At 62.1% G+C, this 110,842-nt stretch carries 110 protein-coding genes and 1 riboswitch (2 of these 111 only partly in view); of the genes, 54 read left to right on the forward strand and 56 right to left on the reverse strand.

The genetic code is table 11. The features are described from left to right. The 4 genes from HX818_RS12785 to HX818_RS12800 form a co-directional block, all read left to right on the forward strand. Positions 1–793 carry the 3' portion of a metalloregulator ArsR/SmtB family transcription factor gene (locus HX818_RS12785; protein ID WP_003216864.1) on the forward strand. 203 nt of this gene lie to the left of the window's left edge, so the window shows 793 of its 996 coding nt (coding positions 204–996); the start codon falls outside the window, past its left edge; it ends in the stop codon at positions 791–793. A gap of 19 nt (positions 794–812) precedes the next feature. Continuing rightward, entirely contained in the window at positions 813–2,003 is a 1,191-nt protein-coding gene (gene metK / locus HX818_RS12790; protein WP_003216863.1) for a methionine adenosyltransferase, read from the forward strand. A 143-nt stretch (positions 2,004–2,146) separates the two neighbouring features. Next, the gene (gene ligB / locus HX818_RS12795; RefSeq protein ID WP_256344680.1) at positions 2,147–3,832 is read left to right on the forward strand and encodes an NAD-dependent DNA ligase LigB; all 1,686 of its coding nucleotides are present in this window, start codon (positions 2,147–2,149) and stop codon (positions 3,830–3,832) included. Positions 3,833–3,913: 81 nt separating this feature from the next. Beyond that, positions 3,914–4,309, forward strand: coding sequence for a DUF1090 domain-containing protein (locus HX818_RS12800; protein ID WP_177020228.1), 396 nt, complete (start codon positions 3,914–3,916; stop codon positions 4,307–4,309). 7 nt (positions 4,310–4,316) lie between these two features. On the opposite strand, the gene HX818_RS12805 is transcribed toward HX818_RS12800, so the two are convergent. Then, complete coding sequence (locus HX818_RS12805; RefSeq protein ID WP_008434083.1) at positions 4,317–4,766, reverse strand: cytochrome c; 450 nt, start codon at positions 4,764–4,766, stop codon at positions 4,317–4,319. A gap of 128 nt (positions 4,767–4,894) precedes the next feature. Here HX818_RS12805 and HX818_RS12810 point away from each other — a divergent pair, with 128 nt between their 5' ends. Continuing rightward, positions 4,895–6,067 carry a murein transglycosylase A gene (locus HX818_RS12810; protein ID WP_177020229.1) on the forward strand — a complete coding sequence of 391 codons (1,173 nt, stop codon included), beginning with the start codon at positions 4,895–4,897 and terminating at the stop codon, positions 6,065–6,067. Positions 6,068–6,125: 58 nt separating this feature from the next. Here the strand turns inward: HX818_RS12810 and HX818_RS12815 are convergent, their stop codons facing one another. Next, positions 6,126–6,512, reverse strand: coding sequence for an MAPEG family protein (locus HX818_RS12815; protein ID WP_003216858.1), 387 nt, complete (start codon positions 6,510–6,512; stop codon positions 6,126–6,128). Between the two features lie 31 nt (positions 6,513–6,543). Beyond that, positions 6,544–7,377 (reverse strand): EamA family transporter, encoded by an 834-nt coding sequence (locus tag HX818_RS12820; protein WP_063026578.1) that lies wholly within the window; start codon positions 7,375–7,377, stop codon positions 6,544–6,546. 149 nt (positions 7,378–7,526) lie between these two features. Between HX818_RS12820 and HX818_RS12825 the strand changes: the two genes are divergently transcribed. Next, positions 7,527–7,673 (forward strand): hypothetical protein, encoded by a 147-nt coding sequence (locus tag HX818_RS12825; protein ID WP_177020213.1) that lies wholly within the window; start codon positions 7,527–7,529, stop codon positions 7,671–7,673. Positions 7,674–7,830: 157 nt separating this feature from the next. Beyond that, positions 7,831–9,087 carry a sodium:proton antiporter gene (locus tag HX818_RS12830; protein ID WP_017476479.1) on the forward strand — a complete coding sequence of 419 codons (1,257 nt, stop codon included), beginning with the start codon at positions 7,831–7,833 and terminating at the stop codon, positions 9,085–9,087. Positions 9,088–9,096: 9 nt separating this feature from the next. Here HX818_RS12830 and HX818_RS12835 read toward each other — a convergent pair whose 3' ends face one another. From HX818_RS12835 to HX818_RS12845, 3 genes are all read right to left on the reverse strand, one after another. Continuing rightward, complete coding sequence (locus HX818_RS12835) at positions 9,097–10,959, reverse strand: DUF3857 domain-containing transglutaminase family protein (protein WP_177020230.1); 1,863 nt, start codon at positions 10,957–10,959, stop codon at positions 9,097–9,099. A gap of 65 nt (positions 10,960–11,024) precedes the next feature. Beyond that, positions 11,025–11,909 (reverse strand): formate/nitrite transporter family protein, encoded by an 885-nt coding sequence (locus HX818_RS12840; protein ID WP_003216853.1) that lies wholly within the window; start codon positions 11,907–11,909, stop codon positions 11,025–11,027. 77 nt (positions 11,910–11,986) lie between these two features. Further along, a complete protein-coding gene (locus HX818_RS12845; protein WP_003216852.1) occupies positions 11,987–12,391 on the reverse strand; it encodes an acyl-CoA thioesterase in 405 nt (134 codons plus the stop codon). 198 nt (positions 12,392–12,589) lie between these two features. Then, a riboswitch (S-adenosyl-L-homocysteine riboswitch) is annotated at positions 12,590–12,695 on the forward strand. Positions 12,696–12,716: 21 nt separating this feature from the next. On the opposite strand from HX818_RS12845, the gene ahcY reads away from it, so the two are divergent. The 5 genes from ahcY to HX818_RS12870 all read left to right on the forward strand — a co-directional run bounded on the left by ahcY (position 12,717) and on the right by HX818_RS12870 (position 19,284). Beyond that, positions 12,717–14,126, forward strand: a complete 1,410-nt coding sequence (ahcY, locus tag HX818_RS12850; RefSeq protein ID WP_003216850.1) for an adenosylhomocysteinase — start codon at positions 12,717–12,719, stop codon at positions 14,124–14,126. Positions 14,127–14,300: 174 nt separating this feature from the next. After that, positions 14,301–15,146 carry a methylenetetrahydrofolate reductase [NAD(P)H] gene (metF, locus tag HX818_RS12855; protein ID WP_008434100.1) on the forward strand — a complete coding sequence of 282 codons (846 nt, stop codon included), beginning with the start codon at positions 14,301–14,303 and terminating at the stop codon, positions 15,144–15,146. Positions 15,147–15,221: 75 nt separating this feature from the next. Beyond that, entirely contained in the window at positions 15,222–16,304 is a 1,083-nt protein-coding gene (locus HX818_RS12860; RefSeq protein WP_177020231.1) for a hypothetical protein, read from the forward strand. A 70-nt stretch (positions 16,305–16,374) separates the two neighbouring features. Then, positions 16,375–17,178 carry an ABC transporter substrate-binding protein gene (locus HX818_RS12865; protein ID WP_177020232.1) on the forward strand — a complete coding sequence of 268 codons (804 nt, stop codon included), beginning with the start codon at positions 16,375–16,377 and terminating at the stop codon, positions 17,176–17,178. A 222-nt stretch (positions 17,179–17,400) separates the two neighbouring features. Continuing rightward, entirely contained in the window at positions 17,401–19,284 is a 1,884-nt protein-coding gene (locus tag HX818_RS12870; RefSeq protein WP_003216846.1) for a DEAD/DEAH box helicase, read from the forward strand. 69 nt (positions 19,285–19,353) lie between these two features. Here HX818_RS12870 and HX818_RS12875 read toward each other — a convergent pair whose 3' ends face one another. Continuing rightward, complete coding sequence (locus tag HX818_RS12875; RefSeq protein ID WP_003216844.1) at positions 19,354–19,950, reverse strand: YceI family protein; 597 nt, start codon at positions 19,948–19,950, stop codon at positions 19,354–19,356. A 32-nt stretch (positions 19,951–19,982) separates the two neighbouring features. Beyond that, positions 19,983–20,534 carry a cytochrome b gene (locus tag HX818_RS12880; protein WP_003216842.1) on the reverse strand — a complete coding sequence of 184 codons (552 nt, stop codon included), beginning with the start codon at positions 20,532–20,534 and terminating at the stop codon, positions 19,983–19,985. Positions 20,535–20,814: 280 nt separating this feature from the next. On the opposite strand from HX818_RS12880, the gene HX818_RS12885 reads away from it, so the two are divergent. Both HX818_RS12885 and HX818_RS12890 read left to right on the forward strand, forming a co-directional pair. Further along, complete coding sequence (locus tag HX818_RS12885; RefSeq protein WP_177020233.1) at positions 20,815–22,221, forward strand: adenosylmethionine--8-amino-7-oxononanoate transaminase; 1,407 nt, start codon at positions 20,815–20,817, stop codon at positions 22,219–22,221. Positions 22,222–22,307: 86 nt separating this feature from the next. Next, positions 22,308–23,027, forward strand: a complete 720-nt coding sequence (locus tag HX818_RS12890; RefSeq protein ID WP_177020234.1) for a 16S rRNA (uracil(1498)-N(3))-methyltransferase — start codon at positions 22,308–22,310, stop codon at positions 23,025–23,027. A gap of 134 nt (positions 23,028–23,161) precedes the next feature. On the opposite strand, the gene HX818_RS12895 is transcribed toward HX818_RS12890, so the two are convergent. Genes HX818_RS12895 through HX818_RS12905 form a run of 3 tightly spaced genes read right to left on the reverse strand, consistent with a single transcriptional unit; the run spans position 23,162 to position 25,697 of the window. Further along, a complete protein-coding gene (locus tag HX818_RS12895; protein WP_087693232.1) occupies positions 23,162–24,064 on the reverse strand; it encodes a transporter substrate-binding domain-containing protein in 903 nt (300 codons plus the stop codon). Between the two features lie 27 nt (positions 24,065–24,091). After that, positions 24,092–24,445 carry a RidA family protein gene (locus tag HX818_RS12900; RefSeq protein WP_177020235.1) on the reverse strand — a complete coding sequence of 118 codons (354 nt, stop codon included), beginning with the start codon at positions 24,443–24,445 and terminating at the stop codon, positions 24,092–24,094. Between the two features lie 10 nt (positions 24,446–24,455). Then, complete coding sequence (locus HX818_RS12905) at positions 24,456–25,697, reverse strand: D-amino acid dehydrogenase (RefSeq protein ID WP_177020236.1); 1,242 nt, start codon at positions 25,695–25,697, stop codon at positions 24,456–24,458. Between the two features lie 108 nt (positions 25,698–25,805). Here HX818_RS12905 and HX818_RS12910 point away from each other — a divergent pair, with 108 nt between their 5' ends. After that, complete coding sequence (locus HX818_RS12910; protein ID WP_177020237.1) at positions 25,806–26,708, forward strand: LysR family transcriptional regulator; 903 nt, start codon at positions 25,806–25,808, stop codon at positions 26,706–26,708. Here HX818_RS12910 and HX818_RS12915 read toward each other — a convergent pair. Continuing rightward, on the reverse strand, positions 26,703–27,320 hold the full coding sequence (locus tag HX818_RS12915; RefSeq protein ID WP_003216828.1) for a hemolysin III family protein: 618 nt from the start codon (positions 27,318–27,320) through the stop codon (positions 26,703–26,705). The genes HX818_RS12910 and HX818_RS12915 overlap by 6 nt on opposite strands. A 235-nt stretch (positions 27,321–27,555) precedes the next feature. Between HX818_RS12915 and HX818_RS12920 the strand changes: the two genes are divergently transcribed. From HX818_RS12920 to HX818_RS12930, 3 genes are read left to right on the forward strand one after another with little or no spacing between them, the layout of a single operon-like run. Further along, positions 27,556–28,122 (forward strand): chromate transporter, encoded by a 567-nt coding sequence (locus tag HX818_RS12920; protein ID WP_134327457.1) that lies wholly within the window; start codon positions 27,556–27,558, stop codon positions 28,120–28,122. Beyond that, positions 28,122–28,664, forward strand: a complete 543-nt coding sequence (locus HX818_RS12925; protein WP_087693236.1) for a chromate transporter — start codon at positions 28,122–28,124, stop codon at positions 28,662–28,664. Before HX818_RS12920 ends, HX818_RS12925 begins: the two co-directional genes overlap by 1 nt. Before the next feature lie 37 nt (positions 28,665–28,701). Then, entirely contained in the window at positions 28,702–29,616 is a 915-nt protein-coding gene (locus HX818_RS12930; protein ID WP_003216822.1) for a LysR substrate-binding domain-containing protein, read from the forward strand. Positions 29,617–29,772: 156 nt separating this feature from the next. Here the strand turns inward: HX818_RS12930 and madM are convergent, their stop codons facing one another. The 12 genes from madM to HX818_RS12990 form a co-directional block, all read right to left on the reverse strand. Beyond that, positions 29,773–30,537, reverse strand: a complete 765-nt coding sequence (gene madM / locus HX818_RS12935) for a malonate transporter subunit MadM (protein ID WP_003216820.1) — start codon at positions 30,535–30,537, stop codon at positions 29,773–29,775. 1 nt (position 30,538) lies between these two features. Next, a complete protein-coding gene (madL, locus tag HX818_RS12940; RefSeq protein WP_003216818.1) occupies positions 30,539–30,952 on the reverse strand; it encodes a malonate transporter subunit MadL in 414 nt (137 codons plus the stop codon). A 246-nt stretch (positions 30,953–31,198) separates the two neighbouring features. Continuing rightward, the gene (mdcH, locus tag HX818_RS12945; RefSeq protein ID WP_102370087.1) at positions 31,199–32,104 is read right to left on the reverse strand and encodes a malonate decarboxylase subunit epsilon; all 906 of its coding nucleotides are present in this window, start codon (positions 32,102–32,104) and stop codon (positions 31,199–31,201) included. Beyond that, positions 32,101–32,697 carry a malonate decarboxylase holo-ACP synthase gene (locus tag HX818_RS12950; RefSeq protein ID WP_003216812.1) on the reverse strand — a complete coding sequence of 199 codons (597 nt, stop codon included), beginning with the start codon at positions 32,695–32,697 and terminating at the stop codon, positions 32,101–32,103. Before HX818_RS12950 ends, mdcH begins: the two co-directional genes overlap by 4 nt. Continuing rightward, positions 32,691–33,467: a biotin-independent malonate decarboxylase subunit gamma gene (gene mdcE / locus HX818_RS12955; protein ID WP_177020238.1), complete on the reverse strand. Its 777-nt coding sequence runs from the start codon at positions 33,465–33,467 to the stop codon at positions 32,691–32,693. The genes HX818_RS12950 and mdcE overlap by 7 nt, the downstream gene beginning before the upstream one ends. Continuing rightward, the gene (locus HX818_RS12960) at positions 33,464–34,306 is read right to left on the reverse strand and encodes a biotin-independent malonate decarboxylase subunit beta (RefSeq protein ID WP_102370090.1); all 843 of its coding nucleotides are present in this window, start codon (positions 34,304–34,306) and stop codon (positions 33,464–33,466) included. Before HX818_RS12960 ends, mdcE begins: the two co-directional genes overlap by 4 nt. Then, on the reverse strand, positions 34,299–34,598 hold the full coding sequence (locus HX818_RS12965; protein WP_003216806.1) for a malonate decarboxylase subunit delta: 300 nt from the start codon (positions 34,596–34,598) through the stop codon (positions 34,299–34,301). The genes HX818_RS12960 and HX818_RS12965 overlap by 8 nt, the downstream gene beginning before the upstream one ends. Further along, positions 34,598–35,446: a triphosphoribosyl-dephospho-CoA synthase gene (locus tag HX818_RS12970; protein ID WP_177020239.1), complete on the reverse strand. Its 849-nt coding sequence runs from the start codon at positions 35,444–35,446 to the stop codon at positions 34,598–34,600. The genes HX818_RS12965 and HX818_RS12970 overlap by 1 nt, the downstream gene beginning before the upstream one ends. Further along, a complete protein-coding gene (gene mdcA, locus HX818_RS12975; RefSeq protein ID WP_177020240.1) occupies positions 35,447–37,117 on the reverse strand; it encodes a malonate decarboxylase subunit alpha in 1,671 nt (556 codons plus the stop codon). Positions 37,118–37,444: 327 nt separating this feature from the next. Continuing rightward, positions 37,445–37,873, reverse strand: coding sequence for a hypothetical protein (locus tag HX818_RS12980; RefSeq protein ID WP_177020241.1), 429 nt, complete (start codon positions 37,871–37,873; stop codon positions 37,445–37,447). Continuing rightward, entirely contained in the window at positions 37,836–38,465 is a 630-nt protein-coding gene (locus HX818_RS12985) for a nucleotidyltransferase domain-containing protein (RefSeq protein ID WP_177020242.1), read from the reverse strand. The genes HX818_RS12980 and HX818_RS12985 overlap by 38 nt, the downstream gene beginning before the upstream one ends. A 62-nt stretch (positions 38,466–38,527) precedes the next feature. Beyond that, positions 38,528–38,854 carry a DUF6124 family protein gene (locus tag HX818_RS12990; RefSeq protein ID WP_177020243.1) on the reverse strand — a complete coding sequence of 109 codons (327 nt, stop codon included), beginning with the start codon at positions 38,852–38,854 and terminating at the stop codon, positions 38,528–38,530. Between the two features lie 487 nt (positions 38,855–39,341). On the opposite strand from HX818_RS12990, the gene HX818_RS12995 reads away from it, so the two are divergent. Both HX818_RS12995 and HX818_RS13000 read left to right on the forward strand, forming a co-directional pair. Next, positions 39,342–39,620, forward strand: coding sequence for a type II toxin-antitoxin system RelE/ParE family toxin (locus HX818_RS12995; RefSeq protein ID WP_087693244.1), 279 nt, complete (start codon positions 39,342–39,344; stop codon positions 39,618–39,620). Positions 39,621–39,634: 14 nt separating this feature from the next. Further along, positions 39,635–39,922: a HigA family addiction module antitoxin gene (locus tag HX818_RS13000; protein ID WP_087693245.1), complete on the forward strand. Its 288-nt coding sequence runs from the start codon at positions 39,635–39,637 to the stop codon at positions 39,920–39,922. A 9-nt stretch (positions 39,923–39,931) separates the two neighbouring features. On the opposite strand, the gene HX818_RS13005 is transcribed toward HX818_RS13000, so the two are convergent. The 6 genes from HX818_RS13005 to pilG form a co-directional block, all read right to left on the reverse strand. After that, complete coding sequence (locus HX818_RS13005) at positions 39,932–40,387, reverse strand: chemotaxis protein CheW (RefSeq protein ID WP_003213725.1); 456 nt, start codon at positions 40,385–40,387, stop codon at positions 39,932–39,934. Further along, on the reverse strand, positions 40,380–46,220 hold the full coding sequence (locus HX818_RS13010) for an Hpt domain-containing protein (RefSeq protein WP_177020244.1): 5,841 nt from the start codon (positions 46,218–46,220) through the stop codon (positions 40,380–40,382). Before HX818_RS13010 ends, HX818_RS13005 begins: the two co-directional genes overlap by 8 nt. Before the next feature lie 198 nt (positions 46,221–46,418). Beyond that, positions 46,419–48,470: a methyl-accepting chemotaxis protein gene (locus tag HX818_RS13015; protein WP_003213729.1), complete on the reverse strand. Its 2,052-nt coding sequence runs from the start codon at positions 48,468–48,470 to the stop codon at positions 46,419–46,421. Then, positions 48,467–48,991 carry a chemotaxis protein CheW gene (locus HX818_RS13020; RefSeq protein WP_003213731.1) on the reverse strand — a complete coding sequence of 175 codons (525 nt, stop codon included), beginning with the start codon at positions 48,989–48,991 and terminating at the stop codon, positions 48,467–48,469. Before HX818_RS13020 ends, HX818_RS13015 begins: the two co-directional genes overlap by 4 nt. 12 nt (positions 48,992–49,003) lie before the next feature. Further along, a complete protein-coding gene (gene pilH / locus HX818_RS13025) occupies positions 49,004–49,369 on the reverse strand; it encodes a twitching motility response regulator PilH (protein WP_003213734.1) in 366 nt (121 codons plus the stop codon). Between the two features lie 47 nt (positions 49,370–49,416). Next, positions 49,417–49,824 (reverse strand): twitching motility response regulator PilG, encoded by a 408-nt coding sequence (gene pilG, locus HX818_RS13030; RefSeq protein WP_003213736.1) that lies wholly within the window; start codon positions 49,822–49,824, stop codon positions 49,417–49,419. A gap of 239 nt (positions 49,825–50,063) precedes the next feature. Here pilG and gshB point away from each other — a divergent pair, with 239 nt between their 5' ends. The 7 genes from gshB to HX818_RS13065 all read left to right on the forward strand — a co-directional run bounded on the left by gshB (position 50,064) and on the right by HX818_RS13065 (position 55,944). Further along, the gene (gene gshB, locus HX818_RS13035; RefSeq protein ID WP_003213738.1) at positions 50,064–51,017 is read left to right on the forward strand and encodes a glutathione synthase; all 954 of its coding nucleotides are present in this window, start codon (positions 50,064–50,066) and stop codon (positions 51,015–51,017) included. A 77-nt stretch (positions 51,018–51,094) separates the two neighbouring features. Continuing rightward, complete coding sequence (locus HX818_RS13040; protein ID WP_003213740.1) at positions 51,095–51,994, forward strand: energy transducer TonB; 900 nt, start codon at positions 51,095–51,097, stop codon at positions 51,992–51,994. Positions 51,995–52,061: 67 nt separating this feature from the next. Beyond that, complete coding sequence (locus HX818_RS13045) at positions 52,062–52,631, forward strand: YqgE/AlgH family protein (RefSeq protein WP_003213742.1); 570 nt, start codon at positions 52,062–52,064, stop codon at positions 52,629–52,631. Next, positions 52,631–53,068 (forward strand): Holliday junction resolvase RuvX, encoded by a 438-nt coding sequence (gene ruvX, locus HX818_RS13050; protein WP_003213744.1) that lies wholly within the window; start codon positions 52,631–52,633, stop codon positions 53,066–53,068. The genes HX818_RS13045 and ruvX overlap by 1 nt, the downstream gene beginning before the upstream one ends. Before the next feature lie 72 nt (positions 53,069–53,140). Then, positions 53,141–53,647 carry a bifunctional pyr operon transcriptional regulator/uracil phosphoribosyltransferase PyrR gene (gene pyrR / locus HX818_RS13055; protein ID WP_003213746.1) on the forward strand — a complete coding sequence of 169 codons (507 nt, stop codon included), beginning with the start codon at positions 53,141–53,143 and terminating at the stop codon, positions 53,645–53,647. 24 nt (positions 53,648–53,671) lie between these two features. Further along, a complete protein-coding gene (locus tag HX818_RS13060; protein WP_003213748.1) occupies positions 53,672–54,676 on the forward strand; it encodes an aspartate carbamoyltransferase catalytic subunit in 1,005 nt (334 codons plus the stop codon). Continuing rightward, a complete protein-coding gene (locus tag HX818_RS13065; RefSeq protein ID WP_003213750.1) occupies positions 54,673–55,944 on the forward strand; it encodes a dihydroorotase in 1,272 nt (423 codons plus the stop codon). The genes HX818_RS13060 and HX818_RS13065 overlap by 4 nt, the downstream gene beginning before the upstream one ends. Before the next feature lie 134 nt (positions 55,945–56,078). Here the strand turns inward: HX818_RS13065 and HX818_RS13070 are convergent, their stop codons facing one another. Further along, on the reverse strand, positions 56,079–56,507 hold the full coding sequence (locus tag HX818_RS13070; protein ID WP_003213752.1) for a TM2 domain-containing protein: 429 nt from the start codon (positions 56,505–56,507) through the stop codon (positions 56,079–56,081). Between the two features lie 250 nt (positions 56,508–56,757). Here HX818_RS13070 and HX818_RS13075 point away from each other — a divergent pair, with 250 nt between their 5' ends. After that, a complete protein-coding gene (locus HX818_RS13075) occupies positions 56,758–57,393 on the forward strand; it encodes a C40 family peptidase (RefSeq protein WP_023659314.1) in 636 nt (211 codons plus the stop codon). A 141-nt stretch (positions 57,394–57,534) separates the two neighbouring features. Here the strand turns inward: HX818_RS13075 and HX818_RS13080 are convergent, their stop codons facing one another. Then, entirely contained in the window at positions 57,535–58,569 is a 1,035-nt protein-coding gene (locus tag HX818_RS13080) for a type IV pilus twitching motility protein PilT (protein WP_177020245.1), read from the reverse strand. A 57-nt stretch (positions 58,570–58,626) separates the two neighbouring features. Between HX818_RS13080 and HX818_RS13085 the strand changes: the two genes are divergently transcribed. The 9 genes from HX818_RS13085 (at position 58,627) to HX818_RS13125 (ending at position 65,366) form a co-directional block, all read left to right on the forward strand. Continuing rightward, positions 58,627–59,313, forward strand: coding sequence for a YggS family pyridoxal phosphate-dependent enzyme (locus HX818_RS13085; RefSeq protein WP_134327465.1), 687 nt, complete (start codon positions 58,627–58,629; stop codon positions 59,311–59,313). Positions 59,314–59,346: 33 nt separating this feature from the next. Beyond that, the gene (gene proC / locus HX818_RS13090) at positions 59,347–60,165 is read left to right on the forward strand and encodes a pyrroline-5-carboxylate reductase (RefSeq protein ID WP_008434156.1); all 819 of its coding nucleotides are present in this window, start codon (positions 59,347–59,349) and stop codon (positions 60,163–60,165) included. Between the two features lie 24 nt (positions 60,166–60,189). Next, complete coding sequence (locus HX818_RS13095) at positions 60,190–60,777, forward strand: YggT family protein (protein WP_003213764.1); 588 nt, start codon at positions 60,190–60,192, stop codon at positions 60,775–60,777. A gap of 230 nt (positions 60,778–61,007) precedes the next feature. Then, a complete protein-coding gene (locus HX818_RS13100; RefSeq protein ID WP_134327467.1) occupies positions 61,008–62,147 on the forward strand; it encodes a homoserine O-acetyltransferase in 1,140 nt (379 codons plus the stop codon). 7 nt (positions 62,148–62,154) lie between these two features. Further along, entirely contained in the window at positions 62,155–62,775 is a 621-nt protein-coding gene (gene metW, locus HX818_RS13105; RefSeq protein WP_003213768.1) for a methionine biosynthesis protein MetW, read from the forward strand. 21 nt (positions 62,776–62,796) lie between these two features. Continuing rightward, a complete protein-coding gene (locus tag HX818_RS13110; RefSeq protein ID WP_177020246.1) occupies positions 62,797–63,231 on the forward strand; it encodes a DUF4426 domain-containing protein in 435 nt (144 codons plus the stop codon). Next, positions 63,228–63,824 carry an RdgB/HAM1 family non-canonical purine NTP pyrophosphatase gene (rdgB, locus tag HX818_RS13115; RefSeq protein ID WP_008434161.1) on the forward strand — a complete coding sequence of 199 codons (597 nt, stop codon included), beginning with the start codon at positions 63,228–63,230 and terminating at the stop codon, positions 63,822–63,824. The genes HX818_RS13110 and rdgB overlap by 4 nt, the downstream gene beginning before the upstream one ends. Continuing rightward, positions 63,821–65,023: a radical SAM family heme chaperone HemW gene (gene hemW / locus HX818_RS13120; protein WP_256343980.1), complete on the forward strand. Its 1,203-nt coding sequence runs from the start codon at positions 63,821–63,823 to the stop codon at positions 65,021–65,023. The genes rdgB and hemW overlap by 4 nt, the downstream gene beginning before the upstream one ends. 19 nt (positions 65,024–65,042) lie before the next feature. Next, on the forward strand, positions 65,043–65,366 hold the full coding sequence (locus tag HX818_RS13125; RefSeq protein ID WP_003213776.1) for a DUF3392 domain-containing protein: 324 nt from the start codon (positions 65,043–65,045) through the stop codon (positions 65,364–65,366). 138 nt (positions 65,367–65,504) lie between these two features. Here HX818_RS13125 and trmB read toward each other — a convergent pair whose 3' ends face one another. The 4 genes from trmB to HX818_RS13145 all read right to left on the reverse strand — a co-directional run bounded on the left by trmB (position 65,505) and on the right by HX818_RS13145 (position 67,749). Beyond that, entirely contained in the window at positions 65,505–66,230 is a 726-nt protein-coding gene (gene trmB, locus HX818_RS13130) for a tRNA (guanosine(46)-N7)-methyltransferase TrmB (protein WP_102604119.1), read from the reverse strand. 9 nt (positions 66,231–66,239) lie between these two features. Then, the gene (locus tag HX818_RS13135; RefSeq protein ID WP_008434166.1) at positions 66,240–67,034 is read right to left on the reverse strand and encodes a thiazole synthase; all 795 of its coding nucleotides are present in this window, start codon (positions 67,032–67,034) and stop codon (positions 66,240–66,242) included. Positions 67,035–67,099: 65 nt separating this feature from the next. Next, entirely contained in the window at positions 67,100–67,300 is a 201-nt protein-coding gene (gene thiS / locus HX818_RS13140) for a sulfur carrier protein ThiS (RefSeq protein WP_008434168.1), read from the reverse strand. A gap of 71 nt (positions 67,301–67,371) precedes the next feature. Next, positions 67,372–67,749 (reverse strand): DUF423 domain-containing protein, encoded by a 378-nt coding sequence (locus HX818_RS13145; RefSeq protein ID WP_003213781.1) that lies wholly within the window; start codon positions 67,747–67,749, stop codon positions 67,372–67,374. A gap of 74 nt (positions 67,750–67,823) precedes the next feature. Here HX818_RS13145 and mtgA point away from each other — a divergent pair, with 74 nt between their 5' ends. Continuing rightward, the gene (gene mtgA, locus HX818_RS13150) at positions 67,824–68,546 is read left to right on the forward strand and encodes a monofunctional biosynthetic peptidoglycan transglycosylase (RefSeq protein ID WP_087693250.1); all 723 of its coding nucleotides are present in this window, start codon (positions 67,824–67,826) and stop codon (positions 68,544–68,546) included. Positions 68,547–68,741: 195 nt separating this feature from the next. On the opposite strand, the gene rpoH is transcribed toward mtgA, so the two are convergent. From rpoH to ftsY, 4 genes are all read right to left on the reverse strand, one after another. Next, complete coding sequence (gene rpoH, locus HX818_RS13155) at positions 68,742–69,596, reverse strand: RNA polymerase sigma factor RpoH (RefSeq protein WP_003176698.1); 855 nt, start codon at positions 69,594–69,596, stop codon at positions 68,742–68,744. 129 nt (positions 69,597–69,725) lie between these two features. Beyond that, the gene (gene ftsX / locus HX818_RS13160) at positions 69,726–70,748 is read right to left on the reverse strand and encodes a permease-like cell division protein FtsX (RefSeq protein WP_003213783.1); all 1,023 of its coding nucleotides are present in this window, start codon (positions 70,746–70,748) and stop codon (positions 69,726–69,728) included. Continuing rightward, on the reverse strand, positions 70,745–71,416 hold the full coding sequence (ftsE, locus tag HX818_RS13165; protein WP_003213784.1) for a cell division ATP-binding protein FtsE: 672 nt from the start codon (positions 71,414–71,416) through the stop codon (positions 70,745–70,747). The genes ftsX and ftsE overlap by 4 nt, the downstream gene beginning before the upstream one ends. Beyond that, positions 71,413–72,834: a signal recognition particle-docking protein FtsY gene (ftsY, locus tag HX818_RS13170; RefSeq protein WP_177020247.1), complete on the reverse strand. Its 1,422-nt coding sequence runs from the start codon at positions 72,832–72,834 to the stop codon at positions 71,413–71,415. Before ftsY ends, ftsE begins: the two co-directional genes overlap by 4 nt. Positions 72,835–73,066: 232 nt before the next feature. Here ftsY and HX818_RS13175 point away from each other — a divergent pair, with 232 nt between their 5' ends. The 4 genes from HX818_RS13175 (at position 73,067) to HX818_RS13190 (ending at position 77,636) form a co-directional block, all read left to right on the forward strand. Then, a complete protein-coding gene (locus HX818_RS13175; RefSeq protein ID WP_003213786.1) occupies positions 73,067–74,422 on the forward strand; it encodes a pitrilysin family protein in 1,356 nt (451 codons plus the stop codon). Further along, complete coding sequence (locus HX818_RS13180; protein ID WP_003213787.1) at positions 74,415–75,905, forward strand: pitrilysin family protein; 1,491 nt, start codon at positions 74,415–74,417, stop codon at positions 75,903–75,905. The genes HX818_RS13175 and HX818_RS13180 overlap by 8 nt, the downstream gene beginning before the upstream one ends. Next, complete coding sequence (rsmD, locus tag HX818_RS13185) at positions 75,905–76,510, forward strand: 16S rRNA (guanine(966)-N(2))-methyltransferase RsmD (RefSeq protein ID WP_003213788.1); 606 nt, start codon at positions 75,905–75,907, stop codon at positions 76,508–76,510. Before HX818_RS13180 ends, rsmD begins: the two co-directional genes overlap by 1 nt. A gap of 130 nt (positions 76,511–76,640) precedes the next feature. Further along, the gene (locus tag HX818_RS13190; RefSeq protein WP_177020248.1) at positions 76,641–77,636 is read left to right on the forward strand and encodes a hydrolase; all 996 of its coding nucleotides are present in this window, start codon (positions 76,641–76,643) and stop codon (positions 77,634–77,636) included. A gap of 47 nt (positions 77,637–77,683) precedes the next feature. Here the strand turns inward: HX818_RS13190 and HX818_RS13195 are convergent, their stop codons facing one another. Both HX818_RS13195 and HX818_RS13200 read right to left on the reverse strand, forming a co-directional pair. Then, positions 77,684–78,538 carry a sulfurtransferase gene (locus HX818_RS13195; protein WP_087693253.1) on the reverse strand — a complete coding sequence of 285 codons (855 nt, stop codon included), beginning with the start codon at positions 78,536–78,538 and terminating at the stop codon, positions 77,684–77,686. A 39-nt stretch (positions 78,539–78,577) separates the two neighbouring features. Continuing rightward, positions 78,578–79,249, reverse strand: a complete 672-nt coding sequence (locus tag HX818_RS13200; protein WP_003213791.1) for a TetR/AcrR family transcriptional regulator — start codon at positions 79,247–79,249, stop codon at positions 78,578–78,580. A gap of 146 nt (positions 79,250–79,395) precedes the next feature. Here HX818_RS13200 and HX818_RS13205 point away from each other — a divergent pair, with 146 nt between their 5' ends. The 5 genes from HX818_RS13205 (at position 79,396) to HX818_RS13225 (ending at position 84,135) form a co-directional block, all read left to right on the forward strand. Next, complete coding sequence (locus tag HX818_RS13205; protein WP_134327473.1) at positions 79,396–80,823, forward strand: coniferyl aldehyde dehydrogenase; 1,428 nt, start codon at positions 79,396–79,398, stop codon at positions 80,821–80,823. A gap of 28 nt (positions 80,824–80,851) precedes the next feature. Further along, on the forward strand, positions 80,852–81,397 hold the full coding sequence (locus HX818_RS13210) for a twin-arginine translocation pathway signal protein (RefSeq protein WP_087693254.1): 546 nt from the start codon (positions 80,852–80,854) through the stop codon (positions 81,395–81,397). 33 nt (positions 81,398–81,430) lie between these two features. Beyond that, entirely contained in the window at positions 81,431–83,026 is a 1,596-nt protein-coding gene (locus tag HX818_RS13215; RefSeq protein WP_003213795.1) for a GMC family oxidoreductase, read from the forward strand. A 114-nt stretch (positions 83,027–83,140) separates the two neighbouring features. Continuing rightward, on the forward strand, positions 83,141–83,620 hold the full coding sequence (gene coaD, locus HX818_RS13220) for a pantetheine-phosphate adenylyltransferase (protein WP_003176711.1): 480 nt from the start codon (positions 83,141–83,143) through the stop codon (positions 83,618–83,620). Positions 83,621–83,883: 263 nt separating this feature from the next. Beyond that, complete coding sequence (locus tag HX818_RS13225; RefSeq protein ID WP_003213796.1) at positions 83,884–84,135, forward strand: YfhL family 4Fe-4S dicluster ferredoxin; 252 nt, start codon at positions 83,884–83,886, stop codon at positions 84,133–84,135. A 133-nt stretch (positions 84,136–84,268) separates the two neighbouring features. Here HX818_RS13225 and mutM read toward each other — a convergent pair whose 3' ends face one another. Further along, positions 84,269–85,081, reverse strand: coding sequence for a bifunctional DNA-formamidopyrimidine glycosylase/DNA-(apurinic or apyrimidinic site) lyase (gene mutM / locus HX818_RS13230; RefSeq protein WP_008438968.1), 813 nt, complete (start codon positions 85,079–85,081; stop codon positions 84,269–84,271). Positions 85,082–85,102: 21 nt separating this feature from the next. Further along, a complete protein-coding gene (locus HX818_RS13235; RefSeq protein ID WP_174717803.1) occupies positions 85,103–85,915 on the reverse strand; it encodes an HDOD domain-containing protein in 813 nt (270 codons plus the stop codon). A gap of 313 nt (positions 85,916–86,228) precedes the next feature. Between HX818_RS13235 and HX818_RS13240 the strand changes: the two genes are divergently transcribed. From HX818_RS13240 to ilvD, 4 genes are all read left to right on the forward strand, one after another. Then, positions 86,229–87,425, forward strand: a complete 1,197-nt coding sequence (locus HX818_RS13240; protein WP_003213799.1) for a class I SAM-dependent rRNA methyltransferase — start codon at positions 86,229–86,231, stop codon at positions 87,423–87,425. A 232-nt stretch (positions 87,426–87,657) separates the two neighbouring features. Then, the gene (locus tag HX818_RS13245; protein WP_134327475.1) at positions 87,658–88,854 is read left to right on the forward strand and encodes an MFS transporter; all 1,197 of its coding nucleotides are present in this window, start codon (positions 87,658–87,660) and stop codon (positions 88,852–88,854) included. Positions 88,855–89,072: 218 nt separating this feature from the next. Then, positions 89,073–89,531 (forward strand): transposase, encoded by a 459-nt coding sequence (locus HX818_RS13250; protein ID WP_003213801.1) that lies wholly within the window; start codon positions 89,073–89,075, stop codon positions 89,529–89,531. A 330-nt stretch (positions 89,532–89,861) separates the two neighbouring features. After that, positions 89,862–91,703 (forward strand): dihydroxy-acid dehydratase, encoded by a 1,842-nt coding sequence (ilvD, locus tag HX818_RS13255; RefSeq protein WP_003213802.1) that lies wholly within the window; start codon positions 89,862–89,864, stop codon positions 91,701–91,703. Between the two features lie 55 nt (positions 91,704–91,758). Here the strand turns inward: ilvD and HX818_RS13260 are convergent, their stop codons facing one another. From HX818_RS13260 to HX818_RS13275, 4 genes are all read right to left on the reverse strand, one after another. Continuing rightward, entirely contained in the window at positions 91,759–94,206 is a 2,448-nt protein-coding gene (locus tag HX818_RS13260; protein ID WP_177020249.1) for a TonB-dependent receptor, read from the reverse strand. 131 nt (positions 94,207–94,337) lie between these two features. After that, a complete protein-coding gene (locus HX818_RS13265) occupies positions 94,338–95,285 on the reverse strand; it encodes a FecR family protein (RefSeq protein ID WP_177020250.1) in 948 nt (315 codons plus the stop codon). Then, entirely contained in the window at positions 95,282–95,815 is a 534-nt protein-coding gene (locus tag HX818_RS13270) for an RNA polymerase sigma factor (protein ID WP_177020251.1), read from the reverse strand. The genes HX818_RS13265 and HX818_RS13270 overlap by 4 nt, the downstream gene beginning before the upstream one ends. Positions 95,816–96,026: 211 nt before the next feature. Next, complete coding sequence (locus HX818_RS13275; protein ID WP_256346328.1) at positions 96,027–97,085, reverse strand: haloacid dehalogenase-like hydrolase; 1,059 nt, start codon at positions 97,083–97,085, stop codon at positions 96,027–96,029. A gap of 241 nt (positions 97,086–97,326) precedes the next feature. On the opposite strand from HX818_RS13275, the gene HX818_RS13280 reads away from it, so the two are divergent. Next, on the forward strand, positions 97,327–98,718 hold the full coding sequence (locus tag HX818_RS13280) for an L-cystine transporter (RefSeq protein ID WP_003213804.1): 1,392 nt from the start codon (positions 97,327–97,329) through the stop codon (positions 98,716–98,718). Between the two features lie 94 nt (positions 98,719–98,812). Here the strand turns inward: HX818_RS13280 and HX818_RS13285 are convergent, their stop codons facing one another. Beyond that, positions 98,813–99,325 carry a dihydrofolate reductase gene (locus HX818_RS13285; RefSeq protein ID WP_177020252.1) on the reverse strand — a complete coding sequence of 171 codons (513 nt, stop codon included), beginning with the start codon at positions 99,323–99,325 and terminating at the stop codon, positions 98,813–98,815. 90 nt (positions 99,326–99,415) lie between these two features. On the opposite strand from HX818_RS13285, the gene HX818_RS13290 reads away from it, so the two are divergent. Both HX818_RS13290 and HX818_RS13295 read left to right on the forward strand, forming a co-directional pair. Beyond that, positions 99,416–100,795, forward strand: coding sequence for a DUF2868 domain-containing protein (locus tag HX818_RS13290; protein WP_177020253.1), 1,380 nt, complete (start codon positions 99,416–99,418; stop codon positions 100,793–100,795). Next, a complete protein-coding gene (locus tag HX818_RS13295; RefSeq protein ID WP_102604114.1) occupies positions 100,788–102,161 on the forward strand; it encodes a DUF3482 domain-containing protein in 1,374 nt (457 codons plus the stop codon). The genes HX818_RS13290 and HX818_RS13295 overlap by 8 nt, the downstream gene beginning before the upstream one ends. Here the strand turns inward: HX818_RS13295 and HX818_RS13300 are convergent. The 7 genes from HX818_RS13300 to HX818_RS13330 all read right to left on the reverse strand — a co-directional run. Next, a complete protein-coding gene (locus tag HX818_RS13300; RefSeq protein ID WP_177020254.1) occupies positions 102,158–102,712 on the reverse strand; it encodes a phosphonate degradation HD-domain oxygenase in 555 nt (184 codons plus the stop codon). The two genes, HX818_RS13295 and HX818_RS13300, sit on opposite strands and share 4 nt — an antisense overlap. Continuing rightward, positions 102,712–103,836: a TIGR03364 family FAD-dependent oxidoreductase gene (locus HX818_RS13305; protein WP_177020255.1), complete on the reverse strand. Its 1,125-nt coding sequence runs from the start codon at positions 103,834–103,836 to the stop codon at positions 102,712–102,714. Before HX818_RS13305 ends, HX818_RS13300 begins: the two co-directional genes overlap by 1 nt. A gap of 125 nt (positions 103,837–103,961) precedes the next feature. Beyond that, complete coding sequence (locus HX818_RS13310) at positions 103,962–104,978, reverse strand: putative 2-aminoethylphosphonate ABC transporter substrate-binding protein (protein WP_003213811.1); 1,017 nt, start codon at positions 104,976–104,978, stop codon at positions 103,962–103,964. A 23-nt stretch (positions 104,979–105,001) separates the two neighbouring features. Beyond that, the gene (locus HX818_RS13315; RefSeq protein WP_177020256.1) at positions 105,002–106,726 is read right to left on the reverse strand and encodes a putative 2-aminoethylphosphonate ABC transporter permease subunit; all 1,725 of its coding nucleotides are present in this window, start codon (positions 106,724–106,726) and stop codon (positions 105,002–105,004) included. Between the two features lies 1 nt (position 106,727). Continuing rightward, positions 106,728–107,792, reverse strand: coding sequence for a putative 2-aminoethylphosphonate ABC transporter ATP-binding protein (locus HX818_RS13320; RefSeq protein WP_023659299.1), 1,065 nt, complete (start codon positions 107,790–107,792; stop codon positions 106,728–106,730). A 225-nt stretch (positions 107,793–108,017) separates the two neighbouring features. Next, positions 108,018–108,881 (reverse strand): LysR family transcriptional regulator, encoded by an 864-nt coding sequence (locus tag HX818_RS13325; RefSeq protein WP_008438952.1) that lies wholly within the window; start codon positions 108,879–108,881, stop codon positions 108,018–108,020. 16 nt (positions 108,882–108,897) lie between these two features. Beyond that, positions 108,898–110,842 carry the 3' portion of a heavy metal translocating P-type ATPase gene (locus HX818_RS13330; protein ID WP_177020257.1) on the reverse strand. It continues 326 nt past the right edge of the window, so 1,945 of the gene's 2,271 nt are visible here — the last part of the coding sequence; its start codon lies off the right edge, out of view; it ends in the stop codon at positions 108,898–108,900.

Below are 110,842 nucleotides of genomic sequence, written 5' to 3' on the forward strand. Positions count from 1 at the left end.
GGTGGCGACCCGCCGCGAGGGCAATGCGATTTTTTACCGTCGCGCCCTGCCCCACACCGAGCAACTGGGCGGCAAGCTGCACGCCGCGCTGCTCGAAGAAATAGACAGCCTGGCGCTGCCGGCTGACGTGCAGTCGCGCATCAGCCAGGTGCACGGGCAACGTGCTGCCGCCAGCCAGGACTTTTTCTCACGGGTAGCCGAGAAGTTTCGCGCCCAGCAGGATCTGATCGCCGGCTTGGCGCAATACCGCGAAAGCGTGCTGGCACTTTTGGACAAGCTGAGCTTCAGTGATGAGGCTACGGCGGTTGAAGTGGGCCCGGGTGATGGCGGCTTCCTGCCGGAGCTGGCGCGGCGCTTTCATCAGGTCACGGCGCTGGACAACAGCCCGGCGATGCTGGAGCTGGCCCGCCAATTGTGTGAGCGCGAAGCGCTGGGCAATGTCCACCTGCAGTTGGCGGACGCCCTGAATGACACCAGCCTGCGGGCCGATTGCGTGGTGCTGAACATGGTCCTGCACCATTTCGCCGCCCCGGCAGACGCCCTCAGGCAGATGGCGAATTTGCTGCAACCAGGCGGCAGCCTGTTGGTCACGGATTTATGCAGCCACAACCAGAGTTGGGCCAGGGAAGCCTGCGGTGATCTCTGGCTGGGTTTTGAACAGGACGATCTGGCCCGTTGGGCCACCGCTGCGGGACTCGTTCCCGGGGAAAGCCTCTATGTAGGTTTACGTAATGGTTTCCAGATTCAGGTCCGCCATTTTCAGCGGCCGGCTGGCGACACTCACCATCGGTAAATATCAGGAAAACATCGAGATGAGCGAATACTCCCTTTTCACCTCCGAGTCCGTGTCTGAAGGGCATCCGGACAAAATCGCCGACCAGATCTCTGACGCGGTGCTGGACGCCATCATCGCTGAAGACAAGTTCGCCCGAGTGGCGTGCGAGACTCTGGTGAAAACGGGCGTGGCGATCATCGCCGGCGAAGTCACCACCTCTGCCTGGGTAGACCTGGAGCAGATCGTGCGTGATGTGATCATCGACATCGGCTACAACAGCTCCGACGTCGGCTTCGACGGTGCGACCTGCGGCGTGATGAACATCATCGGCAAGCAGTCCCCTGACATCAACCAGGGTGTCGACCGTGCCAAGCCTGAAGATCAGGGCGCCGGCGACCAGGGCCTGATGTTCGGCTATGCCAGCAACGAAACCGACGTGCTGATGCCGGCACCGATCACCTTCTCCCACCAGTTGGTGAAGCGCCAGGCCGAAGCCCGTAAATCCGGTGCATTGCCATGGCTGCGCCCGGACGCCAAGTCCCAGGTGACCTGCCGTTATGAAGGCGGCAAAGTCGTCGCCATCGACGCGGTGGTACTGTCGACCCAGCACAACCCGGACGTTTCCTACGCCGACCTGCGCGAAGGCGTCATGGAGCTGATCGTCAAGCACGTGCTGCCTGCCGAACTGCTGACCAAGGACACCCAGTTCCACATCAACCCGACCGGCCAGTTCATCATCGGTGGCCCGGTGGGCGACTGCGGCTTGACCGGTCGCAAGATCATCGTCGACAGCTACGGCGGCATGGCCCGTCACGGCGGTGGCGCGTTCTCCGGCAAGGATCCATCCAAGGTTGACCGTTCGGCGGCCTACGCCGGTCGTTACGTGGCCAAGAACATCGTGGCCGCCGGCCTGGCCGAGCGTTGCGAGATTCAGGTGTCCTACGCAATCGGTGTGGCCCAGCCTACGTCGATCTCGCTGAACACCTTCGGTACCGGCAAGATCAGCGACGACAAGATCGTCAAGCTGGTGCGTGAGATCTTCGACCTGCGTCCGTACGCAATCACCACCATGCTCGACCTGCTGCACCCGATGTACCAGGAAACTGCGGCCTACGGCCACTTCGGTCGTACCCCTGAGCAGAAGACTGTCGGCAACGACACGTTCACTACGTTCACCTGGGAAAAGACCGACCGCGCCAACGACCTGCGTACTGCCGCCGGCCTGTAATCGTCCTACGGTGTACACAGAGCCCCGGCGTTCTGTTCAAGCGAGCAGAAACATCGGGTAAAAAGCCTCGCGGTTGCGGGGCTTTTTTATGCCCGCGGGGATGGCTTAGGCTGGGCGCCCTTTTCAGAGCAAGGATGCTCATGATGACGTCACTTATGCGCTGGCTGTTTTTTCTTTTACTCAGCTTCTCGCCGCTCACTGCGTGGTCGCAGGGGTGCCCCGACTGGGAGGCCGATCACGCCCGGGCCCAGATCAGCACCCTGGCGCAACAAATCCGCTTGTGGGATGACAGCTACCACCGGCTCGGCCAGTCATTGGTCAGCGATGAGCTGTATGACCAGGCCAGCCAGCGCCTTGCCCAATGGCGCAGGTGTTTCACTCCCTCCGCCCCAGTCACGGACGACCCGCTGGGCAGCGCGCGGGGCACGACCGCCCACCCGACGCCCCACTCCGGCCTGGAAAAACTGCTGGACGATAACGCCGTGCAAACCTGGCTGGGGACTCGCCAGGACGTGTGGATCCAGCCCAAGGTCGATGGCGTCGCCGTCACGCTGGTTTACCGCAAGGGCCGGTTGAGCCGGGTCATCAGTCGCGGCGATGGCCGGCTGGGCCAGGATTGGTCAGCCTCCGCCCGCCGGATTCCGGGGATCGTGCAGCAACTGCCCGAGCCCGTTGACCTGTTGTTGCAGGGCGAACTCTATTGGCGACTGAATGACCATGTGCAAGCTGCCAAAGGTGGCCTCGGCGCCCGCGGCAAAGTGGCCGGGCTGATGAATCGCCGGCAGTTGAGCGACGCCGAGGCCGCCAATATCGGTCTGTTTGTCTGGGCCTGGCCCCAGGGCCCCGATGACTTTTCCGAGCGGCTGAGCCAGCTGGCGCAGTGGGGCTTCACCGACAGCGGGCGCTACAGCCACCCGATCAAGGACATTACCGAAGCGGCGCACTGGCGCAGCTATTGGTACAGCCACCCGCTGCCCTTCGCCAGCGACGGCGTGGTATTGCATCAAGGCCAGCGGGCCCCGGCCGAGCGCTGGCGGGTCAGCGCGCCCTACTGGGCGGTTGCCTGGAAGTACCCGGTGGCCAAGGCACTGGCCCATGTGCGCAAGGTGCACTTCAAGATTGGCCGCACCGGGCGCATCACCTCCATCCTGGAGTTGGAACCGGTACTGCTCGATGACCGGAAGATCAGCCGGGTCAGTGTCGGTTCCCTGAAACGCTGGCGGGAACTGGATATCCGTACTGGCGACCAGGTGTCCATCAGCCTCGCCGGGCACGTCATCCCCCGCCTTGACCGCGTCATCCTGCGCAGCCAGCCACGGGCCGAGTTGCAGGTCCCGCAGGCCAGGGACTTCCACCCCTTGAGTTGCTGGCAACTGGCCCCGGGTTGCGAAGAACAGCTGCTCGCGCGCCTGACCTGGCTGAGCGGCGCCCAGGGCCTGGCCCTGCCACACATCGGCCGCGAAACCTGGAACACCTTGATCCAGGCCGGCCTGATCGACGGCCTGCTCGATTGGTTAACCCTGGATGAGGCAGAGCTTGCTAACATTGATGGCTTCGGCGAACGCAGCAGTGCGCGTTTACTCGACAGCTTGCGCAGCGCCCGGCAGCGACCGTTCGCGCAATGGCTGATGGCCCTGGGAGTACCGCCCACGGCCCGCAACAATCTACAAGGCGGCTGGCAAACCCTGGCCGCCAGAGACACTCAAGCCTGGCTGGCCGAAGACGGCATAGGCCCGGGTCGCGCGGCGCAACTGAGCGCTTTTTTTCGCGACCCGCAGGTGCTGGCCTTGAGTGAAACATTACGGGCTGCCGGGATAGATGGTTTTTGACCTCTGCCCGACGGCATTAACCGGTGCCGGCAGAATTCATCCTGCCCACCTGATTGCGACCTTGTTTGCCTTGGAGCCTTTATGAAATTTCTTGCACCTTTTGCCCTGTTGACCGTCGCTACCCTTATGTCCGCGCCATTGCTGGCAGCCGAGGAAGCTGCGCCACTCACAGGCTGCGCCGCCAAGCGCGAGTCCATCAGCACCCAGATCGAACAAGCCAAGGCCCACGGCAACAGTGAGCAACAAGCCGGCCTGGAAAAAGCCTTGAGTGAAGTCACCGCCAACTGCACCGATGCCTCCTTGAAAAAGGAGCGGGAAAACAAGGTGCTCGACGCCAAGCACGAAGTCAGCCGCCGTCAGGCTGACCTCGACAAGGCCATGAAGAAGGGTGATTCCGAGAAGATCAACAAGCGCAAGGACAAGCTGGCCCAGTCACGCAAGGACTTGCAGGAAGCCCTGGACGAACTGGACAAGTAAGACGGCCTCAGTGATCGCGGAACTGTTTATGGCACGCGGTGCAGGCATCTTCGACCTTCTGCACGGCCGGCCCAAGATTGCTGGCCTTGTAGGGCTGGACCTGGCTGGCGATCACCAATTCACCGGTGGCCGTTTCAAGGTTTCGAGCCATTTCCTGGAAGCGTGCCTGCTGCTGCCACACGTCGTCCTTGGCGCTGGTGTGGTCTTCTTCACGCACGCTCGGGAAATGTTTCCACGGTTCGTGGGACAACGCATCAAGCTTGACCGCGCCTTCGGCAAATTTGCCGCCGTCGAACGGAATGCGCCCACGCAACATGCCGCCCAGGTCTTCGCCGGTCTTGAGCATCTGCTTGAAAATGGCCTTGCGCTGGCCAAGGGGCGAATTCGGATCAACCCCGCCGCAGGCGGACAGTGTCAGGCAGGCCAGCAATACAACGGTCAGTCTTTTAAAAGTCATGATGGCTCAAGGTCACGGGAAACGGCGGCCAGTATCCTCGCCCCGCCCGCAAAGACCAATACCCCTATTAATAATAAGGGTTGCTCGAGCACCAACCAGCGCGGGCAATCGCTTCAGGAATTGATTGTATGAGTATCCGCTTTAAACCCTGGAGCCGCCGCCTGGCGTGGGCTCTGCCAATGATCGCGTTGCTGGCCGGTTGCGACACCGGCAAGGACGAAAAAGCCAAGCCCCACGCCATCGCCACCTACGTTGGCGCTACCTGGGAAAACCTGCCGGCCGTGTCGGACAGCGACCTGCAAGCCGGCTTCGAATCATGGCGCAGTGCCTGTCAACGCCTCAAGGCTGACCCGATATGGGGCGCGACGTGCGCGGCATCGGCCACCGTGCCGTCGACCGCAGTGGCGATTCGCGACTTCCTCAAGGCCAACCTCGATGTCTACGGCCTGCGTTCGGCCGACAACAGCCCCAACGGCCTGATCACCGGCTACTACGAACCGGTTTACCCCGGCAGCCTCACCGAAACCGCCACCGCCCATGTACCGGTGTTCGGCGTGCCGGATGACCTGATCATCGTCAACCTGGAAAGCATCTACCCGGAGCTCAAGGGCAAGCGCCTGCGCGGTCGCCTGGAAGGCCGGGTACTCAAACCCTATGACGACGCCAGCACCATCAACCACCAAGGCTCCACCGCCAAGCCCATCGCCTGGCTGACCAACCCGATGGACCTGCAATTCCTGCAGATCCAGGGTTCCGGTCGTATCCAACTGGCCGACGGCCGCCAATTGCGGGTGGGTTACGGTGACCAGAACGGTTACCCGTACCGCCCCATCGGCCGCTGGCTGGTGGAGCAGGGCGAGCTGAAAAAAGAAGACGTGACCATGGGCGCCATCGCGGCCTGGGCCAAGGCGCATCCGCAGCGTATTCCTGAATTGCTGGCAAGCAACCCCAGCTACGTGTTCTTCAGTGCCCGCCCCGACAGCAACGAAGGCCCGCGTGGCTCGCTGAACGTGCCACTGACTGCGGGTTATAGCGTCGCGGTGGACCGCAAGGTAATTCCGCTGGGCAGCCTGTTGTGGCTGTCGACTACCCGACCGGATGGTGCGCCGATTGCCCGCCCGGTGGCTGCGCAGGATACCGGTGGTGCAATTACCGGCGAAGTGCGGGCCGACCTGTTCTGGGGAACCGGTGATGCCGCTGGTGAGTTGGCGGGCAACATGAAGCAGCAGGGCCAGATCTGGATGCTGTGGCCCAAAGGCGCAGCGTTGCCGAAAGTGCCGGATGCACCGACAGGCACCTGAAGAACACCACGGTCTATGTGAGAGCAAGCCCGCTCCCACATTTGAACAGTGTCAGGCTTTAGATCGAGACGAAGAAGAAGCTCGCAATCAACGCCATCCCCACCGCCCACACCACCGACCGCAGCATCGCCCAGTCCGCCAGGTAGCAGATGATGTAGAGCAACCGGCTGGTGATGAACAGCACCGCCAGGACGTTGATCGTCACCAGCGACGCAACGCCAGCCAGATGGGCAATGATCACCGCGGCCGCAAAGGCCGGGGTCACTTCGAAGCTGTTGAGTTGCGCACTGTGGGCGCGCTTGGCAAACCCCTCGAGGGTGTCGAGGAACGCCCGCGGGTCATGGTTCTGCCGGGGCCCGAACTTGCCGCCGCTGAACTTGGCCACGCCCGTGCACAGGTACGGCAGAAAAATTGCGATCAACACACACCAGAAAGCGACTGTCATAACCCATTCCTTTTTTAGTTTTATCCGACGGTTAGAGTTTCATCACGAACATGCCGATCAGCACCAACCCACAGGCTATGAGCCGTGGGCGGCCGAAAGGTTCTTTCAGGTAACGCATGCCGAACAGCACCACCAGGATCACACTGACTTCCCGCAGCGCAGCGGCTTCGGCAATCGAGCCCAACTGCATGGCCCAAAGCACCAGAGCGTAGCTCAACAACACGCACAACCCGACACTCAGCCCCAGCCGCCACTGCGTGCGCCAGAACAGCCCGAACGCCGCCCGTTTGCGCACCATCGCCAGCAACGGAAACGGCCATGCGCTTATCAGCGTCAGCCACACCAGGTAGTCCAGCGGGTGTGACCAACGGCGCAATGCCTGGCCATCGAGGAAGGTGTAGCAACCGATACACAAGCCGATCAACGCCACCACCGGCAGCATCGACCAGGGCAACCGGTCGCCACCGCCGCCCTGCCACAACAGGCATAGCATGCCGAACGGGATCAGCAGAATGCCGAGAATCTGCTGGGTACTGAGCACCTCACCGGCAAACACCAGCGTCAGCGCCAGCACCACCAAAGGCGACAAGCCGCGCATCAATGGGTACACCAAGCCCAGGTCACCCACGCGATAGGCCTGGATCAGCAGGTAGCGGTAGAGCAATTCAAACAACGCCGAGGCGATGATCCACGGCCAGATTTCCAGTGGCGGAAACGATACAAACCCCACCGCCAGCACCACAAACAGCAACGCCACCGTGTCCATGCACGCGATGACCAACAGGCGCTCGCCGCTGAATTTGATCAAGGTGTTCCACGTCGCATGCAACAACGCCGCTACCAGTACCAGAGCTGTTGCAATCACGGTGACTCCCCAGTCATAAAAAGCGGAATTGATTCGCCATATTTCAGCACCTGTTTATACTAAAGCCGACCACGCCGCACTCAGTTGCGCAAAGACCTGGACCAATAAATTTTTGCTGCTGCCCGATCTTCGCCGATCCGGGCGTCGGCATGCGTATGCCTGATCAGAGCGTCACGATTACCGAAGGAGATCCTCGCCTGCCGCTCGGTGCCTGGATCGGCGGGATGGTGGTCGCGGCACTTTTGTTCATCGACCTGCAACGTCGTCGCCCGGCTGCGGTCAACGTAGCCAACTGATAAATGTGTTCTGTGTGGGAGCTGTCGAGCTTTAGCGAGGCTGCGATGCAGGCGCTGCGGTCTTGCAGGCTCACCCAGGTGATGCCATCGCAGCCTCGCTGGGGCTCGACAGCTCCCACATATGATCTCTACTCACTCCTCCATCCAAGGACCCCGGATGCTTGAACTTGTCGCTGCGTTTATTTGCCTCACCACCCTGCTCACCTATGTGAACTACCGCTTCATCGGCCTGCCGCCCACCATCGGTGTGATGGTCACGGCACTGATGTTTTCCCTGCTGCTGCAAGGCTTGAGCTTTATCGGCTACCCCGGCCTTGAAGAGCGCATCCAGCAGTTGATCGGCCAGATCGACTTCGGCGACCTGCTGATGAACTGGATGCTCTCGTTCCTGCTGTTCGCCGGCGCCTTGCACGTCAACCTGAGCGACCTGCGCAGCTACCGCTGGCCCATCGGCCTGCTCGCCACCTTCGGCGTATTGATTGCCACGGTGGTGATCGGCAGCCTGGCCTTCTACATCTTTGCCCTGTTCGGCTGGCACGTGAGTTTCCTGTACTGCCTGCTGTTCGGCGCGCTGATTTCCCCCACCGACCCGATTGCCGTGCTCGGTGTGCTGCGGACCGCCAATGCGTCGAAACCACTGAAAACCACCATCGTCGGCGAATCGCTGTTCAACGACGGCACGGCGGTGGTGGTGTTCACCGTGTTGCTGGGCATCGCGCAACTGGGCGAGACGCCTACGGTCGGCGCCACGGCCATGCTGTTTGCCCATGAGGCGATTGGCGGCGTGGTGTTTGGCGGGCTGATCGGCTACATCGTGTACCTGATGATCAAGAGCATCGAGCAGTATCAGATCGAAGTGATGCTGACCCTGGCCCTGGTGATCGGCGGCTCGGCGATGGCCACTGAACTGCACGTCTCGGCACCCATTGCGATGGTGGTGGCGGGCCTGATCATCGGCAACCTCGGCCGCAAGCTGGCGATGAACGACATGACCCGGCGCTACCTGGACGGCTTCTGGGAACTGCTCGATGACATGCTCAACGCCCTGCTGTTTGCGCTGATCGGCATGGAACTGCTGCTGTTGCCGTTCAACTGGCTGCACGTGTTGGCCGCCAGTTTGCTGGCGGTGGCAATCCTGTTGTCACGCCTGCTGACGGTGGCCCCGGCGATCCTGCTGCTGCGCCGCTGGCGCACGGTGCCCCGCGGCACCATCCGCATCCTCACCTGGGGCGGCTTGCGCGGCGGGGTTTCCGTGGCACTGGCCCTGGCCCTGCCACTGGGCCCGGAGCGTGACTTGCTGCTGAGCATCACCTACATCGTGGTGCTGTCTTCGATCCTGTTGCAGGGCTTGAGCATCGGCAAGCTGGTCAAGCATGTGACCAAGGATGAGCCTGTTCCCGAGGCTCACCACTGAAGCTCACAGTCAAAGCGTTTGCACGATGATCTGGCTTTTCAGGTCATTGACCATAGCCTGGATCACCGGCTTCATCTGCGCGAAGAGCTCGGCGCTGCAAACCGCTTCCGGGTGGGCAAACCTGGCCGTGCGTGAAATCAGTACGGTGTTGCCCTCCCGGGAATAGGTGGCGCTGTACTCGAAGCCAGCGCCCTTGAACGAAACCGCCTTGGGCACCGCCAGAATATTGAGGGCCTTGGGAAACTCGAACCGGGCCGTCTCAGTGCTCTCTCCAGAAATGCAGATGAAGGCCTGCGCCCGCTCTTTTTCCACAGCAAGGGCAGATACGTTCTGGGCAATCCCTCCGCCCAGGCTACTCAGCGCCGGCACACCTATCGGGCCCGGCACATTCACCAGGTTGTCCGTGCGCCCCACCATCACGGCATTGAAGCTTGGGGCGTCGCTGTCCAAGGGGTCGGTTTGCAGCGTGCCGCTGCCTGCCTGGCCATAACCGTGCAGGATTTTCTGGATCATCAAGTCACGGTCCGCCGGTTTCATCGACTTAATCGAGGTCCGGGCAAACTCCGCGCGCCAACCGTCCAGGCGCTTAGCCTGGGTGAAGTCTGCAGCGCCACTGGCGTCCACCTTGAATACCAGCTCACTGAACTCTTTGCCCGGCTGAGTCGCCGGCGTGCGGCCGATCTCGCCGGTACGCGTCAACAACACCGGTTTATCCAGGTCGAGGTTGGGCAGGTAACCGGCAGCCGTGCCAGTCGCGGTTGAATCCAGGTACAGGTCCAGGCCAGGGATATAGGTGATTGCGTGGTTGATCGGGCTGACCGCCGCAACCTTGGGCAAGGTGTAGGCACTGCCGTAGCTGATCAGCGCCGGGGAGCTTTCAATGGCGACGGCCTTGAGCAACGCTTCAAGCAGGGCCACATGGTCCTTGCAGTCACCATAGCGGTTGTCCAGCACCGACTGCGCAGCGTGGGGAACCACCCCGCCGGCATCGATGTACACCGCCACATACCGGATGTTCCGGCGTACCCAGTTACTCAATACCAAAGCCTTGGCCCGAGGTGTTGGCAAGTCGACCGTGAGTTGCTTGGCCAGCGTGCTGATCGCCGGGGTCACTTCGACGGTGGCCCGGGCATCGTAGGCTTTGGCCAATGCCTGATAGCTGGGGAACGTCGAGACCGCCAGACGCTGGCCGTAATCCACGTACGCCACCGCGCCTTGCTCGGGACGGGACTTTTCAGCCGGCACGTAATCCCAGCGATACACCTTGCGCCCGGGCGCCGCCGCCGGCGTAGATGCACTGAAGCCTTTGGCATCGACGTACAGCGGCTTATCCACCGGCAGATCGTAGGTCAGGCTGAACTGCTCCATCGGATTACGGCTTGGCGTTGCGAAGTCAATAAATTCGCCGGGGAACAACGGGGTCTTGCGCACTCGTTGAAAACGCAGGATCAAGCGATCACCCACCGCCACCTCGGGGAATATCACCACCTTGACCCGGGAGTCCTGGAACATCGGTGCGTCGGCGGAAGCCCGCTCCTGCTGCTCCTTGATCTGCTCGGCACTCACCGGCACTTTGCGCCCGTCAGGCTTGTGGGTGAACGCCTCGACAATCTCAAGCGTATCCAGGGAACGGTTGTAGCTCACCGGCTGCTGCGCCTGGGACCGAATGCCACGCTCTTCGTTGATGCGCACCACTGACTCGTAGTCCTGCACATAACTGCCGTCGGCGTTGATCACGAATGACTGAGCCATTTTCTCGACGGTCACGGAGTGGTCTGCACCATCATCCGTGGCCTGCGCAGAACCCAACACACCTGATACCAGCAGCAGCCCCAATAGCCTGCGCCATGGGAAAAGAGGGGAAGCCCGCATAAAGATCCTTCTTGATGAATGAAAAGCCGCGCCGCGACTTTGCCATTCATTTATGACGAATCGGCTTACGGTTCCTTGTTGATCTGATGAGGGTGACGCGGGTCGGCAACCTTGCCCGGCAGGCTGCTTTCGCTGCGAATCTGCGCATGGCTGATCAGCGCAAAGATAAAGCTGCCGCCGATGATATTGCCCGCCAGCGTCGGCCCGGCGAACACCAGCCAGAAGTCTTTCCACGGCAGCTCGCCGGCAAATACCAGGTACGACACTTCCGCCGAGCCCACCACAATGTGGGTGAAGTCTCCCAGTGCCATCAGGTAGGTGATCAGGATGATGATCCAGATTTTGGCGCTTTCCATGGATGGGATCATCCAGACCATGGTGGCGATCATCCAGCCCGAGACGATGCCCTTGGCGAACATCTGGTAGGCGTCGTTTTCCATGACCTTGCGCCCGATTTCCAGGAAGGCCAGGTCGGTCTTGGTGTCAAAGATCGGCAAGTGCAGCATCACGTACGCCACCAGCAAGGTGCCGCACAGGTTGCCCACCAGCACCACGGCCCATAAACGCAGCAGGCGTGCGAAATTCTTCAGCGTGGGTTTGCTCATCACCGGCAACACCGCGGTCAGGGTGTTTTCGGTGAATAACTGCTGACGGGCGAGGATCACGGCAAGAAAGCCGGCGCAGTAACCAAAACTGGCGATCACCTTGAACTCTTCGCCATCCGGCAGGCGCGAGTTGAGCAAGCCCATGCCCATCAGTGACAGGCCCATGGTCAGGCCGGCGGCCAGCGCCGACCACCACAACGCGGCGACGTTGCGCTCCAGTTCCTGATCGCCTTGAGTGCGGATGATTTCATGCAGAACCGCCGCGCGAGGCGGCTGATTCTTGTCGACGTCGTGCTGCTCTTCCTGCGACAGATTGGGGGTCTTGCCGTCTTCTTGCGTGGCCATGGTGATACCTGAACGGGGGGGCGATGTTCAGGTACGACCTATGGTTGATCAAGAGCGTTCACTGGCCCTGCGCAGGATTACTCGCCGAGGCCTTCCGACTGGAACTGATCCTTCACGTACTTGATCTCGGTACGGCCGTGGGGCGCTGGCAACCCGTCTTCACCCAGGTTCACGAAGACCATTTTTTCCACCGTCAGAATGCTCTTGCGCGTGATCTTGTTGCGCACTTCACAGGTCAGGGTGATGGAGGTGCGACCGAACTCGGTGGCGGTGATGCCCAGTTCGATGATGTCGCCCTGGCGCGAGGCGCTGACGAAGTTGATTTCGGAGATGTACTTGGTCACCACCCGCTGGTTGCCCAACTGGACAATCGCGTAGATGGCCGCTTCTTCGTCGATCCAGCGCAGCAGGCTGCCACCGAACAGGGTGCCGTTGGGGTTGAGGTCTTCGGGTTTTACCCATTTGCGGGTGTGGAAGTTCATGTTCACTCCAAAGCGTGTTGCGAAATGATGGGCAACATCATGGCAGAGGCCGGGCCCAAGCTCTATGAGCCATTGCCTATCAACCCCATGAGCGATCTTCATGCCGCCGACAGAAAGGCTTTAGAAGTCAGGCGCAGGCGGCTATAATCGCCTCCGCTTCAAAACGGTCATCTTCGATTGATACCGTTCTCCCGCCACCTGTCCGAGGGGCGCTGCAGCAGGCTCGACCTGTCAGGCTCGGATGGGGCGTTGTCCGGCCTGGTTAGCCAGCTGGATACTAAACGCACAACGGCGCCCATTCGCACACTACGAATGGAGGCTCTTCATGAGCGCTGTAATCACGCCTGCAGGTTTTACCGACTACAAAGTCGCCGACATGTCCCTCGCTGCCTGGGGCCGTCGCGAAACCTTTATCGCCGAATCCGAAATGCCAGCCCTGATGGGCCTGCGTCGCAAGTACGCCGCTGAGCAGCCGCTCAAGGGCGCGAAGATTCTCGGCTGCATCCACATGACCATTCAGACTGCCGTGCTGATCGAAACCCTGGTTGCCCTGGGTGCCGAAGTACGCTGGTCGTCCTGCAACATTTTCTCGACTCAAGACCAGGCCGCTGCCGCTATCGCTGCTGCCGGTATCGCCGTGTTCGCCTGGAAAGGCGAAACCGAAGAAGAGTACGAGTGGTGCCTGGAGCAAACCATCCTCAAGGATGGCAAGCCATGGGACGCCAACATGATCCTCGACGACGGCGGCGACCTGACCGAGCTGCTGCACAAGAAGTACCCGCAGATCCTCGACCGCGTCCACGGTGTGACCGAAGAAACCACCACCGGCGTACACCGCCTGCTGGACATGCTGGCCAAGGGCGAGCTGAAAATCCCGGCCATCAACGTCAACGACTCGGTGACCAAGAGCAAGAACGACAACAAGTACGGCTGCCGTCACAGCCTGAACGATGCGATCAAGCGCGGCACCGACCACCTGTTGTCCGGCAAGCAAGCGCTGGTGATCGGCTACGGTGACGTGGGCAAGGGTTCGTCCCAGTCCCTGCGTCAGGAAGGCATGATCGTTAAAGTCTCCGAAGTCGACCCGATCTGCGCCATGCAAGCCTGCATGGACGGTTTCGAAGTGGTTTCGCCGTTCATCAACGGCCAGAACGACGGCACCGAAGCCAGCATCGACAAGGCCCTGCTGGGCAAGATCGACCTGATCGTGACCACCACCGGCAACGTGAACGTGTGCGACTCGAACATGCTCAAGGCCCTGAAAAAGCGCGCCGTGGTGTGCAACATCGGTCACTTCGACAACGAAATCGACACCGCTTTCATGCGCAAGAACTGGGCATGGGAAGAAGTGAAGCCACAGGTACACAAGGTTCACCGTACCGGTGCTGGCGATTTCGACCCGCAGAACGATGACTACCTGATCCTGCTGGCCGAAGGCCGTCTGGTCAACCTGGGCAACGCCACTGGCCACCCAAGCCGCATCATGGATGGCTCGTTCGCCAACCAGGTACTGGCCCAGATCTTCCTGTTCGGCCAGAAATACGCCGACCTGTCGCCCGCCCAGAAAGCCGAGCGCCTGACCGTGGAAGTACTGCCGAAGAAACTCGACGAAGAAGTGGCCCTGGAAATGGTCCGCGGCTTCGGCGGCGTAGTGACTCAACTGACCAAGACCCAGGCCGACTACATCGGCGTGACGGTCGAAGGCCCGTTCAAGCCGCACGCTTACCGCTACTGATTTGCCTGCTGCCTGCTCCCCATGTGGGGGCAGGCTTTTGTGGGAGCGGGCTTGCTCGCGAAGGCGGTGTGTCAGTCGACTTATCTACTACTGACATACCGCCTTCGCGAGCAAGCCCGCTCCCACATTGACGGTGTGCACCTTCTGGCTTTATGAGTTTCCATAGGTATGACCATGTCCCAAGATCGTCGCTACAGCTTCGAGTTCTTCCCGACCAAGACCGATGCTGGGCATGAAAAACTGATGGCAACTGCCAAGCAGTTGGCCAGCTACCACCCCGATTTCTTCTCCTGCACCTACGGTGCCGGTGGCTCCACCCGCGATCGCACGATCAACACCGTGCTGCAGCTGGAAAGCCAAGTCAAAGTACCTGCAGCTCCGCATTTGTCCTGCGTGGGCGACAGCAAGGCCGACCTGCGCAGCCTGCTGACCCAATACAAGCAAGCCGGCATCAAGCGCATCGTCGCCCTGCGCGGTGACCTGCCGTCCGGCATGGGCATGGCCAGCGGCGAGCTGCGCTACGCCAATGACCTGGTGAGCTTCATTCGCGAAGAAACCGGCGATCACTTCCACATCGAAGTGGCCGCTTATCCGGAGATGCACCCCCAGGCGCGCAATTTCGAAGACGATCTGCAGAATTTCGTGCGCAAGGCCAACGCCGGCGCCAACAGCGCGATCACCCAGTACTTCTTCAACGCAGAGAGCTACTTCTACTTCGTTGAGCGTGTACAAGCGATGGGCGTGAACATCCCGATCGTGCCGGGCATCATGCCGATCACCAACTACAGCAAACTGGCGCGCTTCTCTGACGCCTGCGGCGCGGAAATCCCACGCTGGATTCGTAAACAACTGGAAGCCTACGGCGACGACGTCAAGAGCATCCAGGCGTTCGGCGAACAGGTCATCAGCGAAATGTGTGAACAATTGTTGCAAGGTGGCGCACCAGGGTTGCACTTCTATACCCTGAACCAGGCTGAGCCAAGCCTCGCTGTCTGGAACAACCTGAAGCTGCCACGCTAAGGTCTGTTCCGAAATGCAAAGGCCCTCATAATGAGGGCCTTTGCCGTTCTAAACGCCCACGGAATTCTGCAGTCCATGAATACAACCGCCCCGACGTCCCGCCCGCAACTGGTCTACCTGGTGTTCGGCGCAGAGACTTACCATCAGGAAGCGGTATTCAGCATCGCCAGCGCCCTGTCGTTCCTGCGGGACGAGCCGGACACAGGCATCGACATCCAGGTCTTCAGCGACAACCCCGAGCCCTACCGCCTGCTGCCAGTACGGGTACGCCCGCTGGACGAAGCCACGCGCAAACGCTGGAGCGAGCCTCACGGCTACCACTTTCGCACCAAGCACGTGGTGCTGCGGCAAGTGTTGCAAGAATCCGAAGTGGCGCTGCTGATCGACACCGATACGTTTTTCCATCATTCGCCCCTGGCGCTGTTTGAACGCGTGCAACCGGGCACCCTGCTGTGCAACGCCTTCTACACCAAGTACGGCGACAACCACGAAAGCATTCTGTACAGCGCCCTGTACCAGCGCCTGCTGGACATGGGCGTGGCCGACGATGACATGATGACCCTCAATTCAGGGGTCATGGGCCTGACGCAGCAGGACGCGCACATCCTCGACCGCTCGATCGAGTTGATGGACGAACTGTTTCCCCACGCCCAGGGCGCCTACACCCTGGAAGAGTTCTGCCTGTCCATTGCCGCCTATCGCACCCTCAACGTGCGCGAATGCCCGGACCTGATCCACCACTACTGGAGCCGCAAGCAGCTGTTCCGGGCCAAGGTCAAGGCGTGGATCGCCAAGCATGGGGCAAACCCCACCAGCGCCACGGCCCTGGATGACACGCGCCAGGTTTCCGCCCACCTGCCCCGCCCGCCTCGTCTGCAACGCTTGATGTACAAGCTGATCACCCTGGCACTGCCCAAGCACCAACAGCAGTTCATCCGGGAAATCCTCTACGGCTGCTATGAACATGAAAACGAGTTCGACCAGGCGTGTGGCCCGGTTTGGTGGGACAAGGCCCGACAAAACCAGGAAGAGCGCCAGGGCCGACCGGTGGATGCCCATCTGCTGGAGCACTGGTTTGGCAATCCCGTGGTGCGGCTGATTCTCGGCGAGCGGCGCGAGGCGATCTACGAACACCTGATCAAATCTCCGGGCAAGTAAACCTGGCGGGCGCCCGCAGATCACTGTGCCAGAGCTTCTCTTTAGCCCGATACAGTCGTAATCTCAGGGTATGCCTGTCACTTTCCGGTTATTGACTGCTGTTCTTTTCGCTTGCCTGAGCCTCGGTGCCCATGGCGAGAAACTGCGCATTGTCACCGAGCCCTGGGCGCCTTACGTCTACGACGACAACGGCACCATGCGCGGGCTCGACTACGAGACCACGGTGATCGTGTTCCAGCGCCTGGGCATCGATGTGGATTGGCAATTCCTGCCCTGGAAGCGCTGCCTGGCGATGCTCGACCAGGGCCAGGCCGACGGCGCACTGGATATTTTCCATAGCCATGAACGCGACGCGGTGCTGCTGTACCCCAGCGAGCCGCTGTCCGAGGTGGAGTTCGTGCTGTTCTACGCCAATCAGCGCCCACACCCGTTCCAGACCTTCGACGACCTGCGCGGCCTGACCATCGGCACCTCGCCTGGCTACCTCTATGGCGCCGAATTCAGCGAGTCCACCCTGTTCAAGCAGGAGCCGGCCGCCAGCCATGAGGCCAACTTCGGCAAACTGGCCCTTGGCCGGATCGACCTGGTGATCACGGACCGTCGGGTTGGCCAGCATGTCCTCAAGGCCCTTGGACTTGAGGACCAGGTCACCCAGGCACCCCAGGTAGTCAGCAGCCAGCCACAGTTCCTGGCCGTGCGCCGCGGTGCTGGCATGGATTTGTTGGTGCAACGCTTCGCCGCCGAACTCAAACGCTTCAAGCAAGAGCCTGCCTACGCGGCCTTGAGTGCCAAATATGCGGGCAGCGGCCCGCAAACCAGCGCATCAGCCCTGCCCGTACGCACCGTTGAGCAGCAGGAAAGCAGCGCAGAGTGATTGCTCTGTTATACTCCGGCCTTTCCGCCAGGCTTACGCCCGGACGCTTCGGTCTTGCAAAAGGCACCCGACCCCGCTACAGCGCAGCTTTCAAGCCCGCGCGAGCCGTCTGAGTGCCCGCCAGCCCCAGCAGGACCGGACGGGATTGCGTTCATCTAAACGCCATTCACGCCAGGCAAGACTATCCCTCTGGGCCAAGCCCTAACTAAAACAGGATTACTCATGTCCTTTGCTTCCCTCGGTCTCTCCGAGGCTTTAGTCCGCGCCATCGAGGCAGCGGGCTATACCGAGCCTACTCCGGTGCAACAGCGGGCCATTCCCGCCGTGTTGCAAGGCCGCGACCTGATGGTTGCGGCTCAGACAGGTACTGGTAAAACCGGCGGCTTCGCCCTTCCGATCCTGGAGCGGTTGTTCCCCAACGGTCACCCGGACAAATCCCAGCGTCATGGCCCGCGCCAACCGCGCGTACTGGTCCTGACCCCTACCCGCGAACTCGCCGCCCAAGTGCATGACAGCTTCAAGCTGTATGCCCGCGACTTGAAGTTCGTCAGCGCCTGCATCTTCGGCGGCGTCGGCATGAACCCACAGGTTCAGGCCATGTCCCGCGGTGTCGACGTACTGGTTGCATGCCCGGGTCGCTTGCTCGACCTGTGCGGCCAAGGCAGCGTCGATTTGTCCCACGTGGAAATCCTCGTGCTGGACGAAGCCGACCGCATGCTCGACATGGGCTTTGTCCATGACGTGAAAAAGGTCCTCGCGCGCCTGCCGGCCAAACGCCAGAACCTGCTGTTCTCGGCCACGTTCTCCAACGACATCACCGCGTTGGCGGGCAAGTTGTTGCACAACCCCGAGCGCATTGAAGTCACGCCGCCGAACACCACGGTCGAGCGTATCGAGCAGCGCGTATTCCGCCTGCCGGCCGCCCACAAGCGTTCGCTGCTGGCCCACCTGATCACCGCCGGCGCGTGGGAACAGGTGCTGGTGTTCACCCGCACCAAGCACGGCGCCAACCGCCTGGCCGAGTACCTGGACAAGCACGGCCTCACCGCCGTCGCGATCCACGGCAACAAGAGCCAGAATGCCCGCACCAAAGCCCTGGCCGACTTCAAGGCCGGTGAAGTGCGCATCCTGGTCGCCACCGACATCGCCGCTCGCGGCCTGGACATCGACCAACTGCCCCACGTGGTCAATTTCGAGCTGCCAAACGTCGACGAAGACTACGTGCACCGTATCGGCCGTACTGGCCGGGCCGGTCGCTCGGGCGAGGCCATTTCCCTGGTCGCACCGGACGAAGAAAAGCTGCTGAAAAGCATCGAGCGCATGACCAAGCAGAAAATCGCCGACGGCGACCTGATGGGCTTCGACTCCAGCGCCGTTGAGGCCGAGAAGCCTGAAGTACGCGAGCGTCCGGACGTGCGCAACCCGCGCAACAACCCACGCGGTCCGAAGGGCGATGGCCCGAACGGCGGCGGCGGCGGTGGCGGTCGTAAAGACAAGGGCAAGGACAAGGGCGGCAAGGACAAGGCTGCGACCAATGGCCGTGGCGAACGCCCGGCCCGTGAGCAAAAGCCCCGTGAAGGCACCCCGGCCCGCGAACAGCGCCAGCCGAGCCAGCCGCCACGTGCTGCTGCCGACCGTGCTCCGGACGAGTTCCTGGACGACGACGTGGACAACTTCGGTAACCGCGTTGACTACGTGCCCCAAGCCAAGCCGGCCCAGGGCCGTGGTCGTCGTCCGGGCGCTCCGGCCCAGGGCGCAGGCGCCGGTACTCCGCGTACCGGCGGCCAGCCACAAGGTCGCCAGAACGGTCCGCGCAGCAGCAACGGCGCCACCACCGGCACCCCGCCTGCCAAGCGCAGCGGCCCGCGCAACGGTGCACCGCGTGACGGCCAGGCCCGTCGCGAAGAGTCGCGCAACCGTCGCCCGGCCCGTGATGATCAACCTCGCCTGTCGGAGCCAGCGGTGCAAAACCCGCGCGGCGGCCCGGCACCGAAGATCATCCACAAAGAGTCGAAAAGCGATCGCACGCTGACACCTGAGCAGTTGGATCAACTGCCGGGCCGTCCACGTGGTGAAAAACCGGCGTTGCTGACCCGCAACCGCTGAGTTTTCAAAGCGCCATAAAAAATGCCCCGGATCGCGAGATCCGGGGCATTTTTGTGTGGCCGGCGAAAATTACTTCGCTTTCACACCTTCAAACGTCACGTACAGCTCAACGTTGTTGGACGCTGGACCCAGGTCCATCTGCTTGCCGAAGTCCTGGCGATTGAAGGAGGTAGTACCTTCAAAGCCGGCACGGTAGCCGCCCCATGGATCCTTGCCTTCACCCAGGAAGGTCGCCTTGACGACGATCGGCTTGGTCACGCCGTGAAAGGTCAGGTCGCCGGTCACGTCAGCAGTGACTTGGCCAGCAGCATTCTTGCCAGTGGTCTTGACGCTGGTGGAGACGAACTTGGCATCGGCAAACTTGCCAACGTCCAGGAAGTCTTTGCTGGCGATGTGCTTGTCACGTTCGGCGTGGTTGGTGAACACGCTGGCGGTGCGGACGTTGAACTCAATCTTGCTGTCTTCAGGCTTGGCAGCATCGAAGCTGAACTTGCCGTCCAGGTCCTTGAAGGTACCGGTGATGAAGCTGTAGCCCAAGTGGCTGATCTTGAAGTCAACGAAGGCGTGCTGGCCTTCCTTGTCGACAACGTAGTCAGCTGCCATCGCCTGACCGGCAGTCAGCAGGGCAGAACCGATGGCCAGAGCGGCGAGAGTCTTTTTCAACATGCTTTCTATTCCTTGTGAGTCGAGGTTGAACATCAGGCTTTGCGCCCCAGCATACGAACCAGGGTCACATCACGATCAATGAAATGGTGTTTCAGCGCGGCCACGCCATGCAGGCCGGCGAACACCACCAATACCCAGGCCAGGTACAAATGCACCACGCCTGCAGTGTCTGCCTGGTCCGGTAGCCCGGAAACCAGCGCAGGAATCTCAAACAGGCCAAACACCGGGATCCCGACACCGTCTGCGGTGGAAATCAGGTAACCGGCAATCATCACGGCAAACAGCCCGAGATACAGGAACGCGTGGCCAAACGCAGCCCCCAGACGCGTCATGCGGCTATAGCTGGCAAGCGGTGGCGGCGGCGGGCTGACCAGGCGCCAGACGATCCGCACGAGCATGATGGCGAACAGCGTAATGCCGATGCTCTTGTGCAGGTCCGGGGCGTCTTTGCGCCAGGCACTGTAGTAGTCGAGACCGACCATCCACAGGCCCAATGCGAACAGACCGAACACCACCAGGGCCACGCCCCAGTGCAAAACGATGCTGACCCAGCCATAGCGGGCCGGTGAATTACGTAGTTGCATGTCCCAAATCCCGTAAGAGCTGTGGCAAGACTATCGATTTACCTATCGAATTAAAGCGGAAAATTTCGCTTTGAAATATCGAGAAATACGATCAAGAGCGTATGCAGAGTAAGTTAACAAGAGATTAAGGACTATCCAGAAGAAACGTGACGGACTGTCCTGCGTTTACCACCAATTTACGCTTCAGACTCGCAATGGGTTGTGACACAGGCCTGCATTGCATAGGCTTGCGCGATTGTTTCGCCCGCGCACGTCGCGAGCCGCTTCGAGGAGAATGAACATGGGTTTGAATAACCAGTGGATGCAACGCGACCTTGCGGTGCTGTGGCATCCCTGCACCCAGATGAAAGACCACCAGCAACTGCCGCTGATCCCGATCAAGCGCGGTGAAGGCATCTGGCTGGAAGACTTCGAAGGCAAACGCTACCTCGACGCCGTCAGTTCCTGGTGGGTCAACGTGTTTGGCCACGCCAACCCGCGCATCAACCAGCGCATCAAGGACCAGGTCGACCAGCTGGAACACGTGATCCTCGCCGGTTTCAGTCACCAGCCGGTAATCGAGCTGTCCGAGCGCCTGGTGAAGATGACCCCCGAAGGCCTGACCCGCTGCTTCTACGCCGACAACGGCTCGTCGTGCATCGAAGTCGCGCTGAAGATGAGCTTTCACTATTGGCTCAACCGCGGCCTGCCGAACAAGAAGCGCTTTGTCACCCTGACCAACAGCTACCACGGCGAAACCATCGCCGCGATGTCGGTTGGCGATGTGCCGCTGTTCACCGAGACCTATAAAGCCCTGCTGCTGGACACCATCAAGGTGCCGAGCCCCGACTGCTACCTGCGCCCCGACGGCATGAGCTGGGAAGAACATTCCCGGAACATGTTCCTGGCCATGGAGCAGACCCTGGCCGAAAACCACGACACCGTGGCCGCCGTGATCGTCGAGCCGCTGATCCAGGGCGCCGGCGGCATGCGCATGTACCACCCGGTGTACCTCAAGCTGCTGCGCGAAGCCTGCGACCGTTATGGCGTGCACCTGATCCACGACGAAATCGCCGTGGGCTTTGGCCGCACCGGTACGATGTTCGCCTGTGAACAGGCCGGCATCCGCCCGGACTTCCTGTGCCTGTCCAAGGCCCTGACCGGCGGCTACCTGCCGCTCGCCGCGGTGGTCACCACCGACGATGTGTACGACGCCTTCTACGACGACTACCCGACCCTGCGCGCCTTCCTGCACTCCCACAGCTACACCGGCAACCCGCTGGCCTGTGCGGCGGCCCTGGCGACCCTGGATATCTTCGAAGAAGACAACGTCATCGAAAACAACAAGGCCCTGGCCCAGCGCATGGCCACCGCCACCGCGCACCTGGTGGCCCACCCGCACGTCTCGGAAGTGCGCCAGACCGGCATGGTGCTGGCCATCGAGATGGTGCAGGACAAGGCCACCAAGACCGCCTACCCGTGGCAGGAACGCCGTGGCCTGAAGGTGTTCGAACATGCGCTGGAGCGAGGCGCGTTGCTGCGGCCGTTGGGCAGCGTGGTGTACTTCCTGCCGCCCTATGTGATCACCCCGGAGCAGATCGACTTCCTGGCTGAAGTGGCCAGCGAAGGGATTGATATCGCCACCAACAGCAAGGTCAGCGTGGCGGTGCCCAAGGATTTCCACCCGGGGTTTCGTGATCCGGGCTGATTGAGTTGATCGTTCCCACGCTCCGCGTGGGAATGCAGCCATGGACGCTCCGCGTCCGCCCTGCACACTATTTCCAGAGAACAGAAATGAGACTGTCCCGCTTTTTTGTCGACGCCCCCCTGAGCCTTGGCGACCACGAGTTGCCGGAAGCCCAGGCGCACTACATCAGCCGCGTATTGCGCATGAGCGAAGGCGACCCCGTGCAGTTGTTCGACGGTTCCGGACAGGAGTTTCGCGCCAGCTTGCTGGAAGTCGGCAAAAAACGCGTGGTGGTGCAAGTCACCGAAACCTTCGCCGGGCAGGTCGAGTCGCCATTGCAGATTCACCTCGGCCAGGGCCTGTCCCGTGGCGAGCGAATGGACTGGGCGATCCAGAAAGCCACCGAGCTTGGGGTGAATGAAATCACCCCGATCTTCAGCGACCGCTGCGAAGTGCGCCTCAAGGACGAACGCGCCGACAAACGCCTGCAGCACTGGCGCCAGGTGGCGATCAGCGCGTGCGAGCAGTGCGGTCGCTCGCGAGTGCCGGTAATTCACCCACCGCTGTTGCTGGCGGATTGGTTGAAACAGGCCGAAGCGGATTTGAAGCTGGTGCTGCACCCGGTGGCCGAGCCCCTGGTGAGCCACGCCAAGCCTGGGAGCCTGGCCTTCCTGATCGGGCCGGAGGGTGGATTGACTGATGGCGAAGTCGAAACGGCACAAGGTGCGGGGTTTCATGCCGCACGGCTGGGCCCACGGGTGCTGCGTACCGAAACTGCGCCAGTCGTGGCGCTGGCCATAGCCCAACAACTCTGGGGCGACTTCTAAACCCGCTTTGCAAACCCAATCAAATGTGGGAGCTGGCTTGCCTGCGATAGCGGTGGGTCAGTTGCACATCTGTTGCTGATACACCGCTATCGCAGGCAAGCCAGCTCCCACATTTGGATCGGGTTTGCACTCCGCTACTCCACCGGGTCACTCACAGGCGTCGCAATAATCGCCTTCAACTCACTGGTCATCGGGAATTCCAGGTTCAAGCCCTTGGGCGGGATCGGCTGCTCAAACCAGCGCTGGTAAATCCCGTTGATCTCCCCCGAGCTGTACAGCCCGGCCAGGGTCTCGTTGACCACCGCGAGAAACTGCGGGTCGTCCTTGCGCACCATGCAGCTGTAGATTTCCCGCGACTGTTCTTCCCCGACCACCACCCACTTGTGCGGGTCCCTGGCCTTGGCGCGCTCGCCGTAGAGCAACGCGTCATCCATGTAGAACGCCGCCGCCCGGCCGGATTGCAGCATCTGGAAGGCTTCGCCGTGGTCCTTGGCGCTGATCACCGACATGTTCAGTTTGTGATCGACGTTGTAGCTCTTGAGGAACCGCTCGTTGGTGGTACCGGCGGTGGTTACCACGTTCTTGCCTTGCAGGTCGGCGAAGCTTTTGATGCCGCTGTCGTTGGCGGTCAGCAACTGGCCCTTCACGTAGATAAACCCGTAGGAAAACGCCACCTGCTTCTGCCGCTCGGCGGTCACGCCGGTGGAACCGCATTCCAGGTCCACGGTGCCGTTTTGCACTAGGGCTATGCGGGTCTGGGAAGTCACCAGGTTGTACTTCACGTTGAGCTTCGGCACACCGGTTTTCTGCTGGATACGCTCGACGATCTTGTTCGCCAGCTCCACCGAATAGCCCATGGGCTTGCCGCTGTGATCCCCCACATAGGAAAACGGCACCGAGGCATCGCGGTAGCCGAGGGTGATGCTCCTGGCGTTGGCGATCTTGCTCAGCGTGCCGTCCAAGGGGGCCTCGGTGGCATGGGCCTGAGCCCCCAACAACAGCCCCAGGGTGCAGCCGATCAACGTGATTTTTTGCATTGTTATTCTCCGTTGGTGGTTAAAGGTTCAGGTACGGCGCACTGCAATGACACTGATCTCGACCAGCACGTCCGGTCGCGCCAACTGCGCCTGCAACGTGGTACGCGTCGGTGCCTGCCCCGGCGATAGCCAGGCGGACCAGACTTCATTCATCGGCGCAAAACCCTCCTGGATATTGTTCAGGTAGATGGTCGCATTCAGCAGATGATCCTTGTCGCTGCCGGCCTCGGCCAGCAGTGCATCAATCCTGGCCAGCACCTCTTCGGTCTGGGTCTTCACATCGCGGCCTTCGCCCGGCACCTGGCCGGACAGGAACACCAAATTCTGAAAAACCACGGCGCCAGACAAGCGGCTGTTGCTGTTGATTCGGGTGATGGTCATCGAAATATCCTCAAGCGGCACGGGGCGCGAAGCCCTGCATATCAATGGAAGTGGTGTGCCGGCCAATCAACTCGGCCAGTACCTGGCCGCTGCCGCAAGCCAGGGTAAACCCGAGGGCGCCGTGGCCGAGGTTAAGCCACAGGTTGCTGTAGGCGCTGGCACCAATCAACGGCACGCCGGTCGGCGTGGCCGGGCGCATACCGGCCCATTCGACCGCGTGCTGGTAGTCACCGGCCAGCGGGAACGTCTCAAGTGCCTGGCGCTTAATCAGCGCCAGGCGCTTGGGTTCCAGGCGGGTATCGAAGCCGACAATATCCACCATCGCCGCCACCCGCAGTTGCTCACCGATGCGCGCGTAGACGATCTTGCGGTCGTAATCGGTGATGCTGATGTTCGGCGCCTGATGCTGCGCGCCAATCGGCACGCTCAGGCTGTAACCCTTGAGGGGATACAGCGGCAGTGACATACCCGGCAAGGCCAGCTCGGGGCTGCGGTGCCCGGCGGCCAGCACCAGGTGCTGCACCGGCAAGACTTCACTGCCCATTTCGATAGCCTGCACGGCGCCTGCGCTGTGACGAATCGCCGTCACCTTGCGCCCCAACAGGAACGTGCAGCGCCCCGACGCTTCAAGGCGCGCCGCCAGTTGTTGGCAGAACCCATGGCAGTCGCCGACCTCCTCATTGGGCGTATAGAGGCCGCCGGCAAAACTGGCGCTGTCCAGGGTCGGTTCCAGCCGTGCGCAGTCCGCCGCCGAGAGCACTTGCTGTTGCAGCGGGTCGGTCACTTTATTCAAGGCGCGTTCATAGCTGTCGAGGCTGCGAAAGGTCACCAGCTTGCCGTTGCGCCGCCAGTGGAAACCGCCCAGTTGGTCTTCTTCACGCCAGCGTTGCAGGGTACCCTGGCTCAAGGACGCCAGGCGCAGCAGGTGGGCCGCATTGCGCTGGTTCACCGAGCCACGGCAGGCGCCCAGGAACGAGGCCATCCAGCGCCACTGCGCCGGGTCCATGCGCGGGCGCAGCTTCAGCGGCGAGTCACCGCGCAGCAGCCAGCCGATGGCTTGCAGCGGCACGCCCTTGTCGGCCAGCGGTGCGACATAGCGGTAGGACAACTGCCCGCCGTTGGCGAAGCTGGTCTCGCTGCCCAGGGTTTCCCGAGCTTCGACCACCGTCACCTGCATGCCGGCACGCACCAGCGCGTAGGCACTCGCCAGGCCGATAACCCCGCCACCGATGATGCAAACCTGCTGAGCCATGTGCGTCCCTTAACCGTGCGATGTCAGGCTTGAAGGTTAGAGGCAGGTGACAGCGGCGGGACAATGAATAAAGATGGGTCACCCATAAACAAAGGTTATGGACTGCCCATGCGCTTGCGTCATATCGAAATCTTCCAGGCCATCCGCCAGACCGGTTCCATCAGCGCCGCCGCCCAGTTGCTGCATGTCTCGCAGCCGGCGGTGAGCAAGGTGCTGCAGCACGCCGAGTTGCAGTTGGGGTTCCCGCTGTTCCTGCGTATACGCGGCAAGCTGCAGCCAACCCCGGAAGCGCTGGCGCTGGAACGCGAAGTCGACAAGGTCACCGAAAGCCTGCAAGGCGTGCGGCGCCTGGCGCAGAACCTGCGCCGCGAGCCGGGCCAGAGCCTGCGTATCGGCGCCACACCCGCGCTGGCCTTGTCGTTGCTGCCGCCGGCCATCCGCGAATGGACCCAACGCTACCCGGACATCGCCTGCGAGCTCTCCAGCGCCCACAGCCGCGAGCTGGTGCAAAACCTGTTGATGCGTGAGGTCGACGTGGCGCTGACCCTGCAACCGCCCGATCACCCAGGGCTGAACGCCCAGCCGTTGGCCCACGGCGTGCTGGTGGCACTGGCGCCGCAGGGTTACTGGAAGGAAAACGAGCTAGGCAAACCGTTGCCGCTGATGGCCCTGGCGGGCGCGCCGTTGATTGGCCTGTCCAGCGCCGACCCGTTGTCGGCGAAGCTGGACAGCTACCTGGAAGCGGTCGATCCACCGCCACGGGTCAGCATCGCAGTGCAGACCTATTCCCTGGCCAGGGCCATGGTCGAATCCGGCGCCGGGCTGGCGGTGATTGATCCGTTCACCGCCCTCGGCGCATCACCGGCCACTACTTGCATTCGCCCCCTTGCGCCGCCGCTGCCAATCACCTTGTACGCCCTGACCCGCGCCGACGAACCGCCGCCGCATATGCTGGCGAGCCTGTTGGAGATCTTCGGCAGCCGGGCCCAGGAGCAATTGGACCGGCTATAACACGTACCCCATGATCGCCACGAAATGCAGCAGGCTGCCGCCAATCACGAACAAATGCCAGATCCCGTGGGAGTGCCGCAGGCGGTCCTCCAGGGCAAAGAAAATAATGCCCACGGTGTACAGCACCCCGCCCGACGCCAGCCAGGCAAACCCGGTAGGCCCCAGCGCAGCAATCAGCGGCTTGACCGCCACCAGCACAATCCAGCCCATCACCGCATAGATCACGATCGACAGGATCCGCGCCTCGGAACGTGGCTTGATCTCCTGCAGGATGCCGATCACCGCCAGCCCCCACACAATCCCGAACAGCGTCCAGCCCCACGGCCCGCGCAGCGTCACCAGGCAAAACGGTGTGTAGCTGCCGGCAATCAGCAGGTAGATCGAAAAGTGATCGACCTTCTGCATGATCGCTTTCTTGCGCCCGCGCACGCTGTGGTACACGGTCGACGCGCTGTACAGCACCAGCAACGTGAAACCGTAAATGGCCACGCTGACAATCTTCCAGGGGTTGCCGTCCATACTGGCCACCACCAACATCCATACCGCACCCACAAAAGCCGCAACCGCCCCGAGCAAGTGGCTCCAGGCGTTGAATCGCTCCCCGTGATACATGTGTCACTCACCTCGAATAACGGTTATCACCTCGACCATTCTGACGTCACCCACCGAATATCAGGTAACAACCTTTCTTCATTTGCCCAAATACACACACCGATGGATGATTCGCTTCATCCTGTGGGAGCTGGCTTGCCGGCGATAGCGGTGTATCAGCAGCAGATGCATGTCTGACCCAACGCTATCGCAGGCAAGCCAGCTCCTACATAAAAGCCCCTCATCGGTAACGCCCATGGCCGACCTCGAACCTGCCCAGCCCCACCCGAGTCTGTGGCAGTTGTTTTACAACTTCGCCATGGTCGGCCTGTTTGGCTTCGGCGGCGTGATGCCTTGGGCGCGGCAGATGATGGTCGACCGCCGGCAGTGGGTCAGCGAACAAGGCTTCAACGAGTTGCTGACCACCGGCCAATTCTTCCCCGGGCCGAATATCGCCAACGTCGGCATCATCTACGGTCGGCGCCTGCACGGTTTGCCGGGTGCGGTTGTGACCGTGGTCGGCTTGTATCTGTTCCCCTCGCTGATCACCGTGCTGGCCGGCTTCGCCTATGCCAAATGGTGGAGCCATGACGTGGTGCAGCAGATCTTCGGCGCGGTGATGCCGATCGCCACCGGGCTGATGCTCGGCACCACCTTGCGCCTGCTCAAGGCCATGCCCAGGACCCTGGCGAATTACAGCGCGTTCGTCCTGACCTTCGTGTTGATGGCGGTGCTGGTGCTGCCGTTGTGGATGGTCCTGCTGATCTGCATTCCCAGCTCGTTGGCCTTGAGCTTCATGGGCAAGCAGAAGGTGGCCGGCTGATGCAGAGCGTGCTGTTTCACCTGATGATCCAATGCGCGCTGTGGTCGCTGATGGCGATTGGCGGCAACACCGTGGCCCTGAGCGATATCCATCGCTACACCGTCACCGACATGAACTGGATCACCGACGCCCAGTTCGTCGCCTTCTTCGCCCTGTCCCAGGCCTTGCCCGGGCCCAATGGCATGTTCCTGGTGTTTATCGGCCAGCAAGCCGCCGGGTTGCCCGGCGCCCTGGTGGCCCTGACCGCCAAGCTGGTGCCCTGCTCGGTGCTCACCTACTTCGGCGCCGGCTGGCTGGAAAAACACAGCAAAACCCCGTGGGTGCAGCGGGTCAAAGGCAGCCTGCTGCCGATCTCCATCGGCCTGATCCTGGCCGCCAGCTACATCCTGATGAACAGCCTGGAAAACAATGCCACCAGCCTGGTGCTGACCCTGGCCAGCGCTGCGGTGGTGTATTACACAAGGCTCAACGCGATTTGGCTGATCATCCTCGGCGTGGTGTTGGGCCTGTGCAGCGCATGGCTGGGAGTGAACTGGTTTTAGGGGCACAATCGACGGCATTCGAACAAGAGTCACGCCCATGCTGATCGACGAAGAGTTCACCCTCAAGAAGCTGGAAATCTTCCTGGCGTTCATGCGCACCGGCAACCTGGCGCGGGCGGCGGCTGAATTGCAGACCAGCAACGTCAGCGTGCACCGGGCGATCCACTCCCTGGAAAACGCCCTGCGCTGCCCGCTGTTCAAGCACGAAGGGCGTAACCTCACGCCGCTGGAAAGCGCCTATGTGCTGGAAGAGCGTGCGCAGAAGCTGGTGCAGGATGTGGTCGACAGCGTGCGGGTCACCCGCGAAGCCGCCGGTTTCTCCGCCGAGCGCTTCAAGCTGGGTTCGCTGTATTCGCTGACGGTGAAGACCGTGCCGCAGTTGATCATGGGGCTGAAGATTCGCCGCAGCGAACTCAACATCGACCTGATCCTCGGCTCCAATTTCGACTTGCTCTACAAGCTGAAGAACATGGAAGTCGATGCGATCCTGATCTCCCTCGACGAACACGCCAACGATCCGGACTGCGAGCAGATCGCGCTGTTTTCCGACGACATCTTCCTCGCCACCCCGGCCGATTCACCCTTCGACCGCGAACAGGAAATCGACCTGGCGGACGTGCGCGACGCCACCTTCATCACCCTCACCCAAGGCTTCGCCACCCATCAGGATGGCAACCGCGTATTCAAGCAGGCAGGGTTCGAGCCGAAGGTGGCGATGCAGGTCAACGACATCTTCACCCTGCTGAGCATGGTCAGTTCGGGCGTGGGTTATGCGCTGCTGCCGGGACGGATTGCGGCGGTGTACGAGAACCGGGTGAAGCTGATTCCCCTGCAACCGCGCTACCGTTTGCAGCAGCACATTGGCGTGGTGTTTCTGAAAGCCAAGGAACGCGACCCGAACCTGCTCGCGCTGTTGGCGGAGTGCCGGATGTATGCGAACCGCCAAACCTGACAATGATCCCCTGTGGCGAGGGAGCTTGCTCCCGCTCGGCTGCGCAGCAGTCGTAAAATCAGCGCCCGCGTTGTTTCAGGAAGAATGGATTGGGACCGCTTCGCGCTCCAGCGGGAGCAAGCTCCCTCGCCACAAAAGCGGTCGACACATCTCGGGTCAGCCGACAATCCCGCGCACGATGAAGTACAGCACCGACGGCCCCAGCAAACACCCAAGCCCGGTGTGAAAGGTGGCGGTCAGTGCGCCATACGGCACCAACCGCCGGTCCGTCGCCGCCAGGCCTGCCGTCACGCCGCTCACCGTACCGGCCAGGCCGCCAAACACCATCGCCGAGCGCGGGTTATCCAGGCCCATCCAGCGTGCCGCCATGGGCGTGCCCACCATCACCAGGATCGCCTTGATCAACCCAGTCGCAATGGACAGCGCCACCACATCCGAGCTTGCACCCAACGCCGCCCCGGTCACCGGCCCGACGATGTACGTCACCGCGCCCGCGCCGATGGTGGTCATGCTGATCGCATCGCGATAACCAAACGCCCAGGCGATACTCGCGCCCACAATAAACGGCAACACCGTGCCCAGCAGCAAGGCAATCGCACCAATCAAGCCGGCCTTGCGCGCCTCGGTGGCCTGTACTTCAAACGCCGTGGCCACGATGGCAAAGTCCCGCAGCATGGCGCCGCCCATCAAGCCGATCCCGGAAAACAGCGCCACATCCGCCAGGCCTTTCTGCCCGCCGGTCAAGGTACCGCCCACCCAGGCCAGCACCAGCCCGATCACAATCGCGATGGCTGAGCCGTGGATGCGTCCGAAGGTCAGGCGCTTGGACAACACCACCGAAATCCACATCACCACGCCGACAAATGCAAAGGCGGTGACCAAGCCGTTATTTGCCAGGCCTTTCTCGATGAGTTCCCACATATCAGCGACCTCCCGCGACAGGTGCAGCCGCAATCAGCGGCTCTTCATCGGGCAGCGGTTCGCCCTTGTGCGTGCGGCTGATCAAGGCAATCGTGCAACCGCACACCACCACCGAACCAATCGCCGCCAGCACCGCCACCGGGCCGCCGTGCAGCGCGGTGACCACGTTCTGTTGCGCCGCCATCGCCACCACCACCGGGATGTACATGGCACCCCAGAAGCCGACACCCATCTCGCATTCCTTGGTCATGCCGCCGTGTTTGTGCATCCACAACCGTGCGCAGATCAGCAGGATCATCGCGATCCCCACCCCGCCCACGTTGGATTTGACTCCCAGCAACACGCCGAGCATGTCGCCCAGAATCACGCCGGCCAACATGCAGATCGCCAGCAACGCCACACCGTAAATAATCATGATGGTTGTCCTCAAAGTGCTTCATCGAAATTGTTGTTTTTGTGCTTCGAAAGCCTTGGGCGGCAATGCCGATCCGATAAAGATGAATACCGTACCTGTGGCGAGGGAGCTTGCTCCCGTTGGGCTGCGTAGCGGCCCTGAAATCCTCGGAGCGCTGCGCACTCCAACGGGAGCAAGCTCCCTCGCTACAGGTCATTGGTGACCCGCTCTATCTCTTGACCGACCAGCATCAGCCTTGGTGGAGCTCTATCGGTGATGGTTTCCCTCCTCTCGCAGCAAGGCCTGCAAGGTGTCCAGGCGGGCGCCTTCGAAGGCGATGACGGTGCCTTGCTCGAACACCCGGCGCGCGAGGCCCGTGAGCACCGCACCGGGAGGCAGTTCGATATGCAGGCGCACACCGCGCTCGAAGGCGCTTTGCACGGTGCCGCGCCAGTCGACGATGCGGCACATGTTGAAGGCGAGGTCGTCGCGCAGGTGTTCGGTGTTGTGGATCGGCCGGGCGCGGGTGCTGCTCAGGTAGGTGATGCTCGGCGGTTTCAGTGTCACTTGGGCGAATGCTTCGGCCAGGGCCTCGGCGGGTTTTTCCAGCAGTACGCAATGAGACGGCACGCTGACGGCCAGGCGTTTGGCGACGCCGTTGCCGCGCACCAGATTGGCGACCGCCTTCATGGCCTCATCGCTGCCGGCGATGACCGTCTGGTTGTCGGCATTGATATTGGCCAGGTAAACCGGGGTTTGCGGGCTGTGGACCTGAGCAAGCAAGGCCTCGACGGTGGACAGGTCCGGGCCGATAAGGGCGGTCATGCCGTAGCCGTGGGGATACGCTTGTTGCATCAATTCGCCGCGCAGGCTGACGAGTTTCAACGCGTCGGCAAAGTCCAGCGAGCCGGCGATCACGGCGGCCGGATAGGCACCAATGGACAGGCCGGCGACGTAATCAGGGGTATGTTCCAGCAAACGCGCACTGGCCACACCGGCAATCAACAGGCAGAGCTGCACGGCACGGGTCGAGGCCAGCGCTTCGGCAGAATCCAGGGTAAGCACATCCTCATTGAGGGCAGCACTGGCTTCGTCCAGCACCGCACGCGGCAGTTGCTGGAGCATGCCGGGACGCTGGGCGCCCTGCCCCGGGAATGCCAGGAGGCTACTCATGCCACGGCCTGCCAAGGATCGAGCACCAACTGCGCGCCGCTGGCGTTCTTCAGCAGCACGCGACGCGAACCACCGGCCCATTCACGCAACGCGACCGCGCCAAACGGCGTTTGCAGTTGCAGGTCGACGGCGCACACCGCCGTATCCAGTATCGCCAGCAGGTCCTCTGCATCGCTGCGTTCAAGCCGCTCGGGCGTGCGCAGAATCAAATCCAGATCGCTCTTGGCATGCAGCGCTTCGACGCCGCTGGCCAACTCGAAACCCGCACTGCCGGTGACGCCCCAACTCTCTCCCGCCAGCACCGGTCGCAACTGAGCGAGGGCCTGCAACGCCGGCAAATCCCTTGGCGAGATCACACCGCGCAGGTCTTCCGGCACCACGCGCCGCTGCACCGCCGCCATCGGCATCACGGCGGCGAAGCGCTGCTCGCGCAAGCGCCCGCGTACCCCCACCGCTACCTGTCCCGGCGACGCGACGGCACGCCGCACCACCACCGGATGCCCAGCGGCCAATGCTTCCAGCACCCAGGCCGGCGCATCAGCGGGCGCATGCGCCGGGGTCATGCCCCAGAGCAAGTCGTGAGCGTTCACCATTGCTCCCGCAGCAGTTGGCGCACGTGGCTGGAGGCCGCGCGGTTAGTGGCGCCCAGGCGACCGCTCAGGTCCCGACCGCCGGCCTGCACATCCTTGATCGCCTGCACCAGGCAATCGCTGACCCGCGCCACATCTTCGGTGGTGGGCTGCTCGATCTGGCTGACCGACAAGGTCTCCCAGAGCAAGCCGAGGCTGGCATAGCTGTCGATGTCATAGGCCATCGGCGGCACGCTGGCAGCCAGGGTTTCCAGCTCTTCAACACTGCGCAGGGTTACCCGCGCCGCCGAAGCCTTGCCCATGGCATGCACCATCACGCCGGGGTCGCGCAGGGCAATCAGGCGGTTGGCCTGGTAACCATGGGCGAGGAAGGCGCCGGACATCGCCTTGCCCACCAGCAGCGCGATCACCGGGTGACCGGCCAGGCGGGCACGGGCGTAGCTGTCGGCAGCGGCGGCCAATGCCTGGTGAATGCCCAACGCCTCTTCGCGACGACCGTAGGCCTGGCTCGGCACATCCACGATGGCAATCAGCGGACGCTTGTCGCCGGTGATGATCGCCTCATCAACGGCCTTGGCCAAGCCCCAGCCTTCCAGCAAACCGACTTCACCGTTGCGAGCGCGAGGGAAGCGGTTTTGTGGGTCGGTGACCACCGCGATAAAGCGCACTGGCTGATCACCGAGCACACCGTCGGCAACTTTCAGCGAGTTCGGCAAACCGCTCACTGGCGCTGCGTCGCCGCTCAATGCGTTGAACCACTGCAAACCTCTCATGAGCGTTCTCCCTGATACAGATCGCGAACCGTCGCCGGGTCGATTTGCGGTTCGGCGTTCAGTGCGGCCAGGCGTTCCAGATAGTGATCAACCTGACGGCTGCGCTGGTTTTCCGGCAAGCCTTGTTGCAGCAACTCAGTGATCTGCTGCTGAATCTGCGCCACGTCGTCGGCCACATACCGGTCGGCCAAGCCACTGTTGAAACGCTGCTCACCGCCGGTCAGGCTCCAGATGAAGGGCCGGTCACGGGAGTCGTATTCTTCAAGGCCGGCTTCCTGCTCGATCACCTGCGGGCCGTTCAGGCCAAGGCGCGCCTCACGGGTCACCAGCAGATAACTGCACAAGCCTGCCGCGATGGACATGCCGCCAAAACAACCGACGCTGCCCGCCACCACGCCGATCACCGGCTGGTACTGGCGCAGGTCGACAATCGCTGCGTGGATATCGGCGATGGCAGCCAAGCCCAGGTTGGCTTCCTGCAAGCGCACGCCGCCGGTTTCCAGCAGCAGGATGGCGCGAGTAGGGATACCGTTGCGATTGTCTTCAGCAGCCAACTCCAGTGCACCGGCCATCTTCGCGCCGCCGACTTCACCGAGACTGCCGCCCTGGAAATTGCCTTCGATGGCCGCGATGACCACCGGCAAGCCGGCGATGCTGCCCTTGGCGATCACCACGCCGTCATCTGCCTGCGGCACCACGCCCTGGCGGCTCAGCCACGGCGACATGACGCGCTGGAACGGGTCGATCAGTTCGCGATAGCTGCCCGCGTCGAGCAAGGCCTTGGCCCGTTGCCGGGCGCCGAGTTCGACGAAGCTGTGTTTGTTCAGCAAATCAGTCATGACCGATCTCCTCGAAGCCTTGCTCCAGGCGCAAGCGCACCACGCCGGGTGTGGCGCCGAAGTCGTGGATATCGATGTTCAATGCGGGGGGTGTCTGTTCCTGGAAGATCCGCTCGAACAGATGCTGCCAACGCAGCTGCGCACCGTTCACCGAGGTCTGCACCTGGATCGTCAGGGTGCCGGCGGTTCCCGGTTCCAGCAGCACTTCGAGGTCGCCGGAGCCGACGCAACCTACCAGCGCGCGGCCCTTGGCGGGCTGCCCGGCGGGAAATTCAAAGGATAAGGTTTCCATCACAGCGCTCCGTCGAGGCGGTCGATAAACAGGCAGGCGGCCAACAGGTCGGCGGCGCCACCGGGGGAGGCATTCAGCGCCAGCAGTTGCTGGTCCAGCTCATGCAGTTGGCGGCGGCCGGCGAGGCTTGCACTGCCGCCGGCGTCCAGCACCGCTTGGGCGCCTTGTTGCATGGCCTGCAAGCCTTCAGGGCCGGCGCGGTAGAGCACGCAGGTGTCGGCCAGGTCGGTCATGATCGCCAGCAAGGCGTCGAGGCGCGCGTTCTGTTCGCCGTGTTGCTGCAGGCGGCTTTTCTTCAGTTGGGGCAGGCCGCGTTGCAGCACCGACGGGAAGCCCAATTGCGCTTCTTCGCGGGCACCGCGTGCGCCGTAGCGTTGTGCGACCTGGGCGCCGTGGCTCAGCGGTTGCGGTGCGTAACGGTCGTTGAGCAAGGCCAGGCGGGCGGCGCGCAACGTCACCGCGCTGGCCGTGCAGGATTCGGGTTGCAGTGCGGCAGCGGCGACTAACAGGCCGAGGGCCCAGATCGCACCGCGATGGGTATTTACGCCGCTGGTGGTGACGAGCATCACCTGCTCACCTTCGCGACCGATGCGCCCGAGGGCTTCACGCAGGGGCAAACCGACTTCGCCAAATTCGACAGCGGCCTCGGCCATTTCCTTGAACGCCGGCCACAGCGACAGCGCCGAGGCGTGCATCAAGCCGAGGTGCAAATCGGTATGGGCGCCGTTGCCGCGACGGTCTACCAGGGCGGGTTTCGGCGACAGGTCTGCCTCATCGATCAACGCGTCGGCGGCCATGTCGGCCAGGCGTTCGGCCAGCGTCAGGTCGTGCAGTTTGAGTGCGTGCATTTACCAGCTCCTGAACTTGGCGGGCGGGTTGTACAAGCCACCGGACCACTCCACCAGATCGGCCACGCTCTTGGCGGCCAGCAGCTCGCGGGTGGCATCGGTGCGGCGGATGCCGAGGTCTTCGGGCAGCGCAATCAAGCCCTCGCGACGCATGCGTGCGCTGTCCTTGGGGTTGTGGCGCAAGCCGATGGCGGTCACCCCGGCCACGGCGGCGATCATCGCCTGGCGCTCTTCCAGGGAACGGGCCTTGTACAGGTAGGCGATGCCTTCTTCGGTGAGCAGGTGCGTGACGTCATCGCCGTAGATCATGATCGGCGCCAGGGGCATGCCGCTTTTGCGGGCGACTTCCACCGCGTCGAGGGTTTCGACAAAGGTGGGTTTGCCGCCTTCCTGGAAGGTCTCGACCATCTGCACCACGAGCTTTTTGCCGCGTTCGAGCAAGGCCTCGGGAGCGTCGTCGTGGCGCATGTCGAGCCAGGCGGGTGTGCCGTGGCGGCGACCGCGTGGGTCATGGCCCATGTTCGGCGCACCGCCAAAGCCGGCGAGGCGGCCACGGGTGACGGTGGAGGAATGCCCGTCCCCATCGACCTGTAAGGTGGCGCCGATAAACAGGTCCACCGCGTACTGGCCGGCCAGTTGGCAGAACATCCGGTTGGAACGCAGCGAGCCGTCGCGGCCGGTGAAGAACACATCCGGGCGAGCGGCGATGTAGTTTTCCATGCCCAGTTCGGTGCCGAAGCAATGCACGCTTTCGACCCAGCCGCTTTCGATAGCCGGGATCAAAGTCGGGTGTGGATTGAGCGTCCAGTTGCGGCAGATCTTGCCCTTCAGGCCCAAGGATTCACCGTAGGTCGGCAGGATCAATTCGATGGCGGCAGTGTTGAAGCCGATGCCGTGGTTCAGCGATTGAACGTTGTGTTTTTCGTAGATGCCGCGGATCGCCATCATCGCCATCAACACATGCACGGGCTTGATGTGGCGTGGGTCGCGGGTGAACAGCGGTTCGATGTAGAAGGGCTTGTCAGCGACCACCACGAAATCGACCCAGCTTGCCGGGATATCAACGCGAGGCAGGTCGGTGACGTCATCCACCAACTGGTTGACCTGGACGATGACGATGCCATCGCTGAAGGCGGCCGGCTCGATCAGCGCGGGTGTGTCTTCGGTGCTCGGGCCGGTGTAGATATTGCCGGCGCGGTCGGCCATGAAACCGGCCGACAGGACCACGTTGGGGATCAGGTCCACCACCAGCCGTGCATAGAGTTCGATATAGGTGTGGATCGCGCCGATTTCCAACAGGCCGTCTTCCAGCAACTGGCTGATGCGCAGGGACTGGGTGCCGGCGAAGGAGAAATCCAGCTTGCGGGCGATGCCCTTTTCAAACAGGTCCAGGTGCTCGGAACGGCCGACGCTGGGCATGATCATGTGCAGGTCGTGGAGCTTGGCGGGGTCGGCCTTGGCCAGGGAGCGCGAGAGGAAATCGGCCTGCTTCTGATTGTTGCCTTCCAGCACCACACGGTCGCCGGGGAGGATCAGGGCTTCCAGAGCTTCGACAATGCGCTCGCTGGGGAGCACGGCGCCATCGGCGAAGGATCGCACCAATGCGAGGCGGCGCTGCTTCTCATCGCGCCGCCGCGTCCAGCGCGAGTCGGGGGAAGTTGTTGTTGTCATGGTCGCTCCACGGGATTTGCTGTCGTGGGCTGTACCTTAGGAGGGTATTGGGGGGGCATCAATCAAGCTGCGCGGTGAACCATTACGATTGGAGTAATGGTTGATCAGCAAATGCTGAGGCTCGGGCTCAACACAGTTCAAATGTGGGAGCGGGCTTGCTCGCGAATGCGGTGGGTCAGTTGATAAATCGGGTACTGACACACCGCATTCGCGAGCAAGCCCGCTCCCACATTTGCTCAGCGCTGTTCGGGAGAACGTGCGCAGAAGTCCCCAAATGGGAACGATCAGTCCCTTTTTGGGACTGATCTCGCTTCATCACCCAAGCCGCTATTTCTGGTTAGTCACCCACTGTTCGACCTCCTTCAATAGCGCTTGAGTATGCGCAATCAGTTGCTCCAACAACCCCTCATCCTCATCCATATACCCTTCATATTCCGCCAGGTTGCGGCGCTCGTGGCATAGCGCAAACAGTCTTACCTGAACCTTGTTGGCTGCGGTGGTATGAAGCAGGCATTGGAACACCAGATAGCGCTTGTCCGAGCGATAGCCGTGCAAGCGCAAGGCTGTGAGGGCGATTGCGTGGGCCGCGTTGTAAGCCAAATCAAAACGGCTGGCGAAAGATAATTGCGGGGTTTTGGCGTCCTTCAATCGATCACGGGCAGAGCGCATCAACCCATCACATTCCTTGCGATCCGGCGGCTCTGCCTTCAAGCCACCACTACGTTGCAGGTTCTCCAGGTTGGCCTTGCTGTCCATCCTTGGACTCCACGGGGTTTTCCCCAATCAGGTCGATCTTGTCCTGCTCCGCCACCCTTTGCACAAAACTGTTACCGGCATTCCATTTGCCGATCCAGTCTTCGGGGGTATAGAGCGTCGGGTTGATGGTGCGGCCCAGTTGCTCTTCCAGCGGCATGAGCTGCTCCATGACTTCACTGTAGTTGAGGTTTTCGCCGATCAGCATCAGATCTATGTCACTGGATGAGTGCGCCTCGCCCTTGGCGATGGAACCGTAGATAAATGCCCACTTCAGTTGCGCGGCAAATGGAGCCAGTGCGTTGCGCAATGGCTCGTCCAGGCTCAGGGTCTTGCGCACGATGGCCACCAGCTCCGAGTAGATGGGGCACTGCGGATTGGCCTGGTAGTGGGTTTGGTTGCCCTGGCGCGTCAAGGTCAGGATGCCTGCCAACTGCAAACGCTCCAGCTCGCGGGTCAGGCTGCCCTTGCCCACCTTTGCCCAGCGGGCGATTTCATTGGTGAAGAAGCTTTGGTCGGGCTTGCCAAAGAGCAAACCCAAGACTTTCTGCTGAGTCAGGGTGAATAGCGCAGTGCTAAGGGGCAAGGTTTGCATGGCAGCGACCGAAGAGTCCCAAAAAGGGAACGATAGGTCCCTTTTTGGGAACGATCAAGTTTTTAGGCTGCGCAAGAAGGAGCAACCTGCTCCAGTGCCTGATCAACCAGTAACTGCCCCAGCTCACTCATCTGCTGAATGGCCAGCACCACACCGCGCTGGGAACCTTCCAATTCAAAGGCCAGGTTGGAGGTCAACGCGTTGAGTGAGGCAAAGGTTTCAGAAGCGTTGGCCAGCAGGGCTTCGGTGGATTGAGAGGGCGTGACGGTAAAGAGTGACGATGAAGCGGAAGTCGGAAAGGAATGATCCATGGCACGCTCGGCGGCGGCCTGGAGTTTGCGGTGTTCGATTTCAGCGCTGTGGGGCGGATTGGGGGTAGGTTTGAACATGATGAAACTCCTAAACAGATGAGTAAGGAGCGCCACCGTTCGCTTGCACGCGAATAAGGGTGGCGACCGTGCGCAGGTGTGCAAGACCGGGCCTGTTTAGGACACCCAGCAGGTCCGAAGACCTCCTGCGCGCAGCCGCCATAAAGCAGCGAGCACAAAAAACGCCCGTTGGATGGCTGGGCGTTTGTACGCCTAAACAGTTTCGTCGGACTTGCACGTCCGTGTCACCGTTTTTTGCGATGACGGACGAAGACTAGGCGCGATCGCAGGGCACAACAAGTTCATGCACAGCGCGAGAGGTTGCAGGAAAAATCCGACTGTAAAGCGCACGCCGATTGCTCCTACAAACTTTTCGGGTTGTTGCTCGGAACCCGTCTCTCTAGCCTTTTCGGTCCGAAGCATGTCACCGATTGGGCGTTATGAATCTGATATCCAAACCTGATACAAGGCCATTGCAGAGCGTGATGTATCACATCACAATCTCGCCATGATCGTTAGCTGGAAGCATAAAGGCCTCAGGGTCTTTTTTGAGACTGGTTCTACTAAAGGTATCAACGCAGACCATGCAAAACGCTTGCGTCGTGTGTTGCTGGTTCTGAATAGAGCCACACACCGTGATGAACTGGACATGCCCGGTTGGCGGTTTCACCGATTGAAAGGCGATCTGATCGACTACTGGTCCGTCAGTATCAGCGGTAACTGGCGCATTATTTTTCGGATGTTCAACGACCAAGTAGAACTGGTCGATTATTTGGACTATCACTGAGTAAAGGCATCGATATGGACATGCATAACCCTCCCCACCCTGGCGAAATCCTGCTTGAGGACGTGATCCCGGCCTTGGGCATCACCATTACTGAAATGGCACGGCGCCTTGGCTTCGCCAGAGAAACATTCTCTAGAATCCTCCACGGACACGCGCCAATCAGCCCGGATCTTGCGGTAAGGCTTGAACGGGCAGGTATCAGCAAAGCTCGGTTGTGGCTTTCGATGCAAAGTGCCTATGACCTGTGGCAGGCAGAGCATCGAGATCAACCGAAAATCGAACGGTTTGCACGGATTGACTGACGGTTACACTCAGGCCAATCCGGCCTCGACCAACAACGCCTCCAATCCCATCAAGTCCGGCACCCTGGCCACATGCTCCCCCACCTGCACCGCCGCCAACTCCAGCGGGCACAACGGCACGTCCACATAACTCAACTGGCTATCGAGCTTGTACGAACGCGGAATCCCCTGGATCACCAACGCAATAAACTTCAACGTCGGCCGTCCTCCGAGGGTGTTCAACACCACAATCCGCGCGCGCTCTCCCACCACGCCCGACTCGCCACACGCGGCCTCAAAGCTGATCAACGGCAACTGCCGATCCCGCCAGGTAACCTGCCGCAAATACCACGGCGGCGCATCACTGGCCGGTTCGCCGCGCTGGAAGTCGATCAGCTCGGCCACGGCGACGTTGGGCAACAACAGGTGACGGTCGGCCAATGGCAGCAGCAAGCCGGTGAGTTGAGTTGCGCGGTGATCAAGCACGGGACTTGCTCCAGTAAGCGATGCTTTCCAGCAGCACCGACTCTTGATAAGGCTTGCCGAGGTAGTCGTTGACGCCAATCGCCATTGCACGATCACGGTGTTTTTGCCCGGTGCGGGAGGTGATCATGATGATGGGCATGCGCATCAGCCGCGGGTCGTCGCGCACCTGGATGGCCACTTCGAAGCCGTCCATGCGCGGCATTTCGATGTCGAGCAGCATCAGGTCCGGGGTGTGCTCTTCCAGCACGGCCATGGCGTCGATGCCGTCCTTGGCGGTGAGCACGTTCATGCCGTTGCGCTCCAGCAGGCGGCTGGTGACTTTGCGCACGGTGACCGAGTCGTCCACCACCAGCACCAGCAGCGGGCGCTTTTTTAGCGGGTCGTTGAGGATCAACGGAGCGTCCGCCGCCTGGGCCGGCAACGCCGGTGGCCGGGCGCGGATATGCGCCAGCAGGTCGATGATCAACACCACGCGGCCATCGCCAAGGATGGTTGCGCCAGACACGCCCTTCACCCCGGCAAACTGCGGCCCCAGGCCCTTGACCACGATCTCCCGGGTGCCGGCCATGGCGTCCACTTGCACCGCCACGCGCCGTTCGTTGCATTGCACCAGCAGCACCGGCAGCGGCTGGTACTGGCCCAGCAGGTTCGGCCGGCCGACGGTGTGCAGCAGGTCGCCGAGGTAGAACAGTTCGTAGCGTTGGCCGGCGTATTCGTAGCGCGGCGGGTCCTGCTGATAGTGCCCTTCCAGCTCATGGGGCATGACCCGCACCAGGCCTTCGATGGTGTTCAGCGGGATCGCGTATTGATCGTCGGCACACTGCACCATCATCGCCCGGTTGACCGACACAGTGAACGGCAGGCGAATGCGAAAGTGCACGCCCTCTCCCGGCGTCGAGTCGATGACCATCGAGCCGCCCAGCTGGCGCACTTCTTCATGCACCACGTCCATGCCCACGCCACGCCCGGAAATCTGGGTGATTTTTTCGGCAGTGGAAAACCCCGGTTGCAGGATGAACTGCAACACGTCGCGGTCGCTGATTTCCAGGTTGGGGTCGAGCAAGCCACGCTTGATCGCCTTGCGCCGCACGGCTTCAAGCGGCACGCCGGCGCCGTCGTCGCGCATGTCGAAAACGATGTCGCCGCCTTCGTGGGTCAGGTCCAGGGTGATGCGGCCTTTCTCGGGTTTACCGGCCAGCAATCGTGCATCGCGGGATTCCAGGCCGTGGTCGACGGCATTGCGCAGCATGTGTTCCAGCGGCGCGACCATGCGCTCCAGCACGTTGCGGTCCATCTCGCCTTCGGCATTGCCGACGATAAATTCCACGTCCTTGCCCAGCTCGCCCGCCACCTGCCGCACGATGCGTTTAAGCCGTGGCAGCATGCGTTCGAAGGGCACCATGCGCGTGCGCATCAGGCCTTCCTGCAACTCGGTGTTGATGCGCGCCTGTTGCTGCAGCAGGTTGTGGGCGTCCTGGTTGCGGCGGTCGAGGGTTTCCTTGAGGTCGAGCAGGTCGGAAGCCGATTCGAACAAGGCCCGGGACAGTTGTTGCAACTGGGAATGGCGGTCCATTTCCAGCGGGTCGAATTCTTCGTAGCCCAGGCGTTCGGCCTCGGCCTGCTGGCGGCTGAGGATGCGGCCCTGGGTCTCGGTGTCGAGGCGGCGCAGTTGATCGCGCATACGCTCGATGGTGGTTTCCACCTCGTTGAGGGCAACGCTCGCATCGTTGACCTGCTGCTCGATACGCCCACGGAAGATCGAAGTTTCACCCGCCAGGTTGACCAGGTCATCCAGCAAGTCGGCAGAGATCTTCACCATGTCGGCGGCCGGATCGCTGGCCGGCACTGCCTCGGTTTTGGTTGCCGTCAACGCCAGCGGTGCGTCCGTCACTTCAGCCGGACGCACCAGGCTCTTGATGCGCTCGATCAGCAGGTCCACCGAGCCCACCGGCATTCCCGCCGCCACCGCATCGATCATCTGCGCCAGGCGGTCGTGGCAGCCTTGCAGCAAGGCGAACAGCTCCGCCGAGGGCGCCAGCAAACCTGCCGACAAGCCCTCATAGAGAAACTCCAACTCATGGGCCAGGTCGCCAATCGGGCCGATCTCGACCATGCGAGCGCCGCCCTTGAGGGTGTGCAGGTCGCGCAGCAGTGTCTCGACTTCCTGGCGATTTTTCGGCTCGGCCTGCCAGCGCAACAGCGCGGCGCCGGAGCTGTCGAGGATGTCGGCGGCCTCTTCGAGAAAGATATCCAGCAGCTCGGGATCACTGCCCGGCGTCTCGACTTCGGCGGCCGCTGCGGGCGCCGCTTGTCCAGTGCCTTGGCGCAACTCACGCAAGTGGCTGATCAGGTCGGAGGAGTCGCTCAACGGTTGCTGGTGTTGCAGTTGCTCAAGCAACAGCGCCAGCCGCTCATGACTGGCCATCAACACATTGGCCAGCTCGCTGGAATAGCTGTAGCGCCGGTCCACCAAACCTTCGTAAAGGTTTTCCAGCTCAAGGGCCAGGTCGCCCACCGCGCCGATTTCAGCCATGCGCGCGCCACCCTTGAGGGTGTGCAAATCCCGCTGCAACGATGACAGCGGCGCTGCGTTATCCGGGTCCAGCAGCCAACGCTTCAAGGACTGGCCGGCGCTGTCGAGGATGTCCACCGCTTCCTCAAGGAATATCTCGACGATCTCGTCATCCACCGCAAAACCCTGATCGAGCTTCGCCGTAGCGGCGCCCAGCTCGGAGATGCTCAGCGCGCGGCTGCCATCGGTCTTGATCAAACCGGTGGCGGACGGGTCGAGGCCTTCATCCAGCAGCTCGCGCAGGGCGCGTACCCGGGCCGGCGCCGCGCTGATTTCCTGGCCGGCGGCCAGTTGGTCGAGCATGTTGATCAGGGCTTCGTGGGCCTGTTCGGCCTCGTGGAAGAAGCGCTCGCTGACCGCCAGGCTGCTTTCTTCCACTGCGCCGTAGAGGTCGAGCAAGGCTTCGCACAATTCATCCATCGAGTGCAGGTCGGCGAGGTGCGCGCCTTCGCCGAGGGTGGTCAGTTCGTCCAGCAGCGCGCTCAGTTCCTGGCGTTCGCCGGGGTGCTGTTGCCAGCGGCGCAGCAGGCTTTCGGCGTCCAGCAGGATGTCCATGCCCTGGGCCAGGAAGTTGGCGATCAACTGCGGGTCGCGCTTGATCCGCAGGCCGGTGTTGGGCGCATTCAGCAAGGCTTCAAGCTGGCTGTTCAGCAGGTTTTGCGTGCGCTCGATCAGCCCTGCTGCACCATTGATGGCCGCGTGAGGGTCACTGTCCAGCTGGCGCACGCCGCGCTGGAACAACGCCTCGGCCTCCAGCAGCAATTCGATTTCATCCAGGTCCAGCGGCAGGCGGTGGGCCTTGTATTCGCGGGTCAGGTGATCCAGCGGGCGCGCCAGTTCGGCGATGGGCAACACACCGGCCATATAGGCGCTGCCTTTGAGGGTGTGCAGTGCGCGTTGCAGGTCATCACTGACTTGCAGCGGCAGGTGCTCGGTGGTCTGTTGCAGGAAGCGGTTGAGGCTGTCGAGGTGGCTCTGGGCTTCGTTGCGGAAGATTTCCAGCAACTGAGGGTCCAGGGCGGCCGGGTCTGTGGCCGACGGTTCGACACGGCTGGCCAGGGCGTGCGCGCGCGCCGCCAGTTCGTCTACGTCATCGCGCTGGCGCTGGGCATCGTCGGCAAAATCGGTGATCAGTTCCGGCAGCAATTCCAACACGTCATCCAGCACTGCTTGCACATCCGGGCCCGGCGCGACGCTGCGCTCCAGCACGCGGTTGAGCAGGTTTTCCACGGCCCAGGCCAGCTCTGCCAACACCAGGGCGCGCACCATGCGGCCACTGCCTTTCAAGGTGTGGAAGGCGCGGCGCATTTCGCTCAGGGTGGCCTTGTCTTCCAGGCTGGCGGTGCCGGCAGGCACATAGCGATGCAGCACGTCGAGAACTTCGGCGGTTTCTTCGAGGAAGACTTCCCGCAGTTCATCATCGATGGCTTCTTCACCGGCGGGCGGCGGCAGCAGGCTGCCGGGACGCTGGAGTGCCGGCGGGTTGAGGCGCGAGGTGGGGCTGGCCAACGCATCGGCGAGGAACGGGGTTTGCTCCGTGGGCGTATCACCCTGCTCAAGCAGTGCCTGGCGCCAGGGTTTTTCGGCCGGCAAATAGCCCAGCGCGGCCAGGCCTTCAGCGGCGACTTCCAGCACCCGTTCGCCCGGGGCGTCGTGGTCCTGGAGCATGCGTTCCAGGTAGTACTCGAGGCTGGTGAGCACATCGGCAAAATGCTCAAGCTGCGCCTCGGAAGGTGCGGCGTCGCCGACCATCAGTTGCTCGTTGACGTAGTCATTGCAGCCACGCATCAGGCTCGCCGCACGGGGCAGCGGAATCATCGCCAGCGCGCCGCGCACCTGGGTCAGCAACTCGGGCAGCGACTCCAGGCGCTGGAGGTCCCAGTGAGCCTCGATGCAGTCGATCACCAGCTCTTTGGCCTGGGTCAGGCACTGGCAGGATTCGCGGATGACGAGGTGGTGGATCTGCGTCAGGTCGGTGGTAGGCAGGCGGCTTTCTTCGCGGCGCTCCGGCTCGACAGTGCCGACCATCCCGGCCAGCGTGGCCTCGACGTAGAGCAACGCACCGGCAACGTCCATCAATACCGCATCGTTGGGTTCGCGCTGCCCCTGGGCCAGGCCGAGTACCACCGCCAGTTGGTCGATGATCACTTTGCGCGGCTGGCCGAAGCCCAATACCGCCAGGGTATCGGCGATCTGCCGCAGCGGCGCCAGCAACGCCTCAAGGTCCGAGGCGTGCTGACGGTCGCTGCGTACGAACAGGTCCAGGCGTTCCTTGACCCGCACCAGCTCCTCGCACAACGCGCCGAGCACCGAGCCCATCGCGTCGCGGTCCGGGCCGGCCAGGCGGGCGCGTTCGGCGTCCACCACGGCGCTGTCGGGCAAAGCTTCATCGAGGCCATAACGTTCTTTCAAACTTTGCATCCGTGGAGTCGGTCGGGTGACTTTGGCGACGTAGAACAACAGGCTCTTGAGCAGCTCATCCGGGGCCGGGGTATTGATGCCGTTGATGCCCTGGATCAGCAGGCGCTTGAGTGGCTTGTCGCAGGCCTTGAGCAAACTGCGCAACGCCGGGCTGTTGGCAACCACGCCAATGAGCATGCCTTCCACCAGCGCCGAGGTGACCTGCCACAACGGTAACAGCGGCGCACCATGGCACAGGGCTTCGAGGCGGGCGAAGACCCGCGCCATGTCTTCCAGGTTGCTGGGGCCGTGGTCTTCGCGCAGCAAACCGACCAGCGCCTGTTGCAGCATCTGCCGCCACTGGCGCAGCAGTTCGGGGAAATCCTCTGGCGTGCGCTGGGCCAGGGCGTCTTCGGGCAGCGGCGGGATCACCAGCAGTTGCGGGCTGAACAGGCTGGTTTCCGAGAGCAGGCTTTCGCCGCGCACGCTGCGCAGGTCGTTGAGCAGCGGCAGCACTACCAGGGGCAGGTCGCGCCGGGCGCTGTGTACGCGGTCGAGGTACAGCGGCAGTTGGCCAAGGCCCTGTTGCAGCAGGCGAATGCCTTCGTCGCGCTGGCTGACGCGCGCGCCTTGCAGGGCGAGGGCCAGTTGTTCCATTTCTTCAGCGAACAGGGCCGCGCCGTAGAACTCGACCATCAACAGGCTGCCATGCACCTGATGGATGCATTCCAGGCACTGGCCGATGGCCTCGCTGCTGCTTTCTTCAACATAGGCGTCCAGCGCCGAGCGGGCCTGTTTCAGGGTTTCGGCAATTTCGCCCTTGACCCATTCGAGGGCCACGTAGTCGTGCCGATCAACCATAACCGCTCCCGTCTGAATTCATGAGTTGCTGGTAGTGCTGGGTCATGCGTACACCGATCTCAAAACAAAGGAGATCAACTGTGGGAGCGGGCTTGCTCGCGAATGCGGTGGGTCAGACAAAGCGTCGGCGACTGACACACCGCATTCGCGAGCAAGCCCGCTCCCACATTTGCTTTTCGGTGTTTTCGAGGGCGCATTTCACTCATCCACCCGCTTCGCCGCCGGCAAGGTGAACCCCGACACCGACCGCCGCAACTGACTGGCCATTTTTGCCAGGTTGCCGATGCTCTCGGCAGTGGCCGTAGAGCCCGACGAAGTCTGAGTGGTGATCTGCTGGATCACGTTCATCGTCAGGGAAATCTGCCCCGCCGACGACGTCTGCTGCTGCGCCGCGTTGGAGATACTCTGGATCAGCGCCGCCAGGGTTTTCGACACGCCTTCAATCTCTTCCAGCGCAACCCCGGCGTCCTGGGCCAGCCGCGCACCGCGCACCACTTCGGTGGTGGTCTGCTCCATGGAAATCACGGCTTCGTTGGTATCCGTCTGGATCGCTCGCACCAGGGTTTCGATCTGTCGCGTCGCCGCCGAAGAACGCTCAGCCAGGCGCTGTACCTCATCGGCCACCACCGCAAAACCACGCCCGGCATCACCGGCCATGCTCGCCTGGATCGCGGCGTTGAGCGCGAGGATGTTGGTCTGCTCGGCGATGTCATCGATCAGGCTGACGATGTCGCCAATTTCCTGGGACGATTCCCCCAGGCGCTTGATGCGCTTGGCGGTGTCCTGGATCTGTTCGCGGATGTTGTCCATGCCGTGGATGGTGTTGTGCACCACCTCGTTGCCCTTGTTGGCAATCTCTACCGAACGCTCGGCCACTGCCGAAGATTCGGCGGCGTTGGCCGACACCTGGTCGATGGACTGGGCCATCTGGTTGATCGCCGTGGACGCTTCGGCAATCTGCTGTGCCTGATGCTCCGACGCTTGGGCCAGGTGCATGGCGGTGGCCTGGGTGTCCTGCACCGCACCAGCCACCTGGCCGGCAGTGAGGTTGATGGTGGCCACCAGGTCGCGCAGTTGGTCCACGGAATAGTTGATGGAGTCGGCAATGGTGCCGGTGAAGTCTTCGGTGACCGAGGCGGTGACGGTCAGGTCGCCGTCGGCCAAGTCTTCAATCTCATCCAGCAGGCGCATGATCGCGTTCTGGTTGCGCTCGTTCTTCTCGGCGGTTTCCCGCAACTGGCGGTTGGTCTCGCGGACCATCACCAGGCCGATCAGGATGATCGAGGCCAGCGCCAGCAAGCCCAGCACGTAGCCGCCGATGGTGTCGAAAGTGCGCCCGTCCGCCAGGTTTTCAAAGCCGGTGGCCAGGTGCGAGGCTTCGTCCAGCAGGGTTTGCGACAGGTTGAAGATATTGCTCGCCGAGGCGCGCACCTGGAACAGCTGCGGCGAGGTCTCGAGGATTTCGTCCACGGAACCGGAGACGAATTCGAACAGCTCGGAAATCTCCGCCAACCGGGCGCGGGCGTCGTGGTCTTCAACCTGGGTGATGCGCAGCCCGGGATTGCCGTTGAGCATGCCACTGAGCACCACGCCGAAACGGCTGGCATCGCGGCCAAAGGCATCGGCGGCCTGCACGGCAGTCTCGTCCCCCGCCAGCACGGTGTTTACCGCCCCCAGGATGCGTTCGGCCAGCAATGACTGGCGCTGGGCCAACGCTACCTGGCTGGCCGGTGCGCCGCGTTGCAGCAGAATATCGACAACCTTTTCCGACTCCATCTGCAACTGCGGAACGGTTTCCGCCAGGGTCGCGGCCACTTGATGCAGCGACAGCACCGTTTGCTCGCTGGCCAGAATCGCATCGGCGTTTTTCAGCAGCGCTTCCCAGTCGGTCTGCACGGCGCGCATTTCTGCACGCACGGCGGTGGGTGCAGCGGGCAGGCCGGTGGCCGGGTCGCCTTTTTTCAGGTAACCCCAGCGCTGGGCAAAATCGTTGCGCGCATCCCCCAGCAGCTTGAACGCCGCCGCCTTGCCGGCGGCAGCCTCGGTGGCGTTCTTGGCGATGCGCTGGGACAGCACCCGCAGCTCACCGGCGTGGCCGATGTACTGTTTGTCGTAGGTGGACTGGGTGTTGAGGTACGCGAAGTTGGCGAACAGCAGCATGATGAACACGATCAGCGCGATAAACAGCACGATGATCTGCGAGCGGCTGCGGGAGGCTTCCTGGGGTTTGACCGGGGTGACGGTACTCATGCGGCGACATCCATGAAACCTGGAGCCTGGGCCAGGGCGAAGGGGCTGAAGACCTGCCACAGCTGGTCGCCGTCGAACTGGCCCTGGATAAACGGCGCGCCGCCTGCGGTGCTCGTCGACAACGCGTCTTGTGCGAAATGCTGCATGCCCACCACCTCGTCCACCAACAGGCCGACAAACACGTCCTGATACTCCACCACCAGCACCCGCCGTTGTTTGCGCGCCACCGACAGCTCAAGGCCAAGGAAACCGCCCAGGTCCATCACCGGCAGCAAGCGCCCCCGCAGGTTGGCCACGCCCTTGATCCACGGCTTGACCCCGGGCATCAAGGTACAGCGCGGTTCGTGCAGCACTTCCGCCACCTCGCCCATGGGCGCCACGTACCAGTGTTCGCCCAGGCGAAACCCGATCCCACTCCAGCTGAGCAGCCGGGTTTCCTGGGACGGCAGGTCGGCAGCCAGCAAGCGGCAGCGGCGGTCGATGTCCAGCAGCAGCTCGAAGGCGGTTTGCGACTCGGTCATGGGAACGTGCCGTCAGCCGGCCAGCACCTTGTTCAGGGTGGCGATCAGGGTTTCTTCGTCTACCGGCTTGGTCAGGTAATCCTTGGCGCCCTGGCGCTCGCCCCAGATCTTGTCGGTTTCCTGATCCTTGGTGGTGATGATGATCACCGGGATGTGGCTGGTCTCGGCATCTTTGGTCAACTGACGGGTGGCCTGGAAGCCATTGAGGCCCGGCATCACGATATCCATCAGCACCGCATCCGGCTTTTCCTGACGGGCCAGCGCAACGCCATCGCCGCCGTTCTGGGCCTTGAGGACGGTGTGACCGTGCTTCTCGAGCATTTCGGTCAGTTTGTACATTTCAGTCGGCGAATCGTCGACGATCAGAACACGTGCCATGGTTTTCCCCACTTATCTAGTAGACGCAAGCCCTCGTGGGGCCCCCGTCAGTGTGCTTGTTCTACTGCGGCGAAGCCCGGTACATAGGCCTTGATCGCGCTCAGCAGTTCTTCCTTGCTGAAAGGCTTGGTCAAAAACTGATCAGAGCCGACGATGCGCCCCTTGGCCTTGTCGAACAGACCATCCTTGGAGGACAGCATGATTACCGGGATCGACTTGAACGCCGGGTTGTTCTTCACCAGCGCGCAGGTCTGATAGCCATCCAGGCGCGGCATCATGATGTCGACAAAGATAATGTGTGGATGATGGTCAACAATCTTGGCCAGGGCATCGAAACCGTCGATGGCCGTGATGACGTCGCACCCTACGTTCTTCAACAGTGTTTCGGCCGTGCGGCGAATCGTTTTCGAATCGTCGATCACCATCACTTTCAAGGCGTTGGAATGCTGTTCCATATCTGCTCTACCATCGCCACAGCGAATAGGTTTTCGGTGTGTACTGCCTGATGTTGCACAGGACGAGCGCCAAAAGCCTCGGAATTCAAGGGCTGATGTGCCATGGCAGCCTTTTTAGCACAGTCTCAGAACGCAATCTATCGGCCGACCCGCGTGGTGGTTTTTCCTTGACCCACAACAGCCGCAGCGCCACTCTGACGCCACTTTTATGCGCCCTTATTTGCTAGAGGAAATCCCCCATGAGCGTTCGCGTCGGCATTGTCATGGACCCTATCGCCAGCATTTCCTATAAAAAGGACAGCTCGCTGGCCATGCTGCTGGCCGCCCAGGCCCGCGGCTGGAGCCTGTTCTATATGGAGCAGCCGGACCTTTACCAGGGCGACGGTGAAGCGCGGGCGCGGATGCGCCCCCTGCAGGTGTTTGCCAACCCCGAGAAGTGGTTCGAGCTGCAAGACGAAATCGACAGCCCCCTGAGCGACCTCGACGTGATCCTGATGCGCAAGGATCCGCCGTTCGACATGGAGTTCGTCTACTCCACCTACCTGCTGGAGCAGGCCGAGCGCGCGGGCGTGCTGATCGTCAACAAGCCCCAGAGCCTGCGCGACTGCAATGAAAAGCTGTTCGCCACGCTGTTCCCGCAATGCACGCCGCCGACCGTGGTCAGCCGCCGCGCCGATGTGCTGCGTGAATTCGCCGCCAAGCACGGCGATGTGATCCTCAAGCCGCTGGACGGCATGGGCGGTACCTCGATCTTCCGCCACCGCGCCGGCGACCCGAACCTGTCGGTGATCCTGGAGACCCTGACTGCGCTGGGCACCCAGCAGATCATGGGCCAGGCCTACATTCCGGCGATCAAGGACGGCGACAAGCGCATCCTGATGATCGACGGCGAGCCGGTGCCTTACTGCCTGGCGCGCATTCCGGCCGCCGGCGAGACCCGCGGCAACCTGGCCGCCGGTGGCCGGGGTGAAGCCCGCCCGCTGACGGACAAGGATCGCTGGATTGCAGCCCAAGTCGGCCCGACCCTGCGCGAAAAAGGCCTGCTGTTCGTAGGACTGGACGTAATCGGCGAGAACCTCACCGAAATCAACGTCACCAGCCCGACCTGTATTCGCGAGATCGACAACGCATTTGGCACGAACATCGGCGAAATGCTGATGGCTGCGATTGCCGCCAAGCTACAAGCCAAGTGACATAGAACAGCCGGACACAAACCAACATTGCGTTATCATGCGCCACCTGTGAAACGCGCGATGTTGGTTTTCTTGTCATGACGCTCCCGTCCGATCTGCCCCCCGAACTCTCCCACAGCGGCGTGCGCCCGGCTGATCGGCTCGGATTTACCCTGTTTCTGGCGGCGTTGATTCACCTGGCGCTGATCCTCGGCCTGGGCTTCACCTTTGCCGAACCCAAGCAGATCACCAAGACCCTGGAAATCACCCTCGCCACGTTCAAAAGCGAAAAGAAGCCCGAAAAGGCCGACTTTCTCGCCCAGGACAACCAGCAAGGCAGCGGCACCCTCGACAAGAAGGCCGTGCCCAAGACCACTGAAGTCGCGCCATTCCAGGACAACAAGGTCAATAAGGTCACGCCACCGCCGGCGCCCAAGCCGGAGGTGAAACAGGCCGCACCCAAGGCGGCGGTCACCACCGTGGCGCCCAAGCCGCAAAAAGCCCCGACCCAGCGCGAAAAGGCCAAGACCGAACCCACGCCGGCCCCGCCGGCCCCGACTTTTGACAGCTCGCAACTCTCCAGTGAGATCTCCAGCCTGGAAGCCGAACTGGCCCACGAACAACAGCTGTACGCCAAGCGCCCGCGGATCTACCGCCTCAACGCCGCCTCCACCATGCGCGACAAAGGCGCCTGGTATAAGGATGAGTGGCGCAAGAAGGTCGAGCGCATCGGCAACCTGAACTACCCGGACGAAGCCCGTCGCCAGCAGATCTACGGCAATTTGCGACTGCTGGTGTCGATCAACCGCGACGGCACCTTGTACGAGGTGCAGGTGCTGGAGTCCTCCGGCCAACCGCTGCTGGACCAGGCAGCGCAACGCATCGTGCGGCTGGCGGCGCCTTTTGCGCCGTTTACCGGAGACCTGAACGACATCGACCGCCTGGAAATCATTCGCACCTGGCGCTTTGCCAAGGGTGATCGGCTGTCGAGCAATTGATGCTGGCGGTGATTTCCTGCGCATCCTCAGCTTGTCAGTTCGCCCCTCCAACGCCACACTAGCGGACATGAAAAATGTCAGCCCGACCTACCTCAAGCACCAATTCCTGATCGCCATGCCCCATATGGCCGACCCGAACTTTGCGCAGACCTTGACCTACATCGTCGAGCACACCGCCAATGGTGCGATGGGGTTGGTGGTCAACCGCCCGCAAGACCTCAACCTGGCCGATATCCTCGAGCAACTGCGCCCGGACATCGACCCACCCGCCAGCTGCCAGCACGTACCGATCTACATCGGCGGGCCGGTGCAGACGGACCGGGGTTTTGTGCTGCACCCCACCGGGCCGAAATTCCAGGCGACCGTGGACCTTGAAGGGTTGTCCCTGTCCACGTCCCAGGACGTCCTGTTCGCGATTGCCGACGGCGTGGGGCCTGATCAAAGTGTGATCACCCTCGGCTACGCCGGCTGGGAAGCCGGGCAACTGGAGGCGGAGCTGGCGAGCAATGCCTGGCTGACCTGCCCGTTCGATGCCGACATCCTGTTCAACACCCCCAGCGAACTGCGCCTGGAAGCGGCCGCCGCCAAGCTGCGGATCAACCTCAGCCTGCTGACCAGCCAGGCGGGGCACGCCTGATGGCCTTGCGTCTGATCCTCGGTTTCGACTACGGCACCAAACAGATCGGCGTCGCCGTCGGCCAGGTGATTACCGGCCAGGCCCGCGAGCTGTGCACCCTGAAGGCCCAGAACGGCGTGCCGGACTGGAACCAGGTCGAAGCCCTGATCAAGGAGTGGAAGCCCGACGCCGTGGTGGTCGGCCTGCCGCTGAACATGGACGGCACCCCGAGCGAGATGTGCCTGCGGGCCGAAAAGTTCGCCCGCCGCCTGAACGGCCGCTACAACCTGCCCTTCTATACCCACGACGAACGCCTGACCACGTTCGAAGCCAAGGGCGAGCGCCGTGACCGTGGCGGGCAGAAAGGCAGTTACCGCGACAACCCGGTGGATGCCATCGCCGCGGCCCTGCTGTTGCAGGGCTGGCTGGATGAAAACACCGCTTTATTTGAATCCTGACTGACGCGGCTTGCCGCGTCTTCTTACGTTTGAGCCCGGACCTTGCCTGCGCGAGGCCTAGAAGGAGCACCCATGAGCCTGCCCAATCCCGCCGACCTGATCAGCCAGATGGCGATCCGCCTCAAGGCGCACCTGGAACACCGTGCCATCAGCGAGCCGCGCTTTATCGGCATCCGCACCGGTGGCGTGTGGGTGGCCCAGGCGCTGCTGGAAGAACTGGGCAGCGACTCGCCCCTGGGCACCCTGGACGTGTCTTTCTATCGTGACGACTTCAGCCAGAACGGCCTGCACCCGCAAGTGCGCCCCTCGGCCCTGCCGTTCGAGATCGAAGGCCAGCACCTGGTGCTGATCGATGACGTGCTGATGAGCGGTCGCACCATCCGCGCCGCGATGAACGAACTGTTCGACTACGGCCGCCCGGCCAGCGTGACCCTGGTCTGCCTGCTGGACCTGGACGCCGGCGAATTGCCGATCAGCCCGGACGTGGTCGGCGCCACCCTGTCCCTGGAAGCCCACCAGCGGGTAAAATTGTCCGGTCCCACGCCGCTCGAACTCGAACTGCAAGACCTTGCCCTTTAAACCGCCTTGTAAAGAGTCCCCGCGATGACGCCTCTAGATGCCAAGCGCCCGCTGCAGCTCAATGCTCAGGGCCAGCTGCAACACTTCCTGTCCCTCGACGGCTTGCCCCGCGAACTGCTCACCGAAATCCTCGACACGGCCGACTCGTTTCTCGAAGTCGGCGGCCGGGCGGTGAAGAAAGTCCCGTTGCTGCGCGGCAAGACCATCTGCAACGTGTTCTTCGAGAACTCGACCCGCACCCGCACCACCTTTGAACTGGCGGCCCAACGCCTGTCGGCTGACGTGATCACGCTGAACGTGTCCACCTCGTCGGCGAGCAAGGGCGAAACCCTGCTCGACACCCTGCGCAACCTGGAAGCCATGGCCGCCGACATGTTCGTGGTGCGCCACGGCGATTCCGGTGCTGCGCACTTCATCGCCGAGCACGTGTGCCCGAATGTGGCGATCATCAACGGCGGCGACGGCCGTCACGCCCACCCGACCCAGGGCATGCTCGACATGCTGACCATCCGGCGGCACAAGGGCAGCTTTGAAAACCTCTCGGTGGCCATTGTCGGCGACATCCTGCACTCGCGGGTTGCACGCTCGAACATGCTGGCCCTGAAAACCCTGGGTTGCCCGGACATCCGCGTGATCGCCCCCAAGACCCTGCTGCCGATCGGTATCGAGCAGTACGGCGTGAAGGTCTACACCGACATGGCCGAAGGCCTGAAGGATGTGGACGTGGTGATCATGCTGCGCTTGCAGCGCGAGCGTATGGCGGGCGGCCTGCTGCCGAGCGAAGGCGAGTTCTATCGCCTGTTCGGCCTGACCACCGCACGCCTGGCCGGCGCCAAGCCGGACGCCATCGTGATGCACCCGGGGCCAATCAACCGTGGCGTGGAGATTGAGTCGGCGGTGGCCGATGGCGCGCAGTCGGTGATTCTCAACCAGGTCACGTACGGCATCGCCATCCGCATGGCGGTGTTGTCCATGGCCATGAGCGGGCAAACCGCGCAACGTCAATTCGAGCAGGAGAACGCCCAGTGAAGCTCAGCATTCTCGGCGCCCGAGTCATCGATCCGGCCAGCGGCCTGGATCAAGTCACCGATCTGCACCTGGAAGCCGGCAAGATCATTGCCATCGGCGCCGCACCCGCAGGCTTCAGCGCCAGCGAAACTATCGACGCCAAAGGCCTGATCGCCGCGCCTGGCCTGGTTGACCTGAACGTCGCCCTGCGTGAGCCGGGCTACAGCCGCAAGGGCAACATTACCAGCGAAACCCGCGCCGCCGCTGCCGGTGGCGTGACCAGCCTGTGCTGCCCGCCCCACACCAAACCGGTGCTGGACACCTCGGCGGTGACCGAACTGATCCTCGACCGCGCCCGCGAAGCCGGCAACTGCAAAGTGTTCCCCATCGGCGCCCTGAGCAAAGGGCTGGACGGCGAACAACTGGCCGAACTGATCGCCCTGCGCGACGCAGGCTGCGTGGCCTTCGGCAACGGCCTGGAGAGCTTTCGCAGCACCCGCACCCTGTGCCGTGCGCTGGAATATGCGGCGACTTTCGACCTGACCGTGATTTTCCACTCCCAGGACCGTGACCTGGCCGAAGGCGGCCTGGCCCACGAAGGCGCCACCGCGAGCTTCCTCGGCCTGCCGGGCATCCCGGAAACCGCCGAGACCGTGGCCCTGGCCCGCGACCTGCTGCTGGTGGAACAAAGCGGCGTACGCGCGCACTTCAGCCAGCTGACCAGCGCTCGCGGCGTGGCCCTGATCGCTCAGGCCCAAGCCCGCGGATTGCCGGTGACGGCGGATGTGGCGCTGTATCAGCTGATTCTGACGGATGAGGCGCTGATCGACTTCTCCAGCCTGTATCACGTGCAGCCGCCACTGCGTACCCGCGCTGACCGTGACGGTTTGCGGGCGGCGGTGAAGTCCGGGGTGGTTTCGGCGATCTCCAGCCATCACCAGCCCCACGAGCGGGATGCCAAGCTGGCGCCGTTCGGCGCGACGGAGCCAGGCATCAGCAGCGTCGAGCTGTTGCTGCCGCTGGCAATGACGTTGGTGGAAGATGGTTTGCTGGACCTGCCGACCCTGCTGGCGCGCCTCAGTGCGGGCCCTGCCGAGGCGCTGCGCCTGCCGGCGGGCAAGCTGGCGGTGGGCTCGGCGGCGGACCTGGTGCTGTTTGATCCGGCCAGCTCCACGATTGCCGGGGAACACTGGCTGTCCAAGGGTGAAAACTGCCCATTCATCGGCCATAGCCTGCCGGCGACTGTGCGGTACACGCTGGTGGATGGGCGGATCAGCTACCAGGCTTAAATCCAATCCGGAGTGGGCACAGTAAATGTGGGAGCGGGCTTGCTCGCGAAAGCGGTGGGTCAGTCAATAGAGATGTCGACTGACACATCGCATTCGCGAGCAAGCCCGCTCCCACATTTGGATCTTCACACATCTTATCGGCCGCCGTTGCGCTCGGCATTGCGGATCGAAATCTGCGTATTCAGCGTCCAGAAGTCATACAGCACCCCGATCAGGAACAAGCCCCCGGTCAGCAGGTAAATGATCCCGCTGATCCATTTGCCCTGATACATGCGGTGCAAACCGAACACACCCAGGAACGCCAACAGAATCCAGGCCACGTTGTACTCGATCGGCCCGGCGGTAAATCGCAGGTCCGCTTCGCGGTCCATTGCCGGAATCAGGAACAAGTCGATCAACCAGCCAATCCCGAACAAACCGAAGGTGAAAAACCAGATCGTCCCGGTCACCGGCTTGCCGTAATAAAAGCGGTGAGCACCGGTAAAACCGAAAATCCAAAGCAGGTAGCCGATCACCTTGCTGTGGGTGTCTTGTTGCGAAACATCCTGTCGATAGGTGTTCATGGAGTACCTCTTTAGCCTCGATAGATAAATATTTCTGGTTTCTTTGTGACTTTTTTACGGGCGCCCGACATGCGGCAAATGGTATCTTCGCTTCCCTCAAAGCCTTATACCGCCTGACTTGTGTAGGACAATCGCGGCAATTCGTCACGGTTTTCCTGAATTTGACCCCAGGGTTCAGTCGACAAACGGCCTTAGCACGACACAAAAAGCTGTTATAAAGTTGCGCGCAAACCAAAAAGAGCCACGCCTAATGCGACCATTTTTCAAGACATGGCTAACCATTTGCCTATTAATGCCACTGGCCGCCCACGCCACCAATCGTGAGCAACGACTTCCCAACGTTAACGGTTTCACCCCTAAAGTTCACGCCACCACCAGCTCCGCCAAATCGGTAAAGCTGACCGTGAAGCGCCCGACTCAACTGAGCAAGGCCCACGGTAATGCAGCGCCAGGGCTGATGGCCGTCAACACCAAGCAAAGCAGCAACGTCCTCAGCCGTGCCGTCAACGTGCTCGGTACTCCTTATCGTTGGGGCGGCAGCAGCCCAAGTAAAGGGTTCGACTGCAGTGGTTTGGTGAAATATGCGTTTAACGACGTAAAAGCCGTGGATTTGCCGCGCACTTCCAACGCCATGGCCGCCGGCCACGGGCTGAAGGTTGAGCGCAAGGATTTGAAACCGGGTGACCTGCTGTTCTTCAAACTGAAGAGCCGCCAGGTGAACCACGTTGCCATCTACCTGGGCAACGACCGTTTCATCCACGCACCGCGTCGTGGCAAGTCCGTGAGCATCGATACGCTGAAGAAGCCGTTCTGGGACAAGAACTACGTGATTGCCAAGCGTGTCCTGCCTAAAGAACAGAACAACCTGCGGATTGTGCAGCGCTGATATCAGGCTGATGTGAGAGCAGGCTTGTGTGGGAGTGGGCTTGCTCGCGAATGCGGAGTGTCAGTCGATACATGCTTGACTGATACACCGCATTCGCGAGCAAGCCCGCTCCCACATTAGTTTTTCATCGCCCACGCGACCTTAAATATCCCCAGGCACCCTCGCCTTCTCCCGGGCATGTTCCCGGCTGATCAGCCCCTGGCTGACCAACGCCTTCAAACTCATGTCCAGCGTCGTCATCCCCAACGCCCCGCCGGTCTGAATCGCCGAATACATCTGCGCCACCTTGTCCTCGCGGATCAAATTACGAATCGCCGGTGTGCCAAGCATGATTTCGTGAGCCGCCACCCGCCCGCCGCCGACCTTCTTCACCAGCACCTGAGAGACCACCGCCTGCAATGACTCCGAGAGCATCGAGCGGACCATGGCCTTTTCCCCCGCCGGAAACACATCCACCACCCGGTCCACGGTTTTAGCCGCCGACGTGGTGTGCAGCGTGCCGAACACCAGATGCCCGGTTTCCGCCGCCGTCAGCGCGAGCCGAATGGTTTCCAGGTCCCGCAATTCGCCCACCAGGATCACATCCGGGTCCTCCCGCAATGCCGAACGCAGGGCAGCCGAGAAGCTGTGGGTATCGCGATGCACCTGTCGCTGGTTGATCAGGGCATTTTTCGGGTGGTGGATAAACTCGATCGGGTCTTCAAGGGTGAGGATGTGCTGACGGCGATGGGTGTTGAGGTAGTCGATCATCGCTGCCAGGGTGGTGGACTTGCCGGAACCGGTCGGCCCGGTAACCAGTACCAACCCCCGTGGCAGGTCTGCGATGCGCCGGAACACCTCGCCCAACCCCAGGTGTTCCAGGCTCTGCACCGTTGAGGGGATGGTACGAAACACCGCGCCCATGCCCCGGTGCTGCTGGAACACATTCACCCGAAACCGCGCCACCTCGGGCAACTCGAAGGCAAAATCCGTTTCAAGAGATGTTTCGAAATCCTTTTGCTGGTGATTGTTCAGCAAAGGGCTGAGCAACGCCGTCATTTGCACCGGCGCAAGTACAGGCCAATCGAGTGGCCAGACCTCGCCATCCACTCGCAGCATCGGCGCCAACCCCGCCGACAGATGCAGGTCCGAGGCCCGCAGGCGTACGCCGGCGGCCAGCAGTTCAGTGATATCCATAGGGCTTTCCATTTCCAGTAGAATGCCGCGGACTCCATATCCACGGGCGCAACTTGAATGTCGACCATAGCAGACAACATCGGCCTGGTTTCCGAGCGGATCCGGGCAGCCGCCGAGGCCGCGCAGCGCGACGCAGGCAGCGTGCACCTGCTGGCCGTGAGCAAGACCAAACCCGCACAGGCCGTGCGCGAAGCCTATGCCGCCGGGATGCGTGACTTTGGCGAGAACTATCTGCAGGAAGCCCTGGGCAAACAGGCCGAATTAACCGACCTGCCCTTGAGTTGGCACTTCATCGGCCCCATTCAATCGAACAAGACTCGTGCGATCGCCGAGAACTTCGCCTGGGTGCATTCCGTGGACCGCCTGAAAATCGCACAACGCCTGTCCGAACAACGCCCGTCTGACCTGCCGCCGCTGAATATCTGCATCCAGGTCAATGTCAGTGGCGAAGCCAGCAAGTCCGGCTGTACACCCGCCGACCTGCCCGCCCTGGCCGAAGCCATCAGCGCCCTGCCGCGCCTGAAGCTGCGCGGCCTGATGGCGATTCCCGAGCCGACCGACGACCGTGCAGAGCAAGACGCAGCCTTCGCCACCGTGCGCGACCTGCAAGCGAGCCTCGACCTGGGGCTCGACACACTTTCCATGGGCATGAGCCATGACCTTGAGTCGGCCATCGCCCAAGGGGCCACCTGGGTGCGGATCGGTACCGCCCTGTTTGGTGCCCGCGACTATGGCCAGCCTTGAAATGGCTGACTTCCATCTGAGTAAGGACCTGTCATGAGCAACACGCGTATTGCCTTTATCGGCGCCGGCAACATGGCGGCCAGCCTGATCGGCGGCCTGCGGGCCAAGGGCCTGGAAGCACAACAGATTCGCGCCAGCGACCCGGGCGCCGACACCCGCTCCCGCGTCAGCGCCGAGCACGGCATCGACACCTTCGCCGACAACGCAGAAGCGATTGAAGGCGTGGACGTGGTAGTGCTGGCGGTCAAGCCACAAGCCATGAAAGCCGTGTGCGAAAGCCTGCGGCCTAGCCTCAAGCCCCATCAACTGGTGGTGTCCATCGCCGCCGGCATCACTTGCGCCAGCATGACCCACTGGCTCGGCGCCCAGCCGATTGTGCGTTGCATGCCCAACACCCCGGCGCTCCTGCGCAAGGGCGTGAGCGGCTTGTACGCCACATCCGAAGTCACTGCCCAACAGCGCGACCAGGCACAAGAGCTGCTGTCCGCCGTAGGTCTCGCCGTGTGGCTGGAACAAGAGCAGCAACTGGACGCCGTCACCGCCGTCTCCGGCAGTGGCCCGGCGTATTTCTTCCTGCTGATCGAGGCCATGACCGCCGCTGGCGTGAAACTCGGCCTGCCGCAGGAAGTCGCCGAGCAACTGGCCGAGCAGACCGCACTGGGCGCCGCGCAGATGGCCGTGACCAGCGATGTCGACGCGGCCGAGTTGCGCCGTCGCGTGACCTCGCCCGGCGGCACGACCCAGGCGGCAATCGAATCGTTCCAGGCCGGGGGCTTTGAAGCCCTGGTGGAAAAAGCACTGGGTGCCGCAGCACATCGTTCGGCTGAAATGGCCGAGCAGCTGGGCAAATAGTCGTCCCCCACATAGGAATCAAACATGCTCGGAATCAATGACGCTGCCATTTTCATCATCCAGACCCTGGGCAGCCTGTACCTGCTGATCGTGCTGATGCGTTTTATCCTGCAACTGGTGCGGGCGAACTTCTACAACCCGCTGTGCCAGTTCGTGGTAAAGGCCACGCAGCCGCTGCTCAAGCCTCTGCGCCGGGTGATCCCGAGCCTGTTCGGCCTGGACATGTCGTCGCTGGTATTGGCGCTGCTGCTGCAGATCCTGCTGTTCGCGGTCATCCTGCTGCTCAATGGCTATCAGGCCACCACGCTGCTGTTGCTGCCGTGGGCCTTGATCGGGATCTTCTCGCTGTTCCTGAAGATCATTTTCTGGTCGATGATCATCAGCGTGATCCTGTCCTGGGTCGCTCCGGGCAGCCGCAGCCCGGGTGCCGAACTGGTGGCACAGATCACTGAGCCGGTGCTGGCACCGTTCCGTCGCCTGGTACCTAACCTGGGTGGCCTGGATATCTCGCCGATCTTCGCGTTTATCGCGATTCAGCTGCTGCAAAGCTGGGTGATTCCACGCTTGGCTTTCTACGCGTTCATGCCCAAAGAACTGTTCGGTCTGATCTGACGACAACGTGGCGAGGGAGCTTGCTCCCGCTGGGCTGCGCAGCAGCCCCAAAACGGCCGACCGCGTTGCATCTGCAAAATCGCGGCAACCGGACCGGGACCGCTTCGCGGTCCTGCGGGAGCAAGCTCCCTCGCCACAAAAAGCCTTAAAAACACCAGCCGCAGGCCTTTGCTTGCCGCTGGGTGCAGCGGTCTTTAGACTTACGCCTCATTTAAACGAGAGCAGGGTCGATGCCAACTGCCTTCCCCCCCGATTCTGTTGGACTGGTCGTGCCCCAAGTGGCGCACTTCAGCGAACCGCTGGCCCTGGCCTGCGGCCGTTCGCTGCCCGCCTACGACCTGATCTATGAAACCTACGGCCAACTGAACGCCACGGCCAGCAATGCCGTGCTGATCTGCCACGCCCTGTCCGGCCACCACCACGCTGCGGGTTTCCACAGCATGGACGAGCGCAAGCCCGGCTGGTGGGACAGCTGCATCGGCCCCGGCAAGCCCATCGACACCAACAAGTTCTTCGTGGTCAGCCTGAACAACCTCGGCGGCTGCAACGGCTCCACCGGCCCCAGCAGCCTCAACCCGGAAACCGGCAAGCCGTTTGGCGCCGATTTCCCGGTGCTGACCGTGGAAGACTGGGTGCACAGCCAGGCGCGCCTGGCCGACGTACTGGGCATCGCCCAATGGGCCGCCGTGATCGGCGGCAGCCTGGGCGGCATGCAGGCCCTGCAATGGACCATCACCTACCCGGACCGCGTGCGCCATTGCCTGGCCATCGCCTCGGCCCCCAAGCTGTCGGCGCAGAACATCGCCTTCAACGAAGTGGCGCGCCAGGCGATCCTGACCGACCCCGAGTTCCACGGCGGTTCGTTCCAGGAAGCGGGCGTGATCCCCAAGCGCGGGCTGATGCTCGCGCGCATGGTCGGGCACATCACCTACCTGTCGGATGACTCCATGGGCGAGAAATTCGGCCGTGGCCTCAAGAGCGAGAAGCTCAACTACGACTTCCACAGCGTCGAATTCCAGGTCGAGAGCTACCTGCGTTATCAGGGCGAGGAGTTTTCCGGGCGTTTCGACGCCAACACCTACCTGCTGATGACCAAGGCCCTGGACTACTTCGACCCGGCGGCGAACTTCGACGATGACCTGGCGCGCACCTTCGAGGCGGCCACCGCCAAGTTCTGCGTGATGTCGTTCACCACCGACTGGCGCTTCTCCCCGGCCCGCTCGCGGGAATTGGTGGATGCGCTGATGGCCGCCAAGAAAGACGTCTGCTACCTGGAGATCGACGCACCGCAAGGCCACGACGCCTTCCTGATCCCGATCCCGCGCTACCTGCAGGCCTTCAGCAACTACATGAATCGAATAGCACGGTGAGAACGCCATGAGAGCCGACCTGGAAATCATCCAAGACTGGATCCCCGCCGGCAGCCGCGTGCTCGACCTCGGTTGCGGCGACGGCGAACTGCTGAGCTGGCTGCGCGACAACAAGCAAGTCACCGGCTATGGCCTGGAAAACGACCCGGACAACATCGCCCAGTGCGTGGCCAAGGGCATCAACGTGATCGAGCAGGACCTGGACAAGGGCCTCGGCAACTTTGCCAGCAACAGCTTCGACATCGTGGTCATGACCCAGGCCTTGCAAGCCGTGCACTACCCGGACCGGATCCTCGACGAAATGTTGCGCGTCGGCCGCCAGTGCATTATCACCTTCCCCAATTTCGGCCACTGGCGTTGCCGCTGGTACCTGGCCACCAAGGGCCGCATGCCGGTGTCGGACTTCCTGCCGTACACCTGGTACAACACGCCCAACATCCACTTCTGCACCTTTGAAGACTTCGAAGCGCTGTGTGGCGAGCGCGAAGCCAAAGTCATCAACCGCCTTGCCGTCGATCAACAGCATCGTCACGGCTGGGCGAGTAAGCTATGGCCCAACCTGCTGGGTGAGATCGGGATCTACCGGGTCAGCAGCCCGGGCCTGACGGACCACCAGATTGCCGTCTAACCATTTTCGAGGAGGACGATCATGAGTCGCCTGGCTGTTTTTCTACTCACCGCGTGCCTGAGCGTCAGCGCTATGGCGGCGGATGTTATCGACGGTAATCGCCAGAAAGAATTCGGCGATATCACCGTTCATTACAACACCTTCACCTCCAGCTTCCTGCAGCCGGAAACCGCCCAGAAAGTTGGCGTGGTGCGCAGCAAGGAGAAGGGCTTGATCAACGTGACCGTGATCAAGGGCGTAACCCCGGTGGCCGCGCAAGTGACAGGCACTATCAAGGACCTGGGCGGCAAGAGCGAGATCCTGACGTTCAAGCAAATCGACGAGAAAGGCGGGATTAATTACCTCGCGCCATACTCTGTGACACAGCGGGAATACAAGACGTTTACCATCAATGTTGAAACCGGCGGCAAAGCCCATAGCTTCCAATTCAACCAGGAACTGTTTCCGGCGCAATGATGAACCTTACTCAACTCGTACTGGCCAGCCATAACGCCGGCAAGCTCAAAGAACTCCAGGCCATGCTCGGCGACTCGGTGCAACTGCGCTCGATTGGCGAGTTCAGCCAGGTAGAGCCGGAAGAGACCGGCCTGTCGTTTGTCGAGAACGCCATCCTCAAGGCCCGCAACGCCGCGCGTATTTCCGGCCTGCCGGCACTGGCTGACGATTCGGGCCTGGCCGTGGACTTCCTGGGCGGCGCGCCTGGCATCTACTCGGCACGTTACGCCGACGGTAAAGGCGACGCGGCCAACAACGCCAAGCTGCTGGACGCCCTCAAGGACGTGCCCGACGCGATGCGCGGCGCGCAGTTCGTCTGCGTGCTGGCCCTGGTGCGTCACGCCGATGATCCATTGCCGATCCTCTGCGAAGGCTTGTGGCACGGTCGCATCCTGCATGCGGCCAGCGGCGAGCACGGTTTCGGTTATGACCCGTTGTTCTGGGTGCCGGAGCGCAATGTCTCCAGCGCCGAATTGAGCCCGGCCGACAAGAACCAGATCAGCCACCGCGCCCGCGCAATGGATTTGCTGCGCCAGCGCCTGGGCCTGAAATGACCCAGAACACCTCCGCGCAGCCACTGATTCTCGGTGGCGCGCAAACACCTCGGGCGGCCCTGCCTCACCTGCCGCCCCTGGCGCTGTATATCCACATCCCGTGGTGCGTGCGCAAATGCCCCTATTGCGACTTCAACTCCCACACCGCCAGCAAGGTGCTGCCGGAGGAAGAGTACGTCGACGCGTTGCTGGCCGACCTCGATCAGGACCTGCACGCGGTGTACGGCCGTGAGCTGAGTTCGATCTTTTTCGGCGGCGGCACCCCAAGCCTGTTCAGCGCCGTTGCCCTGGGCCGGTTGCTCAAGGGCGTGGAAGCGCGCATCCCGTTTGCCGGCGATATCGAGATCACCCTGGAAGCCAACCCCGGTACCTTCGAGCAAGAGAAGTTCGTGGCGTACCGCAAGCTGGGGATCAATCGGCTGTCGATTGGCATCCAGAGTTTCCAGCAGGAAAAACTCGAAGCCCTGGGCCGCATCCACAACGGTGACGAAGCCGTGCGTGCCGCCGGCATGGCGCGCCAGGCCGGGTTCGACAACTTCAACCTGGACTTGATGCACGGTTTGCCCGATCAGTCCCTGGAGGACGCCCTGGGCGACCTGCGCCAGGCCATTGCCCTAAAGCCCACGCATCTGTCCTGGTATCAACTGACCCTGGAACCCAACACCGTGTTCTGGAACCAGCCGCCCGTGCTGCCGGAAGACGACACCCTGTGGGACATCCAGGAAGCCGGCCAGGCGTTGCTCGCCGAACACGGTTACGCCCAGTACGAAGTCTCGGCCTACGCCCAACCGGGACGGCCGGCGCGGCATAACCTGAATTACTGGAGCTTTGGCGACTTTATCGGCATCGGTGCCGGCGCCCACGGCAAGCTCAGCCATCCGGATGGGCGCATCGTGCGCACCTGGAAAACCCGGGCGCCGAAGGACTACCTCAACCCGGCGAAAAACTACCAGGCCGGCGCGAAAGAACTGACCAACGAAGAGTTACCGTTCGAGTTCCTGATGAACGCCCTGCGCCTCACTGACGGCGTCGAAGCCAGGCTTTACGCCGAGCGTACCGGCCTCGAACTGGCCAGCCTCGATGAAGCTCGCCGCGAGGCAGAACAAAGTGGCCTGATGCAGGTCGAACCGTCACGCCTGGCGGCCACCGACCGCGGGCAACTCTTTCTCAATGACCTGCTGCAGAAGTTTTTGAGCTGATTGCTCTTAAGGAAATCAAATGGATCTGGTACTCGACCTGCTCGCCACCGTATCCCGCTGGAGCCGTAGCAACCTGTCGGAAATCTCCCTGGCGTTGGTAGGTTGCCTGCTGGTGCTGTTTGGCGCCGACATCAAGGGCTGGGTCGAAGCACGGCTGGGCAGCATCGCAGGCGCGCTGCGCGTGCCGCTGATGGCGCTGGTGTGCATGATCGGCAGCGGTGCTGCGCTGATCTATGCCACGCCGTGGATTGTTCGCGGGTTGAGCCAGTTCAACAACTACAGCCTGGCGCCAGTGTTGTTGGTGGTGCTGGTGTTGATTGGGGTGGTGGCGGATCGCCGCTGACCTTAAGCGCGGCACAAAACAAATGTGGGAGCTGGCTTGCCTGCGATGCAGACACCTCGGTGTATCAGTGATACCGAGGTGATGCGATCGCAGGCAAGCCAGCTCCCACAGTTGATTGCATTTCAGCTTTCGAGCTAACTACGCCAGCTTCTCGAACTTCAAATCCCAAACCCCATGCCCGAGTCGCTCGCCGCGACGTTCGAACTTGGTGATCGGCCGCTCGGCCGGGCGCGGGACGCATTTGCCGTCTTCCGCCAGGTTGCGGTAGCCAGGGGCGACGTTCATTACTTCCAGCATGTACTCGGCATACGGTTCCCAGTCGGTGGCCATGTGCAGGATGCCGCCCACTTTCAGCTTGCTGCGCACCAGTTCCGCGAAGGAAGCCTGGACGATGCGGCGCTTGTGGTGGCGGCTCTTGTGCCATGGGTCGGGGAAGAACAGCATCAGGCGGTCGAGGCTGTTGTCGGCGATGCAGCGGTTGAGCACTTCGATCGCGTCGCAGTCGTAGACCCGCAGGTTGGTCAGGCCCTGAGTCAGCACGCCGTTCAGCAGCGCACCAACACCCGGACGGTGTACTTCAACCCCGATAAAATCCTGCTCCGGCGAAGCCGCGGCCATTTCCAGCAGGGAATGGCCCATGCCGAAGCCAATCTCCAGGGAGCGTGGTGCCGAGCGGCCAAACACCTGGTCGTAATCCACCGGCGCGTCTGCCAGCGGCAGGACGAACAGCGGCGTGCCCTGCTCCAGGCCCTTTTGCTGGCCCTCGGTCATGCGACCGGCGCGCATCACAAAACTCTTGATGCGGCGGTGCTTGGACTCGTCGCCTTCTTCCAGGGTGTTCGGCGTTTCGTTTGATTCAGTCATCAATGGCTCTTACTTGATCAGACCATCCAGCGGCGAGGAGGCGCTGGCGTAAAGTTTTTTCGGCATGCGCCCGGCGAGGTACGCCAGGCGGCCGGCGACAATTGCGTGGTTCATGGCTTCAGCCATCAGGACCGGCTGCTGCGCATGGGCGATGGCCGAGTTCATCAGCACCGCATCGCAACCCAGTTCCATGGCGATGGTGGCGTCGGAGGCAGTGCCCACGCCCGCATCCACCAGTACCGGGATCCTGGCTTCTTCGAGGATGATCTGCAGGTTGTACGGATTGCAGATGCCCAGGCCGGAACCGATCAGGCCGGCCAGCGGCATCACCGCGATGCAGCCGATTTCCGCCAATTGACGGGCAATGATCGGGTCATCACTGGTGTAGACCATCACGTCGAAGCCTTCCTTGACCAGGGTTTCGGCGGCCTTGAGGGTTTCGATCACGTTGGGGAACAGGGTTTTCTGGTCGGCCAGCACTTCCAGCTTCACCAGGTTGTGGCCGTCGAGCAGCTCACGGGCCAGGCGGCAGGTGCGCACGGCTTCGATGGCGTCGTAGCAACCGGCGGTGTTCGGCAGGAAGGTGTAGCGATCCGGCGACAGCACTTCGAGCAGGTTCGGCTCGCCCTCGATCTGGCCGAGGTTGGTGCGGCGCACGGCGAAAGTAACGATCTCGGCGCCCGAGGCTTCGATGGCCAGGCGGGTTTCTTCCATGTCGCGGTACTTGCCGGTGCCGACCAGCAGACGCGACTGGAAGGTACGACCGGCCAGGACGAAAGGCTTGTCGCTACGAACGATGCTCATGGGAAATCCTCGAGTTGGGGTGAGGTTCTGCAGAATGCGGGTTGGCGCCCTGGAGCGCCGGACGGCTAGCCGCCGCCGATGGCGTGGACCACTTCGACCTGGTCACCCTCGGTGAGCGCGGTCTCGACGTGCTGGCTACGCGGGACGATATCCTGGTTGAGCTCCACTGCGACGCGGCGTCCGGTCAAGTCCAGACGGGTCAGCAGGGCCGCAACGGTTTCACCGTCGGGCAGTTCAAAGGGTTCGCCGTTCAACTGAATGCGCATGCCACGGGCCGCCATCGTTTTTAGGGGCCAGCATTCTAGCGTGATTGACGTTGCTGGCCCAAGCCCCTTGGTCAGGCAGCCTGTAGACGCCACGCCGCCAAACCGAGGAAGAACCAGCCCAGCAGGAACGCCAGGCCACCAAACGGGGTGATGATGCCGAGCTTGCTGATGCCGGTCATGGTCAGCACATACAGGCTGCCGGAGAACAGCAGGATGCCCACGGCAAAGGACACCCCCGCCCACGTCACCAGCCTGCCCGGGATGTGCGCCGCCAGCAGTGCCACGCCGAACAGCGCCAGGGTGTGCACCAACTGGTAGGTCACGCCGGTGTGGAAAATCGCCAGGTACTCGGCGCTCAGGCGGTTTTTCAGGCCGTGGGCGGCAAACGCACCCAGGGCGACGCCGGTGAAACCGAAAAAGGCAGCCAGCATCAGAAAGCCACGCAACATGAGGAACTCCAGTCAGACTCAGGGGGCAGGGTCTGTATAATGGCCCGCTCAACGGGTTCGGCCAAGCCATCTCTATGCTGCGTCTCCTCTTCAAGCGTTTTCTCAAAGCCCTCAAGTGGTTTGCCATCGGCAGCGTGCTGTTGGTGCTGCTGTTCCGTTTCGTGCCGCCACCGGGCACTGCGCTGATGGTTGAGCGCAAGGTCGAGTCCTGGGTCGACGGCGAGCCGATTGACGTACAGCGCACGTGGGTGCCGTGGGATCAGATCTCCGACGAACTTAAAGTGGCGGTGATGGCGGGCGAAGACCAGCGCTTCCCGCAACATTGGGGTTTTGATTTCGGCGCGATCCAGGCGGCATTGCAGCATAACGAGCGTGGCGGTTCGATTCGTGGCGCCAGCACCTTGAGCCAGCAGGTGTCGAAGAATCTGTTCCTGTGGACCGGCCGCAGCTATTTCCGCAAGGGGCTGGAAGCCTGGTTTACCGGGCTGATCGAAATTCTCTGGCCCAAGCAGCGAATTCTTGAGGTGTACCTCAACAGCGTGGAATGGGATGAAGGCGTGTTCGGCGCCGAAGCGGCGGCGCGGCATCACTTTGGCGTGAGCGCCAAGGCGCTGACCCGCCAGCAGGCCAGCTACCTGGCGGCGGTGCTGCCTAATCCGCGGGTGTGGAGTGCCAGCCATCCAACGTCGTATGTCGCGCGACGGGCGGCGTGGATTCGGCAGCAGATGAGTCAGTTGGGTGGCGACAGCTATTTGAATGAGCTGAACAACTCGCGCAAGGCGCCTTGGGCTGACTGACACCCCACAAAACAACTGTAGGAGCTGGCTTGCCTGCGATAGCGGTGTGTCGGCCTGCAGATGTGTTGGCTGGCAGGCCCTCATCGCAGGCAAGCCAGCTCCCACAGTGGACCGAGCTGAATTCGAGTTGTGCGAACACAAACAAAAATGCCCCGATCTCTCGATCGGGGCATTTTTTTGTCACTTCGCAGCTGTTCAGGCGGCGATCGACAGTTTCAGCTTGTTCATCGCACTCTTCTCGAGCTGACGAATCCGCTCGGCCGACACGTTGTACTTCTGCGCCAGGTCGTGCAGCGTGGCTTTTTCTTCTGCCAACCAGCGCTGGTAGAGAATGTCACGGCTGCGGTCGTCCAGCACTTCCAGCGCTTCGTGCAGGTTGTGATTGGAGTTGTCGCTCCAGTCGGCATCTTCCAGCTGACGCGCCGGGTCGTACCGGTGGTCTTCCAGGTAGTTGGCCGGCGATTGGAAGGCGCTGTCGTCGTCCGCTTCGGCGGCCGGGTCGAAGGCCATGTCATGGCCGGTCAGGCGACTTTCCATCTCGCGCACTTCACGTGGCTCTACGCCGAGGCTTTCGGCCACGCGATGCACTTCTTCGTTGTTCAGCCACGCCAGGCGTTTCTTCTGGCTGCGCAGGTTGAAGAACAGTTTGCGCTGGGCCTTGGTGGTCGCGACTTTCACGATGCGCCAGTTGCGCAGGATGAATTCGTGAATTTCCGCCTTGATCCAGTGCACAGCAAACGACACCAGGCGCACACCCATTTCCGGGTTGAAGCGCTTCACAGCTTTCATCAGGCCAACATTGCCTTCCTGAATCAGGTCAGCCTGGGCCAGGCCGTAGCCGCTATAGCTACGGGCGATATGTACGACAAAACGCAGGTGGGCGAGCACCATCTGCCGAGCCGCCCCCAAATCCTGCTCATAGTAGAGACTCTCGGCCAGTTCACGCTCCTGCTCGGGCGTCAGCAATGGAATGCTGTTGACCGTGTGCACATAGGCCTCCAGGTTCGCACCCGGGACCAGAGCATAAGCAGGTTGCAAAGAAGTGGTCATACGAAAAAACCTCCGACTCACATAACTCGTGCAGTTCAGCACTGCGAAAATTGACCGGGAACCGTAGGACAAGTTCCCTAAACCACTGATACGGTCAATACAAACGAAACCACATTACCCTGACATTAACTACTTCGGTGCCAGCTCACGTAAATGCCGTGCGACCGCAATCCAAGCACCGATATACCCCAAGAGCACTGCCCCAAGCAACAATGACAGACCATCGGCTGCCGGCACGCCGGCCAGGGCAAAATCGCTGCCGTACAAACCGGCAAGCCCCACCACCGCATCGTTCAGCCAGTTCAGGCCAAAAGCCAGTACGCCCCAGGACAAAATTCCCGCACCGAAGCCATACAGCGCGCCCATGTACAGAAAAGGCCGACGCACATAGCTGTCCGTGCCGCCGACGAGTTTAATCACTTCTATCTCGGTGCGGCGGTTTTCAATATGAAGACGAATGGTATTGCCTATCACCAAAAGTAATGCAGACACCAGCAACACCGTCAGGCCGAACACAAACCGGTCGCCCAGCTTGAGAATCGCGGCCAACCGCTCTACCCAGACTAGATCAAGTTGTGCCTGTTGGACCTTCGGCAGCTCTGCGAGTTTTTGTCGCAGGGCTTCCAGGGTGGTCTTGTCGACCTCGTTCGGGGTGACCAGCACCACGCCCGGCAGCGGGTTCTGCGGCAACTCCTTGAGCGCCTCGCCCAGGCCGGACTGTTGCTGGAACTCTTCCAGGGCTTGATCGCGGCTGATGTACTCAGCCTCGGCCACACCCGGAATGCCCTTGATCTGGTCGCGCAGGGACTCACCGTCCTGGGCGCTGGCATCCAGGTTCAGGTACAGGGAAATCTGCGCCGCCCGCTGCCACGAACCGCCAAGGCGCTCGACATTGTTCAGCAGCAATGACAAGCCCATGGGCAGGCTCAAGGCCACGGCCATGACCAGGCAGGTAAAAAAGCTGCCGATCGGCTGCTTGCCGAGGCGGCGCAGGCTGTCTACCAGGCTGGCACGGTGGCTTTCGATCCAGGCATGCACCAGGGTGCCGAAATCCGGGCCATCGTCTTCGTCGCGTTTTTTCTTCTGTGGCTGCGGGTCGGCCGCCTTTGGCGCGACGCGCTCGGAAACCTTCGGGCTGCGTGTTGCACTCATACCCCAGCCTCCCCGTCACCGATCAGGCGGCCGCGTTGCAGGGTCAGCATGCGGTGGCGCATGCGGGCGATCAGCGCCAGGTCGTGACTGGCGATCAGCACGCTGGTGCCCAGGCGGTTGATGTCTTCGAACACGCCCATGATTTCTGCGGCCAGGCGCGGGTCGAGGTTACCGGTGGGTTCGTCCGCCAGCAGCAAGGCCGGGCGATGGACGATGGCGCGGGCGATGCCGACGCGCTGTTGCTGGCCGGTGGACAGGTCGCCTGGGTACAGGTCGGTCTTGTCCGACAGCGCCACGCGCTCCAGGGCCGAATCCACGCGCTTGACGATTTCGGCCTTGGACAGACCGAGAATCTGCAACGGCAAGGCGATGTTGTTGAACACCGTGCGATCGAACAGCAACTGGTGGTTCTGGAACACCACGCCGATCTGGCGACGCAGGAATGGAATCTGTGCGTTGCTGATGGTTGCCAGGTCCTGGCCCGCCAGCAGCAGTTTGCCGGTGGTTGGGCGTTCCATGGCCAGCAGCAGACGCAACAAGGTACTTTTACCGGCACCCGAATGGCCGGTCACAAACAAGAATTCGCCGCGACGCACCCGGAAACTCAGCTCATGCAAGCCGACATGCCCGTTGGCGTAGCGTTTACCGACCTGTTCGAAACGAATCATGAACGCTCCCGCTCGGCAAACAGTGCCTGTACAAAGGGTTCGGCTTCAAAAGTGCGCAGGTCGTCGATGCCTTCACCGACGCCGATGTAACGAATCGGCAACCCGAACTGCTTGGCCAGGGCGAAGATCACACCGCCCTTGGCCGTGCCGTCGAGCTTAGTCAATGCCAGGCCGGTCAGTTGGACCGTCTGGTGGAATTGTTTGGCCTGGCTGATGGCGTTCTGGCCGGTACCGGCGTCCAGCACCAGCAACACCTCGTGGGGCGCGTCGGCGTCGAGCTTGCCGATCACGCGGCGAACTTTCTTCAGCTCTTCCATCAGGTTGTCTTTGGTGTGCAAGCGACCGGCGGTATCGGCGATCAGCACGTCAATGTTGCGCGCTTTGGCGGCCTGCACCGCATCGAAGATCACCGAAGCCGAATCGGCGCCGGTGTGCTGGGCGATGACCGGGATCTTGTTGCGCTCGCCCCAGACCTGCAATTGCTCCACGGCGGCGGCACGGAAGGTGTCACCGGCGGCGAGCATGACTTTCTTGCCTTCCAGTTGCAGCTTCTTCGCCAGCTTGCCGATGGTGGTGGTCTTGCCGGCGCCGTTGACGCCAACCACCAGGATCACAAACGGCTTTTTCTGCGTATCGATGATCAGCGGCGCTTCCACCGGCTTGAGCATGTTGGCCAGCTCGGCCTGCAGCGACTTGTAGAGCGCATCGGCGTCGGTCAGCTGCTTGCGCGCGACCTTCTGGGTCAGGCTCTGGATGATCACGGCGGTGGCTTCGACGCCCACGTCGGCGGTCAGCAGGCGGGTTTCGATGTCCTCCAGCAGCTCGTCATCGATGGTCTTTTTGCCGAGGAACAGGCTGGCCATGCCTTCGCCGATGCTGGCGCTGGTCTTGCTCAGGCCTTGCTTGAGGCGGGCGAAGAAACCGGTCTTGCCGGTTTCGGCAGGAACAGCAGGCTCTTCGATGACTGCTGGCGCGGCGACGGCGACCGGAACAGGTTCGGCAACCATCGGTGCAGGCACCTCAACCACTGGCGGCGCCTGGACCACAACGGGCGCAGGCTCCACGAGGGCCGGAATCGGCGGCGCCACATGCTCGGCCAGCTCGTCTTCAACCAGTGCTACAGGCTCTTCTGCCACCGGCAACACCAGCCATGGCTTGTGCTCTGGCTCTGGCTCTGGCTCTGGCGCAGGTTCTGGCTCAACCACCGGCTGCAACACCGGCTCGGCCATCGGCAACACCACCGGGGCCGGTGTTTCGGCAACCGGTTCGGCTTCTACTATGGATTCGGGGATCGGTTCAGCTTGAACCTGCGGCTGTTCGACGACGGTTTCCTGCGGCTTTTTGCGCAGCCATCCGAACAGGCCTTTTTTCTCGCCAGCCGCAGCTGGGGTCTTCTTGTCGTCGTTGGAACCAAACATGGAGACGGCTATCTCAAGGTAGCGACGCGCCAGGGGGCGTGCCGGTAAATAAAATTCGATGCGTAACAGACTGTTTTTTAGCCAGCTCGTTCATGCGCAACATTTTGTAAGGCCTAAATAGAGCCTTAACAAGACAGCCATAGTGGCCGTCCCTAGGTCGGACCAGTATCCTAGCACCTCCTCGCCCGCCGACGCTAAGACCAAGCGGGCAGCCCAACAGGTTTAAAAACGAATGAATGCTCTAGCCCGCCGCGCCGCAGGCCTGCTGCTCAGCACAGTTTGTCTGCCCCTTTCAGCTTTGGCTGCCGACCCACAACCCACCCACGAATTCACCCTGGACAACGGCCTCAAGGTCGTCGTGCGCGAAGACCATCGCGCCCCTGTGGTGGTTTCCCAGGTCTGGTACAAGGTTGGCTCCAGCTACGAAACCCCGGGCCAGACCGGTTTGTCCCACGCCCTGGAACACATGATGTTCAAGGGCAGCGCCAAAGTCGGCCCCGGCGAGGCTTCGTTGATCCTGCGTGACCTGGGTGCCGAAGAAAACGCCTTCACCAGCGACGACTACACCGCTTACTACCAAGTGCTCGCCCGTGACCGCCTGGGTGTCGCCTTCGAGCTGGAAGCCGACCGCATGGCCAGCCTGCGCCTGCCGGCCGACGAGTTCAGCCGCGAGATCGAGGTGATCAAGGAAGAGCGCCGGATGCGCACCGACGACAACCCGATGTCCAAGGCCTATGAGCGCTTCAAGGCCATGGCCTACCCGGCCAGCGGCTACCACACGCCGACCATCGGCTGGATGGCCGACCTGGACCGCATGAAGGTTGAAGAGCTGCGCCACTGGTACCAATCCTGGTACGTGCCGAACAACGCCACCCTGGTAGTGGTGGGCGACGTAACCCCGGATGAAGTCAAAACCCTGGCCCAGCGCTATTTCGGCCCGATCCCCAAACGCGACGTCCCCCCGGCGAAAATCCCGCTGGAGCTGGCCGAGCCCGGTGAACGCCTGCTGACTATGCATGTACAGACCAAACTGCCGAGCGTGATCCTTGGTTTCAACGTGCCGAGCCTGGCCACCGCTGAAGACAAACGCTCGGTCAACGCCCTGCGCCTGATCTCGGCCCTGCTGGACGGCGGCTATAGCGCGCGCATCTCGACACAACTGGAGCGCGGCGAAGAGCTGGTGTCCGGCGGCTCGTCGAGCTACGACGCCTACACCCGCGGTGACAGCCTGTTCACCCTGACTGCCACACCGAACCTGCAAAAGAAAAAGACCGTGGCCCAGGCTGAAGCCGGCCTTTGGCGCCTGCTGGATGAGCTGAAGGCCAAGCCACCGAGCGCTGAAGAACTGGAGCGTATCCGCGCCCAGGTCATCGCCGGCGTGGTTTACCAGCGCGACTCGATTACCAGCCAGGCCACTGCCATCGGCTCCCTGGAGACGGTGGGCCTGTCCTGGAAACTCATGGACACCGAGCTGGCCGAGCTGCAAAGCGTCACCGCCGAAGATATCCAGAAAGCTGCACGCACCTATTTCACCCGCGAACGTCTCAGCGTCGCCCATGTCTTGCCTGAGGAGACCGCTCATGAGTGAACGTAAAAACAACCGCCTGGTGCTGCCCGGCCTGATCGTGGTGACTTTGGCTGCTGCCTGCGCGGTGTATTTGCTGCGCCCCAGCGAATCCGTCGCCAGCCAGGCGCTGGAGCAGGCCAAGTCCGCCAACAAGCTGCAATCCCTGGCCGAGCTGGACGACAAGGCGCCGACCAACCGCAAGCTCGACGTGCAAACCTGGACCACCGCCGAAGGCGCCAAGGTGCTGTTCGTCGAAGCCCATGAACTGCCGATGTTCGACATGCGCATCCTGTTCGCCGCCGGCAGCAGCCAGGACGGCGCAACGCCAGGCCTGGCACTGTTGACCAACGCAATGCTCAACGAAGGCGTGCCGGGCAAGGACGTCAGCCAGATTGCCGCCGGTTTCGACGGCCTGGGTGCCGATTTCAGCAATGGCGCTTACCGCGACATGGCGCTGGTTTCCCTGCGCAGCCTGAGCGCCAGCGACAAGCGTGACGCCGCCCTGTCACTGTTTGACGACGTGATCGGCAAGCCGACCTTCCCGGCAGACTCTCTGGCGCGGATCAAGAACCAGTTGCTGGCGGGCTTCGAGTACCAGAAACAGAACCCCGGCAAACTGGCGAGCATCGAGCTGTTCAAGCAGCTCTATGGCGACCACCCTTACGCGCACCCGAGCGAAGGCAACGCCGAGAGCGTGCCGAAGGTGACTCTTGCGCAATTGAAGGACTTCCACGCCAAGGCCTACGCCGCCGGCAACGCAGTGATTTCCGTAGTCGGCGATCTGACCCGCGCCGAAGCCGAAGCCATGACCGCCAAGGTTTCCGCGTCCCTGCCAAAAGGCCCGGCGCTGGCGAAAATCGCCCAACCGGTCGAGCCCAAGGCTGGCACCACGCACATCGAGTTCCCGTCCAAGCAGACAACCCTGCTGCTGGCGCAACTGGGTATCGACCGTGCCGACCCGGATTACGCCGCGCTGTCCCTGGGTAACCAGATTCTCGGCGGCGGTGGCTTCGGCACCCGTTTGATGAGCGAAGTGCGCGAGAAACGCGGCCTGACCTACGGCGTATACTCCGGCTTCTCGCCGATGCAGGTACGCGGCCCGTTCATGATCAACCTGCAAACCCGCGCCGAAATGAGCGCCGGCACGCTGCGATTGGTGCAGGACGTACTCGCCGACTACCTCAAGACCGGCCCGACACAGAAAGAACTCGATGACGCCAAGCGCGAACTGGCCGGCAGCTTCCCGCTGTCCACCGCGAGCAACGCCGATATCGTCGGGCAGCTGGGCGCCATGGGTTTCTACAACCTGCCGCTGAGCTACCTGGAAGATTTCATGAAACAATCCCAGGCGCTGACCGTTGACCAGGTCAAAGCTGCTTTGAACAAACATTTGAGTGCCGACAAGATGGTCATCGTGACCGCCGGCCCGACGATTGCGCAAAAGCCACTACCGCCCCCCACTGATAAACCCGCCGAGCAACCGCTCGGGGTTCCGGAGCATTAATGGCCCGTCCATCCCGTCCCAAAAAACCTGTCCACAACGTTCACAACGGTGTGGGCCAACTGCGCATCATCGGCGGAGAGTGGGGCAGCCGTAAGCTGAGCTTCCCCGATGTCGTGGGCCTGCGCCCGACGCCAGACCGCGTGCGTGAAACCCTGTTCAACTGGCTCGCGCCGTATATCGCCGGGGCCAAGGTGCTGGACCCGTTCGCGGGTAGCGGCGCGCTGTTCCTGGAGTCGCTGTCCCGTGGCGCGGCGCTGGGCCAGGCGCTGGATGCCAGCAATGTGGCGGTCGCCAGTCTCAAGGAACACCTGGGCACGCTGCGTTGCACCACCGGGCAAGTGCAGACGGCTGATGCGTTGCGCTACCTGGAAACCCAGGAAGCCCGTGAGTTTGATGTGGTGTTTCTTGATCCGCCGTTCAACCAGAACCTGCTGCCGACTGTATGTGCGCTGCTGGAAGAGCGTCAGTGGTTGGCGCCGGATGCCTGGATCTACACTGAAAGCGAAACCGCACCGTCCACACTCGGCCTGCCGGGCACGTGGCGCCTGCACCGCGAGCAGAAATCCGGGCGGGTGTATTACGCGTTGTGGCAACGCACCGTGTAGGAGCGAGCTTGCTCGCGAAGATCGTTAACGATGACGCGGGAAACCAGGGGAACGCGGTGATCTTGAGTTTTTCGCGAGCAAGCTCGCTCCTACAATGATTGGAGCAAGCCCATTCGGCACCGAGAATTTCATGACTCCGCCCCTCGACCGCTTCTCCCCCGCCTTCGGCCTCGGCAACCCGCACCTGCAAACGTTGTGGGGACCGCTGTGGCGCAAAACCACGCACATCGAACGCCAGCGCGAACGGCTGTGGCTGGCAGACGGCGATTTTCTCGACCTCGACTGGCATGGGCCCCATGACGCAACCACCCCGCTGGTGCTGGTACTGCACGGGCTGACCGGCTCGTCCAACTCGCCCTATGTAGCCGGCCTGCAAAAAGCCCTCGCAACCCAAGGCTGGGCCAGCGTCGCGCTGAACTGGCGTGGCTGCTCCGGCGAACCCAACCTGCTTGCCCGCAGCTACCATTCCGGCGCCAGTGAAGACCTGGCCGAAACCATCGCTCACCTGCGGGCCAAGCGCCCGTTGGCGCCGCTGTATGCGGTGGGGTATTCACTGGGCGGCAATGTGCTGCTCAAGCACTTGGGTGAAACCGGCGAAGCCTCCGGGCTGCAAGGCGCGGCAGCCGTGTCGGTGCCGTTTCGCCTGGATCAGTGTGCAGATCGCATAGGCCTGGGCTTTTCACGGGTTTATCAGAAGCATTTCATGCGTGAAATGCTGGCCTATATTCGCGTCAAACAAAGCCGTTTTCTAAAGGATGGCCAAGAAGCAGGCCTGAAAACCCTGGCTGATCTGGGCTCGCTGGAAAAGATGCGCACGTTCTGGGACTTTGACGGCCGCGTCACCGCGCCGCTGCACGGGTTCCTCAGTGCCGAGGACTACTACCGCCGCGCCTCCAGCCGCTACTACCTCGGGGGCATTCGCACACCAACCCTGATCATCCAGGCCGCGGACGACCCGTTCGTGTTCGCCCACAGCCTGCCCGAGGCCAGCGAACTGTCGGATTGCACCGAGTTCGAACTGCTGGCCAAGGGCGGGCATGTCGGGTTTGTGGATGGCTCGCTGAAACAGCCAACTTACTACCTGGAACGAAGAATCCCGGAGTGGCTACTGACACAACGCCGATAAAAATGTGGGAGCTCCCACACTTTGGCTCAGACCGGGTCAGGCAGACCTCAGTCGCCTGTTGCAACTTCCCGCTTTGGATCAGTGATCCACTCGCTCCACGACCCCGCGTACAACTTGCCCAACGGGTAACCCGCCAGGCACAGCGCAAACAGGTTGTGGCAGGCAGTCACGCCCGAGCCGCAGTAGGCCACCAGGTCATCCGGCGAGCGGTCTTGCAGCTTGGCGGCGAAGCGTTGCTTGAGCTGGTCCGCCGGCAGGAAACGGCCGTCGCTGCCCAGGTTTTCATTGAATGCGGCACATTGCGCGCCGGGGATATGCCCGGCAACCGGGTCGATCGGCTCCACTTCACCACGAAAACGCGGCTGGGCGCGGGCGTCGATCAGGGTCAGGCCGGGCTGGCCAAGGCGTTTCTGCAGGTGTTCGGCGTCCAGTTGCAAGTGGTTGTCCGGCGTGCCGCTGAAGGTGCCGGGCTCGATCACCGGCGCATCCAGGCTCAACGGGAAGCCCGCCGCGTGCCAGGCTTTCAGGCCGCCATCGAGGATGAACACACCGTCGCGCTTGCCCAGCCAGGCCAGCAGCCACCAGGCACGGGCGGCATAGGCACCGGGGCCGTCGTCATACAAAACGATATCGCTGTCGGCGTTAACGCCCCATGCCCGCAGTTGCCGGATAAACGCATCCGGCGCCGGCAACGGATGGCGACCGGTCACGCCCTTGATTATCGGCCCGCTGAGGTGGCGCTCCAGGTCGGCATACTGCGCCCCTTCGATATGCCCTTCGGCGTAGCTGCACAGGCCGTAGTCCGGGTCTTCCAGGGCAAAGCGGCAATCGAGGATTACCAGCCCGCCGGACTTCTGGCGCTCGGCCAGTTGCTGGGGGCTGATCAGTTGGGCAAGCGGCATGACTGACTCCTGTGGCTAGGTTAGCGTTCGGGAAACATCCTACTTCACTTCTTCCAGCGCCTGATTCAACGGCACGTAAAACTCTTTGAACAGTGCATCCACCGCGTCCTTGGCCTTGGGGGTGATAAACCCGGCTTCCAGCACCAGCACCTGATACACCCCGCGCTTGATCGCCTCGGCGCTCAGGTGCGTGGACTTTTCATTGGTGGTGCACAGGAAGCGCACCCACGAGGTGAGGATGATCCAGGCGTTGAGGGTCAGGGCTTCGGTTTGCACCGGGTCCATGTTCAGGATGCCGGCATCGACAAACCCCTGGTAGATGGCTGCGCCCTGGATCAGGCAACGCTGGGAGAACCGCCGGTAGCCGGTGGCCAGCTCCGGGTCGCTTTCCAGCAGGTGTTCGAGGTCGCGGTGCAGGAAGCGGTAGCGCCACATGCCGGCCAGCACCGCCTGCAGGTAGAAGCGCTTGTCTTCCACGGTCACCGCACGGCCCTGGGGCGGGCGCAGGAAACTGTCCACCAACGCTTCGTACTCACGAAACAGCACCGCGATAATCGCCTGCTTGTTGGGGAAGTGGTAGTACAGGTTGCCCGGGGAAATTTCCATATGGGCGGCGATATGGTTGGTGCTGACACTGCGCTCGCCCTGCTGGTTAAACAGCTCCAGGCTGGTTTGCACAATGCGCTCGCTGGTCTTTACTCGTGGTGCCATGGGAAATCAACTTCTAGACCCGTGATGGCGGCATCTTACGGACTATCCTTGTCCGGATAAATCGGCACGTTGTGCAATGTTATTTGACAATTTAGAGCAATGACTCTAAAAACTGAAGCATTCCAATAACAATCGGGAACTTCGCCATGTCTGCCAACGTTGCCTACCTGCAAGATTCCCAGGCGCTGGACCAGCTCCAGGAACTGTTCGACGCCCAGCGCCAAGCCTACGCCGCCAACCCGATGCCGCCGGCCGCCCAGCGCCAGCAATGGCTCAAGGCCTTACGCGAGCTGCTGAGTGACGAGCGCCAGGCGCTGATCAACGCCATCAGCAGTGATTTCAGCCACCGCAGCGCCGACGAAACCCTGTTCGCCGAACTGATGCCCAGCCTGCATGGCATTCACTACGCCAGCAAACACCTCAAGGGTTGGATGAAACCTTCCCGCCGCGCTGTAGGCATTGCCTTCCAGCCCGCGTCCGCCAAGGTCATCTATCAACCCCTGGGTGTGGTCGGGGTGATCGTGCCCTGGAACTACCCGCTGTACCTGGCCATCGGCCCGCTGGTGGGTGCATTGGCGGCCGGCAACCGGGTGATGCTCAAGCTCAGCGAATCCACCCCCGCCACCGGCCAGTTGCTCAAGGCGCTGCTGGCGAAGATCTTCCCTGAGGACCTGGTGTGCGTGGTGCTTGGCGAGGCTGAAGTGGGCATGGCGTTTTCCAAGCTGCGCTTCGACCACCTGCTGTTCACCGGCGCCACCAGCATCGGCAAGCACGTGATGCGCGCGGCGGCCGAACACCTGACGCCGGTCACCCTGGAACTGGGCGGCAAATCACCGGCGATTGTTTCCGCCGACGTGCCGCTCAAGGACGCCGCCGAACGCATCGCCTTCGGCAAGGCGCTGAATGCCGGGCAAACCTGCGTGGCGCCGGACTATGTGCTGGTGCCGGAAGACCGTGTAGACGGCTTCGTCGAGGCCTACAGCAAGGCGGTTCGCGGGTTCTATCCGACCCTGGCCGACAACCCGGACTACACCGCCATCATCAACGAACGACAGTTGGCCCGGCTCAACGGCTACGTGAAAGACGCCACCGACAAGGGTGCCACCCTGGTCCCGCTGTACGACCAGGGCCAGGACCGCCGCATGGCCCACAGCCTGCTGCTGAATGTCAGCGACGAGATGACCGTGATGCAGGACGAAATCTTCGGCCCGGTGCTGCCGATCGTGCCGTATCGCGGCCTCGACCAGGCCTTTGCCTACATTAATCAGCGCCCTCGCCCGCTGGCGCTGTATTACTTCGGCTACGACAAGGCGGAACAGAACCGCGTACTGCACGAAACCCATTCCGGCGGCGTGTGCCTGAACGACACGTTGCTGCACGTAGCCCAGGACGACATGCCCTTCGGCGGCATCGGCCCGTCGGGCATGGGCCATTACCACGGCCATGAAGGTTTCCTGACCTTCAGCAAGGCCAAGGGCGTGCTGATCAAGCAACGCCTGAACGCGGCCAAGCTGATTTACCCGCCCTATGGCAAATCCATCCAGAAGTTGATCCAGAAGCTGTTCGTCCGCTAACAAACCCATCACCGGGATAACAATAAGAATGAACCCTAGCCTGACTGAATCACCCGCGCTGTCACGGCGCGGCGTCTTGAAACTCGGCCTGTGCGCCAGCGCCTTCCTGGCCACCGCCGGGCTGGGCGCCAGCCTCAGCGGCTGCTCCAGCAGCACCCCTGCCAGCGGCTTTGCGATGTTGCGCAGCAGTGACCTGCCGTTTTTGCGGGCGGTGATCCCGGTGCTGCTGGAGGGCGTGGCCAGCGCCGAGGTAGTGGTGGCCGGCATCGACGACACCCTGAAAAAGCTCGACTTCAGCCTGCAACACCTGTCGCCCGAGATGTTCAAGCTGACCCAGCAACTGTTCGACGTCTTGGGCATGGCCGTCACCCGTGGGCCGCTGACCGGGGTGTGGGGCAGCTGGGAAAACGCCAGCGGCGAACAGATCCGCAACTTCCTGCACCGTTGGGAAAACAGCTACCTGAACCTGCTGCGCATGGGCCAGGGCTCGTTGCTCAAGCTGGTGATCATGGCCTGGTATTTCCGCCCCGAGTCCTGGGCGCATTGCGGCTACCCCGGCCCACCGAAAATCTGATTCGCATCCCGATAAAAACAAGAGACGACCCTGATGCCCGTACCTGATCTGTTCCGCGATGGCATGGCCCGCGGCTGGAAGACCCACAATGGCGCCGCCCTCGACCAGGACCTGACCCTGGAAGCCGACGTCGCAATCATCGGCAGCGGCGCCGGCGGCGGCACCACCGCCGAAATCCTCAGCGCCGCCGGCTACAAGGTGCTGCTGATCGAAGAAGGCCCGCTGAAGACCAGCAACGACTTCAAGCTGCTGGAGGACGAGGCCTACGCCAGCCTCTACCAGGAAGGCATCGGGCGCATGAGCAAGGACGGCGCCATCACCATCCTGCAGGGCCGAGCGGTCGGCGGCACCACGCTGATCAACTGGACCTCCAGCTTCCGCACCCCGGACCCGACCCTCGCCCACTGGGCCAGCGAATACGCGGTCAAGGGCCACAGCAGCGCCGAGATGGCGCCCTGGTTTGAAAAAATGGAACAACGCCTGGGCATCGCGCCTTGGGCGATGCCACCGAATGCCAACAATGACGTGATTCGCAAGGGCTGCGAAAAGCTTGGCTACAGCTGGCACGTGATCCCGCGCAATGTGCGCGGCTGTTTCAACCTGGGGTATTGCGGCATGGGTTGCCCGGTCAACGCCAAGCAATCAATGCTGGTGACCACCATTCCGTCCACCCTGGAGAAAGGCGGCGAGCTGCTGTACCTGGCCCGTGCCGAACGCTTGAAATTCAGCGGCGACACCATCACCAGCCTCGAATGCGTGGCCATGGATCAGTATTGCGTGGCACCCACAGGCCGCAAGATCACAGTCAAAGCCAAGCATTACGTATTGGCCGGCGGCGGCATCAACAGCCCGGCGCTGCTGCTGCGCTCGGACGCACCCGATCCCCACTCGCGCCTGGGCAAGCGAACCTTTTTACACCTGGTGAATTTTTCCGCCGGGTTGTTCGACGAGGTGATCAACCCGTTCTACGGCGCGCCGCAGTCGATTTATTCCGATCACTTCCAATGGCAGGACGGCACTACCGGCAAAATGTCCTACAAGCTCGAAGTACCGCCACTGCATCCGGGCCTGGCCAGCACCTTGCTCGGCGGCTACGGCACGCAGAACGCGCTGGACATGGGTCAACTGCCGAAAACCCACGCCATGCTTGCGCTGCTGCGGGACGGCTTCCACCCCGACAGCCCGGGTGGCACAGTCGAATTACGCGGCGATGGCACACCGGTGCTCGATTATCAGGTTTCGCCCTACGCCTGGGACGGCCTGCGCCGGGCATTCCACAGCATGGCGGAGATTCAGTTTGCCGGCGGCGCCAAGTCGGTGATGCCGCTGCACGGCGATGCGCGCTACGTGAACACCTTGGCTGAAGCCCGCAGCATGATCGACGGGTTGAACCTCGAATTGCACCGAACCCGGCTCGGCAGCGCTCATGTAATGGGCGGTTGCGCGATGGGGGAAGAACCGAAAAACGCCGTGGCCGACAGCCTGGGGCGCCATCATCAACTGCGCAACTTGTCGATCCACGATGGCTCGCTATTCCCCACCAGCATTGGCGCTAACCCGCAGTTATCGGTGTATGGATTGACGGCGCAACTGGCGACGGCATTGGCCGAACGTCTGAAAACGGCCTGAAAAAACCGGGTATTCGCGGTGTCTATAGTGCTTTCTTCTGAATAAGTTGACTTGGCCGACCGGGATGGCTGCGATACCATCCGGTTCCCCAACGGACTCCGCCAGGACGACGCGATGAACCGAGTGTTGTACCCAGGTACCTTCGACCCAATCACCAAGGGCCATGGCGATCTGGTCGAACGCGCCTCGCGCTTGTTCGACCATGTGATTATCGCGGTCGCTGCCAGCCCCAAGAAAAACCCGCTGTTTCCCCTGGAACAGCGCGTGGAGCTGGCCCGTGAGGTCACCAAGCATCTGCCCAACGTTGAAGTGGTCGGCTTCTCGACGCTGCTGGCGCACTTCGCCAAGGAACAGAACGCCAATGTGTTCCTGCGCGGCCTGCGGGCGGTGTCGGACTTCGAATACGAATTCCAGCTGGCCAACATGAACCGCCAACTGGCGCCGGACGTGGAAAGCCTGTTTCTTACGCCTTCGGAACGTTATTCGTTCATTTCCTCGACGTTGGTCCGGGAAATCGCGGCGTTGGGCGGGGATATCACCAAGTTCGTGCACCCGGCTGTGGCGGATGCGCTGACGCTGCGCTTCAAGAAATAACTCTGGTCTTTGGGCTTATTGTGGCGAGGGGCTTGTCTGTGGCGAGGGGGCTTGTCCCCCGTTGGGCTGCGAAGCAGCCCCAATAAAGACGCCGCGTAGTTTCAGGTAAAACCCGTTCGCCTGATTCGGGGCCGCTTCGCGCCCCAACGGGGGACAAGCCCCCTCACCACAGACAAGCCCCCTCGCCACAGGGGCGCCAATGCGGCACAATTGCGCGCATTAGTTTTCAGATGCCTTGGCTGACAGCCCTGGCAGGAGTTTCCATGTCCCTGATCATCACCGACGATTGCATCAACTGCGACGTCTGCGAACCCGAGTGCCCGAACGCTGCCATTTCCCAGGGTGAAGAGATCTATGTGATCGACCCCAACCTGTGCACCCAGTGTGTCGGCCACTACGACGAACCCCAGTGCCAGCAGGTTTGCCCGGTGGATTGCATTCCGCTGGACGAGGCTCATCCGGAAACGGAAGAGCAACTGATGGAGAAGTACCGGTTGATTACCGGCAAAGCCTAAGTCCCTTGGCGCTTCATTAAGCCCCTTCGCGAGCAAGCCCGCTCCCACATTCGACCGAGTTCCACCTTTGGAATGCAGTCGAATGTGGGAGCGGGCTTGCTCGCGAATAGGCCATCAGCAGCACCACAAATTGTCAGCTCTGACACTTCGGGCAAAACACACTCGCCCGCTGCCCCAGCATCACGTTGCGCAATTCGGTCCCACAGACCTTGCACGCCTCGCCACCACGGCCATAGACGAACAATTCCTGCTGGAAATACCCCGGCTGTCCGTCGCCGCCGATAAAGTCCCGCAACGTGGTGCCGCCGCGCTCGATGGCCGCCGCCAGGATGCGCTTGATCTCGATCGCCAGCTTCAGGTAACGCCCACGGGAAATGCCCTTGGCTTCCCGACGCGGATCAATCCCGGCGGCAAACAGCGCTTCCGTCGCATAGATATTGCCCACGCCCACCACCACCGCGTTGTCCATGATGAACGGCTTCACCGCCATCGAGCGTCCACGGGACAGCTGGAATAGCCGCTCGCCGTCGAACAGGTCGGTCAACGGCTCCGGCCCCAGGCGGATCAGCAGCTCGTGGTTCAGCGGGTCGAGGCTCCAGAGCATCGCGCCAAAGCGTCGCGGGTCGGTGTAGCGCAGGGCCAGGCCCGACTCCAGTTCTATATCCACATGCTCATGCTTGGCCGCCGGGCTGCCGGCTTCCACCAGGCGCAGGTTGCCCGACATCCCCAAGTGGCTGATCAGCGTGCCGACCTCGGCATTGATCAACAAATACTTGGCCCGCCGCTCCACCAGCACGATGCGTTGCCCGGACAGCCGCACATCCAGGTCTTCCGGGATCGGCCAGCGCAGGCGCCGCTCACGCACCACCACACGGCTGACCCGCTGGCCTTCCAGGTGCGGCGCAATTCCGCGCCGGGTGGTTTCGACTTCCGGTAACTCGGGCATGTGTACCTCTTGGAAAAAGGGTTAGTGCGCGCCCAGCTCGCGGATCGACAACTTCAAGCTCTCGAAGTCGTAGTCCGACAGGCCGATATGGTCCAGCACCAGCGGGCCGATGGCGTTCCACTCATGGTCATCCACCTGGTTGCCCAGCACGCGGTACGACGCACAAATGTGCTCGGCCATCTTCAGGATCGCCAGCAGGTTTTTCAGCTGCGGCTTCTGGTTGGACTCGTCGCTGAAAATCGCCAGGGCATTGTGGTGATTGGCGATGGCATCGGTCACATGTTCCGGCAGGCGCCAGGATTTGGCGGTGTAGTAACCCACCACGGCATGGTTGGTGTTGAACGCCTGGTTCTCGGTGTCGACCACACGGCACTCCGGGCCGGCGTTGGCATAGGCCTCTTCCAGCACACTCATGTAGTTCGGGAAACGCTTGAGCATCAACGGCACGCCACAATCGTGGAACAGCCCCAATGCGTAGGCTTCATCGACCGCCTGGCTGCCGGTGCGCTTGGCCAGGGCCAGGCAGGTCATGGCCACGTCCTGGGCGGTGTCCCAGAAACGGTTGAGGGTGACGATCGTGTCGTCGCTCATCTCGCCCTTGATCGACTGCGCGTTGATCAGGTTGACGATGGAGCGGCTGCCCAGCAGGTTCACCGCGCGCTGTATCGAGACGATCTTGTTGCTCAGACCGTAATACGGCGAATTGACGATCTTCAGCAGCGAGCCGGAGAGGCCCGGGTCCTGGGCGATCAACCGGGCGATCACTTCCAGGTCCGGATCGGGCATGTACTGCTCCATCTGCAAATCCACCATGATTTGCGGTTGAGGCGGCACGCTGATGCCTTGCAGGCTCTGTTGGATCTGTTCGGCGGATAGCTCTTGGGACATAGGGGGCACACTCTGGACTAGGCGGCGATTCTAACCTTTATGGCAACCGGGCTGACACCTCAAAAACCCGAACTGAAACCGGACCGAATGTGGGAGCGGGCTTGCCTGCGATGCAGACGGCTCGGTCTTTCAGATAACCGAGGTGATGCTATCGCAGGCAAGCCAGCTCCCACAGGGACATCACAACCCACATGTCCGGCGGCGCCGCCAAGTACTGCACAACACGGTATACTCCCGCTCTTTTTTCCGGAGCGACGTCATGTCCCTGCCAAGCCTGCGTCTCAAAGCCAACGCCGATCGTCGTTTGCGCAACGGCCACCTGTGGGTCTACAGCAACGAAATCGATGTGGCCGCCACACCTCTTCACGGCTTCCAGGCAGGCGACCAGGCGATCCTGGAAGCAGCCGGCGGCAAGACCCTCGGCATCGTGGCCATGAGCCCGAACAACCTGATCTGCGCCCGCCTGCTGTCCCGCGACATCAAGTTGCCGCTGGACAAGTCGCTGCTGGTACACCGCATCAACGTCGCCCTGTCCCTGCGTGACCGCCTGTTCGACAAGCCGTTCTACCGCCTGGTGTACGGCGATTCCGACTTGTTGCCAGGCCTGGTGGTCGACCGTTTCGGCGACATCCTGGTGGTGCAGATCGCTTCGGCGACCATGGAAGCCCACAAGGAAGACGTGATTGCCGCACTGACCCAAGTGCTCAAGCCAAGCGGCATCCTGTTCAAGAACGACTCCGCTGCGCGTGATGCCGAAGGCCTCAACCGCTACGTCGAAACCGTGTTCGGCCTGGTGCCGGAGTGGGTGGCGCTGGAAGAAAACGGCGTGAAGTTCGAAGCGCCGGTGATCCAGGGCCAGAAGACCGGCTGGTTCTACGACCACCGCATGAACCGCGCCCGCCTGGCCCCGTATGCCAAAGGCAAACGCGTACTCGACCTGTACAGCTACATCGGCGGCTGGGGCGTGCAAGCGGCCGCCTTCGGTGCCAGTGAAGTGTTCTGCGTCGACGCCTCCGCCTTCGCCCTCGACGGCGTGGAGCGCAACGCGGCACTGAACGGCGTTGCCGAGAAAATGACCTGCATCGAAGGCGACGTGTTCGAAGCCCTCAAAGAGCTGAAAGCCAGCGAAGAGCGTTTCGACGTGATCGTGGCCGACCCGCCTGCCTTCATCAAGCGCAAGAAAGACATGAAAAACGGCGAAGGCGCCTACCGCCGCCTGAACGAGCAAGCCATGCGCCTGCTCAGCAAGGACGGCATCCTGGTCAGCGCTTCGTGCTCGATGCACTTGCCGGAAGACGACCTGCAAAACATCCTGCTGACCAGCGCCCGTCACCTGGATCGCAATATCCAGATGCTGGAACGCGGCGGCCAGGGCCCGGACCACCCGGTGCACCCGGCGATTGCCGAGACCCGGTATATCAAGAGCATTACTTGCCGGTTGTTGCCGAATAGCTAACGCCCAATTGGAACCGGATCAACTGTAGGAGCGAGCTTGCTCGCGAAAGACGAATAGACAACACGGGCTACCTGATAGCGCTGCGTTATCGTTGACGTTCTTCGCGAGCAAGCTCGCTCCTACAGCGGCAACACACACCATCATGGGCTTGGCCTCCCACAACACTTTTGATTGAATTCCCCGTTTCGCAGACTAGTATCGGTTTCTGGTTTTACTCCGGAAAATAAAAACAATGTCTGAGTCCTCTTATTCGCCACCCCATGGCGACTTAAAACGCCAACAACGCTCGCGCTTCATCCTCATCACCTGCATCTCGCTGATCAGCTTCTTCCCGATCAATATCCTGCTGCCCTCCTTTCCAGCCCTGGCCGCGAAGTTCGATACCTCAACTGCTGAGGTCGCCTTATCCATCAGCCTGTTCACTCTGGTTTTTGCGATTTCCCAACTGATCGCCGGCCCGCTTTCAGATAAATTCGGGCGCAAGGAAGTGCTGCTGGGGTGCATCGTGGTTTCCACCCTAGGCTCGATCGGCTGCGCACTGGCGGCGAATTACCCGAGTTTCCTGCTGTTTCGCGCCGTCCAGGCCATCGGCTGTGGCTTTTTTGTGCTCGGCCATGCGCTGGTTGAAGACCTTTTCGAAGAGCAGGATCGCGCCCGCATCCGCATCTACTACATGACCCTGAGCGGATCGTTCGTTGCGCTGTCGCCGCTGCTCGGCTCCTGGCTGCAAACCACATTTGATTGGCAGGGCAGCTTTTATGGATTTGCGGTGATGGCGCTAGGCATGTTTATCCATGCCTGGCTGATATTGCCGTCCAAGGCGGCCAGCCCTGAAAGAGCCCCTGTTTCGATCATCGCCACGCTGAAATCCATCGCAAGCAACCGGGACTTCATCCGTTACTGGTGGATCGCCGCGTTGGTATTCGCGTGTTACTTCGCCTTGATCAGCGTGACACCGCTGATTTTCATGGATGAGTTGAAGCTGTCCGAATACCAGTACGCGGTAGTGCTGATGGTGTATGGCGTTGCCTACCTGCTGGGCGGCGTTGCAGCAACTGCACTGCAGAAACATATCTCCCTCACGCGACAAATCAACCTCGGGCTGGGCCTGCTGGGAATCGCAGGCGTATTGCTGACGCTGGTGATCAGCTATGAGGCCATGACCACCATCACCCTGCTGATCCCGATGCTGATCAGCGCCCTGGCCGTGACCCTGGTACGCCCCGCCGCGATTTCTGCGGCCATGTTGCTGTTCTCCAGCAGCGCCGGCACCGCCGCGTCGGCCGGCAACAGCATCATGTTCATCACCGCCGCCGTCAGCAGCGCCGCGCTCGCCCAAGCCGGAGACAACTTGCTGATGACCATCGCCATCAGCTTCATCGTGCTCAGCGTTTGGGGCGTAGTGACGAACATCAGAGTCGGACGCTAACGCTCTCCCACTCCCACTCCCACTGTAGGAGCGAGCTTGCTCGCGAAAAACATATAGGCGACACGGGCCACCTGATAGCGCTGCGTTATCGTTGACGTTCTTCGCGAGCAAGCTCGCTCCTACAGAAGGCATGACATATTCAGAACCAGTGTTTAAACGCCAATAGACACTGTTGCCTCCTACCGTCTCTCTTCTACCCACACGAAGAGGACGAAGGAATGTCCACCCAGCAAAACGCCCATCGGCTGCGTAAAGGCCGCTATTCGGAATCCGGCCGCATTTACCTGCTCACCGCCGTCACCCATCAACGACAGCTGGTCTTCCAGGACTGGCGCATTGGTCGCCTGCTTGTTCGCGAATTCAGAAAGGCTCAGGACGACGGCGAGGCGACCTCACTGGCCTGGGTCGTGATGCCGGACCATTTCCATTGGCTGGTGGAATTGCACAACGGCGATTTGCCGAGACTGATGCGGATTACCAAGTCGCGAAGTGCCCACGCCATTAACAAAGCGAGGAGTTGCCACGGGACACTTTGGCAAAAGGGCTACTTTGATCGGGCGCTACGCCGAGAAGATGACCTGAAAGCAACAGCTCGATACATCGTCGCCAATCCATTAAGAGCAGGGCTGGTTGAGCGTATCGGCGACTATCCGCTCTGGGACGCCATGTGGCTGTGAAATACGCAACCCTGTAGGAGCGAGCTTGCTCGCGAACAACCAACAGACGACACGGACCACCTGATAGCGCTGCGTTACCGTTGACGTTTTTCGCGAGCAAGCTCGCTCCTACAGGTAGACGGCCATTCCCTCCGGCCGCCAGCGGTGTAGAATCGGACCTATTCATCGCCAGTCATCCCCCGGCGGGTTTATGAGCTCAAGGCCCAAGCAAGCGGCGATCCCGCGACGCGAGTGGCAACTTCCGGACACACGGCCATTTTTCGGGTGTTCCAGTCGTCAATTAGAAGCTCACTCCCCTTTAGTACTTGATTAGCCGCCCGGAGTGCTCCAATGCCTGATTACCGCTCGAAAACATCCACCCACGGCCGCAACATGGCCGGCGCCCGCGCACTGTGGCGCGCCACGGGGATGAAAGATGACGACTTCAAGAAGCCGATCATCGCGATTGCCAACTCGTTCACCCAGTTCGTACCCGGCCACGTCCACCTCAAGGACCTGGGTCAACTGGTCGCCCGCGAGATCGAACGCGCCGGCGGCGTGGCAAAAGAATTCAACACCATCGCCGTGGATGACGGCATCGCCATGGGCCATGACGGCATGCTGTATTCCCTGCCGAGCCGCGAGATCATCGCCGACTCCGTGGAATACATGGTCAACGCCCACTGCGCCGACGCCATCGTGTGCATCTCCAACTGCGACAAGATCACCCCCGGCATGCTGATGGCCGCCCTGCGCCTGAACATCCCGGTGATCTTCGTCTCCGGCGGCCCGATGGAAGCCGGCAAGACCAAGCTCGCCTCCCACGGCCTCGACCTGGTGGACGCCATGGTCATCGCCGCCGATTCCAGCGCTTCTGACGAGAAGGTTGCGGAATACGAGCGCAGCGCCTGCCCTACCTGCGGTTCGTGCTCCGGCATGTTCACCGCCAACTCGATGAACTGCCTGGTGGAAGCCCTGGGCCTGGCGTTGCCGGGCAACGGCTCCACATTGGCCACCCACAGCGACCGCGAGCAGCTGTTCCTGCAGGCCGGCCGCACCATCGTCGAGCTGTGCAAGCGTTACTACACCGAGAACGATGAGTCGGTGTTGCCGCGCAACATCGCCAATTTCAAGGCGTTCGAAAACGCCATGACCCTGGACATCGCCATGGGCGGTTCCACCAACACCATCCTGCACTTGCTGGCCGCCGCCCAGGAAGCCGAGATCGACTTCGACCTGCGGGACATCGACCGCCTGTCCCGCCACGTGCCGCAACTGTGCAAAGTCGCGCCGAACATCCAGAAGTACCACATGGAAGACGTGCACCGCGCCGGCGGGATCTTCTCGATCCTCGGCTCCCTGGCCCGTGGCGGCCTGTTGCACACCGACCTGCCGACCGTGCACAGCAAATCCATCGCCGAAGGCATCGCCAAGTGGGACATCACCCAGACCACTGACGAAGCCGTGCATCACTTCTTCAAGGCCGGCCCGGCCGGCATCCCGACGCAGACCGCGTTCAGCCAGTCGACCCGTTGGGAAACACTCGACGACGACCGTGAAAACGGCTGCATCCGCAGTGTCGAGCATGCCTATTCGAAAGAGGGCGGCCTGGCCGTGCTGTACGGCAACATCGCCCTCGATGGCTGCGTCGTGAAAACCGCCGGTGTGGACGAGTCGATCCACGTGTTCGAAGGCCGCGCCAAGATCTACGAAAGCCAGGACAGCTCAGTACGCGGCATCCTCGCTGACGAAGTGAAGGAAGGCGACATCGTCATCATCCGTTACGAAGGCCCGAAAGGCGGCCCGGGCATGCAAGAGATGCTGTACCCGACGTCGTACCTGAAATCCAAGGGCCTGGGCAAAGCCTGCGCCTTGCTGACCGACGGCCGCTTCTCGGGCGGTACTTCGGGCCTGTCCATCGGCCACGCTTCGCCGGAAGCTGCTGCGGGCGGCGCCATCGGCCTGGTGCAGGATGGTGACAAGGTGCTGATCGACATTCCGAACCGCTCGATCAACCTGTTGATCAGCGATGAAGAACTGGCGGCACGCCGGGTCGAGCAGGACAAGAAAGGCTGGAAGCCGGTGGAGAAGCGTCCGCGCAAAGTCACCACCGCGTTGAAGGCTTATGCCCTGCTGGCCACCAGTGCCGACAAGGGTGCTGTGCGTAACAAGGCGATGCTTGACGGTCTGTAAACCTCGCCCATAAAAATGCCCCGCCATGTGCGGGGCATTTTTTTGCCTGGTTGAATCAGAACTGCGGCGTATAGGTCATGGTGAACATCACATTACGCGGATCGCCATAGTAGTTGCTGCCCCAGGTCGCGTTGTACGCAGGGATGTAGTACTTCTTGTCGAACATATTGTTCAGGTTCGCCGCCACGGTGAATTCCTGATTGATTTTGTAGGCCACCCGCGAATCCCAGAGGGCGTTGCCCGGCACACTGAAGTTGCGGTCATAGGATTCAGTGCTGCTTTGCGCGGTAACGCCGGCGCCGACGCTGACTTTCTCCCAGTCACCCGGCAACTGGTAATCACCCCACACCTTGAGCAGGTGCTTCGGGGTCCAGGTGCTGAAGATCTTGCCTTCGTAAGTATTGTCCTTGAGGAACTTGGTGGTGTTGTAGGTGTAACTGGATGCCAGTTGCAGACCAGGCAGCACCTCACCGCTCAAGGTGGCTTCAAAGCCCTGGCTGCGGACCTTGCCCGACGCGACCGAGCAGTACCAGCCACCACAATTCATCGGCCCTTGCAGGTCCTGCACGCCACGGTTTTCCTGGTCGTAGCGGAAGATCGCAAACGAGGTATTGAGACGACCATCGGCCAATTCACCTTTGAGGCCCAGTTCGTAATTCTTGCCCTCGATAGGCTTGAGCATGCTGCCGGACGTAGTCAGGTTGGTCTGGGGTTCGAATGCATCGGCATAGCTGGCGTAGGCCGACCATTGGTCATTGAGGGCATACACCAGGCCTGCGTACGGCGTGACCCGGCCAGTGGTCTGGGTGGTGCTTTGAGTAGGGGCGTCGTACACACCCTGGAAACCGCTTTGGTCGATATAGGAAAAGTCATACCAACTGGTACGGGCGCCAACGATCAGGGTCAGCGGGTCCAGCAACTGGACGCGCCAAGTGCCGTAGATGCCTTTCTGGCGAATGTCATACCAGTTCTTTGACCCGGAGCCGTCCTGGAATAATTGATATTTGTCGCGCTGCACACGGTTGTGGTCGATGTTGAAGATATCCGCACCGTCGGTGGCATCCCGGGCGTACAGGTCGTGGGTCGTAAGCTTCGAGTAGTTGGCGCCCAGCACGAGTTCCTGGCGGAACCCAAGGGTCTCGAACTTGCCGTTGACGTAGACGTCCACCCCACGGCTCTTGTTGTTGAAGTCGGTGACCCAGTCCACATAACGCACGTTGCCGGTGCTGCCCGGATTGGGGATCTCGTCCCACGTCGCCTGATAAGTGGCGTCGTTGTGTTCATCCATGGCCACCACGGCGGCTTTCAGTTTCCAGTCGTCGTTGAAGCGATGTTCCAGGTCGGCGAACACTTGGGTCTGGTTGTTGACGCTACGGTTCCAGCTGGCACCGACAAAGGTCGAGCGCGCAAGGCCGATGTCGCTGCCATTGGCATAACGCGGCAAAGACATGAAGTTCGGGCGAGAGTGACCTTTCTGGTTGCTGATGCCCACGCCGACGGTAGTGTCGGGGGTGAAGTCGTAGTCGACGGCGGCATACACCGTCTGGTTCCAGCTGCCGGCGTAGTCGACAAACGAGTGGGTGGTGTCGTAATCCGCCACAAAGCGGCCGCGCAACGTGCCCTCGGCGTTCAGCGGGCCGCCGGCATCGACTTGGGTGCCATAGTGGTCCCAGGAGCCTGCCTTGGCGGTGATGGTGACTGTCGGCGCCTCCTGGCCGCGCTTGCGCACCAGGTTCATGGTGCCACCGGGGCTGTTGGCGCCCTGTAGCAAGGCGGCTGGGCCGCGCAGCGTCTCTACACGGTCGTAGATCGCCATGTTTTCAGTGAGGTAGCTGCCCAGCGCGTAGGTGTTACGCGGGATGCCAACACCGTCGTATTGCAGGGTGCCCACTTCGAAGCCACGGGAAAAGATGAACATGCCGGGGCCGGGTGATTTGGTCGCCGTCAGGCCCGGGGTGCGCTTGACCACTTCGGAGAGCTTGGTGGTGTTCTGGTCATCCATCTGCTTGCGGGTCATGACGCTGACCGATTGCGGGATATCCTTGAGTTTCTGCTCACCCTTGCCGATGGTCACCGCGCCGGTGGTGTAGGAGCCGGTGCCTTCGGTTGTCGTCCCAAGCTGCTCGGCGCTGATGGTGGTTGCGCCCACTTCAAGGGCTGTGCCTGATGCCACACGCTTTTCCAGGGTCACGGTATCGGCGTTGATAAAGGCCGCACTCAAACCCGTTCCCGCGAGCAACCGCGCCAGAGCGTCCCGTTGCCCCAGGCTGCCACTGACGCCGGGCGATGCCACACCTTGGGTCAACTCACTGGGCACCAACACCTGAACCCGCGTCACCGCCGAAAACGCCGCCAATGCGCCATCCAGGCTTTGTCCCGGAATATCGAAGCGGTAGGTCTGGGCCTGAGTGGTCTCGGCGGCCTGCAGAGACAATGGCGCAGTGCCGCAAGCCAAGGAAATGGCCAGCGCCAGCAAGGGCCGTGCGGCGAATCGGTGTGCCATGGGTGATGCTCCCCGGTGCAAAAATCAGTGAACGGGCGCGGCACTACTTGAGAGTGCTTACTATTTACGCCTCAGTGATCAAGGACGATGGCTTGGGGAGAAACCCTGAAAGATTTTTGAAAAAGATTCGCCTAGGACGCTTTGCCTTCGCGCAACACCAGCAAATACGGGGTGTAATGCTCGGCACGCAGGTTGAGGGTGTATTCCAGGGCCTTGATGACCGCGTCAGGTTTATCGATCTCGAATACGCCGGACACCACGCGATCGCGCAATGCATCGCCAAACACCAGGGTCTTGCCCGGCCAGTAGCGATTCAGTTCGGCCACCACTTCAGACAGTGGCTGCTGGCGAAACACCAGTTGCCGCTGGCGCCAGGCAAACCCGCTGGCAGGGTCGAACGCGTGGACTGCGGCCAAGCGTTGATCCTGATACTCCACCGCTCGCCCCGGCTCCAGGTACACCGGCTCACCCACGCCGGAGCTGACCTGAACCTTGCCCTGGGCGACTTGCACCTGAGTCTGCGCATCGCGGCGAGCAACGCTGAACTGCGTACCCACTACCTTCACCCAACCGTCACCGGACTGCACCACGAAAGGCCGCGATGGATCCTTGGTCACGCTGAAAAATCCTTCGCCCCGCAACAGGCGAACCTGGCGTTCACCGGCGCTCATGCGGATCTGCACAGCGCTGTCGGTGTTGAGTTGCAGCTGCGAGCCGTCCGCCAGTTCCACGGTGCGCGACTCGCCGGTGCCGGTGGCGTAGTCAGCCCGCAGGCGATCCAGCCATGGCGTGTTCTGCAGCGTCAGGCCGACGGCCAGTAACATAGCGGCAGCACAGGCCCAACGGCGCGCCGGCTTGCGCCAGGCCGCTTGCTCGGCCCGACGAATCACCCGCGCTGGCTCGCGCAGGCCACCCAGCATCGCCTGGACTTCCTGCCACGCATCATCCTGGGCGGCACCCTGCCCGAGCCATGCGGAAAACGCTTCGATTTCAGCCGCCGTGACGTCTTCAGCCTGAAGACGGAAATACCAGCCGGACGCTTCGGCAAACAACTCGTCGGCAGTGGGTGCGGCGCTCATGACCGGCGTCCTTGTTCATCACAGGCCAGTCGCGCCTTGATAAAGGCACGGCATTCGATCAAGGCCCGACGCAATTGGTATTCCACACTGCGCGGGGTGATCGACAGGCGTTCGCCAATCTCGCGGTAGGAAAGTTCGTCGACATGATAAAGCAGGAAGATCTGCCGAGTCGCTTCGGGCAGCGCCAGGATCGCGTCCTGCATCAGTTGCTCCTGTTGATAGGCAGCCAATTGCTCGTCGGCACTTGGGTTGCTGCAGGGCAGTTCTTCGCTGGGTTCGCCGGCATCCAGGCGCTCGCGGCGGATGGCCTGGCGCTGGTGGTCGCGCACCAGGTTACTGGCGATGGTGAAGAGGAAGGCCGGGAGGTTGTCGATCTTCTCGCCGGAGTCCAGCCGGGCCAGGCGCAGGAACGATTCCTGGGTCAGGTCGGCGGCCACCTGGGCACTGCCGGTGCGGCGGGTGACGAAGGCTTCGAGGGCCTTCTTCTGCTCCGCGAACAGGCGCGCGATCTGCGAATTCCAGGAGAGCACAGCACTACCTTGAGAAGAACGGGATGTTCAGGAAGTGCGCACGCTAGCAGAGGATGAGATTGGTTCGCAATTGATATCTATTTTTGCTGGGGTTTTGCAGTGCTGCCGACGGCCTCATCGCGGGCAAGCCCGGCTCCCACATGGACCGAGTTGCCTGAGCGAACTCGGTCCATGTGGGAGCTGGCTTGCCTGCGATGGCCGCGCCTCGGTCTTACTGAATCTCGTCCGGCTTGACGATCACCCAGTTTTTATCCGCCGTCACCGGCAACCCTTCCTTGGCCTGGGCCGCAGCGTGCTTGGCCATCATGCCGTTGAGCTGGGTCATGTATTTGTCTTTACGGTTGATCCACAGGTGGATGCCGCCCTTGGCCACGTCCACGTCATGGAACAGCATGTAGCCGTCACTGGTCGGAGTGTCGCCACCGACGATCACCGGTTTTTTCCACTCGTCGATGTAGGTCAGGATCGCCGCGTGCTTGCCGGCCATCCAGGTGGCCGGGGTCCACAGGTACGGGGTCAGCTCCAGACCGAGGTTGGCCTTCTCGTCATACTTGCCGGCGGCAATCTGCTTGCGGGCGGTGGTCAGCTCGCCGGTCTTGCGGTCCTTGAGCAAGGTGCTCACGCCGATGACATTCTCGGGTTTGACGTTGTAGCCGTACTTCGGATCGGCCGCGACCATGCGCACCAGTTCCTCGGACGCGGCGGTCATCACGTAGACCTCAATGCCGTTTTCCATCAGCTTGTTGAACAGCTCAGCCTGGCCGGTGAAGACCTTCGGCGGCTGCACTTCCATGTTCTTGACCACGTCACCGTCGTAATAGGTGACCGGCACCGGCTTGCCCGACGCCATCATCTCGTCGACGTAGCCCTTGAGTTCCTTGAGGGTGAAGCCGGAGAAAATCTGCGCGACCCACGGGTAGCAGACCATGTCGTCGACTTCGCAGAGGCGGTAGTAGTAGCTGAAGAGGCTTTCCTTGTGGTCGGCGGTGTCTTTGAACGGGATCAGCTTCAGGGAAGGGTCCATGGTGTCGCGGGTAATCAGGCCCTTGTTTTCCAGGTACGGCAGCAACGACTCTTCAAGGTCGTAGCGGTAACTGGTGTTGTCCATGTCGAACACCGCGAAGTTGCCCTTGTTGGCATTGGCAGCAATCATCATGTCCAGTTGCTTGGCGGCAGCCGCCGGCCAGTGTTTCAACTCGGTGGCGGCAAAGGCCTGGCTCGCGAGGCCCAGGCACAGCGCGGCGGCAAACAGTTTCGGCGCTAGCTTCATGTGCGTTTTCTCCCTGAGTGAAAGACATCGACGCTAACAAATCTGTATGACAGTTATCGCCCGAGCGCGACCGCTTTCGTCGTGATCGCGCCAATGCCATACGCCTGCGCGTCACCCGCTTATTCCAAAAACGACAGTCACCATGCGATAACGTTATTAAATCAATATATTTCAAGCTGTTAGGCTTGCCGGTTCGCAATCGCAGGCTCCTGCGATTGGCTGCCTTCTCAACGGAGCTTCAATGAATCTGCCCCTGATTCTCAACTTACTGGTGTTCGTGGCCTTGCTGCTGGGCCTGGCACAAACCCGCCGAACCAACTGGAGCCTCGCCAAGAAGGTGTTGTTTGCGTTGGTACTCGGCGTGATCTTCGGTGTGGTGCTGCACGCGATCTACGGTGCCGGCAACCCGGTGCTCAAGGCCTCGATCGGCTGGTTCGACCTGGTCGGCAACGGTTACGTGCAGTTGCTGCAAATGATCGTGATCCCGCTGGTGTTTGCCTCGATCCTCAGCGCCGTGGCCCGTCTGCATAACGCCTCGTCCCTGGGCAAGATCAGCTTCCTGACCATCGGCACGCTGCTGTTCACCACGGCAATCGCGGCGCTGATCGGTATCGGCCTGACCAACCTGTTCGGCCTCACCGCCGAAGGTTTGGTGGCCGGCACCCAGGAAATGGCGCGCCTGCAAGTGATCCAGAGTGATTACGCGGGCAAGGTCGCCGACCTGAATATCCCGCAACTGCTGCTGTCGTTCATCCCGCAGAACCCGTTCGCCGACCTGGCCCGGGCCAAGCCGACGTCGATCATCAGTGTGGTGATCTTCGCTGCATTCCTTGGGGTTGCCGCGCTGCAACTGCTCAAGGATGACGTGGAAAAAGGCCAGAAAGTCCTCAACGCCATCGACACCCTGCAAGCCTGGGTGATGCGCCTGGTGCGCCTGGTGATGAAGCTGACCCCGTACGGCGTATTGGCGCTGATGACCAAAGTGGTCGCCAGCTCCAACCTGCAAGACATCATCAAGCTCGGCAGTTTTGTGGTGGTATCGTACCTGGCCCTGGGCCTGATGTTTGTGGTGCATGGCCTGCTGCTGTCGCTGGCCGGGATCAACCCGCTGCGGTTCTTCCGCAAGGTCTGGCCGGTGCTGACGTTCGCCTTCACCAGCCGCTCCAGCGCCGCGAGCATTCCGCTGAGCATTGAAGCGCAGACCCGTCGTTTGGGGATCCCGCAGTCCATCGCCGGCTTTGCCGCCTCGTTTGGCGCGACGATTGGCCAGAACGGTTGTGCCGGCCTTTATCCGGCGATGCTGGCGGTGATGGTTGCGCCGACCGTGGGTATCAACCCGCTGGACCCGCTGTGGATCGCGACCCTGGTGGCGATTGTGACCTTGAGTTCGGCCGGTGTGGCGGGCGTGGGCGGCGGTGCGACGTTTGCCGCGCTGATCGTGCTGCCGGCGATGGGCTTGCCGGTGTCACTGGTGGCGCTGCTGATTTCGGTTGAGCCGCTGATCGACATGGGCCGTACGGCATTGAACGTGAACGGTTCGATGACGGCGGGGGCGATTACCAGCCAGATCATGCAGCAGACGGATAAAGAACTGCTCAATGCCGATGAGCATGCGGAATTGGCGCAGGCCTGACAGACCGCTATCGCAGGCAAGCCAGCTCCCACATTGAACCGGTTTTTTCAGTAATACTCGGTCAACTGTGGGAGCTGGCTTGCCTGCGATGCTCTTAGGCTTTTTCCCAGACTTCGAAGTTGTACGCCGGCTTGTCACCCTCAGCCGGATTCTCGACATTCGACACCAGCTTCCACTGGTTCAAATCAAACTCGGGAAACCACGCATCCCCGTCCGGGCTCAACGCCACCCGCGTCAAATACAAGCGGTCCGCCTGCTCCAGCCCCTGGGCATACAACTGCGCGCCGCCGATCAGCATCAGCTCATCCACGCCCTGCGCCTTGGCCCATTCCTCAGCCCGCTCCACGGCCGCGTCCAGTGACAGAAAAACTTCCGCACCTTCCAGCGCCAAGTCGGTCTGACGGCTGACCACAATGTTCAACCGGCCCGGCAACGGTCGCCCCAGGGAATCCCAGGTCTTGCGCCCCATGATGATCGGCTTGCCCAGGGTGGTGGCCTTGAAATATTTGAAATCCCCCGGCAAATGCCAGGGCATGCTGTTGTCGACGCCGATCACACGGTTTTCACCGAGGGCTGCGATCAGGCTTAAAGGGAGAGTTTTTTTCATGGCGACGAGAATACCAGAGCCGCGCGCGGCATACCCCAACCGGCGTTCCAGCGGTTATGCTCCAGACTCACTGGCTCAACAGGACGGCGCGTGACAGCTCTGAACCCCCTGCAAACACTCTGGCTGACCGAGACCGTGCGCCTGCGCGAGGAACACGCGGGCGCCCTGGAAGACCAGGAAGCCAATCGCCTGGCCCGCAGCGCCGGCGGCGATTTGCCCACGCGCATTCAAAACCGCGCGCTGTGGCTGGCCGAACGCGATGGCCTGACCGCCGCCCTGACCCGCTGGCTGCAAGGTGCGCGCCTGGCGCTGATCCTGCTGGCGGCAGTCGCCATTATCAGCGGCGCCGGCCTGGCGTTTGCCGCGCTGGGCAACGGGTTGGCGCCGGTCAATGTGTTCTGGGCCCTGGGCAGCCTGCTGGGTTTGAACCTGATCCTGTTGTTGAGCTGGGCCCTGGGCCTGTTGTTTGCCGGTGAACACAGCGCCAGCCTCGGCCGCCTGTGGTTATGGCTCAGCGAAAAACTCGCCCGCGACGCCAAGGCCGCGCAACTGGCGCCCGCGCTGCTGCTGTTGCTGCAACGGCGCAAACTCAATCGCTGGGCCGTCGGTGTGCTGGTCAACAGCCTGTGGCTGCTGGCCCTGCTCAGCGCCCTGGTGATCCTGCTGACGCTGTTGGCCACCCGGCGCTACGGCTTTGTGTGGGAAACCACCATCCTGCGGGCGGACACCTTTGTCGCCGTGACCCAAACCCTCGGCGCCCTGCCCGCCTTGCTCGGCTTCAATGTGCCCACTGTCGAGATGATCCGCGCCAGCGGCGATGCCGCCCTGAATATCGAAAGCGCCCGCCAGGCCTGGGCCGCCTGGCTGGTGGGCGTGCTGCTGGTATACGGCATCCTGCCGCGCCTGATCCTCGCGCTGCTGTGCCTGTGGCGCTGGAAACGCGGGCGCGCCGCCCTGAGCCTCGACCTTAACCTGCCCGGCTACAGCCAACTGCGTGAACGGCTGATGCCCAGCAGCGAACGGCTTGGGGTCAATGATGCGGCGCCCGAACAGTTGCACCACGTAACCGGCGGCGTCAGTGAACTGGAAAGCGACGGCGCCCTGCTGGTGGCCATCGAGCTGGACGACCAGCGCCCATGGCCGCCGAAGCTCCCGGCCAGCGTCAAGGACGCCGGCATCCTCGACAGCCGTGAATCCCGCAACAAGCTGCTGGAGCAACTCACCCGCTTCCCGCCCGCGCGCCTGGCCATCGCCTGCGACCCACGCCGCTCGCCGGATCGCGGCAGCCTTGCGCTGATTGCCGAACTGGCCCGCAGCGCCACCGCCACTCGGGTCTGGCTGCTGCAAGCGCCCGCCGGCCAGGCCCTGGATGCTGAGCGCCTGGGCGATTGGCACACGGCCTTGCAACAACTGGAGATACCGTTCGCCGATTGCGCGCCGCTCACCTGGCTGGAGACCGGTCATGACTAAGCCCCTGAAACTTGCGGTGGTCGGCCACACCAACGTCGGCAAGACCTCGTTGCTGCGCACGCTCACGCGAGACGTCGGCTTTGGTGAAGTCTCCCATCGTCCCAGCACCACCCGGCATGTCGAAGGTGCGCGCTTGTCGGTGGACGGCGAAGCCTTGCTGGAGCTGTACGACACGCCGGGCCTGGAAGATGCCATCGCCCTGCTCGATTACCTCGAACGCCTGGACCGCCCCGGCGAACGCCTCGACGGCCCGGCACGGCTGGCGCGTTTTCTGGAAGGCAGCGAGGCCCGGCAACGCTTCGAACAGGAAGCCAAGGTGCTGCGCCAACTGCTCGCCTCCGACGCCGGGCTGTATGTGATAGACGCCCGGGAGCCGGTGCTGGCCAAGTACCGCGATGAGCTGCAAGTGCTGGCCAGCTGTGGCAAGCCGTTGCTGCCGGTGCTCAATTTTGTCAGCAGCGCCGACCACCGCGAGCCGGACTGGCGCGAAGCCCTCGCCCGCCTCGGCCTGCACGCGCTGGTGCGTTTCGACAGCGTCGCGCCGCCGGAAGACGGCGAGCGCCGGCTCTATGAAAGCCTCGCCCTGCTGCTGGAAAACTCCCGTGGGCAACTGGAACGGCTGATCCTTGATCAGGAAGCCCAGCGCCAGGCCCGCCAGCAAAGTGCGGCGCGGCTGATCGCCGAACTGCTGATCGACTGCGCCGCCTGCCGCCGCAGCGTGGTCAGCGAAGCCGAGGTAGAACAGCAAGCCATCAGCGAACTGCGCAAAGCCGTGCGCCAGCGCGAACAGCGTTGCGTGGAGGCCTTGCTCAAGTTGTTCGGCTTCCGCCCGCAGGACGCCGCCGCCAGCGATCTACCGCTGCTGGACGGGCGCTGGGGCGATGACCTGTTCAACCCCGAGACCCTCAAGCAACTGGGCGTGCGGGTCGGTGGCGGAATCGCAGCCGGCGCGGCGGCCGGCGCAGGTGTGGATCTACTCGTAGGCGGCCTGACCCTCGGCGCCGCCGCACTCGCCGGTGCCATCGCGGGAGGCGCGCTGCAAACTGCCCGCAGTTATGGCAGCCGCCTGCTGGGCAAGATCAAGGGCCAGCGCGAGCTGACCGTCGACGACAGCGTGCTGCGCCTGTTGGCCCTGCGCCAGCGGCAACTGCTCAAGGCCCTGAACCTGCGGGGCCATGCGGCGATCCACAGCATCAAGGTCGACACGCCACAGGACAAGACCTGGCGCGAAGGCAAATTGCCCGAAGCCCTGAACAAGGCCCGGGCTCATCCGCAATGGTCGTCCCTCAACCCGCACCCCAAATTGAGCCAGGCCGAACGCCAGGAACAGGTCGAAGCCCTGGCCCAGCGCCTGGACGAGACCTAAGCCGCCAACAACTGCCGGGCCTTGGATTTCAACACTTCAAGGTCCAGCACCGGCACATGCATTTCCTTGGCTTGTTCATCCCAGTGACGCATGCGCAGGCTGACGGCGCACAACGGGTCCTGCTCAAACGCCCGGGCTTCCTCGGCGGTCATCACGCCGCCCTGGTAACCCAAGGTACGACGGCTGGCTTCGCTCAAGCGTGCGTAATAATCCGGCTGGCTGAAGGTCAGATAACGCTTGGCCTGCACGTGGTATTCCACCAGTTTTGCCATCCGCTCGCTGAAGCCTGCGCGGCGCAGATAATCGGCGCCCAGCCGTTCATGGCTGACCACACCATAACCGCCCATGTTCTCGCCACCTTGGCCGCAGATATGCCCGATATCGTGGAAGAACGCTGCCAGCACCACTTCATCATCGAAGCCCTCAGCCATGGCCAACTGCGCAGCCTGGGACATGTGCTCGATCTGCGAGACCGGTTCGCCGATGTAGTCAGCCGTGCCGTGCTGTTCGTAAAGGCCGAAGACCTCGGCGATTGCCTGCTCTGCGTTCATCACGCGCTCCCCCACAACTCTGTGATATTGCGCTCCGCCATCGCCGGCCCAACGCTCATGCCCACGCCGGTGTGCATCAACGCCGCACTCACCCCCGGCGCCGCCCGCAGGAACGAAAACGGCCCTGGGCCACGGGAACCATAGACACCCTGCCAGCGCTCCACGACCTGGATCTTGCAGCCCAGGGTATGTTCGGCCAGTTCGATCATCCAGTTGTCCACCTGTTCGGCGTTGAACGGTGAAGGATCGCTGCCGTAATGGTGGGAATCTCCGATGATCAGTTCGCCATAGGGTGTCGGGCTGATCAGCAGGTGAATACCGTTTTCATGCAGGTGCGGTACATCCCGCAGAATTCCGGCCTGTACCGGCGCGGCTTCCGGCAAATCGGCGAAGGCGCCGTAGTGCACGCAGCTGAGGCCGGTCAGCAGCGCGTGTTGCAGGTTCAACTCCACCACTGGCCGGGCGCGCAGCATTTGCAGGCGGCAGATTTGCGGGTTGAGTTCGGCAATCTGCTCGGCCAGCAGCGTCTGGTAGTCGTGACCGGAGCAGACAATGATCTGCTCGCCGCGAAAGGAGCCGGCCGTGGTGTGTACCTGGCCGGGCTCGATGTCGCGGACCAGGGTAGAGAAATGAAACTCCACGTTCAGTTCGCGGCTCAGGTAGTTGATCAGCGCCGGGATAGCCTCGCGCGAATACAGTTGTTGATCATCCAGGCCGTGAAGCGCAGCGCGGTGATGGGCGAACTGGCCACCGTACAGCTCGTGCAGGGCGGCGCCTTGCAGCAACTTGACGCGATAACCGTGTTCTTGCGCGCGACCGGCGCAGAAGGCTTCAAGCAAGTGCTCTTCGGCTTCGGTGCGGGCGAACAGATAGGAGCCGTTGCGCTTGAGCTGGATGCCGGCGAGTTGCGCCCACTGGCCCCAGATTTCGCGGCTTTCCCGCGCCAGGTCGAGCATCGGCCCGGGCGGCTGGCCGGTGACCAGTGCCTGGCCAAAGTTGCGCACGGAAGCACCCAGCGGTGTGGCGCTACGCTCGAAGACCTTGACCTTGAGGCCGCGTTTGGCGGCCGCATAAGCGTGGGACAGGCCGAGGATGCCGGCGCCGATGATCAGCAGTTGTGTCATGAAGACCTCTCGTTCCCACGCTCCGCGTGGGAATGCATCCTGTGACGCTCCGCGTCACGACTACAAAAGCGGACGCAGAGCGTCCAGAGCCGCGTTCCCACGCAGAGCGTGGGAACGATCGGTGGTTATTGTTTTTCCGACTTGCCGTCATAGCGCTTGCGCCATTCGGTCAGGATGCTGTCGCGGTTTTTCGACGCCCAGGCAAAGTCATTCTTGATCAACCGCTGCTCGTAGTCCGCCGGCAACTCGGTCTGCGGCTTGGCGATGCCCGGCTGGGCCAGTACCGCGAAGTTTTCCTTGTACAGCTCCATCGCCGCGGGGCTGGCGGAGAAGTCGGCGAGTTTCTGTGCCGCGTCTGCGTGGGCAGTGCCCTTGATCACGGCAGTGGCTTCGATATCCCAGCCCAGGCCTTCTTTCGGCAGGATGATGTCCAGCGGTGCGCCCTGGCGCTTCAGCTGAACGGCCGGGTATTCGAAGGAAATGCCGATCGGGAATTCACCCGAGGCCGCCAGCTTGCAGGGTTTGGAACCGGAGTGAACGTACTGGCCGATGTTCTGGTGCAGGTCGTCCATGTACTGCCAGCCCTGCTTCTCGCCGAAGGTCTGCAACCAGGCACTCACATCCAGGAAACCGGTGCCGGACGAGGCCGGGTTGGGCATCACGATCTTGCCCTTGTACTCAGGCTTGGTCAGGTCCTGCCAGCTCACCGGCTTGCTCAGGCCCTGCTTTTCGGCTTCGACAGTGTTGAAGCAGATGGTCGCAGCCCATACGTCCATGCCGACCCAGGCCGGAGGATTGGCGGCGTCGCGGTAGTTCGCACCGATCTTGCTCAAATCTGCCGGTGCGTAGTTTTGCAGCATGCCCTGCTGATCGAGAATCGCCAGGCTGGAAGCGGCCAGGCCCCAGACCACATCAGCCTGCGGGCGGGCTTTTTCGGCAAGCAGCTTGGCGGTGATGATGCCGGTGGAATCGCGCACCCATTTGATCTCGATGTCCGGGTTAACCTTTTCAAAGGCCTGTTTGTAGGTCTTCAATTGCTCGGCTTCGAGGGCCGTGTACACGGTCAACTCGGTCTTGGCGGCAAAGGCATTCAGGCTGAACGCAGTGAGCACAGCAGCGGCTAACGCCAGGGGCTTGAACATGGTGCAGTTCCTTTATGGGTGAATTATTGGCCGGGCGCGGTTTGGCGCCAGGCCTGGGAGCGGCGCAACAAGCCGCGTGAGGCCCACGCCAGCAGCAAGGACACGCCCGCCGAGGTGAACAGGATCAGGGTCGACATGGCCGCCGCACCGCCGACGTTGCCGGCGTCGTCCATATTCAGTACGGCGACGGCGGCGAGGATGGTGTCGGGGCTGTAGAGGAAGATCGCGGCGGAGACGGTGGTCATCGCCGAGACGAACAGGTAGCGCACGATGTCCAGCAGCGCCGGCAGGCAGATCGGCACGGTGACCCGCAGGTAATGGCGGTACAGCGGCGCCTTCAGCGACAGCGCGGCGGCTTCGAATTCCGCGTCCAGTTGGCGCAGGGCCGTGGTGGCGGTCATTTGGGCGGTGGTCAAATAGTGAGCAATGGTGCACACCACCAGCAACGTCATGGTGCCGTAGAGCACATGCAGCGGGTTGCCGTTGAGGTTGAAAAATAACACGTAGCCCAAGCCGAGCACCAACCCCGGCACCGCCATCGGCACGAAGCTGAGCATGCGCAGCGCCAGGTTCAGGCCCTTCTGGCCCCTGGTCTTTTCCATCAGGTAGGCGCCGGTGAAGATCAGCACGCTGCCGATCAACGCGGTGCACAGGGCCATGGTGATGCTGTTGCGGTAGGCCAGCCAGCCGCCGCCGGCCGTGTCTTCGAACTGGTAGTGGGCCAGGGACAGCGAAAGGTTATAGGGCCAGAATTTCACCAGGGATGAGTAGACCGCCATGCCGAACACCAGCAGCAGGATCGCGCAGATCAGCAGGACGATGGCCAGGTAGCAGCCATCCCGCAGTTTCGACGGTGCCGGCTGGAACACCTGGGCGCGGCCGCTCATGGAGTCGCCATGGCGGCGGCGCAACCAGGCGTCGACACCGAAGCTGAACAGTGCCGGCAGCAGCAGGACCATGCCGATCAAGGCACCGCGGCCGAATTGCTGCTGGCCGACCACAGCTTTGTAGGCTTCCAGCGCCAGTACTTGATAGTCGCCACCGACTACCACGGGCACGCCAAAGTCAGTGATGGTCAGAGTGAACACCAGGCAAAACGCGGCAAACACGGCCTGGCGCGTCGCCGGCCAGGTGATGCTGCGAAACGCCCGGGCGGGACTCGCGCCCATGCTCGATGCGGCGTCAAACAAACGTGCATCCGCCAGGGAAAGCGCCGACAACAGGATCATCAAGGCATGGGGAAAGGTGTAGATCACTTCGCCGAGGACGATGCCCCAGAAGCCATAGATGTTGTCCGACAGCAGCCCGCGCAACATGCCCTGGTTGCCGAACAGGTAGACCAGCGCAATCCCGGGCAGCATCGACGGCGCCATCAACGGCAGCAGCGACATGCCGCGCCAGATCGCCTTGCCCGGAATAAGCGTGCGTTGCAAAGCGTAGGCAAACAGATAAGCCAGTGGTACGACGATGGCGGCAACGCTGCCGGAAACCTTCAGGCTGTTACCGAGCAGCCAGTGGAAATTGTCGCTGGTGACCAACTCCCGCGCCGCCACCAGGCCACCGCCCTGCCCGGCTTCACTGCTGAAGCCGCGCCAGAAGATCGCCAGCAGCGGCATCAGCACCGCGACGCCCAGCAGGCAGAGCCAGAGCAGCTTGCCGCCGACTACAAAAATACGGTCGCCGAGTTCGGCACGGGAAACCTGACGAGCCACGTTATCGGGTATCGGCAGAGTCATATCGCGGGCCATCTCAGGCAAACACCTGCAGGCTGCGCGGGGGCAGCGCGACCCAGATGTCCTGGGCGCCAAGGCGCGGCATGGCTTCCGGGGCCAATTCGGCCAGCAGCGGATGGCCGGGCAGTTGGTCCAGCTCGAAGCTCATGCGGCAGCGGTTGCCGAGGAAAGTGATCTCGCGGACCTTGGCCGGGAACAGGTTTTCTTCATGCACCGGCGGGTTGACGCTGATGGCTTCCGGGCGGCAGAACAGACGGCCCGATTTCGCGACGCCTGCGTTGTCCGCCAGGCGCATATTCATGCCGCCAACCTGGGCGTGGCTGGCGCTGTTGCGACTGAACGGCAGCCAGTTGCCCTGGCCGACAAACTCGGCCACGAACGGTGTGGCCGGGCGGTCGTAGATTTCCTGGGGCGTGGCGTACTGCTCGACCTTGCCGTTGTTCATCACGGCAATGCGGTCGGCCATCAGCATGGCCTCGTCCTGGTTGTGGGTGACCATCAGGGTGGTGATGCCCAAGCGGCGCTGCAATTGGCGCAGCTCGGTGCACAGATGCTCGCGCACCCGGGCGTCGAGGGCCGACATGGGTTCGTCCAGCAGCAGCAAGGACGGCGCCGGCGCCAGGGCGCGAGCCAGTGCCACACGCTGTTGTTGGCCGCCGGAAAGTTGGCCGGGGTATTTCTTTTCGCTGCCCACCAAACCCACCAGTTCGAGCATCTGCCCGACACGCTTGCGCACTTCATCACGGCCACTGCCGGTGAGGCCGTAGCCGATGTTCGCTTCGACGGTGAGATTGGGAAACAGCGCATAGGACTGGAACAGAATGCCGTAGTCCCGAGCCTGGGGTGCCAGTAGGGAAACATCGCGGTCGCCGAGGTACAACTCGCCGCTGTCCTGGCGCTCCAGGCCGGCGATGCAGCGTAGCAAGGTGGTCTTGCCGCAGCCCGACGGGCCCAGCAGGCACACCAGTTCGCCAGCGGCGACGTCCAGGGACACGTTATCCAGCGCGGTGAAGGCGCCGAAGCGTTTCTGTACACCGCGCACCTTCATTGGCGCGCCGGGGTTTGTCATGGCTGTGTTCATGGAGGCACCTCATCAAACTGATGAAGGTCATCCTAGGCAGGCAATGCGTCCCTCTTGTGGCAGAAAGGCAAAACGTGGCGATAGTGGTATTGGTGGATTTGGGTTGTGCCGACAGATTGTTCCTGCGCTCTGCGTGGGAATACATCCTGTGACGCTCCGCGTCACGACCTTAAGAGCGGACGCGGAGCGTCCAGGCCGGCATTCCCACGCAGAGCGTGGGAACGATCAGAGAGGGGACATTTCCTGCGCCAACCCCAGGAACGCCGCCGGCAACCGGGCGCCCTTTCGCTCTTTGAGGCAGTACAAATACTCGGGAATCTGCGGCGCATTTTCGATGGTCAGCACGCGCAATTGCGGGTCGTGGGGCACTTCCTGGCGGGCAATGATGCTGATGCCGATATTGCGCAGCACTGCCTCACGGATCGATTCCCGGCTGCCGATCTCCAGCAACGGCCCGTAACTCACGCCGGCGCCCTGCAACATCTCTTCGGTCAATCGACGGGTGGTCGACCCCGGCTCGCGCATCAGCAAGGTATGCCCGGCCAGCGCGGTCAGCGGTACATGTTCAAGTACCGCCAGCGGATGATTGCGATGCACCGCCAGCACCAGCGGGTCCATGCCCAGTACCCGCCGGATCAGGCGCGGGTCTTCAAGCAGTTGAGATGAGGCAGCGACGTCGACACGGTAGTCATCCAGCGCTTCCAGCACCTGCTGGGAGTTGCCGATCTCCACCGAAACCTCGACCTGTGGCAGCCGCTCGCGGAAGGTTTTGACCAGGTCGAGGATGTAATAAGGTGCCGTCGCGGCAATCCTCAAGGCCCCTTGTACCTGGCCACTGTTGCGCAGGAAAAACTCGATATCCGCTTCCTGCTGCAACAGCGCCTTGACCATCGGCAACAGCCGCGCACCTTCATCACTGACGGTCAGGCGGCGCCCGCCACGGTAGAACAATTCCACCGAGTACTGGCTTTCCAGGTGACGAATCTGGGTGGTCACCGTGGGCTGGCTGAGCCCGAGCTTTTTCGCCGCCTGGGTAATGCTGCCCAGGCGGGCGACCATGTAAAACGCCTTCAGCTCGGCACTCAGCACACCACCCTCTCATCGACTATTTGCGCAGCAGGCGCAGACCATTGAATACCACCAGCAGGCTCACGCCCATGTCGGCGAACACCGCCATCCACATGGTGGCCATCCCAAGGAAGGTCACCGCGAGGAAGATCGCCTTGATCACCAGGGCCAGGGCGATGTTCTGCTTGAGGATACTCGACGTTTGCCGCGACAGCCGAATGAATGCTGGAATCTTGCGCAGGTCGTCGTCCATCAGGGCCACGTCGGCGGTCTCGATGGCGGTATCGGTACCCGCAGCAGCCATGGCAAACCCGATCTCGGAACGGGCCAGCGCCGGGGCGTCGTTGATGCCGTCGCCGACCATGCCGACCCGGTGGCCCTTGGCGTAGAGCGCTTCGATGGCTTGCAGTTTGTCGGTGGGCAACAAGTCGCCCTGGGCCTGGTCGATGCCCACCTGATCGGCGATCGCCTTGGCCGTGTGGGTGTTGTCGCCGGTCAGCATCAGGGTCTTGATGCCCAGGTCATGCAACTGCTGGATGGCTTCGCGGCTGGTGTCCTTCACGGTGTCGGCCACGGCGAACAGCGCCAGCGGGCCGGACTTGTCCAGCAGCAGGACCACGGACTTGCCTTGTTTTTCCAGGGCGAAGAGCTTCTTCTCCAGGGCCGGCGAGCACAGGTTCAGCTCTTCCACCAGACGGTGGTTGCCCAGGTAGTAGACCTCGCCATTGATTTCACCCTTCACACCGCGCCCGGTCAGGGCCTCGAAGTTATCCACAGTGTGCACGGTGAGGTTTTTGTCCACAGCCGCGTTCGCGATGGCCAGGGACACCGGGTGATCGGAGCGCCCGGCCAGGCTTGCAGCCAAAGCCGGTGCGCTGTCTTCCATGTTCGGGAACAGCGCCAGGTAATCGGTTTGCACCGGCTTGCCGTGGGTGATGGTGCCCGTCTTGTCGAGGGCCAGGTAGTCGAGTTTGTAGCCACCCTCCAGGTACACACCGCCCTTGATCAGGATGCCTTTGCGCGCCGCGGCGGCCAGGCCGCTGACGATGGTCACCGGGGTGGAAATCACCAGTGCACATGGGCACGCGACCACCAGCAATACCAGTGCGCGGTAGACCCATTCAAACCACACACCGCCCATGAACAGCGGCGGAATCAACGCCACACCCAGGGCAAAGATGAACACCGCCGGGGTGTAGACCTTGGCGAAGGTGTCGACAAAACGCTGGGTTGGCGCGCGTGCGCCCTGGGCCTGTTCCACGGCGTGGATGATCCGCGCCAGGGTCGAGTTGTTGGCGGCTGCAGTGACTTTGTATTCCAGGGAGCCGGCCTGGTTGATGGTGCCGGCGAAGACTTTGTCGCCCACGGTCTTTTCGATCGGCAGGCTTTCACCGGTAATCGGCGCCTGGTCGATGGTGGACTGGCCGGAGGTGACTTCACCGTCCAGGCCAATGCGCTCGCCGGGACGAACCCGCACGATGGCGCCCAGTTCAATGACTTTAACCTCCTGTTCAACCCAACTGCCATCTGCCTGACGGACCGTGGCCTGTTCCGGCGTCATCTGCATCAAGCCGCTGATGGCGTTACGTGCGCGGTCCAGGGACTTGGCCTCGATCAACTCGGCGACGGTGAACAGGAACATCACCATCGCCGCTTCCGGCCACTGGCCGATCAGGATCGCGCCGGTGACGGCGATGCTCATCAGGGCGTTGATGTTCAGGTTGAGGTTTTTCAGGGCGATCCAGCCCTTTTTGTAGGTGGTGAGGCCGCCGCTGAAGATCGAGATCAGCGCGACCAGGGCAATCACCCACGTCGGGGCTGCGTTGGTGAAGTGCAGCACTTCAGCACCCAGCGCGCCCACGCCGGACACAGCCAGCGGCCACCAGTGCTTCTTCGCCGGCGGCTCAGCCGGGGCGACGCCTTCTTCGATGGGGTCCGCCTGCATGCCCAGGGACTTGATGGCGTCGATGATCGGCGCGGTC

It is taken from the genome of Pseudomonas sp. F9001 (assembly GCF_013385435.1).
Taxonomy (GTDB): domain Bacteria; phylum Pseudomonadota; class Gammaproteobacteria; order Pseudomonadales; family Pseudomonadaceae; genus Aquipseudomonas.

Excerpts from the sequence above, each read along its gene's own strand:
- metK (WP_003216863.1), top strand. The coding sequence starts at position 813 with ATGAGCGAATACTCCCTTTTCACCTCCGAGTCCGTGTCTGAAGGGCAT.
- ligB (WP_256344680.1), top strand. The coding sequence starts at position 2,147 with ATGACGTCACTTATGCGCTGGCTGTTTTTTCTTTTACTCAGCTTCTCG.
- HX818_RS12800 (WP_177020228.1), top strand. The coding sequence starts at position 3,914 with ATGAAATTTCTTGCACCTTTTGCCCTGTTGACCGTCGCTACCCTTATG.
- HX818_RS12805 (WP_008434083.1), bottom strand. The coding sequence starts at position 4,766 with ATGACTTTTAAAAGACTGACCGTTGTATTGCTGGCCTGCCTGACACTG.
- HX818_RS12810 (WP_177020229.1), top strand. The coding sequence starts at position 4,895 with ATGAGTATCCGCTTTAAACCCTGGAGCCGCCGCCTGGCGTGGGCTCTG.
- HX818_RS12815 (WP_003216858.1), bottom strand. The coding sequence starts at position 6,512 with ATGACAGTCGCTTTCTGGTGTGTGTTGATCGCAATTTTTCTGCCGTAC.
- HX818_RS12825 (WP_177020213.1), top strand. The coding sequence starts at position 7,527 with ATGCGTATGCCTGATCAGAGCGTCACGATTACCGAAGGAGATCCTCGC.
- HX818_RS12830 (WP_017476479.1), top strand. The coding sequence starts at position 7,831 with ATGCTTGAACTTGTCGCTGCGTTTATTTGCCTCACCACCCTGCTCACC.
- HX818_RS12835 (WP_177020230.1), bottom strand. The coding sequence starts at position 10,959 with ATGCGGGCTTCCCCTCTTTTCCCATGGCGCAGGCTATTGGGGCTGCTG.
- HX818_RS12840 (WP_003216853.1), bottom strand. The coding sequence starts at position 11,909 with ATGGCCACGCAAGAAGACGGCAAGACCCCCAATCTGTCGCAGGAAGAG.
- HX818_RS12845 (WP_003216852.1), bottom strand. The coding sequence starts at position 12,391 with ATGAACTTCCACACCCGCAAATGGGTAAAACCCGAAGACCTCAACCCC.
- ahcY (WP_003216850.1), top strand. The coding sequence starts at position 12,717 with ATGAGCGCTGTAATCACGCCTGCAGGTTTTACCGACTACAAAGTCGCC.
- metF (WP_008434100.1), top strand. The coding sequence starts at position 14,301 with ATGTCCCAAGATCGTCGCTACAGCTTCGAGTTCTTCCCGACCAAGACC.
- HX818_RS12860 (WP_177020231.1), top strand. The coding sequence starts at position 15,222 with ATGAATACAACCGCCCCGACGTCCCGCCCGCAACTGGTCTACCTGGTG.
- HX818_RS12865 (WP_177020232.1), top strand. The coding sequence starts at position 16,375 with ATGCCTGTCACTTTCCGGTTATTGACTGCTGTTCTTTTCGCTTGCCTG.
- HX818_RS12870 (WP_003216846.1), top strand. The coding sequence starts at position 17,401 with ATGTCCTTTGCTTCCCTCGGTCTCTCCGAGGCTTTAGTCCGCGCCATC.
- HX818_RS12875 (WP_003216844.1), bottom strand. The coding sequence starts at position 19,950 with ATGTTGAAAAAGACTCTCGCCGCTCTGGCCATCGGTTCTGCCCTGCTG.
- HX818_RS12880 (WP_003216842.1), bottom strand. The coding sequence starts at position 20,534 with ATGCAACTACGTAATTCACCGGCCCGCTATGGCTGGGTCAGCATCGTT.
- HX818_RS12885 (WP_177020233.1), top strand. The coding sequence starts at position 20,815 with ATGGGTTTGAATAACCAGTGGATGCAACGCGACCTTGCGGTGCTGTGG.
- HX818_RS12890 (WP_177020234.1), top strand. The coding sequence starts at position 22,308 with ATGAGACTGTCCCGCTTTTTTGTCGACGCCCCCCTGAGCCTTGGCGAC.
- HX818_RS12895 (WP_087693232.1), bottom strand. The coding sequence starts at position 24,064 with ATGCAAAAAATCACGTTGATCGGCTGCACCCTGGGGCTGTTGTTGGGG.
- HX818_RS12900 (WP_177020235.1), bottom strand. The coding sequence starts at position 24,445 with ATGACCATCACCCGAATCAACAGCAACAGCCGCTTGTCTGGCGCCGTG.
- HX818_RS12905 (WP_177020236.1), bottom strand. The coding sequence starts at position 25,697 with ATGGCTCAGCAGGTTTGCATCATCGGTGGCGGGGTTATCGGCCTGGCG.
- HX818_RS12910 (WP_177020237.1), top strand. The coding sequence starts at position 25,806 with ATGCGCTTGCGTCATATCGAAATCTTCCAGGCCATCCGCCAGACCGGT.
- HX818_RS12915 (WP_003216828.1), bottom strand. The coding sequence starts at position 27,320 with ATGTATCACGGGGAGCGATTCAACGCCTGGAGCCACTTGCTCGGGGCG.
- HX818_RS12920 (WP_134327457.1), top strand. The coding sequence starts at position 27,556 with ATGGCCGACCTCGAACCTGCCCAGCCCCACCCGAGTCTGTGGCAGTTG.
- HX818_RS12925 (WP_087693236.1), top strand. The coding sequence starts at position 28,122 with ATGCAGAGCGTGCTGTTTCACCTGATGATCCAATGCGCGCTGTGGTCG.
- HX818_RS12930 (WP_003216822.1), top strand. The coding sequence starts at position 28,702 with ATGCTGATCGACGAAGAGTTCACCCTCAAGAAGCTGGAAATCTTCCTG.
- madM (WP_003216820.1), bottom strand. The coding sequence starts at position 30,537 with ATGTGGGAACTCATCGAGAAAGGCCTGGCAAATAACGGCTTGGTCACC.
- madL (WP_003216818.1), bottom strand. The coding sequence starts at position 30,952 with ATGATTATTTACGGTGTGGCGTTGCTGGCGATCTGCATGTTGGCCGGC.
- mdcH (WP_102370087.1), bottom strand. The coding sequence starts at position 32,104 with ATGAGTAGCCTCCTGGCATTCCCGGGGCAGGGCGCCCAGCGTCCCGGC.
- HX818_RS12950 (WP_003216812.1), bottom strand. The coding sequence starts at position 32,697 with ATGGTGAACGCTCACGACTTGCTCTGGGGCATGACCCCGGCGCATGCG.
- mdcE (WP_177020238.1), bottom strand. The coding sequence starts at position 33,467 with ATGAGAGGTTTGCAGTGGTTCAACGCATTGAGCGGCGACGCAGCGCCA.
- HX818_RS12960 (WP_102370090.1), bottom strand. The coding sequence starts at position 34,306 with ATGACTGATTTGCTGAACAAACACAGCTTCGTCGAACTCGGCGCCCGG.
- HX818_RS12965 (WP_003216806.1), bottom strand. The coding sequence starts at position 34,598 with ATGGAAACCTTATCCTTTGAATTTCCCGCCGGGCAGCCCGCCAAGGGC.
- HX818_RS12970 (WP_177020239.1), bottom strand. The coding sequence starts at position 35,446 with ATGCACGCACTCAAACTGCACGACCTGACGCTGGCCGAACGCCTGGCC.
- mdcA (WP_177020240.1), bottom strand. The coding sequence starts at position 37,117 with ATGACAACAACAACTTCCCCCGACTCGCGCTGGACGCGGCGGCGCGAT.
- HX818_RS12980 (WP_177020241.1), bottom strand. The coding sequence starts at position 37,873 with ATGGACAGCAAGGCCAACCTGGAGAACCTGCAACGTAGTGGTGGCTTG.
- HX818_RS12985 (WP_177020242.1), bottom strand. The coding sequence starts at position 38,465 with ATGCAAACCTTGCCCCTTAGCACTGCGCTATTCACCCTGACTCAGCAG.
- HX818_RS12990 (WP_177020243.1), bottom strand. The coding sequence starts at position 38,854 with ATGTTCAAACCTACCCCCAATCCGCCCCACAGCGCTGAAATCGAACAC.
- HX818_RS12995 (WP_087693244.1), top strand. The coding sequence starts at position 39,342 with ATGATCGTTAGCTGGAAGCATAAAGGCCTCAGGGTCTTTTTTGAGACT.
- HX818_RS13000 (WP_087693245.1), top strand. The coding sequence starts at position 39,635 with ATGGACATGCATAACCCTCCCCACCCTGGCGAAATCCTGCTTGAGGAC.
- HX818_RS13010 (WP_177020244.1), bottom strand. The coding sequence starts at position 46,220 with ATGGTTGATCGGCACGACTACGTGGCCCTCGAATGGGTCAAGGGCGAA.
- HX818_RS13015 (WP_003213729.1), bottom strand. The coding sequence starts at position 48,470 with ATGAGTACCGTCACCCCGGTCAAACCCCAGGAAGCCTCCCGCAGCCGC.
- HX818_RS13020 (WP_003213731.1), bottom strand. The coding sequence starts at position 48,991 with ATGACCGAGTCGCAAACCGCCTTCGAGCTGCTGCTGGACATCGACCGC.
- pilH (WP_003213734.1), bottom strand. The coding sequence starts at position 49,369 with ATGGCACGTGTTCTGATCGTCGACGATTCGCCGACTGAAATGTACAAA.
- pilG (WP_003213736.1), bottom strand. The coding sequence starts at position 49,824 with ATGGAACAGCATTCCAACGCCTTGAAAGTGATGGTGATCGACGATTCG.
- gshB (WP_003213738.1), top strand. The coding sequence starts at position 50,064 with ATGAGCGTTCGCGTCGGCATTGTCATGGACCCTATCGCCAGCATTTCC.
- HX818_RS13040 (WP_003213740.1), top strand. The coding sequence starts at position 51,095 with ATGACGCTCCCGTCCGATCTGCCCCCCGAACTCTCCCACAGCGGCGTG.
- HX818_RS13045 (WP_003213742.1), top strand. The coding sequence starts at position 52,062 with ATGAAAAATGTCAGCCCGACCTACCTCAAGCACCAATTCCTGATCGCC.
- ruvX (WP_003213744.1), top strand. The coding sequence starts at position 52,631 with ATGGCCTTGCGTCTGATCCTCGGTTTCGACTACGGCACCAAACAGATC.
- pyrR (WP_003213746.1), top strand. The coding sequence starts at position 53,141 with ATGAGCCTGCCCAATCCCGCCGACCTGATCAGCCAGATGGCGATCCGC.
- HX818_RS13060 (WP_003213748.1), top strand. The coding sequence starts at position 53,672 with ATGACGCCTCTAGATGCCAAGCGCCCGCTGCAGCTCAATGCTCAGGGC.
- HX818_RS13070 (WP_003213752.1), bottom strand. The coding sequence starts at position 56,507 with ATGAACACCTATCGACAGGATGTTTCGCAACAAGACACCCACAGCAAG.
- HX818_RS13075 (WP_023659314.1), top strand. The coding sequence starts at position 56,758 with ATGCGACCATTTTTCAAGACATGGCTAACCATTTGCCTATTAATGCCA.
- HX818_RS13080 (WP_177020245.1), bottom strand. The coding sequence starts at position 58,569 with ATGGATATCACTGAACTGCTGGCCGCCGGCGTACGCCTGCGGGCCTCG.
- HX818_RS13085 (WP_134327465.1), top strand. The coding sequence starts at position 58,627 with ATGTCGACCATAGCAGACAACATCGGCCTGGTTTCCGAGCGGATCCGG.
- proC (WP_008434156.1), top strand. The coding sequence starts at position 59,347 with ATGAGCAACACGCGTATTGCCTTTATCGGCGCCGGCAACATGGCGGCC.
- HX818_RS13095 (WP_003213764.1), top strand. The coding sequence starts at position 60,190 with ATGCTCGGAATCAATGACGCTGCCATTTTCATCATCCAGACCCTGGGC.
- HX818_RS13100 (WP_134327467.1), top strand. The coding sequence starts at position 61,008 with ATGCCAACTGCCTTCCCCCCCGATTCTGTTGGACTGGTCGTGCCCCAA.
- metW (WP_003213768.1), top strand. The coding sequence starts at position 62,155 with ATGAGAGCCGACCTGGAAATCATCCAAGACTGGATCCCCGCCGGCAGC.
- HX818_RS13110 (WP_177020246.1), top strand. The coding sequence starts at position 62,797 with ATGAGTCGCCTGGCTGTTTTTCTACTCACCGCGTGCCTGAGCGTCAGC.
- rdgB (WP_008434161.1), top strand. The coding sequence starts at position 63,228 with ATGATGAACCTTACTCAACTCGTACTGGCCAGCCATAACGCCGGCAAG.
- hemW (WP_256343980.1), top strand. The coding sequence starts at position 63,821 with ATGACCCAGAACACCTCCGCGCAGCCACTGATTCTCGGTGGCGCGCAA.
- HX818_RS13125 (WP_003213776.1), top strand. The coding sequence starts at position 65,043 with ATGGATCTGGTACTCGACCTGCTCGCCACCGTATCCCGCTGGAGCCGT.
- trmB (WP_102604119.1), bottom strand. The coding sequence starts at position 66,230 with ATGACTGAATCAAACGAAACGCCGAACACCCTGGAAGAAGGCGACGAG.
- HX818_RS13135 (WP_008434166.1), bottom strand. The coding sequence starts at position 67,034 with ATGAGCATCGTTCGTAGCGACAAGCCTTTCGTCCTGGCCGGTCGTACC.
- thiS (WP_008434168.1), bottom strand. The coding sequence starts at position 67,300 with ATGCGCATTCAGTTGAACGGCGAACCCTTTGAACTGCCCGACGGTGAA.
- HX818_RS13145 (WP_003213781.1), bottom strand. The coding sequence starts at position 67,749 with ATGTTGCGTGGCTTTCTGATGCTGGCTGCCTTTTTCGGTTTCACCGGC.
- mtgA (WP_087693250.1), top strand. The coding sequence starts at position 67,824 with ATGCTGCGTCTCCTCTTCAAGCGTTTTCTCAAAGCCCTCAAGTGGTTT.
- rpoH (WP_003176698.1), bottom strand. The coding sequence starts at position 69,596 with ATGACCACTTCTTTGCAACCTGCTTATGCTCTGGTCCCGGGTGCGAAC.
- ftsX (WP_003213783.1), bottom strand. The coding sequence starts at position 70,748 with ATGAGTGCAACACGCAGCCCGAAGGTTTCCGAGCGCGTCGCGCCAAAG.
- ftsE (WP_003213784.1), bottom strand. The coding sequence starts at position 71,416 with ATGATTCGTTTCGAACAGGTCGGTAAACGCTACGCCAACGGGCATGTC.
- ftsY (WP_177020247.1), bottom strand. The coding sequence starts at position 72,834 with ATGTTTGGTTCCAACGACGACAAGAAGACCCCAGCTGCGGCTGGCGAG.
- HX818_RS13175 (WP_003213786.1), top strand. The coding sequence starts at position 73,067 with ATGAATGCTCTAGCCCGCCGCGCCGCAGGCCTGCTGCTCAGCACAGTT.
- HX818_RS13180 (WP_003213787.1), top strand. The coding sequence starts at position 74,415 with ATGAGTGAACGTAAAAACAACCGCCTGGTGCTGCCCGGCCTGATCGTG.
- rsmD (WP_003213788.1), top strand. The coding sequence starts at position 75,905 with ATGGCCCGTCCATCCCGTCCCAAAAAACCTGTCCACAACGTTCACAAC.
- HX818_RS13190 (WP_177020248.1), top strand. The coding sequence starts at position 76,641 with ATGACTCCGCCCCTCGACCGCTTCTCCCCCGCCTTCGGCCTCGGCAAC.
- HX818_RS13195 (WP_087693253.1), bottom strand. The coding sequence starts at position 78,538 with ATGCCGCTTGCCCAACTGATCAGCCCCCAGCAACTGGCCGAGCGCCAG.
- HX818_RS13200 (WP_003213791.1), bottom strand. The coding sequence starts at position 79,249 with ATGGCACCACGAGTAAAGACCAGCGAGCGCATTGTGCAAACCAGCCTG.
- HX818_RS13205 (WP_134327473.1), top strand. The coding sequence starts at position 79,396 with ATGTCTGCCAACGTTGCCTACCTGCAAGATTCCCAGGCGCTGGACCAG.
- HX818_RS13210 (WP_087693254.1), top strand. The coding sequence starts at position 80,852 with ATGAACCCTAGCCTGACTGAATCACCCGCGCTGTCACGGCGCGGCGTC.
- HX818_RS13215 (WP_003213795.1), top strand. The coding sequence starts at position 81,431 with ATGCCCGTACCTGATCTGTTCCGCGATGGCATGGCCCGCGGCTGGAAG.
- coaD (WP_003176711.1), top strand. The coding sequence starts at position 83,141 with ATGAACCGAGTGTTGTACCCAGGTACCTTCGACCCAATCACCAAGGGC.
- HX818_RS13225 (WP_003213796.1), top strand. The coding sequence starts at position 83,884 with ATGTCCCTGATCATCACCGACGATTGCATCAACTGCGACGTCTGCGAA.
- mutM (WP_008438968.1), bottom strand. The coding sequence starts at position 85,081 with ATGCCCGAGTTACCGGAAGTCGAAACCACCCGGCGCGGAATTGCGCCG.
- HX818_RS13240 (WP_003213799.1), top strand. The coding sequence starts at position 86,229 with ATGTCCCTGCCAAGCCTGCGTCTCAAAGCCAACGCCGATCGTCGTTTG.
- HX818_RS13245 (WP_134327475.1), top strand. The coding sequence starts at position 87,658 with ATGTCTGAGTCCTCTTATTCGCCACCCCATGGCGACTTAAAACGCCAA.
- HX818_RS13250 (WP_003213801.1), top strand. The coding sequence starts at position 89,073 with ATGTCCACCCAGCAAAACGCCCATCGGCTGCGTAAAGGCCGCTATTCG.
- ilvD (WP_003213802.1), top strand. The coding sequence starts at position 89,862 with ATGCCTGATTACCGCTCGAAAACATCCACCCACGGCCGCAACATGGCC.
- HX818_RS13260 (WP_177020249.1), bottom strand. The coding sequence starts at position 94,206 with ATGGCACACCGATTCGCCGCACGGCCCTTGCTGGCGCTGGCCATTTCC.
- HX818_RS13265 (WP_177020250.1), bottom strand. The coding sequence starts at position 95,285 with ATGAGCGCCGCACCCACTGCCGACGAGTTGTTTGCCGAAGCGTCCGGC.
- HX818_RS13275 (WP_256346328.1), bottom strand. The coding sequence starts at position 97,085 with ATGAAGCTAGCGCCGAAACTGTTTGCCGCCGCGCTGTGCCTGGGCCTC.
- HX818_RS13280 (WP_003213804.1), top strand. The coding sequence starts at position 97,327 with ATGAATCTGCCCCTGATTCTCAACTTACTGGTGTTCGTGGCCTTGCTG.
- HX818_RS13285 (WP_177020252.1), bottom strand. The coding sequence starts at position 99,325 with ATGAAAAAAACTCTCCCTTTAAGCCTGATCGCAGCCCTCGGTGAAAAC.
- HX818_RS13295 (WP_102604114.1), top strand. The coding sequence starts at position 100,788 with ATGACTAAGCCCCTGAAACTTGCGGTGGTCGGCCACACCAACGTCGGC.
- HX818_RS13300 (WP_177020254.1), bottom strand. The coding sequence starts at position 102,712 with ATGAACGCAGAGCAGGCAATCGCCGAGGTCTTCGGCCTTTACGAACAG.
- HX818_RS13305 (WP_177020255.1), bottom strand. The coding sequence starts at position 103,836 with ATGACACAACTGCTGATCATCGGCGCCGGCATCCTCGGCCTGTCCCAC.
- HX818_RS13310 (WP_003213811.1), bottom strand. The coding sequence starts at position 104,978 with ATGTTCAAGCCCCTGGCGTTAGCCGCTGCTGTGCTCACTGCGTTCAGC.
- HX818_RS13315 (WP_177020256.1), bottom strand. The coding sequence starts at position 106,726 with ATGGCCCGCGATATGACTCTGCCGATACCCGATAACGTGGCTCGTCAG.
- HX818_RS13320 (WP_023659299.1), bottom strand. The coding sequence starts at position 107,792 with ATGAACACAGCCATGACAAACCCCGGCGCGCCAATGAAGGTGCGCGGT.